We start from the raw sequence: 113,100 nt of genomic DNA, 5'->3' as shown, positions 1-113,100 counted from the left end.
GCTCGTCCACCCATGAAGGTGCAACCGCAGTTGCAGCGCATGCTGGACGACATGGCACACACCCCCGCGATCGTGATCGGGCCGCGCACCTGGGTCGTCGTCTGGACCACCATCGCCCAGGTCAGCAGGGGTGCAGCTCAGCCCCAGGGCGTCACCGGCACGAACGAACTGTCCTGCCGGTACAAATCGCCGCAGGTGTCGTGCCGCCGGACAGCAGCAACACCAGCGGAAGAACGAGCGCAGCACCATGATCCGGGTCATTCACGGGGTCAGACTGCACGACGCCACCGGACCAGCCCTTGTTTTGCCGGGGCAGCACTACAGCAAGCGCCCGTACCGCCAGCAAACGACGACAATCGCCAGAGGGACACACCGCGAGTAGACGCCGCCCATTCGTGCGCCCCCAGTCGGCAATAGCTAGTCGCCACGGTAGGCCGACTCGATCTGACACCAAGTCAGCACGGGACGGGTGAGAACGGGTGTTGACGTGGGCTTCTAGTCAGCACCAAACCAGCACGCGAATCCGCAACCCATCACCAAACCGTGTCCGACCCATGCAACCCGGACAGCGCTCTCGCGGCCCTCAGTAAGACAATCGTGGCGGCTCCGTCGACGCCATCATGGTGGTCACACGCACCTCCGCACCCAGAACTATGGTGTCCCACCACATGTGACACTGACCTGCGGATTCCTACGGTATGGCGACACGCATACGTCCCCGCCAACCGCTTGGAAGTGGTACCGATGTCCTCCCCCGCGACCGCTCCCCCATCCCCGGGAACCCCCGCCAGTCTCAAGCGCATCGTCGCCGCCAGTCTCATCGGCACCACCATCGAGTGGTACGACTTCTTTCTCTACGGTTCCGCCGCGGCCCTCGTCTTCAACAAGCTGTTCTTCCCGGGCTCCGACCCGCTGGTCGGCACGCTGCTGTCGTTCCTGACGTATGCCGTGGGCTTCGCGGCGCGGCCGCTGGGCGCCCTTGTCTTCGGGCACTACGGCGACCGGCTCGGGCGCAAGAAGCTGCTGGTGCTCAGCCTGTTGATGATGGGCGGGGCGACCTTCGCGATCGGTCTGCTGCCCACGCACGCGACGATCGGAACGGCGGCTCCGGTGCTGCTGACCGTGCTGCGTCTGGTGCAGGGCTTCGCGCTGGGCGGTGAGTGGGGCGGGGCGGTGCTGCTGGTGTCCGAGCACGGGGACGCGCGCCGGCGCGGCTTCTGGGCGTCGTGGCCACAGACCGGGGCGCCCGCCGGGCAACTTCTCGCGACCGGCGTGCTGTCCCTGCTGACCGCCGTCCTGTCGGACTCCGCGTTCGGCATCTGGGGCTGGCGGATACCTTTCCTGCTCTCCGGTGTCCTGGTGATGGTCGGTTTGTGGATTCGTCTGTCTGTCGATGAATCGCCGGTCTTCAAGCAGGCGTTGGCACAGGCCGAGGCCCGCCGCACGGCAGGGCCCGGCGACACCGAGAAGCTGCCGGTCGTCGCCGTACTGCGGCACCACTGGCGGGACGTCCTGGTGGCGATGGGCGCGCGCATGGCGGAGAACATCAGCTACTACGTGATCACGGCGTTCATCCTCGTCTACGCCACCACCTCGGCCGGCGTCTCCAAGCAGACCGCGCTCAACTCGGTGCTCATCGCCTCGGCCGTGCACTTCGCGGTGATCCCCGGCTGGGGCGCGCTGTCGGACCGGATCGGCCGCCGTCCCGTGTACCTGCTGGGCGCGGTCGGCGTCGGACTGTGGATGTTCCCGTTCTTCGCGCTCATCGACACCGGCGGCTTCGGCAACATGATCCTGGCGGTGACGGTGGGCCTGGTGCTGCACGGCGCGATGTACGCGCCCCAGGCCGCCTTCTTCTCCGAGATGTTCGCGACCCGGATGCGCTACTCCGGCGCCTCCATCGGCGCTCAGTTCGCCTCGGTCGCGGCGGGCGCGCCCGCACCGCTGATCGCCACGGCGCTGCTGTCCGACTACGGGAGTTCCACGCCCATCGCGCTGTACGTCATCGGCGCGGTCGTCCTGACGGTCGTCGCCGTGGGCGTCGCCAAGGAGACCCGCCACCGGGACCTGGCGGACGTCGAGCCCGCGGCCGACGCGGAGCCCGCACCGGCCCGGACCGCGGACGCCCGTACCGTCTGACCCACTCGGAACCGGCCCCCGTACGCCCGTGCGTACGGGGGTCAGTGCTGTGCGGAACCCGACAACCGGTGCAGACGCAGGGCGAGTTGTATCTCCAGGGCGCGTGCGGGGCTCTGCCAGTCGTCGCCGAGGAGACGGCCGACCCGTTCCAGGCGCTGGGCGACCGTGTTCACGTGGACGTGCAGCTCGTCCTTCGTGCGAGCCGGGCTCATCCCGCAGGCGAAGTACGAGTCGAGCGTGCGCACGAGGTCGGTGCCGCGCCGTTCGTCGTAGGCGACGACCTGGCCGATGGTGCGGTCGACGAAGCCGGCGATGTCCCGGTCGCCGGCGAGCAGCAACCCGAGGAAGCCGAAGTCCTCCGCGGCGGCCCCGTCCCCGGCCCGGCCGAGCAGGCGCAGCGCGTCGAGACAACGCCGGCCTTCCTCGTAGGCGGCGGCCACGGCGTCCGGATTGGCTGCGAGGTCCTCGACCGGGGCGGAGGCCCCGACCGTGACCGCCTCGTACACGGCGGTGCCCAGATGGCGGGCGGTGCGGCGGGCCAGCTCCGTCGCGGTGTCCCCGGGTTCCAGGGGCAGCAGCAGTACGGTGCCGCCCTCCCGGGCGGCTGCCAGTCCGTGCCGGGTGGCGGCGAGGTGGGACGCGGCGGACCACAGGCGTCTGCGGGCGGCCGCTTCCTGGTCGGCGTCGGCCGCGGCGCCGTCCAGGCGGGCGGCGAGGACGACATGCACGGCGTCGAGGTCGGCGTGCAGCCGGGAGGCGCGCTCGCGCAGCAGGCGCGGGTCCCGGTCGCGGGCGTCGAGCAGGTCGTCCAGCAGTTCGCCCCGCACGCGCTGTTCGGCTTCGGCGGCGGAGCGCCGGGCGAGGAGCAGCAGCGAGGTGACCATGGCGGCGCGCTCCAGGGTGCGCTGGTCGACCGGGTCGAGCCCCGGGTGTCCGCGCAGCACGAGCGCGCCGAGGAGTTCGCCGCCCGCGGCCACGGCGGCGATCCAGTCCTCCGCGTGTCGCACCGCGTGTCCCTCGGCCCGGGACACCTCGAGGGCCTGCGCGGGGGCGGCGGCGGCCTCGGTGAACTCGACCGTGCTGTCGAGGACTTCGGAGACCGCGGCGGCCACGTCGTGGACGCCGCCGCCGCGCAGCACGAGTTCGGCGAGCCGGTCGTGGACGTCGGAGGCCCGTTCGATGACCCCGCTGCGGTCCCGGATGATCTCGTTGGCGCGTTCCAGGTCGGCGAGGGCCGAGCGGGTCTCGGTGAGGAGGTTCGCGGTGTCGATGGCGGCCGCGGCCAGTGCGGCGAAGGAGCCGAGCAGGGCGATCTGCTCGCGTTCGAAGACCCGTGCTCTGCGGTCCGCCGCGTAGAGGACCCCGATGACGTGGTGCCCCAGCATCAGGGGTACGCCGAGGATGGCGACCAGGCCTTCGTCCCGCACGCCCCCGTCGATGGCGTGGGTGTGCTGGAAGCGGTCGTCCTGGAAGTAGTCGTCGGTGACGTACGGGCGGGCGGTCTGGGCGACGAGGCCGCCCAGCCCCTCCCCCATCCCGAGCCGCAACTGCTGGAAGCGGGCCGCGACCGAGCCCTCGGTGACCCGCATGTAGGTGTCGCCCCGCACCGGGTCGTTCAGGCTCAGGTAGGCGACGTCGGTGCCGAGCAGCGACCGGGCGCGCTGCACGATCGCCTGCAGCACCGCATCCAGGTCGCGCAGCCCGGCCAGGTCGTGGGCGGTCTCGAAGAGCGCCGACAACTCGGCCTCCCGTCGGCGCCGCCCTTCCAGCTCAGCGCGCACCCGCAACGCGGTCAGCTTGGCCTGTTCGAGCGCGGCGACCTGCTCGGCCGGCCATCCCTCGGCACGGGCGAGCAGCACCGGCTGCTCGTAGGCGTCGGCGGACGCGCCGCGGGCCAGCAGTTCCAGGAACGGCGCCGAAGCGTCGCCCGCCGACGCTGCGGCGGCGACATCGGAACGCTCGGCGGACTGCACGTGATCGCGGGACATGCTCACAGGATTCACCATCGCCCGACCGGCCCGTCAGCCCTGTGGAAAACTCCGCGGGCGACCGACACCGCGCGGTTCAGTGCGCCGTCCAGCCGCCGTCGAGGACGAGCGAGGTGCCGGTCACGAAGGAGGCCTGCGGGCTGCACAGGTAGGCCACGGCCTCCGCGACCTCCTCGGGTTCGATCAGCCGCTTGACGGCGCTGTCCTGGAGCAGCACCTCGGAAAGCACGCGCTCCTCGGGGATGCCGTGCGCGCGGGCCTGGTCGGTGAGCTGCTTCTCGACCAGTGGGGTGCGCACATAGGCGGGGTTCACACAGTTCGAGGTGACGCCGTGGGGTGCGCCTTCGAGGGCCGCCGTCTTGGACAGTCCCTCCAGGCCGTGTTTGGCGGCCACATAGGCCGACTTGTAGGGCGAGGCGCGCAGACCGTGCACGGAGGAGACGTTGACGATACGGCCCCACCCCTGCCCGTACATGTGCGGCAGGGCGCCACGGATGAGCCGGAACGGCGCCTCCAGCATCACGGTGAGCACGGTGTGGAAGACCTCGGGCGGGAACTCCTCGATGGGGCACACCAGTTGCAGCCCGGCGTTGTTGACGAGGACGTCGGTCCCCGCGGCGGCGAGTTCCGCGGCGTCCAGGTCGGTGAGGTCGAGGACGTGCGGTGCCAGGGTGCCCGCGAGGCCCCGGGCCTCTTCGGCGAGCGCATCGAGGCCCGTGGCGTCCCGGTCGACCGCTCTCACCTTGGCGCCGGCGGCCGCGAGCCGCAGCGCACAGGCGCGGCCGATGCCGCCGGCGGCGCCGGTGACGAGGGCGGTGCGGCCGCCGAGGTCGAGGGGGGCGGGGGCGCCGTGGGGGCCCGGGAGGGCACTGCTAGCGGTCATGCCTCGACCCTAGGCAGCACCCGACCTCCGCCCCATGTGGTCACCACCCACACTTCACTCGGAACTCGTGGGGTCGAACCATGTGAGTGCGTCGTCCGACAGGGCTTGCTTGATCCTGAGGTGTGCGAAGTCGTTCAGTTCGGGCAGGGCGTCCACCGCGAACCAGCCCACCTCCAGCGATTCGTCGTCGTTGACCCGTGCCTCGCCGCCGAGGGCCCGGCAGCGGAACGAGATGTCCATGTACTGGCAGACGTCGCCGTTGTCGTACGTGACGGGCTTCAGCGACTGGACGACGATCACCCGCTCCACGGCACAGTGGACCCCCGTCTCCTCCTCGACCTCCCGCACCGCGCAGGCCGCCGGCTGCTCCCCCGGCTCCGGGATGCCGCCGATCAGTGACCATGTGCCGGTGTCGGAACGGCGGTTGAGCAGCACTCTGCCCTCGTCGTCGAAGACGACGACGCTGACACCGGGCAGCCACAGCAAGTCGTGGCCGATGGAGGTCCGGAGGGTACGGATGAAGTCAGGAGTAGCCATGGCCCGACCCTAACGGGCCGATTCCGTTGCCCCGTTGCGCTGTCCGGGGCGTCCGACGGGCGTACGGCTACACGCCACGGGCGCGCCGCCCGCGCACACCGGCGCCGACGGCCCAGCCGAGTCCGCCGGCGGCCACCAGCACCAGCGCGATCTCGGGAAGGATGCCCAGCCGTGTGGCGGGCGTCTGGGAGGATCGCAGAGGCACCTTCTGCACCAGCGAGTCGGCGACGAACATGCCGGTCTTCTGCGTGATCCTCCCGTCCGGCATGATGATCGCGCTGACGCCGCTGGTCACCGGAACGGTGACGGTCCGGCTGTGTTCGACGGCGCGGACCCGGGACATGGCGAGCTGCTGGTAGGTCATCTCGCTGCGGTCGAAGGTCGCGTTGTTGCTGGGCACCGAGATCAGCTGCGCTCCGTCGGTGACCTCGGAGCGCACGGCCCAGTCGAACGCGGCCTCGTAGCAGGTGACCAGCCCGACCTTGGCGCCGTCCATGTCGAACACGCCCGGCTTGCTGCCCCGGCTGAAGTCCTGGCGGACCATGGAGGTCCAGTTGTCGTTGATCGCGCCGATGAGCGGGCGCAGCGGGAGGTACTCGCCGAAGGGCTGGATCTGCCGCTTGTCGTAGGTGTCCACGGGGCCCTTGGCCGGATCCCACAGGATCTGCTCGTTGTAGAGCTTGCCGTCCCGTTCCACGACACCGCCGACGGAGATCGGTACGCCGATCGCCTTGACCGCCTCGTCGATGACGGCGCGCGCGTCGGCGTTGGCGAACGGGTCGATGTCGGAGGAGTTCTCCGGCCACAGCACGAAGTCCGGCTTGGCGACCTTGCCCGCCTTCACCTCGGCGGCCAGCCGCTCCGTCTCGCGCGCGTGGTGGTCGAGCACGGCTCGGCGCTGGGCGTTGAACTCCAGCCCGGCCCGCGGCACGTTGCCCTGGATGACCGCGACGGTCGCCGTGCCGTCCTCGGCCTTGTCGCTCACCAGCGGACGGGCGGCCACCGCGCCCACCACGGGCACAGCCACGCTCAGCAGCGCGACGGCCGCCGCGGACCGCCGCACCGTACGCGTGCGCCGCCCCTCGACGAGCACGCGTACGACCTCGTAGAGACCGAAACCGCACAGGGCGACCGCGAAGCCGAGCACCGGGGTGCCACCCACCGCGGCGAGCGGGAGGAAGACACCGTCCGCCTGGCCGAACGCGATCTTGCCCCAGGGGAAGCCGTTGAAGGGCACGCGCGCGCGTGCCGCCTCGCCGGCGATCCAGAGGGCGGCCGCCCACACCGGCGCACCCGGCAGCCTCGACACCGCGGCGACGCCCGCGCCGACCAGCGCGACGAAGATCGCCTCGATCACGACCAGGGCGATCCACGGGCCGGGGCCGACCTCCACACCGGTCCACACCAGCAGGGGCAGCAGGAACCCGAGGCCGAAGAGGTAGCCGAGACCGAGGCCCGCCTTCCAGCTTCGGCCGCGCAGCACCCAGCCGAAGACGGCGAAGGCGGGCAGCGCCAGCCACCACAGGGTGCGGGGCGGGAAACTGACGTAGAGCAGCACTCCGGAGAGCGCGGCTGCGGCGGCCGGGGCGAGGCGACGCAGGAGCCGCGCCCCGCGCGATACGGGCGCGGTCGGGGGCGTTACCTGGTCCGACTCGTCCACGGAGGTTGCGGTGACGGTCACTGTGGGAGTGTACGGCGGCTGCCCTCGGCGCCGACAGCGCGGTCCACGCGGCCACGGCGGTCCCCCTGCGGCACGTCGGGAGCAAACGTTCCTGCGCATCTCGGTCCAACTCGTCCACAAACCGCCCATCAGCCGTTACGGTGTGCCGGAGTCCTTGTCGTACGGGCCGGTAACGTCCGCGACGGCAGGGACCGTCACGGGTCGGGGGCGACCGGGTTCGGGGGGCGCGGTGGGTTCCACGAGGATGACGTCTGTGGCCGGTCCGGATGAGGACGGCGACAGACGCAACGTTTCGGATGCGATGGGTGTCGTGGTGCTCGGGGCCTGCGCCGTCTGGTCCCTGATCACGGCTGCCGCGCACGACGGCCGCCCCGAGGGCGTCCTGCTCGCGGTCCTGGCCGTGGGCGCGGGCTACGCCGCGGGCCGAATCTGCGGAGCGCTGCTGCCGGTCGCCGCGCCCTCGGCCGGCGCCCTGGCCGGGCTCGGCCTCACGGTGGGCCTGCCGCATCTCACCTCGGGGCCTGAGATCGTCGCACCGCTGGGACACGCCGGTGCCACCGCCGCCCTGCTGACCCTGTCGGCGGGCGCCGCGTGCTGCGCCGCCTGGTCCGCCGGCGCGTCGGCCCTTCGGCTCGCCCTGCACTCACTGGCCGCTGCCGTCGCGGTGACCGCGGCCGTTCTCGGATCGGTCGGCGGGTTCGCCGCCTGCACCGCGGTGCTGCTGTGCTCGCTCGCCGCGGGACGGACGCGCCGCCGCGGCCCGGGCCTCGTGGCACTGGCCCTGTCCACGGCCCTGGTGACGGCTCTGACCTGGGCGGTCGCGGGGAACGCGGTGCCGGACGGGCTTGAGGGGTCCCTCGCGGGCCGACTGACCGAGCACCGGATCGAGCTGTGGCACGACGCGCTGCACATGGCGCGCCACGAGGCGGCACTGGGCGTCGGCCCGGGACGGTTCGGGGAGCTCAGCACGACGGCGGCCCAGTCACTGCTGTCCGACGGCAAGCCCCACTCGGCGCTGCTTCAGCAGGCGGCCGAGCAGGGAGTCGTCGGCGTCGCCCTGCTGGCGACGGCCTTCGGCTGGATGCTGTACGCGCTGTGGCGCACCGGACGGCCGACCCCGGTCGCGCTCACCGCGGGCGCGACCCTGACGGCGCTGGCGACGATCGCCTGTGTCGGCAACGCGCTGAGCTTCACCACGGTGTCGGCGGGCGCGGGGCTGCTGGCCGGACTGGCCACGGCACGCCCCTTCGCCGAGGAGTCACCGGGCCGCGAGAAGGACGTACGCGCGCGTGGCGGTGGTCTGACTCAGTGACCTCGGCGGCTTCGCAACGGGGCCGGGCGCGTGCGGCCGGGGCGCCTCAGTGCGTGGCGCCTGCGGTGCCCGACCGCAGGCGGGCCCGGATGACCCTTACGGCCGCCTCCGCGTCGTCCACGGTGACGGTGAACGTGTGGCCGTCCCACAGCTGCAGGACCACGCCCTCGCCGCGCCGTACGACGACCGCGGTGCCCTTCTCGGGACGCCAGCGGTAGCCCCAGCCGCCCCAGTGGCGCGGGGTGACGTGCGGGTCGAACTCGGCGCCCGCGACATGCGCCAGGGGGATGCGGCGGCGGGGCAGCCCCATGTGGCCGCAGCGCACCTCCAGGCACTCCTTGTCGACCTTCAGGGCGACGTGCACGAAGGCGAGGGTGCCGAAGAGGACCAGCAGCCCGGCCGCGATGCAGCCGACGACGGACATGACGAGCGGGGCGATGCCCGACGTCCAGGCCGAGTCGACGGCCAGTTTGATGCCGAGCGCCAGGCAGGCGGCGCCGACGAGCGCCAGCAGCCACTGGATCCGGTTGGAGGCCCGTCCGGTCCAGACGTCGGGGTGCGGGGCGTTCTCGCCGTGGGGGTGGTCCCTCATGCTTACGAGATTACTCAGGTTTCGCTGTGCGGGTAGCGCGTGGCGGAGAGTGACTGCTCCGGGTGGGGGCACCGGATACGGGCGGTCCTCTTCGTCCGCGCCCGGCGCATGTCCCACGGACGAGGGTGTCCGCCGGTTTACCGGGCGGGGCTGACCGTCTTGAGGAGCCGGCCCTCCTCGTAGGCCAGCGCGGGCTCGGGCAGGCTTCCCGCGCGCCCGCTCAGCAGCACCGTCAGGGTTCCGTCGGCCGCGGCCCGGGGGGCGGGCTGCTCGCCGAGCCGGCGCAGCGCCTGGGCGGCGACCGCTCCCGCGGACCCGTGCAGGACGAGCGGGGGGAAGCCGGGGCGCTGCACCGCGGCGCGAATGCGCTCGGAGACCAGCTCGTAGTGGGTGCAGCCGAGGACGACCGTCGTCACGTCGTCCGGGGTCAGGGCCGCCGCCGCGGCGACAGCGGCCTCGATGGCCGCCTCGTCGGCGCGCTCGACGGCCTCGGCGAGACCGTGGCAGGGCACCTCGGTGACCGCCACGCCGTCGGCGAAGTCGTCGATGAGGCCGCGCTGGTAGGGGCTCCCCGTCGTGGCGGGCGTCGCCCAGATCGCGAAGGGGCCGCCGCCGGCCGCGGCCGGCTTGATCGCGGGGACCGTGCCGATGACCGGGATGCCGGGTTCAAGGCGGGCGCGCAGGGCCGGCAGGGCGTGCACGGTGGCGGTGTTGCAGCCGATGATCAGGGCGTCGGGCCGGTGCGCGGCGGCGGCCTCCGCGACGGCCACGGCGCGCCGGGTGAGGTCCTCGGGGGTCCTGGGGCCCCAGGGCATCCCGTCGGGATCCAGGGAGAGGACGAGATCCGCGTCGGGTCGCAGACGCCGTACCGCGGCGGTGGCCGCCAGCAACCCGATCCCGGAGTCCATGAGCGCGATCTTCACCCCGCCACGATAGACGATGCACCCTTGCGGGCCGGGCCCGTGGGGCAGACTGCGCGCGTGAGCGCCATCGTGTGGACTGCCGCCGGATCCCTCGCCGCCTGGCTGTGGCTGCTGCTCTGCCAGGGCTTCTTCTGGCGCACGGACGTCAGGCTGCCGCCCAGGACCGAACCCGAGGACTGGCCGTCGGTCGGCGTCGTCGTACCGGCGCGCGACGAGGCCGGCGTGCTGCCGGTGAGCCTGCCCTCCCTCCTCCTCCAGGACTATCCGGGGCGGGCGGAGGTCTTCCTCGTCGACGACGGCAGTTCGGACGGCACCGCGGAGCTGGCGCACGGACTGGCCCGGCGTCACGGAGGGCTGCCGCTGACCGTGAGCTCGCCCGGCGAGCCGCCCGCGGGCTGGACCGGCAAGCTGTGGGCGGTGCGCCACGGCATCGGACTGGCACGCGCGCGTGACCCCGAGTACCTGCTGCTCACGGACGCCGACATCGCTCACGCGCCGGACAGTCTTCGCCATCTGGTCGCGGCGGCCCGTTCCGGCGGTTTCGACGTCGTCTCGCAGATGGCCCGGCTGCGGGTGGCGAGTCCGTGGGAACGGCTCGTCGTGCCGGCCTTCGTCTACTTCTTCGCACAGTTGTATCCGTTCCGCCGGATCGGCAGGCGGACAGCGCGCACGGCGGCCGCGGCGGGCGGCTGTGTGCTGCTGCGCACCGAGGCGGCCGAGCGGGCGCGAATCCCGGACGCCATCCGGCACGCCGTGATCGACGACGTGGCACTCGCTCGTGCCGTCAAGGGCGGCGGCGGCCACATCTGGCTGGGGCTGGCGGAGCGGGTCTACAGCGTGCGCCCCTATCCGCGGCTGCACGACCTGTGGCGGATGGTGTCGCGCAGCGCGTACGCGCAGTTGCGGCACAACCCTCTGCTGCTGACCGGCACGGTGGCCGGGCTGGTGCTGGTGTATCTCGTGCCGCCCGGGGCCCTGGCCGCGGGTCTGGTGACGGGACGTACGGCGGCCGTGGTTCTTGGTGCTCTCGCCTGGCTGGTGATGACGGGGACGTACGTCCCGATGCTCCGCTACTACGGTCAGCCGCTGTGGCTCGCTCCTCTGCTGCCGTTCACCGCTTTCCTCTATCTCCTCATGACGGTCGATTCGGCGGTGCAGCACTACAGGGGACGCGGTGCGGCGTGGAAGGGCCGCACCTACGCGCGGCCGGACGCCGTCGTGGGTGACGAGACCTGAGGGGTCACTTCCGGCCCGGGGTCCAGTTCATGCCCCATCCGTAGGCGTGGTCGACGGTCCGCTGCGGGCTCACGCCGCGCTCGGGCACCAGATAGCGGGCCTCGCGCTGGACGACCAGGTCGCTGCCGGTGTTGGTGATCAGGGCGAGCGCGCACACCGTCGACGGGACCGTGCATTCGTCGAGGGAGAAGTCGATCGCGGCACCGTGCTGCGGCTGGAGGGTGACCGTGGCGTTCAGGTCGGCGAAGGACCTCGCCCCTTCGTAGATCGTGACGAAGACGAGGATGCGGCGGAAGTCCCGCTGCCGGTCGAGGTTGACGGTGAGGTTCTCGCCGCTCGCGACGGCGCCGGTGCGGTCGTCGCCGTCGAGGTGGATGTACGGAGGCAGGTGCAGGGAGCCGAAGGCGTTGCCGAGCGACTGCACGACCCCCTTGCTGCCGTCGGCGAGTTCGAACAGGGCGCACAGGTCGAGGTCGAGGTCGGCGTGCATGGCGACCGCCCGGCCCAGTTTGCTGCCCCACCCCGAGAACTGCTTGCGCATCTCCCAGTTGAGGTTCACGCGCAGGGCGCCCGAGGTGCCGCCCTGTTTGGTGAGAGAAACGGATGGGGCGGCCTTGGTGAGTGTCACTTTGGTGAGGCGGACGGGCGGCGCCGAGGGAGGGGGCGGCGGCGCGGGCGCTGTGACGGGCGCGGGAGTCGCGACGGGCGCGTTCTGCTGGGGCTCGTCGACGGTGATCCCGTAATCCGTGGCAAGGCCTTCCAGTCCGCTGCCGTAGCCCTGGCCGACGGCACGGAATTTCCAGGCGCCCTGACGGCGGTAGAACTCACCGAGCACGAAAGCGGTTTCCACCGTGGCGCCGGTGCTCTCGAAACGGGCGACCGCTGTGGACCGAGCGGCTTCCCTCACCTCGATGTAGAGGTCCGGCACGCCCGCGAATGTGCCGCCCTCCGCGGAGGCGGCGAGGACGACGGTCTCGATCGCGGGCTCCACGCGCGCGAGGTCGACGACGAGGGTGTCGGTCACCCTGCCGCCCTCGTCCCGTTTGCCCTCGTGGCGGACCGCGCCGGAGGCGTGCGCCGGCTGGTTGTAGAAGACGAAGTCGGCGTCGGAGCGGACCCTCCCGCCGACCAGAAGCAGCGCCGAGGCGTCCACGTCGGGGACGCCCGGACCGGAACGCCACCCCAATTCGACGCGCAGGACAGTCGACGGCACCGGAACATTTGAACCTTTGAGCATTTGCATGTCCGCCGCCCTCTCGTGTCACCCGCGCCGGATACGCCCCGGCAGTCACCTCGGGATGCCTACCCCGTCAACCTATTCCGCGGAGCGTCGAACTCCCATGAGCAGCACAGGAAGGCTGATGATCAACCGCCGGTAACCCCCCGGGAACTCGGCATTTACATGAGAAACGCCTTGCACGGCGCCCCTTTTTGCCAAGTTCGCTCGCATTGGGGGTCCCACGTCACTGCCGACACGGAAAACAACCCTCTTATCGGTCTCCCCAACCAGCACATCGTGGGCTTAACTTATGTGCCATGACCTCCCCCCGCTCCACTTATGGCGGCGGCTACTACTCCGCCTCCTTCCCGGACACTCCGATCTACGACAGGCTCGTGGCCGAGCGGGGGACCCCGCAGATCGCTCCGATCCGGGTCCCCGCCGAGTACGACACGCCGCGCAGCTATCTGCCCGCGCTGCCGTCGGCACTCCCCGCCCTTCCGGCGGGTCCCTCCCAGCACGCCTACGGCTATCCGCAGGCCCAACAGCCCGCCCCGCTGCAGCAGGCACCCGGGGCTTACATCCCGCAGCAGGCCGGCGCGCCACGGGGTTACCCCGGGCCGCAGGCACAGCAGCAGCCGCGGCCGGCCGGCCCCGGCATGGGCACGGGGTACGAGGCGATGCGCCCGGCGGCTCCGCGCCCCGCACCGGCCCCCTACCAGGACCCGTACAACAACCAGCAGTACCAGGGCGGCTACTGATTTCTTTCCGGGCTGTCGGCGGTGGCTGGCACGATGGCCTCATGGGGAACGCGCAGCTGCAGTCGATTCACGTTCATCCGGTCAAGGCGTTCCGGGGCCAGGCGCCCCGGGAGGCCGTCGTGGAGCCCTGGGGGCTGGCCGGTGACCGACGCTGGGTACTGGTCGACGACGGAGGCAAGGTCGTCACGCAACGCGAGCAACCGCGCCTCGCGCTGGCCGCCGCCGAGCTTCTGCCCGGCGGCGGCATTCGTCTGTCCGCGCCCGGCATGGACGCGTTGACCGTGCCCGTGCCCGTGCCGCGACCGGACGGCACCGTGCCGGTGAACGTCTTCCGCGACAAGGTCGAGGGGGTCCCGGCCGAGGGCACCGCCGCGCATGCCTGGTGCAGCGCATTCCTAGGTGCGCGGATGCGCCTGGTCCACATGGCCGACCCCGCTTCGTGCCGGCCCGTCGACCCGGAGTTCGCGCTGCCGGGCGAGACCGTCTCGTTCGCCGACGGCTACCCGCTGCTGCTCACCTCGGCGGCCTCGCTCGATGCCCTGAACTCGCTGATCGCCCAAGGTGATCACGCGGCCGAGGGCCCGCTGCCCATGAACCGCTTCCGGCCCAACGTGGTGGTGTCGGGCACCGCCGCCTGGGCCGAGGACGACTGGTCGCGCGTCACCATCGGTGACGTCGCCTTCCGGGTCGCCAAGATGTGCGGGCGGTGCGTCGTGACCACCACCGACCAGAGCACCGCAGACCGCGGCAGGGAACCCCTGCGCACCCTCGGCCGGCACCGGCGCTTCGGCGGCAAGCTCGTCTTCGGGCAGAACCTGGTGCCCCTCTCCCCCGGCACGATCCGGGTCGGCGATCCGGTGACCGTTCTCGAGTAGGGCGGACCGGGCCGAGCAGGACCGGTCGCGACTCGGCGCGGGTTCATGGGAACCCCGGCCGGGGACCCGGGCGTTGGGTTCGTGAGAAGTTCATGAGGGGACCCGGCCGCAGGTGATTTCGCTCTCTCTTCGGCCCGGCCCGCACGTGAACGACTCCGCCGGGGGGTTATCACGGAGCGGGAAGGGGGTGCGAGACGGTGCGAGCGATCAGCGGACTCTGGCGCTGGCGGCACAACCCGCTGCGCCGCGCGACCGATCTGGCCGAGGCATGGGCGGCCCTCGTGGCCCTGTTGCTGATCCTGGTCGTCGGCCCCGTGATCGGCGCGCTCGTCGGCGGCGTCGCCCAGGACGCGTTACAGCGGTCCGTGCGGGAGCAGCGCGAATCGCGTCACCTGGTGACCGCCACCGTGGTCCGCAAACTGGACCGCTCCGCTCTGGAGGCCGACCCGGAGACCTCCTCCGGCCGGGATCTGCGCAGCCGGGTCGAGGCCGACTGGACCGCTCCGGACGGCACCGCGCACCACGGCACGGTGATAGCCGCCCTCCGGACACCGCACCGCGGCGACCACTTCACGCTGTGGACGGACGAGCACGGCCGCATCGCCCCCCGACCTCTCGACTCCGCCACGGCGGCCACGCACGCCGTCCTCGCCGGTGTCGGTGCGGCCCTGCTCACCACGGGCCTCGTCGAGGCGGGCAGACGGCTCATGGTGTGGCGCATGGTCCGCCGCCGGTACGCCCGTTGGGACCAGGCCTGGGAGCGGGCGGGCCCGGACTGGGGCAGGACCGGCACCGGCAGCTGACAGCCTTCCGGCTCTGGTCAACCCACCGCCTGCGCGCACGCTACGGTGGACCGGCCGAACGTATTCGGCATCAACCCGCGTACCACGAGGTGGGGGCACAGCAACGCCATGGCACAGGGCACGGTCCAGGTGACGCACACCGGCACATCGCGTTGGCGGCGCCGCACGGGTGAGTACGCATCGCTCGCCGCCGCCCTGGAGGCCGCGGCCGAAGGCGATGTCCTCACCGTCGCCCCCGGGACCTACCGGGAGAACCTCGTCGTGCAGCGGGCGGTGACCCTGCGCGGCCCCGAAGGCTCCCCCGGCTCGGTGCGCATCGCGCCCCTGGACGGGGTGCCGCTGACCGTGCGCGCCTCGGCCGTGGTGCAGGACCTGCACGTGGAGGGCCAGGACGCCGCAGCACCCGCTCTGCTGGTCGAGGAGGGCACGCCGGAACTCACGGACATCCGGATCGTGACGCGGTCCGCGGCAGGTATCGAGGTGCGCGGCGGCGCGCGGCCGACCGTGCGGCGCTGCACCGTCGACAACCCGGCCGGCATCGGCATCGCCGTGGTCGACGGCGGGGGCGGGGTCTTCGAGGAGTGCGAGGTCGTCGCGGCCGGCCAGGCGGGCGTCGCGGTCCGCGGCGGCGGGCACCCCCGGCTGGACCGCTGCCGGGTGCACCACACGTCGGGCGTCGGCCTGTCGGTGACGGGCGAGAACTCCGCGCTGGAAGCGGTGGGTTGCGAGGTCTACGAGGTCCGGGGCAGCGGCGTCCAGGTCACCGGCCGGGCCACCGCACACCTCACCGACTGCGACGTGCACCGCACCACGGCGGACGGCGTCACGCTCGACACGGACGCGGTGCTGACGCTGGCCGACTGCCGTATCCACGACATCCCGGAGAACGCGGTCGATCTGCGCTCGCGTTCGGTGCTGACACTGACCCGGACGACGGTGCGTCAGTTCGGCCGCAACGGGCTGTCGGTGTGGGATCCGGGCACGCGCGTGGACGCCAACCAGTGCGAGATCTTCGACAGCACGGGCGACTACCCCGCCGTCTGGGTCAGCGACGGCGCCACCGCGGTCCTCGACTCCTGCCGGGTGCACGACGTGCCCGACGCCCTGTTCGTCCTCGACCGCGGCTCACGCGCGGACGTCGTCGACAGCGACCTCTGGCAAGTGCGCAACACGGCCGTGTCGGTGAGCGACGGCGCCACCGCGCAGCTCGACGACTGCCGCATCCGCGACGCGGCGACGGGTGCCTGGTTCCGAGACCACGGAAGCGGCGGCACCCTCAACAACTGCACGGTGGACGGCACCCAGACCGGCGTGATCGTCACCAAGGGCGCCGACCCCACGATAGAACGCTGCACGGTCGACTCCCCCGCCGAAGCGGGCTTCTACGTCTCCGCAGGCGGCCGGGGCAGCTTCCTGAACTGCCGGGTCACAGGCAGCGGAGGCTACGGCTTCCATGTGATCGACGGCAGCCGTACGACGCTGAAGAAGTGCCGCACGGAGCGGTGCGCGCGCGGCGGCTACGAGTTCGCGGACGCCGGCCCGGACGCGGGACCGGGTGCGGGCCCCGTGGTCGAGGACTGCACCAGCGACGAGAGCGGCGCCCCGCGGCAGCCGACGGCGGCCGAGACCGCCGTACAGACGGTGGCCCAGTCGCCCGGCCTGCTGGGGGCGATCCCCGGGCAGCGCGCCACCGAGCAGGAGCCGCTGGTGACCGGCGCGGAGCCGGAGAAGCCGGTGCGGAGCTCGAAGGCCGTGCTCGGTGAACTGGACGCGCTGGTGGGCCTGGACAGCGTCAAGCGCGAGGTCCGGGCACTCACGGACATGATCGAGGTGGGCCGGCGCCGGCAGGAGGCGGGCCTGAAGGCGGCGTCGGTCAAGCGCCACCTGGTCTTCACGGGCTCCCCGGGCACCGGAAAGACGACGGTCGCCCGTCTCTACGGCGAGATCCTCGCCTCCCTCGGCGTGCTGGAGAAGGGGCACCTCGTGGAGGTGTCCCGCGTCGACCTGGTCGGCGAGCACATCGGATCCACGGCGATCCGCACCCAGGAGGCCTTCGACAAGGCGCGCGGCGGTGTGCTGTTCATCGACGAGGCGTACGCGCTGTCGCCGGAGGACTCGGGCCGGGACTTCGGCAAGGAGGCCATCGACACGCTGGTGAAGCTGATGGAGGACCACCGGGACGCGGTCGTGGTGATCGTCGCGGGCTACACGGCCGAGATGGAGCGGTTCCTTTCGGTCAACCCCGGTGTGGCGTCCCGCTTCTCACGGACCATCACCTTCAGCGACTACAACCCAGAGGAACTGCTGCGGATCGTCGACCAGCAGGCCGAGGAGCACGAGTACCGGCTCGCGCCGGGCGCCTCTCAGGCCCTGCTGGCGTACTTCACGACGCTCCCCAAGGGACCGGCCTTCGGCAACGGCCGTACCGCCCGCCAGACCTTCGAGGCGATGGTCGAGCGGCACGCGAGCCGGGTCGCCCAGGTCGCCGACCCGGACAAGGACGACCTGACGCTGCTCTACGCGGAGGACCTGCCCGAGTCCTCCTGAGGCCGCTGCGCCGGTACGTCCGGCCGCAGCCGGGCCAGCAGCCGTTCCCGTTCCTCCGCGAACGCCGGGTCGGCCTGGTAGTCGGAGTGACCGAGGATCGGCGCGGGCAGAGGGTGTTCGTCGGTACGGCCGTAGGCCAGCGGGTCCTTGAGCGCTTCGCGGTCGACCTCGGGGCCGCATGCGCCGGCCAGCCGGACCGGGCCGCCGATCGGGTCGGTGGGCCGGTGCAGGTTGCGCCAGCAGTCGACGTCGTGGTGCAGCGCGCTGAGCGCGGCGGGGCCGAAGTGGGCCGGGAACCAGCGGCCGTAGAGGCGTTCCAGCGGGGAGCCGTACGTCAGCAGCGCGACTCGTTTGCGGACGGACGGCTTGAGCTGCCAGGCGGCCGCGGCGGCGAGCACGCTGCCCTGTGAGTGTCCGGACAGGACGAGCCTGCCGCCGGTGGACTGGGTCCAGGTGGCCATGCGCCAGGTCAGGTCGGGCACCGCGCGTTCGGCGTAGCAGGGCGGGGCGAAGGGGTGGGCGGCGCGGGGCCAGAAGGTTCCGACGTCCCAGAGGATGCCGATGGTGCGGCGCGCGGAGGCGTCCTTGTAGGCGCGTCGGCCCCAGGTGACGAACAGGATGAAGCCGAGTCCGATCAGCCAGGAGCCCAGTGCCTGTGCGGTCTCTGCGGCCCCCTCGACGAAGGCGTGCGTCCGCCGTGCGGCCTCGGCGGGTGCCCGGTCGGTGGTCATCGCGCCGACCAGGGCCCCGGCGCCGAGCAGGAGGGTCGTGGTGGAGGTGACCGCGACGAGCAGGGGCCCGCGGTCGGTGAGCGTGGCCGCCGCGCGGATCCGCGCTATGCGTCGGGTGCGGGTGGTGTCCTTGGGTTCGCCCGGGTAGTCCCGTTCCACGGTGGTCAGTTCGGCCCGGCGCAGGAGCCAGGTCCGCCACGCCAGCCAGCCGCAGAGCGCCAGCAGGACGACGAGCAGCGGCGGGATGGCGGACGCCTGCCAGGTGAGCAGGACCGGCGGGCCGGGGATGTTCGTGCCGGTGCCGTCCAGCCAGTCGGCGACGCGCTGGGAGACGCCACCGGACATCACCCCGCCGAGTGCGCAGGCCAGCATCGCGACGGCGGGCCCGCCCAGCCCGCGCATCGCGGCGCGCGGGTCGGGGTGAGCGCGGTACAGGACGTGGGCGACCGCCGCGAGGGCGATGACGAGCAGGCCCTGGAGGAGGGCGATTCCGCCGAAGGTCGCGTCGCCCGGCAGCCGGTCGGCCGACTCCCATCCAGGGCGCTCCCAGCCGGCGTACACCGCGGCGAGCACGAGCAGGAGGACGGCGGTCAGCGGCAGGGCTCGTACGAGACGGGCGTCGAGCTCCTGGTCGAGGCGGTGTTCGCTGCGGCCTCGGCGGCAGACCACCCACACCACGCCCACCGCGGCGGCGACGAGCGCACCTTCGAGGAGCCGGCCCAGTGCGTCGAGCGGCGCGGGACCGCCGGGCCGGTGGTCGAACCGTGCCGCGGCCGTGCCGACGGCGGCGGCGACGGTCAGCAGTCCGGCCGCGGTGTGGGCGGCACGCAGCCGGGCCACCAGGCGGCGTCCGTACCAGAAGCCGGGGCGGCCGAGCGCTGTACGGCCGGTCTCCTCGTCGGGTTCGGGCGTGCGGGACATCGGCTGCTGGGACTCGTACGCACTCCACGTGCGGTGCGACAGGTACCACAGCAGCCAGGTGAGCGCGGCCGGGACCAGTGCCGCGAGGGCGAGGCGGCGGCCGGGCCTGCTCCACCAGCCGCCGTCCGAGACGGTGGGCGACAGGAAGCCGAGCCAGGAGTGCCGCTCGGCACACGCGCGCGTGCCCGCGCACTGCCAGGCCGCGAGGTCGAGGGCGACCTCGCAGACGGCGGCGACGAGGAGCACGGTCAGGGTCAGGCCCGCGAGCCGCACCAGCAGTCCATAGAGACGCACCGTCCGTCTGCGGCCGCGTGCGGTGGGGCGCATCCAGTGGGCGAGGTTGACGACCATGAACGGCAGCAGCAACAGCCACAGGGCGCGGGTGCCGTTGCCGGAGGTGAGGTTGCACCAGACGTACGCCTCGGGCACCGGCCGGCCTCGGTGGTCGTGCGGTCGTGACTCGGCGTCGGCGTCCTCGGCGCGCCGGAAGACGGCCGCCGTGTCGTCTCCGGTGATCCGGACCGTGCGCGGATCGTCGAGCATGTTCTCGGGTGTGGTCCCGCCGACTCCGTGGACGAGGAGTTCCAGGGCGGTTCCGGATTCGTCGGGCCTGGTGGCGGAGCCGTCGGCCCCGGCGGTCGAGGCGTGTTCCTGCGCAGGTTCCACTGTTCGCACTTCCCCCGTGACGCGCTGTCGGCATCTGTTTGTGCGGGCATAAGGATCGCCGTTCGGCGTGTGCCGCACACCTCTCGTCACGGAATCTCCCCGATCCGTGTGACAGTCGGTGGCATGGATGTCACCCGGGCGGCATGCGCGCGTCGGGACGGTCGGTGGCGCGACCCGCACCGGCGCGTGCGAGGATGGGACGTCCGCGTACCAGGGCCCGGCAAAATGTCCTTGTCACAGGCGGTGCGCAGGGCGGGTCGGACGGGTTGAGGCGAAAGGACCGGAGCGTACGTGAGCGAGAATACGAACCTCCTCGCGGAGCAGCGACGTGCCCTGATCCTGGACGAGGTGCGCCGCCGCGGCGGCGTCCGTGTCAACGAGCTGACCCGCAAGCTCGGCGTGTCGGACATGACCGTACGGCGTGACCTCGACGCGCTGGCCCGCCAGGGTGTGCTGGAGAAGGTGCACGGCGGCGCGGTCCCGGTGGTCGAGGCGAGCACGCACGAGCCGGGCTTCGAGGCGAAGTCGGGTCTGGAGCTGACCGCCAAGGAGGACATCGCGCGGGCCGCTGCGGAGCTGGTCGTGGCGGGCAGCGCGATCGCGCTGTCGGGCGGTACGACGACGTTCGCGCTGGCGCACCGGCTGGTCGACGTGCCGGACCTGACCGTCGTCACCAACTCGGTGCGGGTGGCCGACGTCTTCCATGTGGCGCAGCGCACCTCGGGGCCCCGGCAGGGTGCGGCCACGGTCGTGCTGACCGGTGGGGTGCGCACCCCGTCCGACTCGCTGGTGGGGCCGGTGGCGGACCAGGCGATCGCGGCGCTCCACTTCGATCTGCTGTTCCTGGGTGTGCACGGGATATCGCTCGAGGCCGGCCTGTCGACGCCGAATCTCGCCGAGGCCGAGACCAACCGGCGCCTGGTGCAGTCGGCGCGGCGGGTCGTGGTGGTCGCCGACCACACCAAGTGGGGGACGGTGGGCCTGAGTTCGTTCGCCGCGCTGGAACAGGTCGACACGCTGGTGACGGATGCCGGGATGCCCGGCGAGGCGCGCGCGGAGATCGCGGAGCATCTGCGGCGGCTGGTCGTGGCGGGCGAGCCCGGCGAGGGTGCAGACGAGTGACTGACCGTCAGCTAGGGTGACGCTGCCCGGTCAACGCCCGCCTCCCCCAAGGGGGTTCCGCCCATGGCCCGTCAGCTGCGCCCGGTGGGGATCGAGTTCGTCGAGACCGCCCCTGTACGGCTGGTCTTCGCGCGGGAGATCTCCGCTCCCCCGGTGACGGTCTTCCGCGCACTCGCCGAGGACGTGCCCGGCTGGGCCGACTGGTTCGGGGCGGTGACGCTGGCTCGGCCTTGCGACGACGGGACCCGGCGCGAGATCCGGCTCAAGGGCGGGACGCGCTTCCTGGAGACGGTCCTCGTCGCCAAGGAGGCCGAGGTGTACGCCTACCGCGTCGACGAGACCAACGCGCCCGGCGCTCGCGCGCTGGTCGAGGAGTGGCGGCTCGTCCCGGCGGGCGCCGGCACCCGCGTGCAGTGGACCTTCGCCGCGGACGGGCCGGCGGCGTTCCGGCTGGCTCTGACCTTCGTGCGCGGGGGCCTCGGGCGGGCCTTCCGGGAAGCCGTCACCTCGCTCGACCGGCGACTGACGGCACGCTAGCGCCCCAACAGACAACGTTCGCCCCGTCGCGACGCCCGACACGCACTCTCGCCGCACCGGCCGAAAGCCCAAGTACGTCCGGTCCATCGACGGGGCCTTCCGGCCGGCACTCCCCCAGAGGGGGGACCCCCAGAGCACGCACCGGACGCCGCTCCTTGACGGGCAAACGCTGCCTGCCGGGGCACTAGCGCCAGACGCCCGACTCCAGCAGCGAGGCGATCGCCGCCGTGTACGGCGCGATGTCCAGACCCTGTTCGGCGAGCCAGGCGTCCGAGTAGTACTTGTCGAGGTAACGGTCCCCGGGGTCGCACAGCAGGGTCACCACGCTGCCCTGCCGGCCCTCCGCGACCATCTCGGCGGTGATCTTCAGCGCGCTCCACAGCCCGGTGCCCGTCGAACCGCCCGCCCTGCGGCCGATGGTCTGCTCCAGGGCGCGTACGGCGGCGACACTGGCCGCGTCCGGGACCTTCATCATCCGGTCGATCGCACCGGGCACGAAGCTCGGCTCCATGCGGGGCCGGCCGATGCCCTCGATGCGGGAGCCGCAGTCGCACGTGACGTCCGGATCGCCGGTGGTCCATCCCTCGAAGAAACACGAGTTCTCCGGGTCGGCGACACAAATGCGGGTGTCGTGCTGCATGTAGTGGACGTAACGCGCGATGGTCGCGGAGGTGCCTCCGGTGCCGGCTGTGGCGACGATCCACGCGGGCTCCGGAAACCGCTCCAACCGAAGCTGGCGGAAGATGGATTCGGCGATGTTGTTGTTGCCGCGCCAGTCCGTGGCCCGTTCGGCGTAGGTGAACTGGTCCATGTAGTGGCCGCCGGTCTCCACCGCGAGGCGGGCGGACTCCTCGTACATCTTCCGCGGGTCGTCCACGAAGTGGCACTGGCCGCCATGGAACTCGATGAGGCGGATCTTCTCGGCGCTCGTCGTGCGGGGCATGACGGCGATGAAGGGCACGCCGATCAGTTTCGCGAAGTACGCCTCGGAGACGGCCGTCGAGCCGCTGGACGCCTCGATCACCGGACGGCCGGGACGGATCCAGCCATTGCAGAGGCCGTAGAGGAAGAGGGACCGGGCGAGCCGGTGCTTGAGGCTGCCGGTCGGGTGGGTCGACTCGTCCTTCAGGTACAGGTCGATGCCCCATTTCTCGGGCAGCGGGAAGCGGAGCAGGTGCGTGTCGGCCGAGCGGTTGGAGTCGGCCTGGACCTTGCGCACGGCCTCTTTCAGCCAGCCCCGGTAGGCCGGGTCGCTGTGGTCGACGTCGAGGGTTTCGCCGGTTCGGGTGCTCTGCGGGGTGCTCACGGCGGGGCTCCTTATACTGCGCGCCGACGGCGCGTGGCGCGGCCGCCACCTCGATCATAGACATCTTCCGCACGCTCCTCACCTGCATAAACACACCTTTGAGCACCTCAAAGGCACCCCTGGGGCAGGACGGCACCGGGATGTGGGGGGCGCATTCGCGCGAGTGCTCCGGGCGCTCTCGGCGAGGGGGCCGTGCGCACTGGTGCGAGACGTCGCAGGCGGGCAGACTGCCCGACGGGACGAAGGTCTCCCACGGGGGCGCACACTGGATCACGACACGAACAGGTCAACGGCCCACTCCGCAACAGGGCCGTGGACACCCACACGCACAAGGGGGCGGGGCGCGATGGCGGAGCCGGAGTTCACGGCCACGGGCGTGCGGATCGGGAAGCGGCTGCGTTCGCTCACCCGGGCCGGACAGGTCCGGATCAGCGACGGCCGACTGGAACTGCTCACCAGTTACGGCAGTGAGATCGACAGCGCGCCGGTGCAGGCGGTGCGTGCCTCCAAGCCGTGGTTCTCCCCGGAGGACCGGGCCCTGGCGGATCTCAACGGCAACCGCTACCTGCTGACCCTGGGCGAGCACGACCCCGCTCCGGGCGAGCCCGGGCCACCGGCGGCGCGCCGGTTCATCGAGGCCGTACGGCGGGCCGCAGGGCGTAGCGACTGAAGCACCGCGAGTTGCGGGACCGGACCCCCTGGGTCACTCTGTTCTCACGTCACTCTGGGTTTACCGGCGATAACGCTGCGAACCAGCCCGCCGGGCCACGACAGCAGGCGGCCGTTTCACGCAAGGCACGCTGCTGGATCGATCCGAACTCCGTGTTCTTCCGGACCTACGTCGGGGAGTCGCAGCCGTGATCAGTCACCCAAGCAGGCACTGCGCGGTGGAGCTCCAAGCCCTGCCGTCGCGGATCGGCCAGGTCCGCAGAATCGTATCGGCGCAGTTGCGCTACTGGCATCTGGATCCCCTCATAGACCGGGCCGCGCTCGGCGTGACGGAGTTGTTGACCAACGTCCACCGTCATGCCCAGCCCGACAAGACGTGCACCGTGGAGATCGAGCTGCTGCTCGACCGCCTGATGGTCTCGGTGCGCGACCACGACCCGCGGCTGCCGGTCGTGGAGGACGCCGAGACGTTCGCCACCTGCGGGCGCGGGCTCGCGATGGTCGCCGCGGTCAGCGAGAGCTGGGGCGCGCGGCCGGAGGGCGAGTCCGGCAAGGTCGTGTGGTTCACGCTGCCGACGCCCTCGTCCGTGCGGCCCGCCACGCGCCCGCCGCGACGCGCGGTCGCGGACAAGCCCGCACACCGGTTCGCGGAGGTCGCGCACACCGTCGACCTGCGCAGGCCCGAACACGCTCCCGCCCGGTCGGCCGTTGCCGGCTGACCGGGCGGTGACCCCTCTTTCGGTTCGTTCACCTACGGGGCGCCCAAGCCGGTGGTGAGACGGCGATCGTGCTCACCGCTTCGCGCCTCCGCGCTCCCCCACTCTCGGCTTCGCTCGAGCGGGAGGGGCCCCCATGCCGTCTCACCACCGGCGTGCCCCTACGGCTCTCTCACGGCCGACGCGTGGGGGCAGTGGGCGTCGGCGGGCCCTTGCCCCCCCCATTCGGTGGACTTGGCCGGCAGGACGTCCGGGCGGGTCGCCGCTGCTGCTTGCCAGCTCCTCGATGTCTGTAACTACTAGTATGTACAGTGGCGGTATGAGCACCTCGGAGCGACTGATCGAGTCCACCCGTGAGCTGTTGTGGGAGCGCGGCTACGTGGGCACCAGCCCCAAGGCGATCCTGGAGCGCGCGGGAGCCGGGCAAGGCAGCATGTACCACCACTTCAAGGGGAAGCCGGACCTCGCCCTGACCGCGATCCGGCGGACGGCGAAGGAGTTGCTGGCCGCCGCCGAGGGACTACTCGACGGTCCGGGGACGCCGTACGAGCGGATCGAGGCGTATCTGCGGCGGGAGCGCGACGTGCTGCGCGGCTGTCCGATCGGGCGGCTGACGATGGACCCGGAGATCATCGCCAGCGACGAACTGCGCGCGCCGGTCGACGCGACGCTCGACCGGATCCGCGAGCGGATCGCCGGAATCGTCGAAGAGGGCAAGGAGAAGGGCCAGTTCGCGCCTTCGCTGGACGGCGAGGAGATCGCGGCAGCTGTCCTCGCGACGGTCCAGGGCGGCTACGTCCTCGCCCGCGCGTCCGGTTCGCCGACCGCGTTCGACACGGGCGTCCGAGGGCTGTTGTCGCTGCTCGCGTCGGCCCGCCCCGCCCACACGACTTGAGGAGACACCACCCGATGCACGCCATGCAGTACGAGATCACGCTGCCCGCCGACTACGACATGGGCATCGTCCGTGACCGGGTCGCACGCAAAGGTCGTCTGCTCGACAACTGGGAGGGCCTGGGCCTGAAGGCGTTTCTGATGCGCGAGCGGGGCACCGGCGGGTCGCCGGTCAACCAGTACGCGCCGTTCTACCTGTGGAACACCATGGAGGGCATGAACACCTTCCTGTGGGGCGGCGCCTTCCAGGTGATCCCCGACGACTTCGGGCGGCCCCCGGTCCGGCAGTGGACGGGGCTGGCGTACGAGGAGGGCGCCGCGGCCGGCTCCCCCGCGCGGGTCGCCCTGCGGCGGCGGCAACAGGTGCCGGACGGCGTGCGGTTGGCCGAGGTCATGAAGGACGCGGCGGACGAGGCGGGGCGGCTCACTGCCGGGGACGGAGCGGTGCTGGCGGCGGCCGCCGTGGACACGAGCCGCTGGGAGCTCGTCCATTTCTCGCTCTGGGAGGGCGACGCGCCGAAGGCCGAAGGTGAGGTGTTCGAGGTGCTGCACCTGTCGTCGCCGGGGCGCGACCGCCTGCCGCGGGGACGGCGATGGTGAGCTGGGTCCGTACCGTGCTCGGAGACGTGCGCCCCGCGGCCCTGGGCGTCTGCGACGCGCACGACCACCTGTTCTTCAGCAGTCCCCGCCTGCCGGGGCAGGAGCTGCAGCACGCGTCCGCCGCGCGCGCGGAGTTGGCGGCGTTCGCCGCGCAGGGTGGCAACAGCGTGGTGCAGTGGACGCCGTACGGGCTGGGGCGACGGGCCGCCGATCTGCCGCCGCTGTCCCGGGAGACGGGGGTGCTCGTGGTGGCCGCGACCGGGCTGCACCAGGCCGTCCACTACGACGACGAGACGCTCACCGGGCTGCGGGGCCGGCTCGCCGAGGTCTTCGTCGCCGAACTGACCGAGGGCATCGGCACGTCGGGGGTCCGCGCGGGCCTGATCAAGGTCGCGGGTGGCTTCCACGCCCTCGACGCACATGCCCGCTGGACGATGAGAGCGGCGGCCGAGGCCCACCATGCGACGGGAGCGCCCATCGCCGTCCACCTGGAGCTCGGCACCGGCGCCCTGGACGTACTGGACCTGCTGTGCGGTGAGTCGGGGGTGCTGCCGCAGCGGGTGATCCTGGGGCACCTCAACCGCTCCCCCGACGTCGTCGCGCAGCTCCAGGCCGCGCATACCGGCTGCTACCTCGCCTTCGACGGGCCCTCGCGCGCCCACCACGCCACGGACTGGCGGATGCCAGGCGCCCTGCGGGCACTCGCCGACGCGGGATACGGCGACCGGCTGCTGCTCGGCGGCGACACCACGACCGCGGCGGCCCGCTCGGTCAGCGGCGGTCCGGGGATGCCGTATCTGCTGCGGCGGGTGCGGCCTCGGCTCGAAGCCGAGCTGGGCGAGGAGACGGTGGAGCAAATCCTCACGCGGAACCCGGGCGCGGCGTTCGCGGTGGACTGGCGCTGACCTGCGCCTTCTCCGGGCGAGGGGATGACGATCACGGTGGCCCGATCGCGTTGGTCTTTGGCCCTTCGGTGACTGTCGGCCAGGCCCGGCGCCCGGAGGATGGAGGCAGCGGGAATGCGACGAGGAGGGCGACGACATGGCCTTGGAGATGCGCGGGCGCTGCGAACGCTGCGAGACGGCGACGCTGCCGCCGGACGCACCGGCCCGGATCTGCTCGTACGAGTGCACGTTCTGCGTGCCGTGCGGCGAGGCCATGCGGGACGTGTGTCCCAACTGCGGCGGGGAGCTGGTTCCCCGGCCGCGCAGGAACTGACGGGAAACCGGGAGGAGAACTTCCGCCATGCCCCGCGTGGAGTCGATCCGGATCCCCGCCGATGACCCGTTCCCGTCCTGGCCGGCCATGACGGCACCCACAAGCCCTGGGGCGCAGTACCGGCCGGTCACCGAACTCGCCCACGGAACAGCCCTAGGCCACCGCGATGTCCACGGACGGCCGGAGTTTCGCCGCCGCGGCCAGCGCCTCGTGGACGGGGTGGGTGTTGAAGGCAGTCAGCGGGGCCGGGTCCGCCGGGGCTGCGGCGGCCGGGAAGGCGATCTGCTCGTAGGCCGCCTGGAAGCGCGGGCCCCAGCGACGGGCGCCGAGGCGGGCCGTGCGGGAGCAGTTGTCGACCATGTGTGCCACGTCCCGGGCGTGCATGTAGGGCAGCAGGGAGTCGACGGCCTCGATGACGGACTCGTTGACGATCTCCGACCACGGGTGCCCGCGCTCGGCGAACTCGTCGACCTGGGCCAGCATCGTGGCGATGAAGACACCGGCGGTGAACGGGTCGACGGGCAGCTCGCGTCGGGGCCGCAGGGCACGGACCCGGTCGCTGACGGACCACATCGGTGAACCTCCGATCCCGGTCATCGGGCGGCCGGCGAGCCGCCGTTCGGCCAGGATCACGCTGCGCAGCTCGGTGCCGTCGGCGACCTCGTCGTAGATCTCGGCGACGATCTCGCGGGCGGGTGCGTACGTCGCCGCGTAGGCGCGGTCGAAGACGTCCCGGCCGGCCGCGTCGAGGCCGTCGCGCACCGCACGGAGTCCGGCCTGCGAGATCGTGCGGGCGATCGGGCCGGTGACGTTCTCGCAGGACCTCTCGTACGCGGTCACCTCGTCGTCTCCGGCCAGGCGGTAGCGGCCGTACAGGCTCTCGACGATGCCGTGGACGGCGCCGAGCAGGATGGCGCGCTCACCGACGATGTCGGAGCGGTACTCGCTCTGCAGGGTGGTGCGGAAGGTGTACGGCGACCCGAGCGCCACCGACCAGCCGAGCGCGAGGTCGACGGCCCGGCCGTCGGGGTCGGCGTGCACGGCGAAACTGCTGTTGATGCCGGCGCCGTTGACCTCGGCGCCCTGCTGGTACAAGCGGCGCACCGAGTCGCCCATCCCCTTGGGGCACACGGCGAGCACCGGGTGGCCGGGCGGGAAGTCGCCGCCGGTTGCCCGGAGGTGGCCGAGCAGGAAGCCGTGCGAGAGCCCGATCGCGGCGCCCGGTTTGAGGGCCGCGAAGATCTCCTGGTGGTGGGCGGCGAGCGCGGCGTCCGCGATCAGCAGGACGACCAGGTCGCTGTCGGCGGCGACGGCGAGCCAGTCGCCGAGCGTGCCGTCCTCCTCCGTGAAGCCGTGGGCACGGGCGTCGGCGGCCGACCGGGAGCCGGGGCGCAGTCCGACGGCGACCCGGATGTCCGTGCCGGCGAGTGAGTCGCGCAGGTTGAGGGCCTGGGCGCGGCCCTGCGGGCCCCAGCCGAGGACGCCGATGCGGCTCACGCCGTCGAAGGCCTTCGGCAACAGGGGAAACAGGTGCCTCCCGCCGCGCAGGATGGTCTCGGTGCCGTCGGGCACGTCCATCGTTTCGAGGGCGAAGACGCGGGAGGTGTACGTGGTCGAGGTCATGGTCGAGTTGTAGGCTCCGCCCGAGTGTTGCGGCAAGCGCAACCTGTGCAGCGCACTGTTGCATGGATCGAAAGGGTCAGGTCAGAGCATGCGGGACGCTCATCGGGAGCTGCGCCTCTTCCTGCATCTGGCGCAGACGCTGAACTTCGGGCGGACGAGCCTGGACTGCCATGTCAGCGCGGCGACACTCACCCGGACCGTGCAGCGGCTGGAGGCCGACCTCGGGCACCGGCTGTTCGACCGGGGCCCGCGCGGGGTGTCGCTGACGGCGGAGGGGCACCGCTTCCGTGAATACGCCGGTCAGGCGCTGGAGTTGTGGCGTGCCTACCGCGAGGAGCATCCCGATCCGGCCGAACTCACCGGGCGGCTGGCCGTGTTCGCCACGGTGACGGCCTGTCAGGCCCTGCTGCCCGACCTGTTGACCCCCTTCCGCACCGCGCACCCCGAGGTACGCCTCGATCTGCGCACCGGCGACGCGGCGGCGGCGCTGGCCCGGCTGGACGAGGGCGAGGTCGACGTGGCTGTCGCGGGGATCCCGTCGAGGCTGCCGGAGCCGCTGGTCAGCCGTACGGTCGCGGTCACCGAGCTGGTCCTGGTCACCGCGCGCGACCGTCCCGACCCCGGCCTCGACGGTCCCTTCGTCCTCCCTCACCGCGGCCTGGTCCGCGAGGCCGCCGACCGCTGGTTCCGCACACGCGGCACGGTCCCCGAGGTGGCCTGCGAACCCGACGGCCACGAAGGGCTGTTGACGCTCGTCGCCCTGGGCTGCGGCACGGGCGTGGTGCCCCGTCTCGTGCTGGAGCACAGCGCGGTGCGCGACCGGCTCGCCGTGCTCCCGGTCGAGCCGTTGCCGGAGCCGTTTCCGATCGGGTTGTGCGTCCGGCGGGCCGATCTGCGCCGGCCGTTGGTGGCCGCGTTGTGGAGCCTTACCGCACCGGAGAGCTAGGGCCTGCTAGGTCCTGCCGAGGTCGAGGCGTGCGACGCGGGCCACGTTCTCCCGGTCCTCCGCGTCCTCGCCGGCCGTGGCGGTGAACCAGGCGTCGAGGATCTCCTTGAGCAGCGGCTCGGACGTCAGCCGCAGACTGAGGGCCAGCGCGTTGGCGTCGTTCCAGCGGCGGGCGCCGTCGGCCGTGTAGGCGTCCGTGCACAGGGCGGCGCGTACGCCCGCCACCTTGTTCGCGGCGATCGACGCGCCGGTGCCGGTCCAGCAGCACACCACGGCCTGGTCCGCGGTGCCGGCGGCGACCTCACGGGCGGCGGCCTCCGAGCAGACGGCCCACCGGGAGTCGTCGCCGGGGTTCAGCGCGCCGTACGGCACCACCTCGTGGCCGCGGTCGCGCAGTTCCGTGACGAGAGCGCGCGCCACGGGTTCGTCCATGTCCGAGGAAACGGAGATCCGCATGTCACGAGCCTACCCGGGGGTGACTCAGGGTCTCACGGCACGGGGTCGCGAACACCGACCTCAGGTGCTCGTGTGGTCAGGGCGACGGACCGGCCGCCGAGGAGGCGTCAGCGTCACTGGGCCAGCGCGCCCAGCGGATCGTCCAGTACCGGCTGCCACGCCAGCTCGGCCGCGCCGACCAGGCTGTTGTGGTCGAGGGTGCACGCCAGGATGGGGACGCCGCCGCTCTGCCCCCACAGACTGCGGTCGGCGACGACCGCGCGCAGGCGGTGCGGGTCGGCGCCCAGCAGGGTGCGGTGCAGGCCGCCGAGGATGATCCGGTCCGGGTTGAGGATGTTCACCAGGCCGGCCAGACCGAGGCCGAGGCGGTCGATCAGGGCCTCGGTGGCGGTGCGGACGTGCGGGTCGTCGTAGTGGTTGCGGATGAGGTCGTTGGCCTGCTGGAGGAGGGAGACCTCCGGGCCCGGGTCGCGGCCCGCGGCGGTGAGGAAGGCGAGCGGGTCGGCCTCGACGTCGAGGCAGCCGCGGCTGCCGCAGTGGCAGGGGCGTCCCTCCGGGTTGACGGTGAGGTGGCCGACTTCGAGGGCCAGTCCCGCACTGCCGGTGTGCAGACGCCCGTCGAGCACCAGCGCGCCGCCCACGCCCCGGTGCCCGGTGGCCACGCACAGCAGGTCCCGGGCGCCGCGGCCCGCGCCGTGCCGGTGCTCGGCGAGCGCCGCGAGGTTGACGTCGTTGCCGGCGAAGGCCGGTCCGCCGATCCCGGCCGCGCGTACGCACTCCGCGAAGATGCGGCGGACCGGGGCGCCCACCGGCCACGCCAGGTGCAGCGGGTTCAGGGCGAGTCCGTCCGGCTCGGCGACCGCCGACGGCACGGCGAGCCCGGCTCCCACGCACCGCCGTCCGGTCGTGCGCAGCAGTTCGGCGCCCGCTTCCACGACGGACACGAGGACCTTCGCGGGATCCTCTTCGACGGTCTCGCAGCCGGGGGCGGTGGCGACGATACGGCCGCCCAGACCGACCAGCGCCGCCCGGAACCCGTCGGCGTGCACCTGTGCGGCGAGGACGACGGGCCCGTCCTCGGCGACCGCGAGCCGGTGCGAGGGCCTCCCCTGCGAACCGGCCGCCGCGCCGGGCCGGGCGTCGACCCGGATCAGCCCGAGCGCCTCCAGTTCGGCGGCGACCGCGCCGGCGGTGGCCCGCGTCACGCCGAGCTCGGCGGTCAGGACGGCGCGGGTCGGCGCGCGTCCGGTGTGCACGAGCTCCAACGCGGGCCCGAGCGCCCCGCGCCCCCGGTCCAGCCGCGCTCTCGAGGTGGTCCCTTCCCCCGCCGTACGGGGGTCCGCCTTGCCGCTCATGAGGGCGAGTCTCCCATGATCCGCAGCCCCGGCGGCCTACAGGCCACTCGCCCGAAGCGTGATGCTCAGCCGCCCGGTCAGCCCCAACTCCGGCGGTGCGGTACCCGCGTGGACCCGGGGCACCCCGTGGTACGCGAGCCGGGACGGCCCGCCGAACACGAAGAGGTCGCCGCTGCGCAGTTCGACGTCCGTGTACGGCCGGGCCCGGGAGTCGGGGTTGCCGAAGCGGAACACGCAGGTGTCGCCGAGGCTCAGCGACACCACCGGCGCGTCCGACTTCTCGTCGCTGTCGCGGTGCATGCCCATGCGGGCGTCTCCGTCGTAGAAGTTGATCAGCGCGATGTCGTACGGAACCGGTTCGGCGCCCAGGGCATCACGCGCCGCGTCCCGGCCCAGGTCACCCAGCCAGTCGGGGAACGGCTTCACGGGGGTGCCGTCGCCGTCGACGACCGTGCGGGCGTAGGCGTACGGATACCAGTGCCAGCCCAGACAGACCTGGCGGGCGGTCATCGTGCCGCCGCCGGGTGTGCGGACCGTTCTGAGGCCGGCGGGCGGTCTGGCCCACTCCCGGCAGGCTTCGAGGAGCTCACGCTGCCGGGCCGTGTCCAGCCAGTCCGGCACGTGCACCGCGCCGGGCGCGACCTCCGTACGGGCTCTGGGAAACAGCTCGCTGTCCATGGTTCCATCCTGCCCGACAGGGCTGAGCTGCTGCTCCGCTAGCCTGGGGGCACGATGACCGACCGTATGACGACTCCCTGGGGCGAGCTCACGCTGTCCCGCTTCCCCGAGGACCCGCGTGACCAGCTGCGCGCCTGGGACGCCTCCGACGATTACCTCCTCAGGCATCTGGCGGACCAGGACGTGCCGCTGTCCGGCACGGTCGTGGTGGTCGGGGACCGCTGGGGCGCGCTGGTCACGGCGCTCGCGGCGCACCGGCCGGTGCAGATCACCGACTCGTACCTGACCCAGGAGGCGACCCGGGCGAACCTGGCGCGGGCCGGTGTCGAGACCGGTGCTGTGCGGCTGCTCACCACGCAGGATCCGCCGCCCGGGCGGGTCGACGTCCTGCTGGTGCGGGTGCCGAAGAGCCTGGCCCTGCTGGAGGACCAGCTGCTGCGGCTGGCGCCCGCGGTGCACGAGGCCACGGTCGTCGTCGGCACCGGCATGGTGAAGGAGATCCACACCTCGACGCTGCGGTTGTTCGAGCGGATTCTCGGTCCGACCCGCACCTCGCTCGCGGAGAAGAAGGCCCGGCTGATCTTCTGCACGCCGGAGCCGTCGCTGTCGCCGTCGCCGGAGCGCACCACCAGTCCGTGGCCGTACAGCTATGAGCTTCCCGGCGGTGTCGGCCTCGTCTCGGGCCGTACGGTCGTCAACCACGCGGGGGTCTTCTGCGCGGACCGCCTCGACGTCGGCACCCGGTTCTTTCTGCAGCACCTGCCGGGCAGCCGTGGCGGACAGCGGGTGGTGGACCTGGGATGCGGCAACGGTGTCGTCGGTACGGCGATGGCGCTGGCGGATCCGGAGGCCGAGGTGCTGTTCGTGGACGAGTCGTTCCAGGCGGTGGCCTCGGCGGAGGCGACGTTCAAGGCGAACGGCGTGCCGGGGCATGCCGAGTTCCGGGTCGGGGACGGGCTGGCGGGGGTGCCGGCCGACAGCGTGGACCTGGTGCTGAACAACCCGCCGTTCCACTCCCACCAGACGACGACGGACGCCACCGCCTGGCGGATGTTCACCGGGGCGCGGCGGGCGCTCAGGCCGGGCGGCGAACTGTGGGTGATCGGCAACCGTCATCTCGGCTACCACCTGAAGCTGCGCCGGTTGTTCGGCAACAGTCAACTGGTCGCCAGTGACGCGAAGTTCGTGGTGCTGAAGGCAGTCAAGGGATAGCGGCGGCGGGCCGTGCGCCGTACGACCGCGCCGGTCCCGTCAGCCGAGGACCCGGATGATCCCGGCCACCGCCCGCACCATCGCCTCCCGGCCCGCTCCCAGGTACGCCCGCGAGTCGACCGCCTCGGGGTGGGCGGCCAGGAACTCGCGGATCGCGCCGGTCATGGCGATGTTGAGGGCGGTGCCGACGTTGACCTTGGCGATGCCTCCCGCGGCGGCCTTGGTCAGCTCGCCGTCCGTCACTCCCGACGAGCCGTGCAGCACGAGGGGTACGTCCAGGGCGGCGGCCAGGCTCTTGAGGAGGGCGTGGTCCAGGGTCGCGGTGCGGGTGGTCATGGCATGGGAGCTGCCGATGGCCACGGCGAGGGCGTCGACGCCGGAGTCCGCGACGAAGGAGCGGGCCTCGGCGGGGTCGGTGCGGGCGCCGGGTGCGTGGGCGTCCAGCGGCGACGCGCCGTCCTTGCCGCCGATCCGGCCCAACTCGGCCTCGATCCACAGCCCTTGGGCGTGCCCCCAGTCGGCGGCGGCTCTGGTCGCGGCAAGGTTCTCGTCGTACGGCAGACGGGCCGCGTCGTACATGACGGAGCTGAATCCGGCGTCGGCAGCCTGCCGCAGCAGGTGGTCGCTCTGCACGTGGTCGAGGTGCAACGCGACGGGTACGCAGGCGCGCTCGGCGGCGGTGACGGCGGCGCGGGCGAGCGGGAGCAGGTGTCCGTGGCGGAACTTGACGGCGTTCTCGCTGACTTGGAGGACGACGGGCGAACCCACCGACTCCGCACCGGCGATGACCGCCTCGACGTGCTCCAGCGTGATGATGTTGAAGGCGGCGACGGCGGAGTGCGCGGTGGCGGCGCGCGTCACGAGCTCACCGGTGGTGGCGAGGGGCACGGCTGATCCTTCCGAAGACTTCAGAGGGCGTCAGAGGGCTTCAGAGGCTTCAGGGGGCGAGGATCACCGAGCGGGTGAGGTGGCGCGGCCGGTCGGGGTCGAGGCCGCGGGCCGCTGCGACGGCGACGGCGAGCCGCTGGACGCGGACCAGTTCGGCGAGCGGGTCGAGGCCGCCCGCGACCCACAGCGCGCCCGTGTCGCGGACCTGTTCCGGCAGGCCGTCCGGTGCCTCGCCGAGCATCCAGGTGGCGGTGCCATGGGTGGTGACGCTGATGGGGCCGTGCCGGTACTCCATCGCCGGGTAGGCCTCGGTCCAGGCGAGGCAGGCCTCGCGCATCTTCAGCCCGGCCTCGTTGGCCAGCCCGACCGTCCAGCCGCGGCCGAGGAAGGTGAACTGCGAGCACTCCACGAGCCCTTGGGGCAGCTGCGTGCGGAGCGCGGTGCGCGCGTCGGCGACGACGGCGTCGGTGTGCAGGCCGAGGTGGGCGCGGAGCAGGGTGAGCGCGGTGGTGGCGAACCGGGTCTGCACGACGGACCGTTCGTCCGCGAAGTCGAGGACGACGAGGTCGTCGGCGGCTGCCACGACGGGGGTGTCGGGGTCCGCGGTGATGGCGGTGGTGCGGGTGCGTCCCCGCAGCTCGCCGAGGAGTTCCAGCACTTCGGTGGTGGTGCCGGAGCGGGTGAGGGCGACGACTCGGTCGTACGAGCGGCCGTACGGGAACTCGGAGGCGGCGAAGGCGTCCGTCTCCCCCTGGCCCGATTGCTCGCGCAGGGCCGCCACGGCCTGCGCCATGAAGTAGGAGGTGCCGCAGCCGACGATCGCGACCCGCTCCCCCGGCGCCGGCAGCGCCCCGCCGTGTTTCGGCGCCCGCTCAGCCGCGCGTGTCCAGCACTCGGGCTGGCTGGTCAGCTCGTCCTCGACATGAGTCATGCCACACCTCTCTGCTTTTGCTTGTTTGTGCAAGATATAGCGTTGTTTCGAGCAGAATCAAGCATCAAGCCCAAAGTGGGGGTGCGCTAGGGTCACCGGGAGATCGAGGAAGGGAGGGGCGCGGATGTCACGCGACGCCCGGTGGAAGACGCTGCTGGAACTGCTCGTCGAGCGCGGCCGACTGGACGTCGAGGAGGCGGCCGCCGAGCTGGCGGTCTCGTCCGCGACCATCCGGCGCGACTTCGACCAGCTGGCCGAGCAGCAGATGCTCGTGCGCACCCGGGGCGGCGCGGTCGTGCACGGCGTGTCGTACGAGCTGCCGCTGCGCTACAAGACGGCCCGCCACGCCTCCGAGAAGCAGCGCATCGCGAGGGCGGTGGCCGACCTCGTCGCCCCCGGCGAGGCGGTGGGACTCACCGGCGGCACGACCACGACCGAGGTGGCGCGGGCGCTGGCCGTGCGCGCCGACCTCGCGGCCGGTTCACCCGCGCTGACCGTGGTCACGAACGCGCTGAACATCGCCAACGAGCTGGCCGTACGCCCGCAGTTCAAGATCGTGCTGACCGGAGGGGTCGCGCGCCCGCAGTCGTACGAACTCGTGGGGCCGCTCGCGGACGGAGTGCTCAGCCAGATCACGGTCGACGTGGCGGTGCTCGGGGTCGTCGCCTTCGACGTCACGCACGGTGCCTCGGCCCACGACGAGGCGGAGGCGGCGATCAACCGGCTGCTGTGCGAGCGCGCCGAGCGTGTCGTCGTCGCCGCGGACTCCAGCAAGCTGGGGCAGCGGGCCTTCGCCCGGATCTGCGCGACGGAGTCCGTGAACACCCTGGTCACGGACGCGGCGGCCGCGCCGGAGACGGTACGGCGGTTCGAGGACGCGGGGCTGACGGTCGTCTCGGTCTAGGGAGCGGCCGAGGTTCCGCGCGTCCAGGGGCGCTTGGGGCAGCGCCGGGACTCAGACGCCGCCGTGGTCCGCGAAGGCCCCGTCGGCCGTGAAGGCCAGCTCGGCGAAGCGTTCCCCGATGAGGCGGTGGGTGGCGGCGTCCGGGTGGAGGTTGTCGGGCAGGGGGCGCTCGGCGGAATCCGGCTCGCCGTACAGGTCGCGGCCGTCGAGGTAGTGCAGGTTCGGGTCGTCGGCCGCTCGCTGCGCCACGATCCGGGCCAGCTCGTCCCGTACGACGCCGAGGGTCAGTTTCCCGCTCGCGCGCTCCGCCGGATCGCCCATGGCCACGAACCGCATCTGCCCGGACCCGGGATCGCCGAAGTCGGGGGCGGCGGGGCCGGGCGTCTCCTCGTGGATGGGGCACAGGATGGGCGAGACGACCAGCAGCGGGACGGTGGGGTGCCCTTCGCGGACGGTGTCGAGGAAACCGTGGACGGCTGGGGTGAAGGCACGCAGGCGCATCACATCCAGATTGACGAGGTTGATTCCGATCTTGATGCTGATCAGGTCGGCGGGAGTGTCGCGCAGGGTGCGCGCGGTGAACGGGTCGAGCAGGGCGCTGCCGCCCAGGCCCAGGTTGATCAGTTCCACACCGCCCCGAGTGGCGGCCAGTGCGGGCCAGATGGCGGTGGGCCCCGCGGCGTCGGAGCCGTGGCTGATCGAGCTGCCGTGGTGCAGCCACACCCTGCGGCCCGAGGGCGGGGCCACCTCGACGGGGGCGTCGGTGCGCAGGGCGACGAGCTCGGTGGTCTCGTTGTGCGGCAGCCAGATCTCGACGTCCTTGACGCCCTCGGACAGGCCGGTGAAGCGAAGCGTGCCGGGCTGTCCGGGCCGTCGCTCGAAGCTCCCGGTGGTCATGTCGATCGTCAGGATGTGCCCGTCCGTCACACTGCCCCGGCCCGCCGGGCGGCCGTTGACGAGCAGTTCGTAGACCCCGTCCGGGCGGGGTGGGGTGCCCACGTAGACCCGCTTGGTGGGCAGCGTGTCCAGTTCGACGGCGGTCGCCCGGGTGCGGAAGACCAGCCGTACGCCGGAGGGCTGCGACTCGGCCATGGCCAGTTGCCCGTCGGTGCACTGGGCCCGGGCCCGGGCGGGCAGCCGGTGCGGCAGCACACCGTGCTCGGTGCGCTCCAGGTCGAGGGCTCCGCGCAGGAGGTCCATGGTGATGGGCGTGGTGATCCAGTCGTCCTTGGTGTGCATGACCCCAACCTGTTGATCAACGTGTCTGAACTGCGTGGACGGTGCGAACCGGGCGGACTACACGGATGGCGTGGGCGGCGCGGGCCAGTTCCGCAGCAGCGCGTCAAGTGCGTCCAGGACTCTTGACCAGGTCTCCTGTGAGTCGGGGGCGCTGTGACTGAACCCTCCCCCCAGTTCCAGGCTGACATAGCCGTGGAAGACGCTGCCCAGCAGCCGGACCGCATGCGTCTGGTCCGGCTCCGTCAGGTCGTAGCCGCGCAGGATCGCCCGGGTCATCCGAGCGTGTCTGCCACCGGCACTGGCGGCCGCCGCCTCCGGGGAGAGCTTCAGCTGGGCCGCCGCGTAACGGCCGGGGTGCTCGCGGGCGTAGTCGCGGTAGACGTTGGCCAGGGCGGTCAGGGCGTCCTTGCCGGCCCGGCCAGCGAGCGCGGCTGCGCCCCGGTCGGCCAGTTCCTCCAGGGCGAGCAGGGCGATCCCGGTCCTGAGGTCCTGGGAGTTCTTCACGTGCGAGTACAGACTCGCGACCTTGACGTCGAACCGCCTGGCGAGCGCAGAGACGGTCACCTGGTCGAAGCCGACCTCGTCGGCCAGCTCGGCCCCCGCTCGCACCAGGCGTTCTGTCGTCAGTCCTACGCGTGCCATAACCTGTCCTCGATTTGCCTGAAGCAATAGTGCATCTACCTAATACCTGTAGGCAAATCTCCTCTCCCCGTCTCCCGGCGCCGGGCGCGCCGCTCCCCCTAAGCTGAGGCTGAGATGCGTGCCGGGCCGGGGAGGCTGCGATGGTTGCAACACAGCATGTGTCCGGGGCCCCTCGCTATCTGCCGATCGCCGAGCACGGTCTGATCGGCGACCTGCGCAGCGTGGCCCTGGTGGGGACCGACGGCACGATCGACTGGTACTGCTGCCCCTCCTTCGACGCCCCGAGCGTCTTCGCCTCGATCCTGGACGCGGACAAGGGCGGCCGCTTCGAGCTGGCGGCGAGCGTGCCGGCCCGCACCAAGCAGTTCTACTTCCCCGACACCAACGTTTTGATCACCCGGTTCTTCACCGAGGACGGCGTCGGCGAGGTACAGGACTTCATGCCGGTCGACGGCGACTCGGTGGAGACCGAACGCCATCGGCTGATCCGCCGGGTGCTGTGCGTGCGCGGCTCCATCCCCTTTCGTACCCGCGTGGCGCCGCGCTTCGACTACGGCGCCGAGCCGCACACCGTGCGCATGGTCGGCGACGTCGCGGTGTTCGAGTCCGCGAAGCTGTCACTGGGGCTGACCGCGACCGTGCCGCTGGAGGTCGACGGGCTGGACGCGCGCGCCGACTTCAAGCTGACCGAGGGCGAGTCGGCGGTGTTCGCGCTGGACCAGGTGGGCGGCGAGGTGGCGCCGCGCCGGTGTGCGCGGACGGAGGCCGAGGAGCAGTTCACCACCACGGTGGCGTACTGGCGCACGTGGCTGTCCGCGTCCAAGTACCGCGGCCGCTGGCGGGAGATGGTGCACCGTTCGGCCCTCACGCTGAAGCTGCTCACCTACGCGCCGACCGGCGCGATCGTGGCCGCCCCGACGACCAGCCTGCCCGAGAAGCTCGGCGGCGAGCGCAACTGGGACTACCGGTACGTGTGGGTACGCGACGCCGCCTTCTGCGTGTACGCGTTGCTGCGGCTGGGCTTCACCGGCGAGGCCGAGGCGTTCATGAACTTCGTGACCCGGCACATCAGTCCGGGCGACGGCAAGCCGTCCGGCCCCCTGCAGATCATGTACGGCATCGACGGCCGCACCGACCTGCCCGAGCGTGAACTCTCCCACCTGGAGGGACACCAGGGCTCCGCGCCGGTACGGGTCGGCAACGGCGCCGCCGAGCAGCTGCAGCTCGACATCTACGGCGCGCTGATCGACTCGATCTACCTCTACGACAAGTGGGCCCAGCCGATCTCCAGCGACCAGTGGGACGACGTGTCCGCGCTGGTGGACTGGGTGTGCGAGAACTGGGACCAGCCCGACGAGGGCATCTGGGAGACCCGCGGCGGCCGCAAGAACTTCCTGTACTCGCGGCTGATGTGCTGGGTGGCGATCGAACGGGCGATCCGCATGGCCAACCGGCGCGGCCTGCCCGCCGATCTGAACCGCTGGCGGGAGTGCCGCGACACGATCTATCGGCGGATCATGAAGCGCGGCTGGTCCGAGACCCGCCAGGCCTTCGTGCAGACCGAGGACGGCGACGTCCTCGACGCGGCCGTCCTGATGATGCCGTTGACGAAGTTCATCGCGCCGACCGACCCCAAGTGGCTGTCCACGCTGGACGCGCTCACCCACGACCTGGTCTCCGACTCGCTGGTCTACCGCTACGACCCGCTGGAGAGCCCCGACGGACTGCACGGCGACGAGGGCACGTTCTCCATCTGCTCGTTCTGGTACGTCGAGGCCATGGTGCACGCCGGACGGATCGACGAAGCGCGGCTGGCCTTCGAGAAGATGCTCACCTACGCCAACCATCTGGGCCTGTACGCCGAGGAGATCAGCCACACCGGCGAGCAACAGGGCAACTTCCCGCAGGCGTTCACCCATCTCGCCCTGATCAGCGCGGCGTTCAACCTGGATCGCGCCCTGGGCTGAGGAGCCGCGGGCGCGACCTTTGGGGTCAGTGCCCGTGGTCGTCCGAGGACTCGTGGCCGGCCGGGGACTCGGGTACGTCCGTCGGCTCGTCGTCCGCGGCCACGCCCGCCGTCCCCGCCCGGACCGTGAACGCCGCGGTGTGGACCGTGCCGCCGTGCTTGAAGTCGAGGAAGAGCCGGTAGGTGCCGCTGCTCGGCGCGGTGGCCGCGAACGAGATGTCCGGGCCGGGCTGGGTCGTGCCGTCGCCGGGTTCGCCGTTCGGGTGGACGTGGAGGTAGGCGAGGTCGCCGGAGCGCAGGGCGACCAGATGGCCGTACGCGCCGAGGTAGGGCTGGAGGTCGGTGACCGGCTTGCCGTTCCGGGAGACGTTCAGGGTCAGGTTCCCTGCCGTGCCCGGGCGCAGGGTGCCGTTCAGCGCCACCTCGTAGCCGTCGGCCTCGGCCGTGGTGTTCGGCGCCGGAAGGTCCTTCGGCGCGTAGGGGCCCGAGGCCGCCAGATCCGCGCCGAGGGTGAGGTTCTCGGCGTTCTTCCTCGCAGGGGTGAAGTCGGCGAAGACCCGGTAGCCGCCCGCGCGGGGCAGGACGACGGGGACGCTCCAGGTGCCGTCGGCTGCGCGGGCCGGGTGCAGGTGGCGGTAGGTGACCAGGTCGCGTGAGGCCACGATGAGGTGGAGTTCCTTGTCGTGTTCGCGCTGGTAGGCGGTGACGGCCCGGCCGCTGTCGTCCCGTACGACGAAGCGCAGGTCGGACGGGCGTCCGGCGGTGACCCGGGTGGTCTCGAGGTCGAGGGTGTAGCCCTTCTCGGAGATCTGCAGTCCCCCGGCCGGTTCCGCCTCGTGCCCGCCGTGCCCCTCCCCTCCCTCCGGTGACGGTGACGCCTCACTGTGGCTCTCGTGACGCGGGGGCGCACTGTCCTCGACGACGGGGCCGAGACCCTTTCCCACTCCGTAGGCGGTACCGAAGGTCGCGGCGAGCGCGGCCGCGAACGTGGTGATCTTCAGTCCGGCGTGCATGGTCGGCTCCTGGGAGACACGGCCCCGGGCTACGAGCGAGGCCTCGATACGTCCACCATACCCCTAGGGGGTATCCGGTCAAGCCTTAGGAGCACACCTTCGTGATACGGGTCGGGGTATCAAGGGAAACGCCCGCCGGCACCGGAACCGGCACCTCGGCCGGCAGGGTGCCGGTGCTCCCCGGAGGCCGCCCCGTCCGGTCGGGGGCGCCCCCGGCCGGACGGGCCTCTCAGCCGAAGGCCTTCACGGCCTGGCAGTACGTCCATGCCGTGCTGTTGCAGGCGGTCCTGGTGCCGCCGTGCACTTCGCGCACACTCGCTCGAGGTCCCCGTGGAAGGCGCTGTCGAGCCGGGTCTTGTGGGCACTGAAGGCGCCGGCGGCCTTGTAGTTGCGGTAGCCGACGTCGTGCCGGGCGCAGGACATCCGGGAGGGGAAGCCGAAGGGGGTGTCCGGCGAGGAGGAGCAGTAGTCCGTGGTCCAGTCGAACGCGTACGCACTCCACGCGGACCGGTCGGCACGGGCGACGGCCCAGGAGTTGTAGCTGGACGCGCTGGTCTGGGTCCAGTTCGCGAGGACCTGGGGCTTGTCGGCGGGAGCCGCGTCGGCTGCTGCGGCGGTGCCGACGACGGTGATCAGGGCCAGAGTAAGGCGGCCGTTGCGGTGGCGAGTCTGCGGTGCATCCCACACCTCCATGAGACTGCGACCCGCCCATCGGGTCGCAGGTTCATGACAAGATGGTTGACACCTCAAGTGGCCCTTCACACCGCAAGTCCCCTAATGGGCCATTAACTTTCGGATGTGACACCCCATCGGACATCGACGGTGGTGAGCGCCAAGGCCAGCGGCCCCGGCGTCAGGAAACCGAGCGGCAGCAGCATCCACGCGCACAGGACGGCCGTCGCCACCGCGAGCAGCACCAGGGCGGAACCGCCCGGATCCCCCACGGCGTTGCGCGCGGCCTCGCGCAGGGCGCCCGGCCAGTCGGTGAGCGACTCGGGGCGCGCACACGCCCTGAGGCCCACCACCAGGGCGCACGCGCCGATCGCCGCGGCCAGCGTCGCGAACAGCGGCGCTCCCGGCAGTCCCGCCCCGGCCAGCGCGAGGTCCGCGGCGAACAGCAGCGCGCCCGCCAGGGCGACGGCCCCCGCCGCCAGGTCGCCGGCCCGCAGCCTTCGCCGTAGAACCGCGAAGTACCGACCGGCCGTGGCGGGTTGCCCCTTGCCCGCGCCCCGCAGCACCGCGCACGCGCTCGACAGGGCGGCCGGGGCGGTCACCAACGGCAGGCAGGCCACCGCCGTGGCGAGGCCGACGCTCAGTACGTCGGCGAACAGGGTCATCCGGGGTCCGAAGATCTCGCCCGGTTCACGCGTCCGCATCTCACTCATGCCCGTTCACCCCTTGAGTCCGGAGCTGGCCATGCCCTCCACCAGGAAGCGCTGGAAAGCGAGGAAGAACAGCACGATCGGCAGCAGAGCGATCACCGACATCGCGAACATGGGGCCGAACGACGACTGGCTGGAGGCGTCCACGAAGGACCGCAGGGCGAGCGTGAGCGTGAACTTGTCCGGGTCGAAGAGGTAGATGAGCTGGGTGAAGAAGTCGTTCCAGGTCCAGATGAAGGTGAAGATCGCCGTCGTGATCAGCGCGGGCCGGGTGAGCGGCAGCACGATCAGGAAGAAGCTGCGGAAGGGGCCGCAGCCGTCGATGCGGGCCGCCTCCTCCAGCTCACGCGGCAGACCGCGCATGAACTGCACGATGAGGAAGACGAAGAAGGCCTCGGTGGCGAGGAACTTGGGCAGGATCAGCGGCCAGTAGGTGTTCACCAGGCCGAGCTGGTTGAAGATGATGTACTGCGGGATCAGGATCGCGTGGTGCGGCAGCATGATCGTCACGATCATGAAGGCGAACAGCGGGCCCCGGAAGCGGAATCGAAGCCGCGCGAAGGCGTAGGCGGCGAGCGAGCAGCTGATGACGTTGCCGAGGACGGCGCCGCCCGCGATCAGCAGCGAGTTGGACAGCAGCCGCCACACCGACACGTCGTTGACACCCTCGAAGGCGGTCTCGTAGTTGGACCACTCCAGGTGACCGGGCAGCAGGTCGAGGCTGGCGATGACCTCGTCGGCGGGCTTGAGCGAGGTGGCGAGCAGCCAGGCCAGCGGATAGAGCATGACCAGCAGGGCGGCCAGGCAGCCGAGGTGCAGGGCGACGCGGCCCCAGCGAACAGGCTTACAGACAGCGGCAGTCGATGCGGCGGTCATCGGTCCCCCTCGGACGCGTAGAAGACCCAGGAACGCGAGGTGCGGAACAGCACCGCCGTGACGACGCCGATGACGAGGAGCAGCACCCAGGCCATGGCGGAGGCGTAGCCCATGTGGGAGGCGACGAAGCCGCGGTCGTAGAGGTACATCGTGTAGACGAGGGTGGAGTCGGCGGGGCCGCCCTTGCCGGCGCTCACCGCGAAGGCGGGGGTGAACACCTGGAAGGCCTGGATGGTCTGCAGCACCAGGTTGAAGAACAGGACCGGGGACAGCATCGGCACGGTGACGGACCGGAACTGCCGCCACCTGCCCGCCCCGTCCACGGCGGCGGCCTCGTACAGCTCGGCCGGTATCTGCTGGAGGCCGGCGAGGAAGATGACCATCGGCGCGCCGAACTGCCACACCGTCAGCAGGGCCACCGACAGCAGCGCCCAGCCGGGTTCGTTGACCCAGCCGCCGGTGCCGAGCAGGTTGTCCACCGTGCCGCCGTCGTTGAAGATCGCCCGCCAGACGAGGGCGATGGACATGGAGGCGCCGAGCAGCGAGGGGGCGTAGAAGGCGGAGCGGTAGAAGCCCTTGCCGGCCTTCATGGACTTCAGGGCGAGTGCGACGACGAGTGCGAGCGCGAGTTGGAGGGGCACCGCGATGACGACGTACGTCAGCGTCGTCACGACCGAGCGCCAGTACCGCGGGTCCTCGGTGAACATCTGCGTGTAGTTGCGCGGCCCCACCCAGTGCGGTGGGTCGAAGAGGTTGTAGTCGGTGAAGGACAGGTACAGCGACACGGCCATCGGCAGCAGCGTCAGGGCGATCGCGCCGAGCACCCAGGGCGACAGGAACACCCAGGCGGCGCCCTCGCGTTCGCGCTTGGGGCGGCGTTTGGGTGCCGTCGCGTGCCGCTTCGGGTGTGCGGTGGGCGCGGGGATGTCGGTGGTGGTCATGACCTCAGCTCCGCCTTCGCCTCGGTGACGTAGTTCTCGGCCGCCTCGCGGGGCGACATGCGCTCGTAGGACACCTGGTCGTAGTCGCGCTGGAAGGTGGTCTGCAGGGCGTTGTCACCGGAGGGCGGGGCCTGCGGGGGGTCCTTGAGGGTGCCTTCGAGGGACGACTGGAAGTCGGCGACCGTCTTGTCGAAGTCCTTCAGCTGCGGAGCGGTCTCCTCGCGGATGGTCTCGTTGACAGGGATGCCCCGGGTGGCGCCGAGGATCTTCGCCGCGTCCCGGTCGTTGAGGAGGAAGTCGACGAGCTGGGCCGCCTCCTTGGCGTGGCCGGTGTTGGCGGAGACGCCGAGGAACATCGACGGCTTGAAGTACTGGCCGGGTGTGCCGTCCGCGCCGGACGGCATCGGGGCGAGGGCGATCCCGTCCGGGATGAGGGCGAGGTAACCGCTGGCCGGGGCGTCCCAGTTCATGTCGCTGACGGCCTTGCCGCGCCCGAGCGGGGTGTTCTCGACGGTTCCGTCCAGCTGGGTGGTCTGCTCGGCGGGCGAGACGGCGCCCTCACGCCGGAGCTCGTCGGTGAACGTCCACCACTCGGTCAGGTCGTCGGCGGTGAAGCCGAGCCCGCCCGCCTTCGTGTAGAGGGCCTTGCCCTGTCCGCGCAGCCAGACCTCGAAGGCGTCCTCGCTCTGGCCCGGGTCGGTGGCCCCCGGCCGGCCGGTCTTCCTCGCCAGCGCGCGCACGGCGTCGGCCCAGTCGTCCCAGGTCCATCCCCGGCGTGGGAGCGGTACTCCCGATTCCTTCCACGCCTTGACGTCGTGGACGACGGTCTCGGTGCCGCGGCCCTGTGGGATCGCGTACTGCGTGCCGTCCACCCGGCCGGTGGCGAGCAGGCCCTGGTCGATCTCGGACGTGCGCAGGACGGACTTCCGCTTCGCCAGGTCGAGCAGGACACCGCCGGAGGCGTACTGGTCGATCTGGCGGTAGTCGAGCTGCATCACGTCGGGTGCGTCGCCGCCCGTGGCCTGGACGGCGAGCTTCTGTTTGTAGGCGTCGTAGCCGGAGAACGACGTCTGCACCTCGATGTCCGGGTGCCGTTCCTCGAACAGGGCGACGGCCTGCTCGGTGCGCTCCGCGCGGTCGGGGTTGCCCCACCACGTGTAGCGCAGCACGGCCTTGCCACCGCCGGCCGACTCCTCGGATCCCCCGCAGCCGGCCGGCACCGCGCAGAGCACGAGTGCGACGGCCGACGCGCAGAACCCCTTTGTCCTGTGTCCGGGCATGCCGAGGTCACCTCTCTTTCCCTCGGGTCCTTCTTGACGACCCCCGGTGAACGCCCCCTGTTCCCCCGGTGTGCAGGCCCCCCTGTTACCCGCCCTGGTGGGGCAGGGTCGTCCCCGGCAGCGCGTACTCGTCCCGCCGGCCGCACATCCCGAAGCCGCCGAGCCGGGTGGGCGCGGCCTCGTACGCGGTCGCCTCGCCGAGATACGCCGGCTCGCCGTCCGCCAGCGCGTCCAGCTGGGCGCCGGTGCGTTCGGCGGTGGCCAACGCCCCGGCCCGCCACAGCTCGCGCCAGGCCGGCACCTTGGCGCGCACCAGGTGGGCGGCGGTGCGCTGGAACTCCCGGTACGGGCCGCTGTTGCCGGTGACGAGAGCCTCGCGCAGACCGAGGTAGCCCTCGACGGCGAGGTCCCTGCGGCGGCGCGCCGCCGCGGCCGTCTCCGGTCCGGTGCCGGGCGGAAGCGTGGCCGCCGCCACGTACGCGTCGGGGTCGGCCAGGATCTCGGGCGGGAAGGTGAAGACGGCGTCCCCGGCCTCCGGCAGCCCGCTGTTCTGCATCAGCACGGTGATGCGCAGATCACCGCCCTGCACCATGCGGTGCACGGTGCCCGGGGTGAACCAGGCGACCGAGCCCGCCTCCAGCGGGATGTCCCGGTAGCCGTCGGGGCTCAGCGTCTGTACCGCGCCGCGCCCGCCGGTCACGACGTACGCCTCCGTGCACACCAGGTGCAGATGCGGGCTGCCGCCGCACACACCGTCGGCGGCCTCCCAGTCGTACGCGCTCAGGTGGGACAGGCCGACGGCGCCGGGCAGGGGGTGCGGCAGGGTGGGCTTGGGGTCGTTCACCACGGCAGGCACTCCAGGTGGGTGGCGACGCGGTCACCGTCCCAGGCTCCGTCGGCGACGACCAGCCGGTAGCGGTACGCGAAGGACTCGCCCGGCGGCAGCTCGAACTCCTCGAAGAACGCCCAGGAGAACGCGACCGTCGGGAACGGCTCGGAGCGCACGAACCAGTGCGACTCGTGGACGGCGCTCTTCGGGTCGAGATTCTCGGGGGCGTGCGCGAAGACGAGCGTGGAGTGGCCGTCGACCTCGTCGTGCTCGGTGGTGAAGGCGAGCCAGGGGCTCTGGGTGCCCATCAGCTTGTCGGCGTCGGGGTCGGTGTCCGGGGCGAAGACGGTACCGCCGGTGAAGTCGCGCGGGCCGCGCCACTGCAGGCCGGTGTAGCCGGCCATCTCACGGCCCGCGGTGGTCGGGGAACCGAAGGCGAGGGGCTCGGCACGGAGGTTGGTGAGCCGGATCGACCAGTCGAGGGTCCAGGCACCGGCCGTCTCGTCGACCGAGTGGACGGACAGACCGCGCTCCTCGCGCGCCCACTCGGCGCCGCCGTTCTCCACCCAGGTCAGCTCCTCGGTGAAGGCCAGCCGGTCGTCCGCGACCGCGAACGCCGGGAATCCGTCGTGCCGCATCGAGCCGACGCGCTCGGGCAGGGGCAGGTAGCCCTGGCCGTGCACGTAGCAGTTGCCGCCCCAGAAGTTCTGGCCGGACAGGTGGCTGGCCGTCATCTGCAGGCCCTTGTGCCAGCGATGGTCGTTCGGGCGGTACCCCGTCACCGTGCGCCCGGCGAGCGTGCGGACCGGGTGGGCGTAGGGCTTGCGGGACTCGAAGGCCTCGGGGTCGGGGCGGTAGACGTAGCGGAGGATCTCCGTGCCGTCCGCCGCCTCGACCGCGATGTGCTCGCCGTGGACGTGGCTGACGCGGATGCTCATGCGCGCTCCTTGGGGGCCCAGTGAGGGTGGTCTCCGTGCATGGCCGGGTAGAACGGGTCGCCGGGTGCGATCTCGCCCGCGTGCACCGGGTTGCCGGTGAACGCGGCCTTGTAGAGGGCGGCGGCGAATTCCAGCGTGGCACGGGCCTCCGGGCCACTGGTCGGCGGCCTGACACCGTTGTCGTACGCGTCGAGCAGGGCGCCGAGTTGTGCCGTGTGCGAGCTGGGCACGTCGGCGGCGGGGGTGGGCCAGGCGGCGGCGCGCTCGGAGCCGACGTGCGGGGCCGGGGTGTAGACCCAGTCCTCGTTGCGGTGCCCGTACAGGTGGGTGAGCTCGACGGTCGCGTCGGCGCAGTCGATGCGGATGCGGCTGACCTCGTCCGGGGAGAGCACGCTGTTGACGACGGTGGCGAGGGCGCCGTTCTCGAACCGGACGAGGGCCGTGGAGACGTCCTCGCTCTCGGTGTCGTGGACCAGGCGCGCCGCCATGGCCCGGATTTCCGTCCACGGGCCGAGCAGGTGCAGCAGCAGGTCGTACTGGTGGATGCCGTGCCCCATGGTCGGCCCACCGCCCTCGGTGGCCCACTTACCGCGCCACGGGACGGAGTAGTAGGCCGCGTCGCGGTGCCAGGTGGTCTGGCAGTGTGCGACCCGCGGGGCGCCCAGCTCGCCGCTCGCGATCAGTTCACGGGCGTGCACGGCGCCGGAGCCGTAGCGGTGCTGGAAGACCACGGCCGCGTACGCCCCCGAGGCCTCCTCCGCCGCCGCGATCTCGTCGTACTCGGCGAGCGACAGGGTCAGCGGCTTCTCGCACAGCACCCAGGCGCCGGCCTTCAGCGCCGCCACCGTCTGCTCCCGGTGCAGGGACGGCGGGGTACCGATGAGCACCAGGTCGGGACGTACGGCGTCCAGCATCGCGTCCATCGACGTGTGCCCGGCGACCGCCTCCCCCGCCAGCTCCCGGAAGGCGTCGAGTCTGCCCGGGTCGACATCGACGGCGGCGACCAGTTCCGCCCGGTCGGAGTGGTCTCTGAGAGCCGGTAGGTGACTGCCGCTGACGATGGCACCGGTCCCGACGACGGCGACACGACGGCGGGCTGGAAGCGGGGGCATGCGGTACTCCTCGGACAGCTTGCGGACGCACGCAGAAAGCGCTTGCCGCGAGCGAGCCTAGGCGCCGGAGAATGTACGGACAACCCCCTGACGGCGACGAAGGTGGCAAGGCGCTCCGGCGGACGAGGTCGCGGGAAGCTCAGCGGGGGATCTCGTCCACCTGGGCGAACCCGTCCGTCCGGCTCCACTCCAGCCGCGTCAGCCACTCGGTGGAGACCCTGGTGAAGCGCAGCCGCCGCGAGCCGTCCACGGCGGTGACCTTCTCCCAGCCGTCGAAGTTCCTGCTGAGCCTGGTGTCCCACCGTGCCGGGTCCGCGGTGCCGACCGCGGCGACCGACTCCGTCGGCGGTTCGCCGTCCGCGCAGTAGTGCCCCCAGTCCGCGATGACGGCGACCGTGCCGTCGAACGCCTCGACCGTCATGCTCCGGCACGGATCCGACGAGGTCGCGTGCACCAGGTGCGGCTCGCTCCACGTCCCCGTTCCGGCGTCCCGGTGCTGCTCCAGAAGCCCGCGGCCGGCGGCGTACGACAGTCCCACGCGCCGGCCGTCGGCCAGCACGACCTCCTCGTCGAACCGGGCCGGCGTCGGCGAGGCGGGCCTGCTGTCGCTCTCGCCTCCCCCGCCCCGCGACGGTCCGCAGGCCACCACGGCCGACAACGCCATCGCCACTCCGGCCGGCACCAGCAGCCGGCCACCCCGCATCCGCACCTCGCTCAGCATGCCCTCTGGAACGGCGATCAGGAGCCGTGGGTCACGCGGATCTTCGACTGGCCGTGCGGCAGCCGCTCCCAGTCGTCCATGAAGCGGGCCCGTAGACCGTGCCGTTCGGCCAGGGCCACGAGCGTCTCGGTGCGGTAGTAGAAGTCCTCCCGCAGGACGTGGTGCTCCTCGCCCTCGGTGCGGTCGAACGTGAAGTCGAACCAGCCTCCCGGGGCGAGGACCCGGCCGACGTGGGCCAGGCATTCGTCGATCACCGGGAGCGGCGAGTGGGAGAAGACGCTGTGCGCGTGCACCACGTCGAAGTGGGCGTCGGGCAGGAACCGCAGTGTCAGGTCCCGGACCGGGGTCAGGGTCGGGAGCCGCTGCTGCAGGCCCATCTCCACGATGGTGTCCTGCGCGGCGACGAGGATGTCGGGCGAGATGTCGATGCCGTGGTAGTGCCCGGGCTCCAGGTGCCGGATGAACCGCCAGCCGCCCCGCAGGTTGCCGCAGCCGATCTCCAGCATGCGGTGCTCGGGACGCAGGCCGTGCTCGATCAGGTAGTCGAACTGCATCGCCCCCAGCGCGAACCATCGCTCACGGCTGCCGCTGCCGACCGCCGCGTCCGGATCGCTCCTGGTGTCGGAGCGCATCACGGCACGGTAGTAGGAGACATGGTCGGTGTGGCGGTGGCGCAGCCACAGGTCCCGGGCGGCGCGCGCCACGTGCCGGGGCACCCGGTCGGGGTGGCGCAGGGCGTAGCCGAGACGGTGGCCGAAGGCCGAGCGGTCGGCGGTGAGGTTCTTGGCGGGCATCTGGTCGCTGCCTTTCCGAGCGGTACGGGTCTGGTTTCAGCCTCGGTGCGGAGCGATGCGAAAGGCTCGGTCATCAGGGTGCAGTGCCGGAGCGGTTCGGGCGACCGGTGGGTCGGCCGATCGGTTGATGCGGCCGCGCGTCGGACGCGTTAGACACGGAGGATGAGACACATCGATCCGGACGAGCGCTGGCTGGGCGCGGTCGTGCACGGCGCGTTCTTCCTGCTGCTCGGCTCCTCGTTCGCCCGCTTCCTGACCCGCGACCAGGGCGGGGCGCGCACCGGGTGGGTGGTGGCCCTGTTCGCGGTCTTCTGTCTGCTGTACGTCCTCGGCCGCTTCCTGGCTCCGGCGCCGCGCCCCGGCTCGCCGCCCGCCACGCGCCATCTGGTGTGGCTGGGCTCGGTGTCCGTGGTCTGGGTCGTGCTCCTCGCTCTCACGCCGAGCGCCACCTGGTGCGCGATGCCCCTGCTGTTCGCCAATCTGCACGCGCTGCCCCCACGGATCGCGGTGCCGGTGGCGGGCGTGCTCACCGCACTGGTCGTCGCCTCCGAAGTGCGGGTCGCCGAGGGCACGTTGAACCCCAACATGGTCGTCGCCCCGCCGGCCGTCGCCGCGGTCGCCACCGCCGTGATGGTCCATCTGCAGCGTCAGGGAGCCCGGCAGCGCGTCCTGATCGAGGACCTGGTCCGTACCCGGCACGAGCTGGCGGTCACCGAGCGGCGGGCGGGGGTCCTGGCGGAGCGCCAGCGGCTGTCCACGGAGATCCACGACACCCTGGCGCAGGGCCTGTCGAGTCAGCGGATGCTGCTCCAGGCCGCCGGGCGGGTCTGGGACACGGACCCGGAAGCGGCTCGCGAGCACGTCCGGGGGGCGGCGGAGATCACCTCCCGCAGCCTCGCGGAGGCCCGCCGGTTCGTGCACGACCTGGCGCCGGCCGACCTCGCCGAGCACACGCTGCCGGGCGCGCTCGCCGTACTCGCCGAACGGGAGAGCGGTCCTGGGCTGACCGTGGAGTTCCGGCTCGACGGCGAGCCGGGCAGGCTGCCGGAACGGGTCGAGGCGGCGCTGCTGCGCATCGCCCAGGGGGCGCTGGCCAATGTGCGCGAGCACGCGGCGGCGACCCGGGCCGCACTGACCCTGACCTGTCTGGACGACCAGATCTCCCTCGACGTCGCCGACAACGGTCGCGGCTTCGACGTGGACCGCCTGCGTGACCCGTCCGGGCCGGAGCCGAGCCGGGGACGCGGGCACGGGCTGCCCGCCATGCGCATCCGGGCCGGGCAGGCGGGCGGCACGCTCGCCGTGGAGTCCACGCCGGGCGAGGGCACCGTCGTATCCGCGGCGATCCCCCTGGCACCCTTGGCGTCCGCGGTCCGTCCCGTCTCGCACGCCCCGAAGGAGCCCGCCCTGTGACGCCCGTACGCCTGCTGTTGTGCGACGACCACGCCGTGGTGCGTGCGGGGCTGCGCGCGCTGTTGTCCAGCGCCGACGGCATCGACGTGGTCGGTGAGGCGGCCACCGGCGAGGAGGCGCTCGCCATGGCCGCCCGGCTGCGCCCCGACGTCGTGTTGATGGACCTCCAGCTCGACGGCGGGATGGACGGCGTGACGGCCACGCGACATCTGACCGCCGACGGCGGTGAAGGTCCCCGCGTCCTGGTCCTGACGATGTTCGACACCGACGCCGACGTCACCCGGGCCATCGAGGCGGGGGCCACCGGGTACCTCCTCAAGGCCGAGCACCCCGACGAGCTGTTCGCGGCGATCCGCAACGCGGCGTCCGGCCGCACCGCCCTGTCGGCGCCGGTGGCCGACCGGTTGATGACCCGGCTGCGCAGCCCGCGGCCCACCCTGTCCGCGCGCGAACACGAGATCCTCGGGCAGCTCGCCCGCGGCCTGGGCAACCGGGAGATCGCCCGTGCCCTGTTCATCAGCGAGGCGACGGTCAAGACCCACCTCGGGCGGATCTACGGCAAGTTGGGCGTCGAGACGAGAGCCGGCGCGGTGGCGGTCGCCAAGGAGAGGCGGCTGCTGACCTGACGGCCCCGTACGCCCCCGGGGCCGAAGCTAGGCGCGGGCCTCGTCGCCCGGTCGCAGGCCCGCGGGCCGTCCGCGGAACCGGTAGCGGCGTTCGGGCCGGCCCGTCGACCCGTAGCGCAGGGACACGTCGGCGCTGCCGATGGTGTGGAAGTGCTCCAGGTAGCGGCGGGCGCTGACCCGGGAGACGCCGGACAGCGACGCGCACTCGGCGGCGGACAGGGAGCCCTCCGCCGCCCTGAGCGTGCGTTCGATCAGCTCGGCGGTCTCCACGCTCATGCCCTTGGGCAGCGTGCCGGCGGCCGAGGCCGGTACCGCCGCGGCTCCGGCCAGGACCCTGTCCACGTCGGCCTGGCTGCGCACGACGGTGGCGAGCAGCCTGCCGCGCTGGAGGGCGTAGCGCTCCAGGCGGACGCGCAGGTCCTCGAAGTCGAACGGCTTCAGGAGGTAGTCGACGACGCCGTGGCGGGCGGCGCCGCGCACCGCGTCCGCCTCCCGGGCGGCGCTGATGACCATGACGTCGCAGTCGTGGCCCGCGGCGCGCAGCCGGGGGATGACGTCCAGGCCGAACAGGTCCGGCAGGTACAGGTCGAGCAGGACGAGGTCGGGGTGCAGGGTGTCGACGGCGTGGGCGGCCTGCTCGCCGGTGTGGGCGACGCCGACGACCCGGAACGGCTCGACCCGTTCGACGAAGGCGCGGTGGACCCTGGCCACCATGAAGTCGTCGTCGACCACGAGCACGTCGATCGTGTCGCCCGTGCCGGAGGTACCCGTCGTCGGCGTCGTCATCGTGGAACTCCTTCCGCCACCGCGTCGGTGAGGTGGCTGACGGTCATGCGGGCGGTGAACATCGCCCCGTCCGGGGTGTTGGTCACCGAGATCTCGCCCCCGTGACGCTCGCAGACCAGCCGGGTCAGCGCCAGACCGATGCCGCGCTCGCCCTCCCGGGCGGCCTTGGTGGTGAAGCCGTGCGCGAAGACCTCCCGGGCGAGTTCGGGTGCGACGCCCGGGCCGGAGTCGCGGACCACGATCTCCACGCTGGAGGCGTCCTGGCGCAGTTCGACCTCGACCCAGGCGCCGTCCCCCTCCTGGGCGGCAGCGGCATCGACGGCGTTGTCGACGAGGTTGCCGACCACTGTGGCCACGTCGGCTGCGTCCTCCGGGGTGAGCCGGTCGAGCGCGGTGCGGTCCGAGATCCGCAGGATCACTTTGCGTTCAGCGGCCAGGGAGAATTTCGCCATGAGCAGGGCGGCGACGGCGGTGTCCCGGACCCGGCGGCTGAGGGAGACGTCGAGCGACTGGCGGCGGCGGCTGAGCGCGCGGATGTAGCGCACGACCTCGTCCTGCTCGCCGATCTGGATCAGTCCGGAGATGGTGTGCAGCTGGTTGGCGAACTCGTGGGCCTGGGCGCGCAGCAGTTCGGAGGAGCTGCGGAAGGATCCGATCTCCCGTTCCAGCCGGGCGAGCTCGGTGCGGTCTCGCAGGGTCGTGACGGAGCCGAGCGGGCGTCCGTCCTTGGCGACGGTCATCCGGTTCATCACCAGCACCCGGCCGTGCCGGACGACGACCTGGTCCCGCCCGCCGCCGGCCGTGGCGACCGGACGGCCCTCGCCACCCGGGTCGCCGGACTCCGTGCCTACCGGTCCGTCTTCACCACGCCGGTCGCCGGGCGTGCCAGCCGGGCCGTCTTCGTCACACCCGCCGCCAGGCAGGCCCACCGAACCGTCTTCACCACGCCGGTCGCCGGGCGTGCCAGCCGGGCCGTCTTCGTCACACCCGCCGCCGGCCGGGCCCACCGAGCCCCTCTCACCACCCCCACCGCCAACCGAGCCGCCCTCACCACGCCCACCGCAAGTCGGGCCAGCCGAGCCGCCCTTGCCACCCCCACCACCGACCGCGCCCACCGAGCCGCCCTCACCACGTCCACCGCCGGCCGTGTCCTCCCGGTCGCCCGCCAGCACGTCCCGCAGTCGTCCCTCGATGCCGAGTTCGGCGAGGCTGCGGCCCACGCAGTCCTCGGGCAGGTCGAGCAGGCGCCGGCCCATCTCGTTGACCAGGGTGAGCCGGAGGTGCGGATCGAGGGCGATCACGCCCTCGGCGATGCCGTACAGCATCGCTTCCCGGTGCTCGGCCAGTCCGGCGATCTCGCGCGGTTCCAGGCCCAGGGTCTGCCGTTTGACGCGCCGGGCCAGCAGCCAGGAGCCGGCCACGCCGAGTGCGCTGGCGACGCCCAGGTAGGCGAGGAGGTACGAGGACGCCCCGCTGAGGCGCTGCCACACCGTCGGGTCGGCCTCGCCGATCATCACCGTGCCCAGGTGCTGTCCGAGGTGCTGCTGCGTGGCGCCGAGTACGGGCACCTGTGCGACGAGTTCACGTCCGCCGTCCACCGTCAGCGAGCCGGACCAGCCCCGGCCCCGGGAGGCCTCCTCGCCGAAGGGCAGCCGGGAGCCGAGGGCCGTGGGGTTGGTGGAGCTGACGATCCTGCCGTCGGCGTCGGCCACCGTCACCGAGGTGACCTGGGCCTGCGTCTGCGTGGAGTTCACCAGTGGGGCCAGGGCCCGCTGCGGCGCGGGCGACACCAGCTGGCTGCGCACCAGGGGGTTGGCGGCGAGCTGTTCGGCCAGCGCGACCACCCGCCGGCCCTCGACCCGGTCGAAGGTCGCCTCCGACTGGGCGAGGGAGACCGCGGCGACGGCTGCCAACACCACGACCACGATGGCGAGTTGGAGCACCAGCAGCTCGCCCGCGAGGGTCTGGCGGCGGAAGGCGGCGACCACGGCGTACTCAATCTCCCGTACCGGCACGGCGTACGGCGGCTCGTCCGCCGGGCGCCCCATCATGGCGCCCGCCTGCGGGCGGGGAAAGGGGGTGCACGCACCGACGACCGTGACCGCAATGACCACAACCTCCGTTGGTTCCGGAAGCGAGACAGGCCGTTCACGCGCGGGCAACATGTGGCCCACATCACCCTCCCCCACAGGGCTGCCGTACCTCATCGACCTTCATCGACGTACCGACAGGTGGTGGCACTCGTGCGCCTGCGCACTCCCCTCGCCCTGTTCGGGGCCGCCGTGCTCGTGCTCGTGGGACCTCCGCTGCTCACGAGCGGCAGCGGCGCCGAGAGCGGCACACAGATCCCGGGCCTGCGCCTCATGGTCCCCAACACACCCGGCGGCGGCTACGACATCACGGCCCGGACGGCCGCGAAGAACGCCGAGGACGCCGGGCTCACGCACAACATCGAGGTGTTCAACCTGCCCGGCGCGGGCGGCACCGTCGGACTGAGCCGGCTGGTGAGCGAGCACGGCAACGGCAAGCTCGCCATGTCGATGGGCCTCGGCGTGGTGGGCGCCGTCCGCTCCAACCACGCGCCGAAGACGCTGGCCGACACCACCCCGATCGCCCGGCTCACCGAGGAGCAGGACGTCGTCGTGGTCGCCAAGGACTCGCCGTACAAGACGATCGACGAGCTGATCGGTGCCTGGAAGGAGGATCCCGGCAAGCTCCCGGTGGGCGGCGGATCGTCACCCGGCGGGCCGGACCACCTCGCGCCGATGCTGATGGCCCAGGCCGCCGGTATCGCGCCGAAGCAGGTCAACTACATCCCCTTCGACGGCGGCGGCGAGCTCCTCGCCTCGATCCTCGGCAGCAAGGTGGCCTTCGGGGTGTCCGGCGTCGGCGAGTACCTGGACCAGATCAAGGCGGGCGAGCTGCGGATCCTCGCGGTGACCGGCCCCGAGCGGGTGGCCGAGCTGGACGCGCCCACCCTCAAGGAGTCCGGCTACGACGTGGACTTCACCAACTGGCGAGGCATCGTCGCCCCGCCCGGCCTGTCCGGGGCCGAGCGCGACAAGCTCGTCCGGCTGGTCGAGGAACTGCACGACTCGCCCGAGTGGCGCGAGTCGCTGGAGAAGAACGGCTGGGACGACGCGTTCCTGACCGGCGAGAGGTTCGGCGACTTCCTGGACGCCCAGGACAAGCGCGTGGTTTCGGTGCTGAAGGAGCTGGGACTGTGACGACGCAGACCGACACCCCCGCGGCCGAGACGCCCGAACACCGCTCCTGGCTGAGCGAGCACTCCGAACTCGGCGTGTGCGTCCTGCTGTCGGCCCTTGGTGCGCTGGTCCTGACCGACGCGCTGACCATGGACGTCGACCTCACCCAGCGTGGGCCGGTCGGACCCAAGACCGTGCCGGTCGTCGTCGGCATCGGGCTGCTCGTGGTCGCCGTCCTGCTCGCCGTCGACGTGCTGCGCGGCGGTCGCGGCCAGGCCGAGACCGGCGAGGACGTCGACCTGTCCGAACCGGCCGACTGGCGCACGGTGCTGCTGCTCGCCGGGGTCTTCCTGGGCGCGGCCGTCCTCATCGAACCCCTCGGCTTCCCGGTCGCGGGTGCCCTGCTGTTCTGGGGAGCCGCGTTCGCACTCGGCAGCCGCCGGATCGACCGGGATCCGCTCATCGCCGCCGTCCTCTCCCTCGTCACCTACGCGGTGTTCAACAACCTGCTCGGAGTTCCGCTGCCCGGCGGCCCGCTGATGGGAGTGCTGTGATGGACGCCCTCAACTCCCTGATGGACGGCTTCGGTACGGCCCTCACCCCGGTGAACCTGATGTGGGCCGCCCTCGGTGTGCTGCTCGGCACCGCGATCGGCGTGCTGCCCGGCATCGGACCCGCGATGGCGGTCGCGCTGCTGCTGCCGGTCACGTACGGACTGAACCCGATCGCCGCGTTCATCATGTTCGCGGGCATCTACTACGGCGCGATGTTCGGCGGCTCGACCACCTCCATCCTCCTCAACACCCCGGGCGAGAGTGCCGCCGTGGTCGCGGCCATGGAGGGCAACCCGATGGCCAAGGCGGGACGCGGCGCCCAGGCGCTCGCGGCCGCCGCCATCGGTCACTTCGCGGGCGGTCTGATCGGGACGATCCTGCTGGTCGCGCTGGCGCCGACGGTCGCGAAGCTGGCGGTGGACATCGGCTCGCAGGACTACTTCGCCATCATGGTGCTGGCCTTCATCGCGGTGACGTCGGTCCTGGGTTCGTCGCGGATCCGGGGCATGGCCTCCCTGCTGATCGGGCTGACCATCGGCCTGGTGGGCCTGGACCAGATGACCGGGCAGCAGCGTCTGACCTTCGGATCCCTGCAACTCGCCGACGGTGTCGACGTGGTGATCGTGGCGGTCGGCCTCTTCGCGATCGGCGAGGCCCTGTGGGTGGCGGCGCACCTGCGGCGCAGTCCGGGCGAGCCGATCCCGGTGGGGCGGCCGTGGCTGGGCCGTGCCGATGTGCGGCGGACCTGGAAGTCGTGGCTGCGCGGCCCGTTCATCGGTTTCCCGTTCGGCGCGATCCCGGCGGGCGGCGCGGAGATCCCCACCTTCCTGTCGTACGTCACGGAGAAACGTCTCTCGAAGCACAAGGACGAGTTCGGCAAGGGCGCCATCGAGGGTGTGGCGGGTCCGGAGTCGGCGGCGTCGGCCTCGGCGGCGGGCACGCTCGTGGCCATGCTGACGCTGGGGCTGCCGACCACGGCGGTCGCCGCGGTGATGCTGGCCGCGTTCCAGCAGTACGGCATCCAGCCGGGCCCGCTGCTCTTCGAGCGGGAACCCGACCTGGTCTGGGGCCTGATCGCCTCGCTGTTCGTCGGCATGGTGCTGCTGCTCGCCCTGAACCTGCCGCTGGCGCCGGTGTGGGCGAAGCTGCTGCGCATCCCCCGGCCGTACCTGTACGCGGGGATCCTGTTCTTCGCGGCGGTCGGCGCGTACGCGGTCGGCGGCGAGGTCGTCGACCTGGTGATCCTCCTGGTCATCGGCCTGATCGGGTTCGGCATGCGGCGCTACGGCCTGCCGGTCCTGCCCGCCGTCATCGGTGTCATCCTCGGCCCGAACGCCGAGCAGCAGCTCCGACGCGCCCTGCAGATCAGCGACGGCAGCGTGAAGGGCCTGGTCGACACGCCGTTCGCGGTGACGGTGTACGCGGTGATCGCACTGCTGCTGGCCTGGCCGCTGCTGAAGGGGCTCGTGGTCCGGGCCCGCGCGGGCACCTGATGCCGGCGTCGGGGCGCGGTACGTCCGTGCGTATCGCGCCCCGGCGTTCTCCGTGGCCGCGGAACGTCCGATCTCCGCCGGCTCGCACACCGCCGACCGCTGATGAGTACCGGGTCACGACCCCGCGGCACGGACCCGGGCCAGTACGTCACGGATCATCTCGGCGCTGATCATGAAGTGCTCCCGGGCGATCTCCTCGGCCCGCTCGGGCTCGCCCGCGGCGATGGCCTCGTACAGGGCCGTGTGGCCCTCGCCGGCCCGGTGGAAGTGGGAACGCTCGCCCTTGCCCCACGGCTCGACCGGGAAACCGAGGCTGATCCGGGTCAGCAGGTCCCGGCTGAGCAGGGCGATCTGCGGATTGCGGGTGGCTTCGCAGATGCTCTGGTGGAACGCGCTGTCGGCGGCCTGCTCCTCGCGGGGCGTTGCGGCGGACAGGTGCGCGGCCAGGGCCTCGCGCATCGGCTCCACAACGGCATCGTCGGAGCCGACTCCCGCACTGCTGATCGCCGACGAACCGACCACGGCACTCGACGTGACGGTCCAGGCGCAGATCCTCGACCTGGTGCGCGCGCTCGACACGCGCGGTTCGGCGGTGGTCCTCATCACGCACGACATGGGCGTGATCTCCCAGATCGCCGACCGGGTCCTGGTCATGTACGGCGGCCGGGCGGCCGAGGACGGCCCGCGCCGGGCGGTGTTCCACGGCCCCTGCCACCCGTACAGCTGGGGCCTGCTCGACTCCGTGCCCCGCGTCGGCGGGCCCCGGCTGCGGCGGCTTCCCACCATCGCGGGCGTGCCCGTCTCGCCCGGCGGCCCGCCGGAGGGATGCGCGTTCGCGCCGCGCTGCCGGCTGCGTCACGAGTCGGTGCGAGGAGCGGCCCGCGCTGTCCGCGGGCGGCTTCGACGACACCACCCACCGCGAGGCCTGCTGGCTGCCGCCGCAGGACCGCGCGTCGCTGCGGCTCACGGCACGCGCGGCGGCGACCGACGTACCCGACGTGCACAGGGAGGCGACACCGTGACGGCGCAGAGCATCATGGCGGTGAACGGCGACGGCGGCGCCCGGACGAGCGGCGACGTACTGCTGCGCGCCTCGAACGTCACCAGGCACTACCCCCTGCGCGCGGACCCGCTGTCCCGACGCCGCAAGGTGCTGCGCGCCGTGGACGGCGTGTCCCTCGAAGTCCGCACCGGGGAGACCCTGGGCATCGTCGGCGAGTCCGGCTGCGGCAAGTCCACCCTCGGCCGCTGTCTGGTCCGGCTCACCGAACTCACGGGCGGCCGGGTCGAGTTCGACGGGCAGGACCTCACCACCCTGTCCACACGCCGTCTGCGGCCCGTGCGTCCGGGGATGCAGCTCGTCTTCCAGGACCCGCAGGCCTCCCTCAACCCCCGCCGCCGCGCCGGGGACAGCGTGGCCGAGCCGCTGCTCGTGCACCGCTACGGGGACGCCGTCGCGGTCCGCCGCCGGGTCGCCGAGCTCTTCGACGTCGTGGGCCTGGCCGCGGCACACCTGGACCGGTACCCGCACGAGTTCTCCGGCGGCCAGCGTCAGCGCATCGGCATCGCCCGGGCCCTGGCCACCGCTCCCAAGCTGATCGTCGCCGACGAGCCGGTGTCCGCCCTCGACGTGTCGATCCAGGCCCAGATACTGAACCTCTTCGCCGATCTCCAGGAGGAGTTCGCGCTCACCTACGTCTTCATCGCCCACGACCTCGGTGTGGTCCGTCACGTGTCGGACCGGATCGCCGTCATGTACCTCGGCGAGATCGTCGAACTCGCCGAGACGGAGGCGCTGTACGAGGCTCCGGCCCATCCCTGCACGCAGGCACGGTTGTCGGCGGTCCCGGACATCGACGACGGCAGCTCAGCGGCGAGCGCATCGGCCCGGGAACGCATCGTCCTCACCGGCGAAGTGCCCCACCCGGTGGGCAAACCGACGGGCTGCCCGTTCCGCGCCCGCTGCCCCTACGCCCGCGAGCGGTGCGCCCTGGAACGGCCCCGGTTCACCCTCACGGCTCCTGGCCGCCACACCGCCTGCCACTTCCCGGTGACGAACCCGGCAGGGCCCGTTCCATCGGCCTGATCGCACGCACCTGACCGGGCGCGGAGTACTCGGCCGGCCACGTTGCGACCGTCAACAGAAGGGAGCACCTGGCGCGTTGGCCCAGAAGGAAAGGAACGACCAGGTCTGGGCTCCGATGCGCCCGTCGACGACGATGTGGGCACATCGCTGGAAGTCCATGGTCGCGGACTGAGTGAGCCGGCCAAAGTCTCCGTCCTCGTCCAGGCCGCTACCTATGGCCTGGTTCAGGTAGCACTGGGCTTGTTGGACTGCCGACCCGGATGAACCCAGGAGAAGACTCGGTCGGCTGTCGGTGTAGTTGCATACGTCGTCCGGTCCTTGGGTGACAAGGCTTGTTGGACTGTTCACCTTGTGTGCGGCCTGGGTGCTGGTCACCGCGGCGGTCTCGGAGATGCTGTGCGATGCCGCTACAGCCGGTGCTCCCGCAAGAGAAAGGGGAAGAGCCAGTGCCGCTGCGGCGGTGAGCACACGTCGCATCCTCATCACCTCCAGGAAGGGTGCCCTTTTCTCATCGTGCGCTTCCCTCACCTGGGCTGCATCTCGGGGAGGGCTGTCGAGGCCGCCCTGCGTGCACGTCGAATTTCGGATCCGGCCCGACCGGTGTCCGTCGCCAGTACCTCAACTTTCGCACGGCTTCTGGCAGTTGCTCATGGAATCAGTGCCAGTGGCGCTACGCTGCTGTGTCGTGCAGGAGACGCGTCTCGACACTGCTCGGATCAGGGCAGCCCGCGGGTTGATCGACCCGGTCTTTCTCGACACTCCGCTGTACCGCTGCGAGGCGTTGGAACCCGACCTCGGGTGCACGGTGAGTATCAAGCTCGAAACGGCGAACCCGGTCCGCAGCTTCAAGGCCCGCGGCACCGAGGTCGTCGCGAGCCTGCTCGCCGGCGACGGCTCGCGAGCCGTGGTGTGCGCCAGCGCGGGCAACCTCGGCCAAGCCCTCGCCTGGTCCGGTCGCGGCCGGGGGCTCGACGTCACGGTCGTGGCATCCCGCTCTGCGACTCGGGCCAAGCTTGATCGCATCCGGGCACTGGGCGCCAGGCTGGAGCTGGTGGACGGCGACCACGAGATGGCCCGCGACCGGGCGGCCGCCGTCGCGCGGTACGACGGCATCCGGCTGGTCGAAGACAGCCTGGACATCGAGACCTGCGAGGGCGCGGCGACCATCGGCCTGGAACTGGTGGACACCGCGCCGTCGTTCGACACCGTCCTGATTGCTCTCGGCGGCGGGGCGCTGGCCACCGGCGTAGGTCATGTGGTGAAGGCCTCGGCGCCCGAAGTCGACGTGATCTGCGTCCAGCCGCTGGGCGCACCGGCGATGACACACTCGTGGCGCCAACGGCGGGTCGTCACCACGGACGCGACCGACACCATCGCCGACGGCGTCGCCGGCCGACGTCCCATTCCGGCCGTCCTGGACGACCTCGTCTCGGTCGCCGACGACGCCGTCCTGGTCCAGGAGGCGTCGATCATCGCCGGTATGCGGATGCTTCTCGACCACGCCGGCCTCGTCGTGGAACCGTCGGCGGCTCTCGGCATCGCGGCGATCCTCGAAGACCGTGACCGCTTCGCCGGCCGACACGTGGTCACCATCGTGTGCGGCAGCAACGTCGACGTGGACGCCTATCACCGTTGGGTCGGCCCGGCTTCCCTGCGCGTTCCCTGACCGGTGAGGGCGGCGGGCGGAGCGGAGCGTCCCGCCGGACGCGGCCTGGTCGGGCGAGGGTCCGAGGCCCGGTCGTCCGCCTCACCGTGGCCGCGGAGTCCGTTTCCTCGGCACGGTGACAGCGGCGGACGCGGCGGACTTGAGGAGGCGGCGGAAGGTGGGGCATTCCAGGTGGCTCAGGGCGGGGCAGGCAGCGGCGTGCCGTAGGGAGTCACGCAGAACGCCGAGTTCACGGATCGTCCTGTCCAGTTCCTCCGCCTTGGCCGCGAGCACCTGCCGGTCGATGCGGGGCTGTCCGTCCGGCGCGAACATGCGGGCGATCTCGTCGAGCGAGAAACCGGCGGTGCGCCCCACGGCGATCAGCGCCAGCCGCTCCAGTACGCCGGGATCGTACTGACGGCGCAGGCCCCGTCTGCCGATCGGGGCGATCAGGCCCTTTTCCTCGTAGAAACGCAGCGTCGAAGGGGGAAGCCCGGCGCGGTGCGCCACCTCGGCGATGTCCAGGTCTGTCATCCTCTTGACCTCAAGTCGACTTGAAGTAGGACGGTGTCATCTCAGCCCCGGCAGGCAAGCAAGGGAGACGATCATGGACAGCACGCGCAGGACCGAGGACGAACAGGCGGCCCGCTGGAACGGGCCCGCCGCCCATGCCTGGGTCGAGGCCGAGGCGGTTCTGGACCAGATGCTCAGGCCCTTCGAAGACCTGCTCGTCGAGGCGGTACTCGCCGAGCCCGGGCGCCACGTGCTCGACGTCGGCTGCGGTACGGGCGGCACCACGCTGGCCGTCGCGCGGCGGCTGGGCACGGAGAGCCGCTGCGTCGGCATCGACATCTCCGAACCGATGATCAGCGCCGCCCGGGCGCGCACCCAGCGGGAGGGCATCCAGGCTTCCTTCGTCCGTGGCGACGCGCAGGATCACGCGTTCGAGCCTGCCACCTTCGACACCGTCATGTCGCGCTTCGGTGTCATGTTCTTCAAGGACTCCGTCCGGGCCTTCACCAACCTGCGGCGTGCCGCGCGGGACGACGCCCGGCTCCGGTTCGTCACCTGGCGCGGCCCCGACGAGAATCCGTTCATGACGACGGCGGAACGCGCCGCGGCACCCTTGCTGCCGGACCTCCCCGCCCGCCGGCCGGACGAGCCGGGGCAGTTCGCCTTCGCGGACCCGGACCGGGTGCACCGCATTCTGGAGGAGAGCGGCTGGACCGGAATCGACATCCGGCCGGTCGACGTGGTCTGCACCCTGCCCGAGAAGGAGCTGGTCGGTTACTTCACCCGACTCGGTCCGGTCAGTCAGGTTCTGCCCGCGACGGACGAGCAGACCCGCGCACGGGTCGTCGAAACGGTCCGCGCCGCCTTCGACACCTATGTGCACGCCACAGAGGTCCGCTTCACCGCGGCCTGCTGGCTGGTCGGCGCCCGGGCGTCGACCGCGTCGTAGGACACGCGGACCGCGTCCATGACGGTCCGTCGAGGATCGGTCCGGCCACCGCTCTCAGCGCAAGGCCCCCTTGGTGGCGTCGGCGATGAAACCGCGGGCGAAGAAGGTGAACACCAGCACCAGCGGTATGACCGACAGCAGCACCCCGGACATCACCATGCTGTAGTCGGTGGAGTGGCCGGCGTACAACTGGGCCAGCGCCACCTGGAGGGTGAGGCGGTCGGGGTTGACCAGCATCACCAGCGGCAGGATGTAGTCGTTCCAGGCGGCGATGAAGGTGTAGATGCCGAGGAACGCCAGGGCGGGGCGTACGCACGGCAGGACCACGTGCCAGTACAGGCGGAAGAAGCCGGCGCCCTCGATGCGGGCGGCGTCCAGCAGTTCGTCCGGGACTCCGCTGCTGGTGTACTGGCGCATCCAGAAGATGCCGAAGGCGTTGGCGGCGGCGGGCACGATGAGCGCCTGGAGCGTGCCCAGCCAGCCCAGCTGCACCATGATCTCGTACTGCGGGATGATCGCCAGCTGGGTCGGCAGGATGTACATCCCGAGCAGGAGACCGAACAGGTACTTCTTGGCGGGGAAGTCGTACTTGGCGAAGGCGAAGGCCGCCAGGGAGTCGAAGAACAGCACCAGCAGGGTCGTTCCGACCGCCACGGTCACCGTGTTGAACAGCGACCCGAAGAAGTCCATCTTGTCGAACAGGTGCTGGATGTTGGTTCCGAGGTGGGAACCGAACCACAGCTTCGGCGGGTAGCTGTAGATGTCCTGCGAGGTGTTCGTCGCCATGACGACGATCCAGTAGAACGGGAACACCGAGATGACGACACCGGTCATCAGGATGAGGTGGACGCTCAGCCCGCGGACCCGCTTGCGGTTCTGGCTGTTCACGGCCGTCGCTCCTTACGCTGCACCAGGCGCCAGTTGATGGTGACGATGAGCAGGATCAGCAGGAAGAAGGCCCAGACGATCGCGGCCCCGTAGCCGAAGTCGTTGTTGTCGAAGGCCTGGTGGTAGAAGTACAGAAGCGTGGTCAGACCCGCTTGGCCCGGTCCGCCGGAGTTGGGGTTGGTGGAGGCCTCACTGCCGAAGAGCACCTGTGGTTCGGTGAAGCTCTGCAAACCGGTGACGGTGGAGATCACCACGGTGAACAGGATGATGGGCCGCAGCAGCGGGATCGTGATGGAGAAGAGGATCCGCGCCGGGCCGGCCCCGTCCATCCTGGCCGCCTCGTAGAGTTCCGAGGGGATGGCCTGGAGGCCGGCCAGGTAGATGATGGCGTTGTAGCCGGTCCACTGCCAGGTCATCAGGGCCGCGATCACCAGCTTGATCGTCCACTCGTTGCTCATCCACGGCACGGCCGACAGGTGCACCGACTTCAGGATGGCGTTGATCAGACCGAAGTTGTTGCTGAAGACCGCGCCGAAGAAGATCGCGATGGCGACCAGCGAGGTGATGCTGGGGATGAACAGGGCGATCCGGTAGAAGGCCGTGAGGCGCTTGGTGGAGTTCACCAGCACCGCGAGCACCAGCGCGAGGAAGAGCATCGGCACCGTGGACAGCACCCAGATGACGAGGGTGTTGCGGACGGACAGCCAGAACACCGGGTCGTCCCACAGGAAGCGGAACTGCTGGAGTCCGACGAACTGCATGTCCCCGATGCCGTCCCACTTCTGGAACGCCAGAAACACGGTGTAGAGCACCGGGAAGAGCATGAAGACCGAGAAGAGCAGGTAGTACGGCGAAATGGCCAGGTACTGCGGCCAGTATCGGGCGGCCTTCCGCCTCGGCCCGCGCCGGGCCCCGGCCGACACCGGCCGGATCCGGCGGCCGTGCCGGCCCGGACCGCGCGGGCGGTCCGGGGCCGGCCGGCCGGCGGGCCCGGTGTCGGGTCCGGAGGACGGTCCGGTCGCGGCCGGGCCGGCTACCGGGCTTGACGACATGTCACTTCACTCCCTGACGCTGGGCGATCTGCCTGGCCTGGCTGACGGCGTCCTTCCAGGCGGTGTCGGGGTCCTTGCCCTTGGCCTCGACGCTGGTCAGCTCGCTGTAGAAGGGCGCCGAGACCGCCGCGTCGGCCGGGGCCTCGTAGACGGCGGGGATCTTCTCGGCCGCCGGGCCGAAGATCTCGATGGTCTTCTGACCGCCGAAGAAGGGGTCGCCGCCGGTCAGCGCCGGCAGCTTGTACGCGGCCGGGGCGGTCGGGAACAGGGCCGCGTCGGTGAAGCCGCGGGCCTGGTTCTCCGGGCTGAGGATCCAACTGATGATCTTGAAGGCCTCTTCGGGGTTGCCGCAGGTCGCGGGCAGCGCCAGGAAGGACCCGCCGAGGTTGGACGGCCCGCTCGGCAGGCTCGCCACCCGCCACTTGCCCTTGGTGCCCGGGGCGGCGTTGGTGATGTCCAGCGCGTACCAGGCGGCACCCAGTGCGGTGCCCAGGGTGCCGCCGCTGACCGCGGCGTTCCAGGTGTTGTCGTTGATCTTCGCGTCGATGCCGAGGGTGTAGGGCTTCACCGAGGTGGTCCAGGCGGCACGGATGTGGTCCTGGTCGCCGATGAACGTGTTGTCCTCGTCGATGAACCGCTGGGTGCCCTGGCCGATGATCATCGAGAACACGGCGCCGATGTTGTTGATCAGGAAGGTCTTCGGCAGGGCCTTGTGCAGCTCGACGCCGGCCTCGAAGTAGTCGTCCCAGGTGGACAGTCGGGAGGAGACCTCGGCGGGGTCCGTGGGCAGCCCCGCCTTCGCGAAGAGGTCCTCGCGGTAGTACATGGCGCAGGGGCCGATGTCGATCGGGAAGCCGATGAGCTTGCCGTCCTGGCTGGTGGCCTGCTTCAGCTTCCACGACAGGTACTGCGGGACCAGCTTGTCCGCTCCGACGGTCTTCAGGTCGATGAAGCGGTTGGCGTTGGGCAGGAACGAGGCGATGTCCTCGCCCTTGATGCCGGTGATGTCCGGGGCGGCCTGCGCGGATCTCAGGCCGGTGAGCAGCTTGGTCTTGAAGTCTCCGCCCACCATCGAGGACTTGAGGCTGATGTCGGAGAAGTGCTTCTTGGCGTCCGCGACGACCTTGTCGCTGAGGCCGCCGGACCAGTACCAGAGGCTCAGGTTCTTGTCGTTCTTGCTGCCGCTCGTCGTGGCGTCGCCGCCGCACCCCGCGGTGGCACCGGCCGCGGCTGCCGTCAGTACGGCGGCCTGAAGGAAACGTCTGCGGGAAAGGTCCACGGTCTTCTCCTGGTGTTCGGCGTGTCCGGCTAGGACCTGGGAGTCATGGGCGAGGGCGGGGACAGCGGGGCCCGGATGGCTGAAGAGGGACGGTGGCCGGCGAACGCACCTCGCCGGCCGGAACGTGTGACGTGGTCTTCTCAGACGGTGCCGACGCGTGAGTGGCGGCGAAAAGCGCCGCTGATCCGCTTCGACCGACCGGAGTGGGGCCCGAACCCGGCTCGAATTACGCAAGAGAGTGCACCCAGTGCGCGGATTTGACAAGAGTCAAGCAGCCATCGAGACATTCATGCACGACTTTGCTTGAGTTTGGCGAGCTGACGAGTAGGGTCAGCGGCATGCTCCCTGACCGCAGACATGAGCTGATCCTTCGCGCCCTGCGCGCCGACGGTCCCACCAGCGTGACCTCCCTGGCCGAAAAGGTCGGGGCGAGTCAGGCCACGATCCGGCGTGACCTTGTGCAACTGGAGGACGAAGGGCTGCTCAAACGCGTCTACGGCGGCGCCGCCCCCCTCCTCGGCGAGGACGACCCTTTCGCCGACGTGGCCGCGGTCCGGGTCGAGGCCAAGGACGCCCTGGCCGCCTGGTGCGCAGATCTCGTCAAGGACGGTGAGACGGTCCTGCTCGACATTGGCACCACCGCTCACCGGGTGGCCCGCCATCTGCACGGGCGGTCCCTGACCGTGATCACCAGCAACCTGGCCGTCTACGAGGAACTCCAGGACGACAAGAACGTCCAGCTCATCCTGCTGGGCGGCGTGGTCCGGCGCGACTACCGCTCGCTGGTGGGCTTCCTCACCGAGGACAACCTGCGGCAGATCCACGCCGACCGGCTGTTCCTCGGCACCAGCGGGGTGCGTCCCGACGGCCAGGTGCTGGACACCACCGCCGTCGAGGTGCCCGTCAAGCGGGCGATGATCGCCGCCAGCGCCCAGGTCGTCCTGCTCGCGGACGCGGGCAAGTTCCCCGGTACCGGAATGGCCCGGGTGTGCGGGCCGCAGGAGCTCGACGTCGTGGTGACCAACTCCGGGGCGGACGAGAAGACCTGTGCACGGCTGCGCGAGGCGGGAGTCGAGGTGGTCGACGTATGAGACGCACGATCCCGGAGGCGGCTTGCGGGTCCCGCCGACCGTACCGCCGACCGACTCCCGTGCCGTGGCGAAACGCCTGGTGGACCCCTGTCGGCGCCACTTCCCCGGACTCGCCCACCTGCGTCGTGTAGCCCCTCCCCCGGCCCGGCCGGTGCGTCGTGCACGGTTCGCCGCGCCCGACGTGGGCCGAAACGCCCGTACGGCGGTGCGGTTCTGTTCGATACTCTGCCCGAGCTGACGGTCGAGCAGGTGGGCGAGCCATCCCGCGGCCGCACCGACCGGTCCGTGTGGGAGGCGTAGGCGTAGGGGGACGGCCTGCACGACGTCGACGACCGGGCATCGGTGCCGGGGCCGACCGATGGCCTCGGGTACGGCCAGGTCGCCGGTCAGGACGTGGGCGCGCGGGTGTGGCGAAGTGAGGTCGTGGCATGAGGGCGATCGTCGTGGGGGCGGGCATCGGCGGACTGGCGGCGACGCTGAGCCTGCGCCGCGCCCGCCACGAGGTCACGCTGATCGAGCAGACGCCGCGGCTCACGGAGGCCGGTGCCGGGATCCAACTCGCGCCCCACGCCACGCGCGTGCTGCGCCGGCTGGACCTGCTCGACGCGGTCGCCGCACAGGCCGCCCGCCCATCCGGCATGAGCTTCCGCACCTGGTCCGACGGGGCCGAGATCTGCCGCTACACGCTGGGCCGGGAGGCCGAGGAGGCGTTCGGGGCGCCCTACCTCCAGGTCCACCGGGCCGATCTGCAGCATGCGCTGGCCGCCACGGTGCCGCCCCGGTCGATGCGCCTGAACACCCCTGTCGTGGGAATCGACCAGGACGACGAGGGCGCCTGTGTGACGACGGCGAGCGGCGAGCGCCTGGAGGCGGACCTGGTCGTGGCCGCGGACGGGGTGCGGTCCGCAGCCCGCCAGTGGCTCTTCGGCGCGGATGAGGCGCTCTTCTCGAGGACCGCTGCCTACCGGGCGCTGCTCCCCGTCGACGAGGTGGCCGATCTGGACCTGCCGGACACCGGGGTCTGGCTCGGACCCGACCGGCACTTCGTGCACTACTGGGTGCGAGGCGGGGAACTGCTCAACGTCGTGGCCGTGTTCCGCACGGAGGCGGCGCAGGAGTCGTGGACCGCTCGGGCGGAACCGGGAGAGCAGCTGCGGGAGTTCGACGGCTGGGACTCACGGGTGCTCACCGTCCTCGCACGCGCGGGCCAGGTGTTCCGCTACGGCATCCACACCCGTGTTCCGCTCGCGCGCTGGAACATCGGGCGAGTGACGCTGCTGGGCGACAGCGCCCACGCGATGGTGCCGTTCCAGGCCCAGGGCGCGGCCCAGGCGCTTCTGGACGCGGCCGTGCTCGGCGACGTCCTCGCGGGTGCGACACCGGCCGAGGTACCCGACGCGCTCGACCGGTACGTGCGCCGACGGCTGGCGGCGGCCACGAGCACGCAGGCCACCTCCGCGCGGACGGGCGAGGACTTCCACCTGCCGGACGGCCCCGAGGCCCGGGCGAGGAACGCCCGCATGGCGGCGTACGCGGCCGAACACGGGTTCATGCCGCAAGCGACCACGTGGGCGGCCGACGCCCCTGACGAACAGGTGTGACCGTAGGAGGGCCGTACGGCGACGGCCGGGCCGAAGACGCGTGGTGCGGCTGCGGCCCGACCGTCCGCTCAGTCGACGGAGAAGTCCTCGAAACCGGCGATCCCGCGGGTGCCGGTCCAGCCGTTGGCGGCCGTCATGAAGACGCCGATGTCCTGGGTGCCGGTGACGCCGCCCGGGGTGGCGGTGCCGACCTTGGTCCAGGAGACGCCGTCGCGGCTGCACTCGCCGGTGTACGTGTCGCCGGAGCGCGTCAGCCGCAGGTGCACCGGGGCAGCCAGGGAACCGGCCAGTTCGATGGCGTCGAACCGGCCGTCGCCGTCGGAGTCCCAGGACAGCACGCAGCCGTTGGACGGAGTCACCGCCAGGTTGACGTAGCCGGCCGAGCCGTTCTCGGCAAGGTCGTTGCGGACGACCAGCCCGGCGCGGGCCCAGCCGCCGGTGGTGTCCTGCGAGGTGACCCGGACCGTGGCGGTCGAGGAGGACGTGAAGGCGGCCGCCCGGTAGACCGTGGCGAACTCGTTGGTGGAGCTCCACAGGTCGGCGCCCGCGCCCTCGATGGCGATGGCGTCCCCGGCCTGGCCGAAGACCGCGTCGTTGAAGGAGGCGGTCCGGTAGGGCTCGCCCACACCGGTGCCCGCCATCAAGCGGACGTTCGCCAACGCCGCGCCGCGCGTGCCGCCGGTCCGGTAGGACGCGTTCACCGGCACCCGGGAGATCAGCGCGCCGGTGGCCTGGGTGAGGGTGACCGTGAAGGTCGCCGAGAAGGTCTCGCCCGGGGCGAGGGACGCCGCGGTGGTCGTGCCGGACGGCTCGGCGGTCATGCCCTCCGGTGCGTCGAGGGACAGGGACACGTCCGTCGCCGGTCCGAAGCCGTTGCGGTTGGTGAACGCCACGGTGACCGTGACCGGGCGGCCCTCCGTCACCGCACCCCGGTCGGCGGACGCGGTCAGCGTCACCTGGTCGGGATCGGCGACGAGGGTGTCCCGTACCTGCCGGGCCAGCTTGTGGATGTCGCCGGACGTCTTCACCGGGTAGCTGTCGTGCTGGTGCGCCCAGCGGTCCTCCAGCGCAAACCAGTCGATCTCGACCGGCTCCCGGCCGGCCGCGAGCGCAGCGGACAACTCGCCGAAGTACGTCTTCCAGCGCGTGAGATACAGGCCGCCGACCAGCCCCGCCCATTCCCGGTTCGCGTAGTCGTGCAGCCCTTCCTCGCTGCTCTCCCGGCCGCCCCAGGTGGTGATGACCGACCGTGCGTCGTACTCCAGCTGGTCCTTCTCGGCCCTGGTGCCGCCCCAGGACCGGGCGTCGGCCAGCCACCGTCCGAGCAGGTGCTGCGGGGACGTGGCCAGCACCTTGTCCATCAGTTTCATCCAGTTGAGCCACGTCGTGGTGAGCCGGTCGAAGCCGGCGCGGTCCCCGGCCTCGTACGCCGCCTTGATCCGGGGCAGCAGCACGCGGCTGCGGTTGGACAGCACCTGACGGGTCACGTCGGCGAGGTCGTAGGCGTAGGCGGAGCTGTCGCGCAGCCGGGGGGCGACCTGGAGCAGTTCGGTGAGGGCCGCGTCGAAGACCGTGGTGTCGTAGCGGTCGGCCTCCGGGCCCCAGGCGGCGGCCTTGTTGGCGCCCAGGCTCGGCCGGGCGCCGAACAGCCCGTCGGGCGCCTCGCTCCACCCGTCCTTGCGGGTCATGTTGTACGCGGTGTCGCGGATCGTCTTCCAGGCTGCGGCGGCGTGCGGGTCCTCGCCTCCGTAGCGGGCCACGGCGTACGCGGCGAACCAGTCGTCGAGGTCGATGGTGCCCGGTGTCCACGCCAGGTCGGTGAGGAGCGCGAGCGCGGGCGCGTTGTTGTCGGCGGCCTCCGGCATCGCCGCGATCCCGGCGAGCGCGCTGCCTTCCTTGTCACGCCACTTGGGGTACTGCTCCACCCAGTCCGGGGCGTTGGCGCCCATCGGGGTGTGGCCGCCGAAGTTCCAGATGCTGCCGAAGGCGTACGGGGTGCCGCCCCAGTCGCTCTCCCGGTCCGTGACGGTGGTATAGCGGTCGGACAGGCCGTCCACGATCAGCATCCGGGACTTGTCGACCCCGTCGAGCAGTGCCTTGGAGGGGTTGGACTGCCAGCCCAGGATGGCCCAGATCGCACCGGGGTGAGCCTTCTGGAGCGCCCCTTCGACGGCTGCCGCGGCTTCGCCCACCGGGACGTCACCGGGGTTTCCGCCCTCGTGCAGCAGGTCCATCTTGTACATCGTGCTGTCGCCGAAGCGCTCCGACTGGGCCCGGTAGAAGGCGGCGGACACCTCGTCGAAGGCCGTCGTGCGCGGGTCGAGCCAGTCGGGTCGCTTGAAGGCGCCCCAGTCGCCCTGGGGGACCACGGCCGCGTCCCCGCCGTGCTTGGCGACGAAGTCGTCCGGCACCGTACCGAAGTAGCCGGGCAGCACCGGGGTCATGCCCAGTTCCCGGACCCGGTCCGCGATCTTCCGCGCGAGCTCGGCCCGGCGCTCGATGAGCCGCCTGGACACCGGGCCGCCGAACCCCGACATGTTCTGCAGCAGCCACCACGGCTGATGGGCCGGCGCCGGAATCCACGCCCGCATCTCGGCGTCCGAGTAGCCGAACTGCCGGAAGGTGTCGTAGTAGACGGCGTCGCCGCCGGTGTAGACGAGCACCCTGTTGATGCCGTGCAGCGCGAGCACGTCCAGCTCGCGCTCCCACGCGTCCCAGTTCCGATAAGGGCCGGTGTAGCCGTCGTTGGTGTCGTTGAGGGCGAACCGGTGCGGCACGTTCGCCGATCCGGCGATCTCCCCGTCGGGGGCCGGCAGCAGCCTGGGAAGGTTCAGCTGATCGCCGTTCCAGGAGATGTCGGCCTTCGCCACCCGCGCGAGGTAGGTGTTGAGGCCGGTGAGCAGCACCGCCGGACTGGTGCCCTCCACGGTGATCGCCCCGGCCCGGCCGGTGACCTTGAACCGGTCGGCGCCGCCGGCGGCCGACGCGCGCAGCGTCACCTGCCGGTGGTGGTCGGGCAGCAGCCGTCGCAGCGCGACCGATGCGGGGGTCGTGTCGAACGGCTTGGCGGCCTCGTCTGCGGCCGCGGGTGCGGCGTGGGCGCCTGGCGGCGGGGTCAGCAGCATCACTGAGCCGAACGCGGCGGCTCCGGTGAGCAGGCGTCTGCGGCTGAGGGGCTGGTTGCCTGTCATGAACGTCCTCTCGAAACTTCTCGGATCAGGCGACGGTCATCGCGAAGATGTGCAGAGCGGGACCACCGCTCGGCAGGCCGTCGCTGACCTTCGGCAGCACGACGGAGTGCAGTTCCTTGTCCTCCAGGTCGACGCCGAAGGTGTAGATGCTGACCGGGTTGTTGTCCTGGCCCGAGGGGGTGTTGCGGTACGGCAGGACCACCGCGGCCGCGGGGTTCGCCCAGTACCAGTCGGGGACCTCGACGGAGAAGTCCTGCTCCGTACCGTCGGCGTACACGACCTTTCCGGACCCCTTGCCGTCGCCCCAGGTGCAGGTGCCGAGGAAGGCCAGCCGCGAGCCGGTGCCGGACAGCCGTACGGTCTGCCCCGAGGACACGACGTTGTCCTTGGCCCCGGGCTCGGTGTCCGGGCAGGTGAAGGCCGTCCCGCCGTAGGTGACCGAGGCTCCGGGACTCAGTCCGGCCGATGCCAGCGCCTGGGCGGACAGGCTGGAACGGGAGCCGTCGATGTCGGCGGTGGTGGTGGCGTCGTCGGAGGAGATGCCGGCGTTGTCGAAGGCACCGGCCAGCGACCTGTACGGCAGTCGCAGCCGCGAAGTGGCGCGAGCGCAGTCGGACCCGTCCTCGTGCACGTCGAAGAGCGCGTGCGCGACGAGCGGGACCACACCCTCGGCGGCGTCGGAGAGCCGGGTCTGCCAGGTGCGGGTCACCGACTTGCCGGGCACCACCTTGCCGAGGACGAAAGACGCCTGGCCGGAACCGTCCACGGAGAAGTACAGCACCGTGCCGCGCAGCGTGATCCGTGTGGTGTTGGTGAGCTCGGCCGTCAGTGTCACCGCCTGACCGGGCTCGGGAGCGGACGGCTCGATGGTGATCGAGACGGGCGGGGTGAGGAAGTCCTCGTCGGAGCGGTAGGGACTCATGCTTCCTCCACCGTGAAGTGGTCGAAGACCGCCTGGACGGTCGTGCCGGGGTAGTTGAGGTTGACCGCGCCGGCGACGACGCCGGCGTCCATGGCGCCGCTCGCCGAGGGGACGTTCGCGCTCGCGACCTCGGTCCAGGAAAGGCCGTTGTTGACGCTGGAGTACGCGGTGCAGGTGGTGCCGTCGCGGACCAGGCGCAGCCAGGCGGGGTGGGTGGAACCTCCGCCACCGGCCCAGGTGTCGAGCCGTCCGTCGCCGTCGCTGTCGGTCATGAACTCCAGGCCGAACGACTTCGACATGGTGAGGACGGCGTAGCCGCCCTCCTCCGGGGCGGTGAGGTCGTTGGCGACGGCGATGCCGTACTTGGCGGTGGGGTTGTCGCTGCCGGTGAGGCTGACCGTCTTGACCTGCACCACGCTCGACCCGGCGGCGGAGCCGGGAAGGAGGATGCCCCCCTTCTCGTCGGTGCCGCCGGAGAAGTCGCGGCCGCCCGCCCAGATCACCAACTGGCTGCCGTACTGGCCGAACCCGGCGTCGTCGGTGGTGGCGAACGTCCGGTACGGGTCCCGCACCTCATTGGGCTCGTAGGGCACGGTGAACGTCTTCGCGGACCGCGCGCAGTCGCTGCTGTGCCCGTCGACGTCGAAGACCACGTGCGCGGTGAACGACACGTTCCCGGCCACGTCGGCCGGCATGGCCGTCTCCCAGCGCCGGGTGGTCTTCGCGCCGTGCCGCAGGTCGCCGAGCGGGATGGTCTTCGCCGCCGTGGTGGCACCCGGATTGATCAGGTGGAGCACGGCGTTGCGGAGCGGGAAGGGGCAGTCGTTGGTGAGGACCGCGGTGGCGGTGACCGTGTCACCGCCGGCCGGCTCGGCGGGTTCCGTGGTGACGCTGAGCGTGGGCCCCAGGGTGTCGAACCGGGTGCCGTCGGAGATTCCCATGCCGGTCACCGGGCCCAGTCGACGGTGAAGACGTTGGCGATGTCGCTGGGCAGGGAGGACGGGACGGTGATGTTGATCTTTCCGTCACGGCGGGTCCACCGCAGACTGCCGCTCGTGCCGAGCAGCCGGATCCTGGACGTGGCACTGATGGGGATGTCGCCGGGCACGGAGAGGGTGCCGCTGGGCGCGCCCAGCACGATGATGTTGAACTTGCCCGGGGAGACGGTGTAGCGGATGCCGAGCGAGCCGCCTTCCTCCTCCGCCCGCACCCAGGGCGTCGACCTGTAGATCGCCGGGCCGTTGACCTTCAGCCAGGCACCGATGTCGCGCAGCCGCTCCTGCATGATCTCGGGGATCGTGCCGTCCGGCCTGGGACCGATGTTGAGCAGCAGGTTGCCGTTCTTGCTGACCACGTCGGCGAGCAGCTGGATCAGGAACTCGGAGGTCTTGTAGTCCTCGTCCGGCTCGTGCTTGTTGTAGCCCCAGGAGTAGCCCATGGTGATGCAGCACTCCCACTTCTGGGGATCCATCGTGGGGTTGGTGCGCTGCTCGTACGTCGCGAAGTCGAAGTGGGTGTCGAACCGGTCGTTGATCACGACACCCTTGGGGTACTTACGGTTCTTGGCCTGGTTGTAGTAGTGGGCCAGGGGTTCTTCGCTGCGCCACGGCGGGTTGCCGGTGGGCCGGAACCACTGTCCGTCCGCCCACAGCAGCTCCGGGTCGTAGCGGTCGATGATCTCGTAGAGCTGCTTGAGCTCGTAGTCGCCTATGTAGTCCTCGACCGGCTTGTAGCCGGTCATCGGGATTTCCTCGTCGGTGTAGAAGTTGCGCATCGGCCGGCCGATCGCCGGGTTGAAGTACTCGCCGAGCGAGTAGTAAAGGCCTGGCCGCACGGTGCCGCGCTTGCGGGCCGCGGTCATCAGCTCACCGACGAGGTCGCGCTTCGGGCCGTACGCCACGGAGTGACGGTCCGTCACCTTGCTGGGGTAGAGGGCGAATCCGTCGTGGTGCTTGCTGGTCAGCGCGAAGTACTCGGCACCCGCCTGCTCGAACAGCTTCACCCAGGCGTCGGGATCGTACTTCTCGGCCTTGAACTGCGGGATGAAGTCGTCGTAGACGAAGTCCTGGCCGTAGGTGTCGCGGTGGTACCGCCACTCGGCGGTGTCCTTGAAGCTCTGGTACCACAGGTACCACTCGGCGGCGATGCGCCGTCCGGAGCCGGCGGGCACCGAGTAGACGCCCCAGTGGACGAAGATGCCGAACTTGGCGTCCTTGTACCAGCGCGGCACGGGATGGGTGTCGAGGGACGCCTTGGTGGGCTGGTAGTCCGGGATGCCCGGGGCCCCGGACACGGCGCCCTGCGCGAGCGCCTGGGCGGTGCCGGGCGGGGCGAGGAGCACCGCGCCGCCGAGGGCGGCCGCCGTGGTCATGAAGTGTCTGCGGTCGACTGCCATGGATGTGCCTCTCACTCGTGCGTGGAGAAGGAGTCGAAGATCGCTGTCGTGGTCTGGCCGGGGTAGTTGAGGTTGACGGCGCTCGCGACCATCCCGGCGTCGCCGGTGCCGCTCGCGGACGGCACGGTGGCGGTGGCGACCTGCTGCCAGGCGGTGCCGTCTGAGCTGGCGTACGCGGTGTAGGCGGTGCCGTCGCGGACGAGCTTCAGCCAGGCGGGGTGGTACGAACTGCCGCCGCCGGCCCAGGTGTCGAGCCTTCCGTCGCCGTCGCTGTCGGTCAGGAACTCCAGGCCGAACTGCGCGGACATGGTGAGCACCGCGTAGCCGCCCGCCTCCGGTGCCGTGAGGTCGTTGGCCACCGCGATCCCCGCCTTGGCGGACGGGCCGCTGCCGGTCTGACCGGTGACCCGGGCGGTCACCATGCCGGACGGTGGCGCGGCGTCGGCGAGGTAGACCGCCGCCTTCTCGTCCTTCCAGCCGGAGAGGTCCTGGCCGCCCGCCCAGATGGCGAACTGGTCGCCGTTCTGCGCGTATTGGGGCTGTTCGGTGGTGGTGGCGGTCGTCAGGTACGGCGCCCGCACCTCGGAGGGCGCGGGGGTCACCGTGGCGTCCACGCTGTCGGAGTCATGGCGTGTGCGGCCGTCCTGGACGAAGGACGTGCGTACGCCGATCTCGTGGGTGCCCCAGACCGCGTCGGTGGCGGGGGTCACCGTCCAGGTGAGGGGGGCGCTGTCGCCCGGGGCGAGGGAGCGGATCCGCGTGCTGCCGGCCGGTTCGGCGGACCAGCCGTCGGGGAGATCGAGACGAGTGCTGACCTGGGTGACCTTCGTGGTGCCGGTGTTGGTGACGGTCGACGTGATCTGAGTTCCGTCGCCGCCGGCCTGCAGGCTCGGCCGGTAGGGGGTGAGCCGGACGCGGGCCGACGGGCAGTCGCGGGCCGCCCCGAGGGTCGTGAGGTCGACGGCGTCGGCGAACGCCTTCATCCCGGTGTCGTTGGGGTGCAGATGGTCACCGGAGTCGAACGCGGCGCCGTAGCGGGTGGGGTCGTCCGGGTCCCGTACGGCCTTGTCGAAGTCGGCGTAGTCGTCGAAGACACCGCCGGAGTCGCGCACGAACGCGTTGACCTTCTGCCGGTCGGCCTCCTTCGCCTCGGTCCACCAGTCGCCCCAGCCGCGATACGGCACGACGGTCGCGCCGATCAGGCGCAGCCCGCGGGCGTGGACCCGGCGCGAGATCTCCTTCATGCCGTCGATCACCTGGTCGCCGGTGGCGCCGCCCCAGCTGAGGTCGTTGACGCCCTCGAACAGGATCACGGTCCGGGCGCCCGGCTGTGACAGTACGTCGCGTTCCAGCCGGTCCAGCGCCGACGGGTTGCCGTCGACACCGGCCGTGATCCGGTTGCCGCTGATGCCCTCGTTCAGCACTCCGGCGGTGGACGAGCAGGCCGCAAGGCGTCCCGCCAGATAGTCGGGCCAGCGCCGGTTGGCGTTCGCCGTGGAGGACGCGCCGTCGGTGATGGAGTCGCCGAGCGCCACGACGGAGCCCGCCGTGTCACCGCCCCTTACGTCGACGCCGGTCAGGAAGGGGAAGGTCGAGTCGGTCCTGGTGAAAGCGGTCCCTTCGGCGTCCCCGGCGTGGTCGCCGCCGCCGTCGGGCGTCCAGTAGACGGTCTGCAGGCCCATCCAGTGCTGGCTGATGTGGGTGAGCCGGCCGGGGAAGTACAGGCTGACGACCAGGTCGCTCCGGGCCGGCACGGGGATCCTGACGGCATCGCTCACCGCCTGCTCCCCGGCGGGAATCGTCACCTCGTCCTTGCCGCCGAACCGCAGCTCGTACGGCTTCGCGACGGCGGAACCGCCGTCCCGGCGCCCGACGGTCGCGTGGCCGATGGTCACCGGCTCGGTGGTGAAGGCGTTGGTCAGGCGGATGCGTACGCTCGACCCGCCGGCGCTCACCCGCACCGGTATCCGCACCGTCACCTCCGAGGTGCCCGGGTCGTACGAGGCGTGCTGGGCGGTCGCCCAAGTCCCCGTCCACTGCCCGGGCTGGGTCTCGGCCGCTGCCGGGGTCGCCGGGAGCATGGCTGCCAGGGTGGCCGCCAGGGCTGTGGCCAGGGCCGCGAGTCTTCGGTGCCCCCGCACGTGTCCGCGCAGGTGTTCAAGCGGTCCAGACATGGGTCCTCCTCAGGAACACGCGCGGCCGAGGCCGAGTTCGGCGAGGTCGATGGAGTCGGCGAAGGCCTTCATGCCGGCGTCGTTGGGATGCAGATGGTCACCGGAGTCGAACGCGGCGCCCAGCAGCCACAGGTCCGCCGGGTCCCGTACCGCCTTGTCGAAGTCGGCGTAGTCGTCGAAGGTCCCGCCGGAGTCCCGGACGAACGCGTTGACCTGCTGTCGCCGCGCTTCCGTCTCCTCGCTCCAACCGCCCCAGGTGAAGTCCTTGTACGGGGTGATGGTGGCGGCGACGACCCGCATCCCGCGCCGGTGCGCCCGGTCGGCGATCTGCGTCATCCCGGCGATGATCTGCTCGGCGGTTGCCCCGCCGAGGTCGTTGATGCCCTCGAAGAGGATCAGGGTCTTCGCCCCCGGCTGGGAGAGCACATCCCGTTCGAGGCGGTCCAGGGCGGAGGGGTTGGTCGGGGTACCGGTGGTGATGCGGTTGCTGGTGATGCCCGCGTTGAGCACCCCGGCGCCGGGCCGGCAGGCGTTCAGCCGGGCGGAGAGCAGGTCGGGCCAGCGCTGGTTGGTGTCGGGCGTCGAGAAGGACCCGTCGGTGATCGAGTCGCCGAGCGCCACCACCGACCCGGTCCTCGGCGCGGTCACGTCGACGCCGCTGAGGAAGGGCCAGCTCGTGGTGGTCCAGGTGTAGGCGTCACCGGCGGTGTCGGCTGCGTGGTCGCCCGCCCCGTAGTCCGTCCAGTACACGGTCTGCTGCGCCCACCAGTGGTCGGTGATGTGCGTGACCTGCCCGGGCAGATGCAGACTGACCACCAGGTCGGTCAGAGGCGGCACGGCCAGGCGGACCGGATCGCTGACCGCCTCGCCGCCCGCCGGGATGGTGACCTCGCGCTTTCCGCCGAACCGCACGTCGTACGGGCGCTCCACGGCGGAACCGCCGTCACGCAGGCCCACCGTCGCGTGTCCGATCGTGATCGGGTCGGTGGCGTAGGCGTTGGCCAGGCGGATGCGTACGGAGGAGCCGCCGACGCTGGTGTGCACCGGCATCCGTACCGTCACCTCGGACATCCCCGAGACCTCGAAGTGCTCGCTGGCCGCCGTCGCCCAGGTCCCCGTCCAGCCGCGCCCGTCGCCCTGCTGACCGGCCTCGACGGGCGCCGCCGTCCCGGCCACGACGGCCGAGACCGCCAGAAGAAGAGCCGCGAGCCTGCCGCGTATCGCCCGCAGGTGCCGCCCCTTGCCGTGGGCGGTCCGTCTCACCGAGGACATCAGGCACCGCCTCCGCAGGTGAGCTTGGCGTCGGCCCAGTCGGCGTGGTCGGTGGAGACATCGCCGTCCCCGTCGACCAGCAGGTCCAGCCAGCGGGCGCCGGTCACGTCCACGTCGACCGCGGCGCCGCCGTCGGAGCCGTAGCGCACCGGGCTGTCGAAGAGGGAGCGGCCGTCGGCGATCACCTCGAAGGAGACGCTGCCGTTGTCGCCGACCTCGTCGTCCACCCCGGCGGTCGCGGTGAAGCGTGTGCAGCCGCCGCCGAGATAGACCCGGACCTGGCTGTTCGCGTGGACGCCGAGCCCCTTGGCGTAGGTGGTGCCGCCGATGCTCAGGGGACGGCCGTCACCCGCCGCGTTCTCCCCGTTGGAGGCGTCCTTCTCCACCGGACCCCAGCCGTTGACCGCCTTGACCAGGGTCAGGTCGCTCACATGGGCGTCGGCGGACAGCCCGGACGGTGGCACCTGCACGGCCCGTACACCGGTGACGGTGCCCGGACGGCCGGGCTGGGTGAGCTTGGCGGTCGCCGACAGGACGGCGTAGTGGACCGGGTCGGCGGGCGGGGTGACGGTGTAGTCCGCGGTCACCGTGTCGCCGGGCCGGAGCCGGGCGAAACGGATGGTGGCGTCGGTGGTCGCGGTCCAGCCGTCCGGGACCTTCAGCGCCAGCTCGACGTTCCGGGCGGCCGGTGCGTCCTTCGGCACGGTGACGCTGACGGGCACCTTGGCGGCGGTGCCGGTGCTCAGGAACGGCTCGGCGTCGACGGTGACACGGGCACCCGACTCCGGCATGGCGTACGTCCTGGCGTCGTACGAGGGTGCGGCCACTGTGCCGATCTTGATCCCGCCCGCCGTGGCGCCGAGGTCGACGAGCTTGGCGGAACCCGGTCCCGCTCCGGCCTCGGTGGACCACACGGCCAGGGCGATGGTGTTGCTGCCCTGCTCGCGCAGGATGCCCTTCGGGATGACGAACCGTGTCTGGGGTCCGGTGTCCGGGAGATAGCGGCCGATCAGCCAGCCGTTGACGAAGATCTGCGCCCGGTAGCCGGTGCCGCCGCCTTCCGCCTCGGCGAGATCGAGTGCGACCGCGTTGTCCTGGCGCTGCGGCAGGTCGAGCCGGGCGGAGGTGCGGTACCAGCGCACTCCGGTCCCGGTCTTCGCGCTCTGCCCGGCGAGCGTGGCGTTCTTCCAGCTGCCGTCGGGGTAACCGGCCAGGGACCAGCCGGCCCGCTCCCCGTACAGCCCGCCGTTGTTGTACGGGCCCCGGGCGGTGTCCGCGGGGTCCTCGCCGCCCCGGCTGCCCTGGATCTTCCAGGTGACGGTGGAGGCCCCGCCGACCACCTCGGCACCGAGCAGACCGCGCGGCTCCTTGGAGTAGTCGTGGCCCCATTCCTCGTTGTGGCCCGCGTTCTCCACGAGGACGGACAGGACGTTGTCTGCGCTGTCTGCGCTGTCTGCGCTGTCTGCGCTGTCCTTCAGCGTGCCCGCCGGGATGTCGAAGGTGTGCGTGCCGTCTCCGGAGGAGCCGAGGTGGCGGCCGTTGAGCCAGACCGCGTACTGACCGGTCGGGCCGGTGTTGGCGTTCAGCGCGAGCCCGGTCGCCTGGCCCGTGGTCTTGAACCGGCCGCGGTACCAGACGTTGCCGTGGTGGTAGCCGTACTCGTCCATCGCGAGGACCGGGAGCGATCCGGCCAGCTCCGGGTTGTTGGCGGTGAGGCGGTCGGCGGCGGTCCAGGAGGAGTCGTCGAAGCCCGGGGCGGACTCCGGTGCCTCCTCCTTGTACTTCCACGTCGTCAGCGCGGGCAGCTCGACCGGGCGCGGCGCCTGGGTGACGGCGGCCTTGCGGCCGTTCCAGGTCACCGTCTTGGCGTCCGCGATGACCTCGATCTTCGCGGCCTCGGTGGAGTCCCCGGTCAACTTCAGTGTGGTGCCGTCCAGTTCGGCGGTACGGACGAGGGACGGTCCGCGTACGAGAACCGGGCCCTTGGCTGTGTCCTGCTGCCACCAGTGGGCGGTCTCGGCGGTGTCGGCGATCAGCAGTTCCATGCCGTTGACCAGCACCCGGGCCAGGCCCTTGTGGGTGTAGTTCAGCCGCAGGTCGCCGCGTTCGGCGTCCCAGGTGGTGGTGACCTCGCCGTCGAGGACGGTGACCTGCGGCCGCTCGGCGTACCGCAGGACGGTCTCGCCGGCCTCGCCCTCACGCCCGTGGAGCAGCGCCACTTCACGGCCGCCGATCCCGGCGTGCGTCATGATCTCCGAGGTGGAGTAGACGAGCCGCTGGGTGTCGCTCAGGTCGTAGCCCGCGACCAGGAGTTTGGCGTCCCGGCCGTCGACGGTGATCGTGCCCTGCTGCGGCACACGCGGATAGTCGCCGTCGGCGCCCTTCAGGGACAGGGTCGTCTCGTCCTTGTCCTTCACGCGGGTGTCGGCGTGCCGGACGGTGAAGAACTGGGTGCCGTCGTCGGGGTTGACGCGACGGTCGATGCGCAGTGCCTCATCGGAAGGAGTGGGTGCCTCGGCCTTGTCGGTGCGCGCCAGTGAGGTGACGGAGTTGACCATGTAGCCCAGGCGTTTGAACTCCTGGTATTTGTCCGTCAGTTGGCGGGACTCGTTGATCGGGGCCCCGTAGTCGTACGACGTGTAGACCGCGTTCGGGTCGGCGAGCCAGCCCCAGTTGGTGCCGCCGTACGTCATGTAGAAGGACTGGCCGCTCACCCCGGCGGCGATGTTCATCTTGCTGAACACCCGGGTGAAGTCGGTGCCGGTGAGCTTCGCGCAGTCCTGGTACCCGGTGCCGCCCCAGGGGTCGAAGGCGCCGCCCTGAGCCTCCGGGATGATCAGTGGGGACTCGGGCTTCCACTCGTTGACGTACGAGTAGTCGGGCAGGTTCCTCCAGGCGTCGGGGTCCTTGCAGTCGAAGCCCTGCGGGTAGGCGTCGAAGCCGTAGATGTCCGGGGCGCCCTTGCCGCTGACCCAGTTCTGGTTGGCGCCGCCGTCGTTGACGAAGGTCGGGACGTCGATGCCGTCCTCGCGCGCCCAGTCGATGAGGGTCTGCATGTAGTCGGCGTCCTCGCGACCGCCCTGGTACTCGTTCTCGACCTGATAGAGGATCACGTTGCCCGTGCCGCGCGTCAGTTGGTGCCGCGCGATGATCGGGTTGATCCGGCTCATCCACTCCCGGGCCGCCTCCATGTACTCCGGCTCGGAGGTGCGGTTCACGCCGGGCTGTGTCTTCCGCCAGGCGGGCATGCCGCCGCCGGAGACCTCGGCGTTGATGTACGGGCCCGGTCGGGCTATCACGTACAACCCCGCGCGCTCGGCCTCGTCGAGCAGTCGCTCCACGTCACGGATGCCGGTGAAGTCGTACTGGCCCGGCTTGGCCGAGTGGTAGCCCCAGTCGAAGTAGAGCGAGACCGCGTTGAAACCGCCCGCCTTGATCTTCTGGAGCACATCGCGCCATGCGTCGGGGCTGGGCAGCCGGAAGTAGTGGAACTCGGCGCCCCAGAGGTACAGGGGTTTGCCGTCGACCTTGACGGCGTACTGGTCGTAGGTGACGGTGTGCGGGGCCTGGGCCTGCGCCTCGGCCGGTGCCGCGGCGGCACCTGTGCCGGTCAGGGGCATGACACTCAGTGCCGCGGCGAGCAGCAGGGATTTCCACTTCGCTCTCATGAGGTCAGCCCCTTCACGACCGCCGTCCGGGCGGTCTCGATGTCGTTGACGTCCTTCGTCCGGCCGTCGAGGTCGCGGGTCGCTGTGGTGAGGGCCTCGGTCAGGGCGTCGCTGTCGGTGCCGCCGTCCTTCTTCCGCAGTTGGGCGATGAGTTCGTAGTCCTCGATGCCCTCCTTCAGCTGCTCCCAGCGGATGCTGGACATCGGGCCGTTCCTGCCCGGGTAGACCAGGTACTCGTCGCCCTGGGTGAAGATGTGCACGGGCTGCTTGAAGGGGTCGCTGGTCCAGCTGTTGTAGGACCAGCGCAGGAAGCCGTCCAGGTACCGCTGGGCGGAGATCCACGGCAGCATCCGCGACTCGACGGCGGGCGAGTACGACAGCGTGTTGGGGTGGGCCGGCGCACCGTACACGTAGAAGGTCGTGGTCTTGCCGGCCTTGCGCCGCTCCGCCACCTTCTCCTTCGTCATCGCGTCGATGCCGCCCCAGTCGACGGACAGGTTGGACGCGACGCCCTCCGTGCTGATCGACCCGGCCACGGAGATCCGGTCGTCGAAGACCGGCGCGACCTCGTGGACGAAGTCCTTGACGACCGTCATCGTGCTGATGGGCCGCTCGTCGAAGGACAGCCAGGTGTTCTCCAGCCAGCCCTTGGCCTTCAGATGCTTCTCGAAGGCGGGCAGGAACGTTCCCCACGCCTCCCGCCAGCGGTCGCCGCCCAGGCCGACGTTCTCGTAGACGGTCTTGCCGGTGCGGGTGTCGGTGTAGGTGAGGTGCTCCTGGTCCTGGAACGCCAGCATGGAGAAGGCACCGATGTCGGGCCCGAGCCCGGCACGTCGGGCGGTCTGGACGTACTTGTCCCAGCGGGCGAAGTCGAAGGAGAACGACGTACCGTTCCAGGCCCAGCCCACCATGCTGGTGTACGGCGTGGCGGTCTGCGACTCCCGGGTGCCGAGCGACCACTGGTGGTGCCAGGGGTTGTCGACGATGGTGGTGTTGACGACCTTCTGGCCGCGCGAGGCCAGGTCGCGGTTGTACGTCTCGATCAGCTTCCAGTGCTGGTCGGACCAGAGCTTGACGCCGTGGTTCTTGGCGACCGTCTCCGGCTGCGCCCACACGTCGAGGAAGAAGCCGTAGTCCTTCGGGTCCGGCACGCTCGCGTCCGCGACCTCTATGGTCAGCGGGTAGGTGGACTGGGTTCGGCCGTCGGCGTTGACCTTCACCGTGCCGGTGTAGGTGCCGGGCGTGGCCTTCTCGGGGATCTTGAAGGTGAACCACAGCGGCTGTGCCGCGTACGCGGGTACGTCCACGGAGGTTCGCTCCTCGAGCGCGTCGCCGACGACGTCGGGGTTGCGGTCGCCGGACACCTCCTTGCCGGAGCTGACCTGGTCGATGGTGGCGGACCAGTCGACCTCGCTCTTGGAGCGCTGTACGGGCACGTACTTGACGAACCGGACCTGCGTGTCGGCGCCGGACAGCTTGGCGCCGCCGGGTCCGGTGAGGTCGCCGACCACGGCCTTGACGTCGTCGAGGTCCTTGCCGGACGCGATCGCCAGCTGCGCCGAGACCTGCTCGTTGCGGACGGCGGAGAGCTTGAGCTCCTTGGTGTCCTTGCCCTGGATGGTGGTCATCGGGTAGCGCGGGACCCGCTCCTCCGCGGAGCCGGCGAAGGAGCCGGTGGGAACCCAGGTGATGGTGTCCCTGGTGCCCATGGCGTCGGCGACCTTGACGGTCAGCCAGGTGGTGGTGGCCTTGGAATTGAGGTCGGAGCCGGAGGTCGTATCCGTGGTGCCGGTGACGGCTATCGCGGTGGTGCTCGCGGCCACGACGACGCCCGCGACGAAGCCGGCGACAGCTGAGGACGTACGTGCCATGGGGGTGGGTTCCCTCTCTCATGGACGTGCAGGGAGTGGCCCGGTCCCCGGCAGGTCCCACGGGGGGTGGGCGGCCTGCCGGGAAAGCGGGGATGGTGCCGGTGGTGCCACTGGCACCTGTGACGTCAGGAGGTGACGGAGAATCCGCTGAAGACGGCTTCGATGTTTTCGCCGGGGTAGTTGACGTTGGCCGCGCTCGCGACCATCCCGGCGTCACCGGTACCGGCGGCCGACGGCACCTTGGCGGTGCCGACCTGCGACCAGGTCTCGCCGTCCTTGCTGGCGTACGCGGTGTAGGTGGCGCCGTCCCGGGTCAGTTTGAGATGCGCCGGGTGGTAGGTGGAGCCACCGCCCGCCCAGGTGTCGAGCTTGCCGTCGCCGTCGCTGTCGGTCATGAACTCCAGGCCGTAGCTCTGGGTCATGGCCAGCACCGCGTAACCGCCCTTCTCGGGTGCGGTCAGGTCGTTGGCGAGGGCGATGCCCGCCTTGCCGACCGGTGAGGCGCTGTTCTGGGAGACCAGCTGCGCCTGCACGGTGGCCTTCTCACCTGCCGCGTCGTCGCGGTAGATGACGCCCTTCTCGTCCTTCCAGCCGGACAGGTCCTGGCCGCCCGCCCAGATGGCGAACTGGTCGCCGGCCTGGGCGTATTGGGGGGCCTCGGAGGTCGTGTCGGCCGTCAGGTAAGGCTCCTGCACGCTGCCCGGGGCGGCCTTCACCTGCGCCGGCACGGTGTCGGACACCTTCTGCGAGCCGTTGGATCCGGTGTAGGTGGCCGTGCCGGTGAGGTCGTGGCTGCCCCAGCGGGCGTCGTCGGCCGGGGTCACCGTCCATCCGGTGGTGAGGGTGGCGCCGTTCCTGAGGGAGGCCGCGGTGGTCGGGCCGGTCGCCTCGGCGGTCCAGCCGTCGGGCAGGTCCAGTGCCGCCTTGGCGTTCCTGAGGGTCCCGGTGCTCCAGTTGGTCACATCGGTGGTCACCTCGAACGGCTTACCGGCGTCGGTGGCCGGGGCGTCCGGGGTGATCAGGACGGAGGCGGCCGGAGCGTCGTCGCGCTTGAGCGCCTTGACGGCCTTGTCGGCCCCCTTGGCCTTGAGGTTGACGAAGGCCGGCGTGACGCCGAGCGGCGCCGCGTACCCCTTGAGCGTCTTCGGGCCGCGGATCACGGTGCCCTGGTTGACGTCGTACCAGGTGCCCGGCGGCAGGTGGACGGAACGGGTGGCGCCGGTGCTCAGCTTGGGCGCGGCGAGCACGGCCGGGCCGAGCATCCACTCGTCGGTGACCGTGTAACTCGCCTCGTCCTTCGGGAAGTCGAAGAACAGCGGCCGCATGATCGGGTCGCCGGTCTTCAGGGTGCTCTGCACCTGGTCCCAGATGTACGGGGCGAGCTTCTCGTGGGTCTCGATCGCCTCCCGGTAGAGGTCGACCGTCTCCTGGTCGTAGTCCACCTTCTGCCCGGTGGTGGTGTCGTTGGTGTCCACCGGGGAGGTCGAGGCGTACATCAGCGGCATCAGCGAGGCGGATTGAGCCCACCGCACCAGTACGTCCTTCGTCGGTGCGGGCTGGCCGCCGGAGCCGCCGATCATGTCGGACTCGACGAACGGGTAGCCGATGGTGGAGATGGCGAGGTTCTGGGTGGCGGAGGCGCGCAGGGAGTCCCAGCCGGTGCCCTTGTCGACCTGGCGGGTGACGAAGCCGGCCTCGTGGGCCGTCCGGTTCCAGTGCACCCGGATGCCGGCGCCCTGGAGGTCGAACTCGTCGGCGAGTTCGGTGCCGAGCTTCTGGTAGTCGGTGGCCTGGTGGCCCCCGCGCGGCGCGCACTTCTCGTCGAAGAACCGGGTGTCGAACTTCAGCCCGTCGATGTCGTACGTGTCCATCAGCTTCTTGAGGTTGCCCTCGTACCAGGCCTTGGCGTCGGGGTTGGCCAGGTCGATGATCCCGGCCTGGCCGTTCCACCAGGTCACTTCACACGGCTTGCTGGTGTCCTTGGCGTCCATGAGCAGGTAGCCGTTGTCGACCGCGTACTGGTAGTTGTCGGAGTCCAGGTTGATCCACAGGGTGACCCAGATGCCGAAGTCGAAACCCATGTCGTGGATCTTCTTGGAGAGGCCCTTGGGATCGGGGAAGGTCTTGGGATCCCAGGTCAGGTTGCCGTAGTTCGACTCCCACTTGTCGTCGAGCTGGATGGTGTGCCCGTCCAGTCCGTTGTCGTGGAGGTCCGTGGCATAGTCGAGCAGCTTCTCCTGGTCGATCTTGGTGTAGAACTGCGCCCAGGAATTCCACAGCGGCTTGGCGTACTGCTCGTACGTGGCGTCGGACTTGGTCGGCTTGCCGACGATGCCGATGTAGTCGCGGTAGACCTCCAGCGGGGTCGACTCGACGAACACGGTGGCCTTGTAGGTGTCGGGCGACTCGACGGTGAAGGTGCCGAGACCGTCCTTGCCCTTGTTCAGCGCCACGTCCATGACGTGCCCGGTGTCGACATGGAGACCGGTCGACTTCGACGTGTACCAGAACGGGTCGATCATGTTGTACGAGGCCGGGCCGAAGGTCTCGTGGTCGACCTCGCCGGCGTCCAGCGGCCAGGGCTGGTTGACGCCGGGACCGCCCTGCGGGGTCTCCGCCTCGCCGTGGCCGTACCAGTGGCCGGCCGACGACAGGTCGTAGGCGAGGCCGAGTCGGTCGGGGCTGCCGCCCTCGACGTCCCAGTCCAGCCGGTAGCGGTCGGACTTGGGCGTGAGCCGGGCCTCGACGGTGGTGCCGTCGAGGGTGGTGTCGGCGGTGAGGGTGAGGACGCCGTCCTTCCACGTCCAGTCGGTGACCTCGGTGGCGTGCTCCCACTTCTCGTCGGAGCGGAAGCGGAGTCCTCCGGTGTCGCCGCCCGCGGTGCCGAGCACGGTCCTGCCGGAGCGCTCGGTGGTGAGGGCGAGTTCGTCGGTGGCGATGTCGACGGTGTAGCCGGGTGTGTTCCTGGTGCCCGGCACGGACACGGTGAGGCCGTCCGCGCTCCGGGTCACCTTCGGCCGGTGGGCGGTGTCCGCCTGGGCCTCCGTGGTGAGGGGTCCGGTGACGGACGGTACGAGCGTCAGGGTCAGCGCGGCGGCCAACAGCATTGCGGACCTACGGGTTTTGCGCCGTCTGAGCGGTTGGTTGCGCACTCACGACCTCCTGCGGGGCGGGACGTTGCTTCGCGGGGCAGCACGGCAAGATCATGCTCATTTCTGCTCATGTTCTGGCCAGAAACGTCAGCTGTCAACATTCACTTCCATGATTTCTCGGCAGTATCACGGGCCACTGTCGACCCTGGTGACAGTCGCCTTCCCGGGTCCGCGCCCTGCTCAGGGAGGGATCGAACTCCGGGAAAACGGCTGTAAATTCTGTGTGAACCACGCCCGAATCGGGCACTTACGGCTCCTCTGGCCGGTCCGCCCGACGGACGCCCGGCGCCTCGCGCTCCTCCCGGAGCCGCCTTCCGGGCAAGCGAGGCGCGACCGCTCCGCCGGGGTCCGGCGTAACGCAGCGGCAACCGTTCTCCCCTTGACACCGCCTGCAACCTGTTGGGCATGATGGTGATTAATGCTTGAAGTAAGCCAGTTTCGAGCAGAAACAATCACCAGCTTGCAACGAAGGTGGTACCCCGTGAAACGGCACCTCATCGGCATCTCGGCAGGTGTGACCCTCGCCCTGGTCCTCAGCGGCTGCGGCAAGGGAGGTTCGGCCGGCGGCGACGACTCCGACGGGAAGACGATCAGATTCGTGGCCGCCAAGTACGACGACGACACCCAGCCCTACTGGGACAACCTCATCAAGACCTTCGAGGCCGAGAACCCCGGCTACCAGGTCGAGTTGGAGGTCGTCGACTGGGAGCAGCTGGACTCGAAGGTCAAGACGTACATCCAGACCGGGCAGCAACCCGACGTCCTCAACTACAACAAGTTCTCCGACTTCGCCCGCGACGACCTGATCCACCAGGCCAAGGACGTCGTGTCGCCGAAGGTGCTCGACGACTTCCTGCCGCTCTTCGCCGACCAGGCGCAGTACCAAGGTGTCCAGTACGGCCTGCCGTTCATCTCCAGCGCGCGGCTCTTCTTCTACAACAAGGACATCTTCGACAAGGCCAACATCTCTGAGCCGCCGTCCAGTTGGGCCGGTGTCGAGGACGCCGCCAAGAAGATCAAGGCGGCCGGGGACATCCCGCTGGGCCTGCCGCTCGGCGCGGAGGAGGCCCAGGCGGAGTTCTACATCTGGGCGATGAACAACGGCGGCGGCTGGACCGACACGTCGGGTAAGTGGACGGTGGACCAGCAGGCCAACGTCGAGACACTGGACTTCCTGCGCAAGCTCACCAAGGCCGGGCTGACACAGCCCAACCCCGAGGCCACCAACCGCAAGGACGTCTTCAACCAGTTCGCGCAGGGCAAGATCGGCATGATCAACGGCGCCGTCTTCATGCGCAAGGGCTTCATCGACACGGTCGACAAGAAGCTGAACTACGGTGTCGCGCCCCTGCCGAGCAAGGACGGCACGAGGCACAACACGCTCGGTGTCCAGGACTACCTGGTGGCCTTCAAGAAGGACGAGAGCAAGAACCGCGAGGCGGTCAACAAGTTCCTCGACTTCTTCTACCAGAAGGAGAACGCCTCGAAGTTCCTGTCCACCGAGGGGTTCCTGTCGGTCACCAAGTCGGCTGGTGACGCACTGAGTTCGGACTCCTCCTACTACAAGCCGTTCGTCGACGCACTGTCGGGCGCGCGGTTCGCCCCCACCGACAACCCCAACTGGTCGGCCGTCGAGGGCGCCGTGAAGCAGCGCATCGGCACCGCCGTGTCCGGCGCCGCACCCAAGAAGGTCCTGGGCGAGATCCAGGAGACCGCCGAGAAGGACGGCTGACGGAGTGGCCGTACAGGACGTCACCCCGCACACCGCCGGGGCCGAGGACGGACAGGGACAGCCGTCGGCGGCACCGGCACCCGGTTCCCGCCAGGCCCACAACGGTCGCCGCCTGCGGGCACTCGAACCGCTGCTGTGGATCGGCCCCGCGCTCGCGCTGATCCTGGCCGTGGTCATCTGGCCCGTCGTCGAGATGGCCCGAACGTCCCTGATGGACATCAGCTCCACCGGACTGACCCGCGGTTTCGCGGGGGGCGCCAACTACGCCGAACTGTTCGCCGAGCCGGACCTGCCGGGCGTGGTGCTGCGCACCCTGGTCTGGGTGGTGGGCGTCGTCACGGTCACCATCCTCGTCTCGCTCGCACTGGCGCAGTTGCTCAACTCGCGTTTCCCCGGGCGCCGGCTGGTCCGCTGGGCGCTGATCGTGCCGTGGGCGGCATCGGTCCTGATGACGGCGCTCACCTGGCGCTGGATGCTGAACAACTTCTACGGCGTCGTCAACCGCGTGCTGATGGACGTGGGAATCCTGGACAAACCGGTGAACTGGCTGGCCCACCCGGTCCAGGCGTTCGCCTGGATGATGGCCGTGGCCGTCTTCGTCTCGCTGCCGTTCACGGCGTTCGTCATCCTCTCCGGACTGGGGACCATCCCGGCCGAGGTGTACGAGGCGGCCCGTCTGGACGGCGCGGGACCGGCCCGCACCTATCTCTCCGTCACGCTGCCGCTGCTGCGCCCGTCCCTGCTGGTCGCCGCCATCATCAACGTCATCAACGTGTTCAACTCCTTCCCGGTCATCTGGGCCATGACCCGCGGCGGTCCCGGCTTCGCCACCGACACGACCACCACGTATATGTACAAGCTCGCGTTCGACAACCAGGCCGTCGGCGAGTCGGCGGCCATGGCCGTCGTGAACTTCGCGCTGATCCTGCTGGTCGTGCTGGTCTACCTGCGCGTCGTCCGCGGGCGAGAGGAGATCGGCTGATGTCCGCCGTCACGGCCCGAGCCACCAAGGCCCCCACCCCGACGACCCCTCCCGCCAAGGTCCGGCGGCGGCGCCCGCCCCGGCTTCGCACCGTCATGCTCACCGCGGTGGGCTGGCTGGTGGCCCTGTTCTTCCTGGCGCCGTACCTGCAGATGCTGTTGACGGCCCTGAAGCCGACGCCGGAACTGATGAAGTCACCGCCGTCCTATCTGCCACAGCACTGGGAGTGGTCGAACTTCGCCGACGTCTGGTCGCTGACGGATCCGCCGGTCTCCGACGCGCTGCTGTTCTCGCTGTACGTCGCCGGGATGTCCACGCTCCTCGCCCTCGCCGTGGGACTGCCCGCCGCCTACTACACCGCCCGCCACCGGTTCCGCGGGCGCGGCGCGTTCCTGCTACTGGTGCTGGTCACCCAGATGTTCGCGCCGACCGCACTGCTGGTGGGCATCTACCGGGAGATGGTCAGCCTCGATCTGACCGACACCGCGGAGGGGTTGATCCTGGTCAACGCGGCGTTCAACCTGCCGTTCTGCATCTGGATCCTCAACGCGTACTTCGCGAGCATCCCCAAGGAGCTGGAGGAGGCGGCGTACATGGACGGGGCCGGCCGGCTGGGCGCGCTGGTCAGGGTCACCCTGCCGCTGGCGCTGCCCGGAGTGGTGACCGCGCTCGTCTACACGTTCATCGGGGCCTGGAACGAGTACGTCGTCGCCCTCACCATCACCTCGTCCGGCGACCGGACGACGCTGACCAAGGCCATCCCCGGATTCGTCACGGCCTACCAGGAGCAGTGGCAGTACCTCTTCGCCACCTCGCTGATCGCGATCGTGCCGGTCGTCGTCCTGTTCGTCTTCGTGGAGCGCTATCTGATCAGCGGCCTGACGGCCGGCGGCATCAAGTGACCTGAGGGCGACGCGCGAAGGCGCTCAGGCCCGGACGATCTCAACCCCCGCCGCGGCGAAGGGCTCGGTCAGCTCCGGGCCCGCCGCCTTGTCGGTGACCAGAACATGGACGTCCTCCACCGGGCAGATCCGGGCGAAGGCCCGCCGGCCCAGCTTGGTGGAGTCCGCGACCACGATCACCTGCTCGGCGCGGCGGGCCAACGCCCAGTTGATTCCGGCCTCGCCCTCGTCCTGGGCCGTGGCCCCGTGCCGGACGTCGATCGCGTCGACGCCGATGAAGACGTGGTCGAGGGTGATCTGCGCGAGCATCTCGGTGCCGAGCGGTCCGGTGAGCTCGTACGAGGCCGGGCGGGCCACTCCCCCGGTGACGACGAGCTTCACATGGCGGCGCACGACCAACTCGTTGGCGATGTTCAGCGCGTTGGTGACGACCGTCAGCGAGGGCCCCGAGCCCTCCGTGCTCAGCTCCGGCCGGATGGCCAGTGCCCGGGCGACCGCGGTGGTCGTGGTGCCGCCGTTCAGACCCACCACGGCACCCGCCCTCACCAGGCCCGCCGCCGCACTGGCGATCCGCTCCTTCTCCGGAGCGTTGCGCGCCGCCCTGTAGCGGAGCGGCAGGTCGTAGGCGATGGTGTTGATCACGGCGCCGCCGTGGGTACGGGTGACCATCTGCTGGCGCGCCAGCTCGTCCAGATCCCGTCGGATCGTCGCAGCGGAGACGTGCAGTGCTTCCGCGGCGGCCTCGACCTCGATCCGCCCGTCGCGCGTCAAGATGTCCAGCAAGGCGCTCCATCTGTTCTGCGGTGCCGCCATGCGTCGTCCCCTGTCCGTGGTGTGCGGACCCGTGAAAGCACGAGCCGTGTCCGGTTCTCTGCAAGCCGCTGCTTGTTCGAGCAGCTTAGAGGGGGTGAAAACCGGTGCTTCTGCCCACCGTCGTCCCGGCCCGCGAGGGCAGGCGGCTCCCCGATCCTGGGCGGAGGCTGCTCGTGGCGGGGCGGCGTCCGTGCGGGCCCGCGTCGCGGACGGGGCGCCGCTACGGCCGTGCCGACGGCCGCCTTTCCGGACGCGGAGCGGCTCCGGCTCCGGCTGCGGCTGCGGGTGCGGGTGCGGGTGCGACTGAGGGCACGGCTCCGGCCTCGGACACTGCTCCGGCACCCCGTCCACGCTCCGGCTCCCGGCTCCCGCCTGGCACCTCCCGCGGTCGCCGCACCGCTCCTTGCTCTCTCCCGGGCACCCACCTAGCCTGATTTTGTGCCGCAAATAAACAAAGCCCGAACGCACAGCGCCGTGCCGGGTCACACCCTCACCCGGCTCCGCGTCGTCCTCACCGCCTTCTTCGCCCTCGACGGCTTCGTCTTCGCCGGCTGGGTCGTCCGCATCCCCGCCATCAAGGACCAGACCGACGCCTCCGCCAGCACCCTCGGCCTCGCTCTCCTCGGCGTCTCCGCCGGCGCGGTCATCACGATGATCCTCACCGGTCGCCTCTGCCGCCGCCACGGCAACCACCGCGTCACCGTCGTCTGCGCCGTCCTGCTCTCCCTGAGCGTCGCGCTGCCTCCGCTCACCCACTCCGCGGCCGCGCTCGCCGCCGTCCTGCTGGTGTTCGGCGCGGCGTACGGCGGGATCAACGTGGCTTTCAACAGCGCGGCCGTCGACCTGGTGGCCGCCCTGCGGCGCCCCATCATGCCCAGCTTCCACGCCGCCTTCAGCCTCGGCGGCATGATCGGCGCGGGCCTGGGCGGACTGGTCGCCGGCCACCTCTCCCCCACCGAGCATCTGCTCGGCCTGACCGTCGTGGGCCTGCTGGTGACCGCCGCGGCCGGCCCCACGCTGCTGCGCATCGATCCTCCGGCGCCCCCTGAGCCAGAGCGGCGGGAGCAGCCTGGCCGGGGCCGCCTCGACGGCCGTAACCGCAAACTGGTGGTGGTCTTCGGCCTGATCGCGCTGTGCACCGCGTACGGCGAGGGCGCCCTGGCCGACTGGGGCACCCTGCACCTGCAACAGGACCTCGACGCGTCCCCCGGTGTCGCGGCCGCGGGGTACGCGTGTTTCGCGCTCGCGATGACCGTCGGCCGGCTGACCGGCAGCACCCTCCTCCAGCGCCTCGGCCGGACGCCGACCGTGGTCGCGGGCGGTGCCACCGCGGCCGTGGGCATGGTGCTCGGCTCACTAGCCCCGCACGTGTGGCTGGTGCTCCTGGGCTTCGCCGTCGCCGGACTCGGTCTCGCCAACATCTTCCCGGTCGCCGTGGAACGCGCCGGCGCCCTGGCCGGGCCCACCGGTGTCGCCGTCGCCTCCACCCTCGGCTACGGCGGCATGCTCCTCGGCCCGCCCGCCATCGGGTTCATGGCCGACTGGTTCTCCCTGCCGATCGCCCTCACCAGCGTCGCCGGGCTGGCGGCGGTCGCCGCGGTGATCGGATTCGTCATCCGCCGGGCGGCGGTGGACTGACACGTGTCCGCTGCCCGGCCCGGTCGCTTCAACGACGGGCCACGCCTGCCGCTCGTACATCCTTCTCTCGGAACGCACTCCATCCGGCACACTCACCTGCATGGAGACTGCCGAGTTCACTGCGATCCTTGACCGAGAGGGCCGGCTGCTGGCCGCCGCCGCCGAGGAGGCCGGCACCGGTGCCAAGGTGCCGACCTGCCCGGGGTGGCTGGTGACGGACCTGCTGCTGCACACGGGCGTGGTGCATCGCTGGGCGACGGCGTTCGTCGCCGAGGGACACACCTCGTACCACCCCATGGGAGAGCTGCCCGACCTCGACGACGCCGAACTGCTGGCCTGGTTCCGGGAGGGCCACGAGCGGCTCGTCGACACCCTGCGCTCCGCCTCGCCCGACCTCCGGTGCTGGCACTTCCTGCCCGCGCCCTCGCCACTGGCGTTCTGGGCCCGGCGGCAGGCGCACGAGACGGCCGTGCACCGGATCGACGCCGAGTCGGCCAGGGGCGGCACCCCGGGCGAGATCGCCGGCGGCTTCGCGGTGGACGGCATCGACGAGTTGCTGCTCGGGTTCCACGCCCGCGCCAAGAGCAGGGTGCGCACCGAGGAACCCCGGGTGCTGCGGGTGCGGGCGACGGACATCGACGGCGCGCTGTGGACCGTACGACTGACTCAGGAGCCGCCGGCGGCGGAGCGGGGCGACACCGGGGAGGCCGACTGCGAAGTGGCCGGACCCGCCGCGCAGTTGTACCTGTCGTTGTGGAACCGGCTGCCGTTCCCGGCCGTGTCCGGGGACGCCTCGGTCGCCGAACTGTGGCGGGAGACGTCCGCCATCGGGTGAAGCCGAGCGCGGCTCAGCCGGAGGCGAGCATCCTCGTCAGTACCGCGCGCTGCAGGGGCAGCACGTCGCCGTGGAGCGCGCGGCCCTTCGACGTGAGGGCCACACGGACGCCACGCCGGTCCTCCTCGCACATCCCGCGTTCGACGAGGCCGTCCTTCTCCAGCCGGGCGACCAGCCGGGACAGCGCGCTCTGGCTGAGGTGGACGCGCTCGGAGATCTCCTGGACGCGGTAGGAACAGACGCCGTCCGCGCGCTGTTCGGACAGGACGTCGAGCACCTCGAAGTCGCTGCCGCACAGGCCGTGTTGGTGCAGTGCGCGGTCGAGTTCGCACTGGGTGCGCGCATGCAGCGCCAGGATGTCCCGCCACTGGTCCGCGAGCGTCCGCTCGGCCTTCTTCGCCGCCATGAGCGCACCGTAGCAGAGGAACAAGTTTGTTGCATCGGAATTAAATGCACTTACATTCAATGCATACGCATGTAGTGTCTCCGGCATGACCTCTCCGCTCACCACTCCCACGTCCGAAGGGCGTTGGACGCCCCGGCTGTGGGGCACTCTGCTGGTCCTGTGCGCCGCGATGTTCCTGGACGCGCTGGACGTGTCGATGGTCGGCGTCGCCCTGCCCTCCATCGGCGCCGACCTCGGCCTGTCCACCTCGACACTGCAATGGATCGTCAGCGGCTACATCCTGGGCTACGGCGGCCTGCTGCTCCTCGGCGGACGGGCCGCCGATCTGCTGGGCCGGCGCCAGGTCTTCCTGATCGCCCTGGGCGTCTTCGCCGTCGCCTCACTGCTCGGCGGCCTCGTCGACTCGGGCCCGCTGCTGATCGCCAGCCGCTTCATCAAGGGCCTGAGCGCGGCCTTCACCGCTCCCGCCGGCCTGTCGATCATCACCACGACGTTCCCGCAGGGCCCGCTGCGCAACCGCGCCCTCTCCATCTACACCACCTGCGCCGCCACCGGCTTCTCGATGGGACTGGTGCTGTCCGGCCTGCTCACCGAGGCCAGTTGGCGCCTCACCATGCTGCTGCCCGCCCCCATCGCCCTGATCGCCCTGGCCGCCGGTCTGAAACTGCTGCCGCGCAGCGCCCGGGAGAAGGACCACAACGGCTACGACATCCCCGGCGCCGTCCTCGGCACCGCCTCGATGCTGCTGCTGGTCTTCACCGTCGTACAGGCCCCGGAGGCCGGCTGGACCTCGGCCCGCACGCTGCTGTCCTTCCTCGCCGTCGCCGTCCTGCTCACGGTGTTCGTCCTGGTCGAGCGGCGCTCGGCAGGACCGCTGATCCGGCTCGGCGTGCTGCGTTCCGGCACCCAGATCCGCGCCCAGCTCGGCGCGATGGCGTTCTTCGGCTCGTACGTCGGCTTCCAGTTCCTGGTGACGCTTTACATGCAGTCCCTGCTCGGCTGGTCGGCACTGCACACCGCGCTCGCCTTCCTGCCCGCGGGCGCGCTGGTGGCGCTGTCCTCGACGAAGGTCGGCTCGATCGTCGACCGCTACGGCACCCAGCGGCTGATCGCCATCGGCTTCGCGCTGATGGTCGTCGGGTACGCGCTGTTCCTGCGGGTCGACCTCGACCCGGTGTACGCGGCGGTCATCCTGCCGTCGATGCTGCTCATCGGCGCCGCCTGCGCACTGGTCTTCCCGTCCCTCAACATCCAGGCCACCAACGGTGTCGAGGACCACGAGCAGGGCATGGTCTCCGGACTGCTCAACACCTCCGTGCAGGTCGGCGGCGCGATCTTCCTGGCCGTCGTCACGGCCGTGGTGACCGCGGGTGCGCCCGAGAACGCCACCCCGCAGGCCGTCCTGGACAGCTACCGGCCCGGACTGGTCGTGGTGACCGTCGTCGCGGCGGCCGGCCTCCTGATCACACTCACCGGCCTGCGGCCGACGCGCCGCACGCAGCCGTCGGTCGTGGTCGCCCAGTCCACTGTGAAGGAGACGGAGCGCGTCACCGTACGCGACTAGGGCCTGTCCGGCGGATCAAGTCGCAGGACATCCGCGGCGCCTCATCGCGCAGGTGAGCGGGGCCTGGTGCGTCGAGCTGCAAGGCGGAGGAGAGCGTCGACGCCATGGGGGTCCCCCCCCCGCTCGAGCGAAGTCGAGAGTGGAGGAGTCGGCAACCGACGACAACCCCGCAGCTCGGCGTGCCAGGCCCCGCGTCTGCGGCATGATCCGCCGGACAGGACCTACGGGAACGTCGCCGATGCCTGTGCCCGGCGGGGTCTGCTTGCCCCGCCGGGCACACGGCTGTGAGACTTCCATGGTGGAGACGTACGGGGGCCGGCGCGGTCAGACCGAGCGGGACGCGATCACCGTCGAGATCGGGTACGCGCTGTTCAGCGCGGCGCTCGCGGCGGCGGTCGTCTTCGGGGCGGTCGCGGGTCCGGCGTTGTTGTTCGAACTGCCGTCCACCGTGGAGCTCCTGCTGCTCAGCACCGCCATGGTGCTCGCGCCCGTCCTCTTCCTCGCCCGGGTCATCAGCGTGCTGGTCCGGTTCCGGCCGGGGCGGCCTCAGCCCAGCCAGCCCGGCCGCACCAGCCCGGACTCGTAGGCCAGGACGACGAGTTGGGCCCGGTCGCGGGCTCCCAGCTTGACCATCGTGCGGCTGACATGGGTCTTCGCGGTGAGCGGGCTGACGACCAGGCGGCGGGCGATCTCGTCGTTGGACAGGCCGATGCCGACCAGGGCCATCACCTCCCGTTCCCGCTCGGTGAGGTGGACGAGGGCGTCGGCGGCCGCCGGTTCCTTGGAGCGGGCGGCGAACTCGGCGATCAGGCGGCGGGTCACGCCCGGCGAGAGCAGTGCGTCGCCCCCGACCACGGACCGTACGGCGCGCAGAAGTTCCTCCGGCTCGGTGTCCTTGACCAGGAAGCCGGAGGCGCCCGAGCGGATCGCCTCGAAGACGTACTCGTCGAGTTCGAAGGTGGTGAGCATGACCACCTTGACCTGGCTCAGCGCCGCGTCCCCGGTGATGCGCCGGGTCGCGACGAGGCCGTCCAGCAGCGGCATGCGGATGTCCATCAGGACGATGTCGGGGCGCAGTTCGCGCACCCTTAGCAGCGCTTCCTCCCCGTCGGCGGCCTCTCCGGTCACCTCGATGTCCGGCTGTGCGTCGAGCAGCGCCCGGAAACCGGCCCGCACCAGTGACTGGTCGTCGGCGAGCAGTACGCGGATCACCGGTCGTCCTCCTCGGTCTTCACCTTCGACGGCAGCAGGGCCAGCACCCGGAACCCGCCGTCGGCTCGCGGGCCCGCCTCGATCGTGCCACCCAGCGCGGCGGCCCGTTCCCGCATTCCGGCCAGACCGTTGCCGCTGCCGCCCGCGCCGGCGCCGGCGGCGGGTCCGTCGTCGTCGATACGCAGCCGCAGCGCCCCGCCGTCGTGATCGAGCCGCACGCGCGCGTGCCGGGAACCGGAGTGCCGTACGACGTTGGTCAGGGCCTCCTGGACGATCCGGAACGCGGCGAGGTCCGTGCCGGGGGCGAGCCGCGGCGGGTTTCCCTCGACCTCGACGGTGAGGCCCGCGTCCGCCGCCTGTTCCACCAGTTCGGGCAGCCGGTCGAGGCCGGGCGCCGGTGCGCGCGGCGCGTCCCCCGGGGTGCGCAGCGTGTCGAGCACCTGGCGTACCTCGCCCAGCGCCTCCTTGCTCGCGGACTTGATGGTGGTGAGGGCCGTGCGCGCCTGCTCCGGGTCCGTGTCGAGGAGCGCGAGGCCGACGCCCGCCTGCACGTTGATGACCGAGATGCTGTGCGCGAGGACGTCGTGCAGCTCACGGGCGATCCGCAGCCTTTCCTCGTCGGCGCGCCGCCGCGCCGCCTGCGCGCGCTCGGCCCGCTCGCGGGCCCACTGCTCGCGTCGGGTGCGGGCGAGCTCCGACACCGCGAGGATCATCACCATCCAGGTGGCGACCACGACCTCCTGCCCCCAGGACGCGGCGGAGTCCCCGGCCGGCGGCAGCCACCGGTACAGCCAGTGGGCGACCAGCACATGCCCGGCCCAGAGCACCGCCAGAGCCGCCCAGGCGGACCGGCGGTGCCCCGTGACGACGGCGTTGAAGCAGGCCAGTGCGACCGCCAGGAAGACCGGCCCGTACGGGTAGCCCGCGCCCAGGTAGAGCATGGCGGCCGTCGCCGTGCCGAACACGACGAGCACCGGATGCCGCCACCGCCACAGCAGCAGGCCCGACCCCAGGACCAGCAGGACGCGCGCGAAGGGGTCGAGGGGGGCCCGCTCGCCGGGCTGGGTGGCCGCGTAGTCCGACCCGACGAGTACGAACACGGTGAACAGCGCGGTGGACCGCCACGGCCACCGGGGGCCCCGCTCCTCCTCGTCCCCGCGGTGCGGCCACGGCGGCCCGTGCCGCCACCACTGCGGCGGGCCGCTCCCGCGTACGCGCTCCACGTCCATGACCGCCACGCTAGACGCCGGGACGGTCGGCGGCGTCAGCCGAGCGCGGTGATCACGCGTACTCCCCGTGAAGTACGCCGGCCGCGGGCCGCGCCCTTAGGGGTCCTTTCACTATGCCCGTCCGGGTCGCGCGGCCTGGCACCGCACCTCGCCGCGTTGCCGAAACGCCCACGTGGCTCCTCCCTCACGCTCGAACAACCTCGCGCGGGGGGACCCCCATCGCGGCCGCTCCGGCGCCTTGCGATGCACGGCACCAGACCACGCGACCTGATCAGACGCTCATAGTGAAAGGACCCCTTACTGCGGATCCATCAGCCCCACCCCGTGGGCGAGGCGCGTCACCGCATGCCGGAAGAACTGCTCGCGGTCCTCCACCACCCGGTTGAACTGCCCGAACAGCTCGAATCCGATCAGCCCGCCGAGCTGGGCGCAGGCCGCGACGAGCGCCGTGACCGCCTCGGGCGGGAGGTCCGGGGCGAGATCGGCGGTCATCCGGTCGGCCTCGGGCCGCAGCTCGGCGGGCAGCGGGGGCTCGGTCACTCCGGGGCCCCGGTGGGCGTCGCGCAGGATGCCGATGAGGACGAGTCCGACGCGGGAGGCGGCCGGGACGGTGGACTCCGGCGCGGTGTAGCCCGGAACCGGCGATCCGTAGACCAGCGCGTACTCGTGCGGGCGCTCGATCGCCCAGGCGCGCACCGCCTCGCACACCGCCGACCAGCGCCGGACGGGCCCCTCGTCGGCGGCCGCGGCCGCGGCATGTGCCTGCTCCGCGGTCTCGCCGAGGGAGTCGTAGGCGTCGATGATGAGTGCGGTCAGCAGGTCGTCGCGGCTGGGGAAGTAGCGGTACAGCCCGGAGGAGACCATGCCGAGTGCACGGGCCACGGCACGCAGCGAGAGCTTGGCGGCACCCTCGGCCGCGAGCTGGCTGCGCGCCTCGTCCTTGATGGCCGCGGTGACTTCGGTTCTGGCGCGGGCTCGGGCGCCGTGGGCGGTGCTGCTCATGGCATGAGTCTCCCACCGAGCGAGAGCGGTGCACACAAACAAGAGCGACGAACAAAAAAGAGAGCAGTGCTCTTGCCCGGACCGCCCCACTGCGGCAGACTCTTCATCAAGCGAGAGCAGTGCTCACAAATGAGAGCGGCGCTCTCCACTTTCCACGGGAGTCCGCATGACCACACACGTCCAGAAGCCCGGCTGGTTCACCGTCAACGTCCTCAACCGTGTCGTGGCCTGGATGACCCGCCGGGGCATCAGCGTCTGGGGCTCCCGGGTCCTGGCGGTCCGCGGCCGCAAGAGCGGCGAGTGGCGGACCACCCCCGTGAACCTGCTGACCGTGGACGGACAGCGGTACCTGGTCGCTCCCCGCGGTCACGTCCAGTGGACGCACAACATGCGCGCGGCCGGCGGCGGTGAACTGCGCCTCGGCAAGGACGTGTCCGTGTTCACCGCGACCGAGGTCACCGGCGACGACAAGGTGCCGCTGCTGCGCGCCTACCTCAAGCGCTGGAAGGCCGAGGCCGGTGTCTTCTTCAACGGCGTGGGCCCCGACTCACCTGACGCCGACCTGCGCCGGATCGCCCCCGACCACCCCGTCTTCCGCATCACCGTCACGGGCTGACGTCGCCCGTGGAGCCGGACTGCCGCCGGTCCAGCGCGGTCAGCGCACGCTGGGCCATCGGACGGGTGCGGACGATCTCGCCCAGCGACGTCGCCCCGCGGGTGATGTCCATGAACGCCTTCCAGACCGGGCGAATGCCGGTCAGCCCCGCGTGGAACAGGCCGGGGCGCCGCTCGAACGCGATCAGCAGCCGCTTCCCGACGCTCATCTCGACGCCGAGCCCGGCCTTGATCGCGAACGCGTAGTTCAGGGCCTGCCGGCGGGTGTCCACCGCGTCGTGCGCCTCCGCGATCCGCACCGCCCACTCCCCCGCGAGCCGGCCGGAACGCAACGCGAAGGAGATTCCCTCGCGGGTCCACGGCTCCAGAAGCCCCGCCGCGTCCCCGCACACCAGCACCCGCCCCCGCGACAGCGGGGAGTCGTCGGCGCGGCAGCGGGTCAGGTGGCCGGAGGAGATGCTCGGCTCGAAACCGGCGAGACCGAGCCGGCCGATGAAGTCCTCCAGGTACCTCTTGGTCGCGGCGCCCTCGCCGCGCGCGGAGATCACGCCGACCGTGAGCGTGTCGCCCTTGGGGAAGACCCAGCCGTAGCTGCCGGGCATCGGCCCCCAGTCGATGAGCACCCGCCCCTTCCAGTCCTCGGCGACCGTCTCCGGCACCGGGATCTCCGCCTCCAGGCCGAGGTCCACCTGGTCGAGCTTCACCCCGACATGAGCTCCTATGCGGCTGGCGCTGCCGTCGGCTCCGACGACCGCCCGCGCGAGCACCGTCTCACCGCCCTGCAGGACCACCGCGACCGTGCGCCGGTCGGGCACGGTCGAGCCGTGCTGCTCGACCCGCTGCACGGTGACGCCCGTCCGCAGCTCCGCGCCCGCCTTCTGGGCGTGCTCGACCAGCTGCTGGTCGAACTCGGGCCGGTTGATCAGCCCGAACAGCATCTGCCGGGAGCGACGGGTGCGGGCGAAGCGGCCGTTGTGCGAGAACGTCACCGCGTGTACCCGGTCCCGGAACGGCAGCTCGAAGCCGGGTGGCAGGGCGTCGCGCGAGGGGCCGATGATGCCGCCGCCGCACGTTTTGTAGCGCGGCAGCTCCGCCTTCTCCAGCAACAGCACGCGCCGTCCCGCGACCGCCGCCGCGTAGGCGGCCGAGGCCCCCGCGGGTCCCGCGCCCACCACGACGACGTCCCACACCCGCTGCTCGTCGTCCGCCGAAGAGTTCTCGCTGCTCACGTTGGTCTACTGCTCCCGATCAAGCCGCTGCCGCACCTGTCCCCCGCATCCTACGGGGGACGTCCTCTCAGGCCGCTGTGGGAGGATCTACGGCACTCATCGGTACAACGTCGCACCCACAAGGAGCGTGCCCATGTCGTCGAATCCGGTCGCCGAGACCGTCGCCTCGCTGATGCCGAGGGCGAAGGAGGAGCTCACCGAGCTGGTGGCCTTCAAGTCGGTGGCGGACTTCGACCAGTTCCCGAAGAGCGAGAGCGAGGGCGCCGCGCGGTGGGTCGCCGACGCGCTGACCGCCGAGGGCTTCAGGGACGTGGCCATGCTCGACACCCCCGACGGCACCCAGTCGGTGTACGGCTATCTGCCCGGCCCCGCGGGCGCCAAGACCGTGCTGCTGTACGCCCACTACGACGTGCAGCCGCCGCTGGACGAGGCCGCCTGGACGACTCCGCCCTTCGAGCTGACCGAGCGCGACGGCCGCTGGTACGGGCGCGGGGCCGCGGACTGCAAGGGCGGGGTGATCATGCATCTGCTGGCGTTGCGCGCGCTCAAGGCGAACGGCGGCGTCCCGGTGCATGTCAAGGTCATCGCCGAGGGTTCGGAGGAGATGGGCACGGGCGGCCTGGAGCGGTACGCCGAGGCGCACCCCGAGCTCCTGGAGGCCGACACCATCGTCATCGGCGACGCGGGCAACTTCCGGGTCGGCCTGCCGACGGTCACCTCCACCCTGCGCGGCATGACTTTGGTGCGTGTCCAGATCGACACGCTCGAGGGCAACCTGCATTCGGGCCAGTTCGGCGGCGCCGCCCCGGACGCGCTGGGCGCCCTGATCCGCGTACTGGACTCGCTGCGCGCGGAGGACGGCTCGACCGTGGTCGACGGGCTCACTCCGGAGACGTCCTGGGACGGGTTGCAGTACGACGAGGAGCAGTTCCGCCAGGACGCCCAGGTGCTGGACGGCGTGCGGCTGATCGGCTCCGGCACCGTCGCCGACCGTATCTGGGCCCGCCCGGCCGTCACGGTGCTCGGCATCGACTGCCCGCCGGTCGTCGGCGCCACCCCGTCCGTGCAGGCGAGCGCCCGCGCGCTGGTCAGCCTGCGGGTGCCGCCTGGCGTGGACGCGGCTGAGGCGACCAAGCTGCTCGAGGCCCACCTGGCGACGCACACCCCGTGGGGGGCCCGGATGCACACCGAGCAGATCGGCCAGGGCCAGGCCTTCAGCGCGGACACGAGCAGCCCGGCGTACGCCGCGATGACCGAGGCGATGGCGGTCGCGTACCCGGGCCAGGAGATGCAGTACGCCGGACAGGGCGGCTCCATTCCGCTGTGCAACACCCTCGCCGCCCTCTATCCGCACGCGGAGATCCTGCTCATCGGCCTGAGCGAGCCGGAGGCCCGGATCCACGCGGTGAACGAGAGCGTGTCCCCGCAGGAGCTCGAGCGCCTTTCGGTGGCGGAGGCCCTGTTCCTGCGCAACTACGCGGCAGGCTGAACCGGCCCGGCGCTCTGCTGTCGGCAGAGGGCCCTCGTCATGGGACGGGGGCCTTTCTACGGTCGACTTATGGACGTCTTCGAACTCCTCCCCCGCCTTTACCTCCTGCGCTTCCCGGTCGGTCAGGCCTACGTCTGGCGCGACGGCGACGCGTTGACAGTGATCGACGCCGGACCGCCGGGCTCCGGAGCGTCGATCGCCGAAGTCGCCGATCCCCTGGGGCGTGTACGCCGGATCGTGCTCACCCACTTCCACGAGGACCACGTGGGCGGCGCCGCCGAACTCGCGGCGGCGACCGGCGCCGAGGTGCTGGCCCACCGCCTGGACGCCCCCGTCGTACGGGGGGAGGTTCCGGGTCCGCCACCGGTGTTCGAGGACTGGGAGCGCCCGCTGCACGCGCAGGCCCTACGGCACCTGCCGCAGGGGGAGTACGCGCGTCCGCCGCAGGTCACCGAGCTGTCCGACGGTGATGTCCTGGACTTCGGCGGCGGAGCGGACGTCGTCCACATCCCCGGCCACACGCACGGCAGCATCGCACTCCGCCTCCCTGGGCACGGCGTGCTGTTCACCGGGGACGCCGTGGCCGCGTCACCGGTCGACGGGAGCGTGATGCTCGGCGTCTTCAACCTGGACCGGGCCCAGGCCCTCGACTCGTTCCGGCGGCTGGCGACGCTGGAGGCGGATCTGGCCTGTTTCGGCCACGGTGATCCGGTGATCGGCCAGGCGTCGACAGCGCTTCGGAGATCGGCGGACACCTACTGACCTGGGCGCGCTGACGCCGGGCAGGCCAGGCCCGGGTCATGACCGAGTCGGCCCGCGATTGCGGGAGGAGACCGGACCGACGCCCTGTCCCCGGCCGTGGGTGGGGTGACCGGCCGGCAGGTCACGGCGTAGGAATGCCCGCCTCCAGATACATCGCCGCGCCTCGTTCCCGCGCCCGCAGGGCCCAGCGCAGCCGCTCGTAGCGGACGGGCGGCAGCAGGTCGGCGGCCTCCTCCTCGGTGGCGAAGCACCAGCCGCGCAGCTCGGGGCCCGGCAGCAGGAGGCGCTCCGCGTCGGCGGAGTCGAGCCGGCCGCCTTCGAAGAGGAGACGCAGACCGCCGTAGCCGGGGGGCGCGGGCGGCTCCCAGTCGACGACGAGGAGGCGGGGCACGTCGTCCAGGCGGATCCCGGTCTCCTCCTCGACCTCGCGCATTCCGGCGCGGGCGGGCGCCTCGCCGGGTTCCACGACGCCGCCGGGAAACTCCCAGCCAGGCTTGTAGGTGGGGTCCACGAGCAGCACCCGGTCCTGCTCGTCGAAGAGCAGGACGCCCGCCGCGAGCGTCTCGGCGGTCGGCTCGGGTGTCTGCACGATGTCGCACACCGGCACGTTCCCGGCGCTGACGGCCTCCGCGATCCGGGTGGCGGTCTCGTAGGGCGTGAGGGCACCGCAGTCGATCAGGTGGGCGTCCGCGGTGAGCCAGGAGGCGAGGGCGGACCGGTACGGCTCGATGTGGTCGTACGCCCACTGCCGTTGCCGTATCTCGCCGTCGGGCAGGTCCGGCGGGATCTCCCGCCCGGCTATTCGCTCACGCAGGATCGTTTCCGCCGGAGCGAGAAGTACGTGCCGCACGGTGACCCGGCGCGCGGCCAGGCCGCCGAAGATCTCGTCCCGGTAGTCCTGGCGCAGCAGGGTCATCGGGACCACCAGGGTCCCGCCCAGTTCGGCGAGCATCGCGGCCGCCGTGTCGATCACGAGTCGCCGCCAGATCGGCAGGTCCTGGAAGTCGCCGACCTCGGCGAGGTGTTTGGGCGGCAGCAGGTGCAAGAGTGCTCCGCCCAGGACCTCGGGGTCGAAGAGCGTGCTGTTCGGGATCAGTTCGATCAGTTCCCGTGCGGTGGTGGTCTTCCCCGCACCGAACGCGCCGTTGACCCAGACGATCACGTTTCCCCCTCTTCTACCGGCCCCCTGAGGCTTGCCCGCTCCACCCTGCCACGGAAACCAGCCGCAGTTGAGGGCGCACGAGCGGGCGCCGGCGCCCCCTTCTTCGGGGAGCGCCGGCGCCACGGTCCTGCTGAGCGGCCCTCGTCAGCCGTTCTGCCCGAGGGTGCCGTCGTCGAGGTCGGCCAGGCTGTCGCTGGCGACGGTCTGGTCGAGGGCACTGAGGGTCCTGTCGACGTTGAGGTCATCCCGTTCCTCCCCCGCGGCGTGGGAAGGGGAGACCGCCGCGACGACGAAGCCGGTGGCGAGGGAGGCGATGGCGAGCATGCTGCGCTTCTTCATGCCGGGTTCAACTGGCGAACGGCCGCGGGGGTCACGCCCCGGCTCCGAAGTGATCGCGGCGTCGCCGGAAGCCACCGCCGAGGGCTCGCGCTGAGGATCCGGTTCCGCCGCGCAGCCGCCGTACCAGCCGTCGACGGCTCCCCGGCCAGTCGGCGAGGGCGAGGGCGAAGCCCGCCGCCTCGGGCAGGCGGCCAGGAACCACACGGCGACTCTTCAGCAGGAACGCGCCACGCCGAGCGCAGGTCGCGCACGGACACGCGCTGCGGGAGCGACCCCGAAGCGGCGAGGTTCGACCGCGGACGTGCCATGAAACACGGAGCTCGGCCGGCCCGCGTGGGGTCGGCCGAACTCTGAGCAAACGTTCCTGCCGAGTGCGTCAGACTCCCGCCGCAGCGGTGTCCACCCGTCTGGCGAGGGCCGCCGCGGCCGCCCCCACCAGCCCCGCGTCGGTGCCCATCTGAGCGGGCGTGACCGTCAGGCGCTGCACGAAGGACAGGGTCGCGTAGTCGGTCAGCGCCTTGCGCAGGGGCGTGAACAGCACATCGCCCGCTTTCCCCACGCCCCCGCCGATGACGGCGACGTCGATCTCGACGAGGGTCGCGGTGGCCGCGATCCCGGCGGCCAGCGCCTGGGCGGCCCGTTCGAAGGAGGCCACGGCGACCGGGTCGCCCGCTCGGGCGGCGGCGGCCACCGCGGCGGCGGACGCGTCGCCGTCCGGGCCGGGGCGCCAGCCGTTCTCGATCGCCCGCCGGGCGATGTTGGGGCCGCTGGCGATCCGCTCCACACAGCCGCGCGAGCCGCACGGGCACAGGTCACCGTCGAGGTCGACGCTGATGTGGCCGATGTGACCGGCGTTGCCGGTCGGCCCCGGGTGCAGTTGGCCGCCCAGGACCAGACCGCCGCCGACGCCTGTCGAGACCACCATGCACAGGGCGTTGTCGTGGCCTCGGGCCGCGCCCTGCCAGTGCTCGGCGGCCGTGATCGCGACGCCGTCGCCGATCAGCTCGACGGGCAGCCCACCGGCCGCGGCCCGCACCCGGTGGACCAGGGGGTAGTCGCGCCAGCCGGGTACGTTCACCGGGCTCACCGTGCCGGTGGAGGCGTCCACCGGGCCGGCGCTGCCGATGCCGAGTGCCGTGACGTGTCCCCACAGCGGCGATGCGGTCAGCTCGCCGAGCACCTCCTCGACGGCGCGCATCACCGTCTCGCCGTCCTCCCGTGCCGGCGTGGCGCGCTGCGCGCGGGCCTGGATCCGGCCGTGGCCGTCGACCAGCGCCCCGGCGATCTTGGTGCCGCCGATGTCGAGCGCGGCCACTAGGTCGGTGTGCATCAGTGTCGGATCTCCCCGTCAGACATGAGAACAATCTCGGGAACCATGAGAAAACAGCAGGCCGGTTCGCGGTGGGGGCGCAGGCCGGAGATTGCGATGGACAGTGTCTCCCGCATCTGACAACGTTGTCCAGGTTCTATGCTCGACGCCACATCCTCATACAACATCATGGATCTGCACATCCCCGTGGACGACAGGACAGGACACCGCATCGTGCCCGAGACCCACAGCCGAGCAGACCGCTTCGCGGGCGGCATCTCGGCCAGCCGCTACGGCAACCGTCCGACCATGAAGGACGTGGCCGCGCGGGCCGGTGTCGGGCTGAAGACGGTCTCGCGTGTGGTCAACGGGGAGCCCGGAGTCACCACCGAGACGGAGCGCCGCGTCCAGGAGGCCATCGACGCGCTGGGCTTCCGGCGCAACGACAGCGCGCGGGTGCTGCGCAAGGGCCGCACCGCCAGCATCGGGCTGGTCCTGGAGGACCTGGCGGACCCGTTCTACGGGCCGCTCAGCCGCGCGGTCGAGGAGGTGGCCCGCGCCCACGGAGCGTTGCTGATCAACGGCTCCAGCGCCGAGGACCCGGAGCGCGAACAGGAACTGGTGCTGGCGCTGTGCGCGCGGCGGGTGGACGGGCTGGTGGTGATCCCGGCCGGTGACGACCACCGCTACCTCGAGCCCGAGTTGAAGGCAGGGGTCGCGACGGTCTTCGTGGACCGTCCGGCCGGGAAGATCGACGCCGACGTGGTCCTGTCGGACAACTACGGCGGCGCCCGCGACGGCGTGGCCCACCTCATCGCCCACGGCCACCGGCGGGTCGGGTTCATCGGCGACATGCCCCGCATCCACACCGCCGCCGAGCGGCTGCGCGGCTACCGGGCCGCCATGGAGGACGCGGGGATACCGGTGGAGGACGCCTGGATGTCCTTGGGCGTCACCGACCCCGGGCGGGTGCGGCGGGCGGCCGAGGAGATGCTGTCCGGCCCCTCCCCCGTCACCGCCGTCTTCGCGGGCAACAACCGGGTGACGGTCACCGTGATCCGGGTCCTCGCCGAACACGCCCGCCAAGTCGCCCTGGTGGGCTTCGACGACATCGAGCTCGCCGACCTGCTCCAGCCCGGCGTCACGGTCGTGGCCCAGGACGCTGCGACCCTGGGCCGTACGGCCGCCGACCGTCTCTTCCGCCAGCTGGACGGCACCCTGCTCACCCCGGAGCGGATCGAGCTGCCGACCCGGCTCGTCACCCGCGGCTCGGGCGAGCTGCCGCCGGCGGACTGAGCAGCCCATGAAGAACCGCACTCTCCTCGCCCTGGGCCTCGCCGAGGCCCCGCGCAACCGTCCGCTCCTCTACCCGGGAGCCTGGCCGCAGGATTCCGGGCTCCTGGACGGAGACCACTTCCTGCCCCACGACCAGTTCGTCCACGAGGACCGCACGCCCGTCCTCGCGGTCGGCTCCAACGCCAGCCCCGGCCAGCTCCGCCACAAGATGGCCCAGGCCCAGATCGCCTCCCCCATCCCGATGGTGAAGGCCACCGTCACGGGCGTCGACGTGGGCGTCTCCGCACATGTGAGCCGTATGGGGTACGTGTCCGCGTCACCCTTCGACGCGCCGGGGACCGTACGGGAGTTGTTCGTCATCTGGCTCGACGCCCAGCAGCTCGCGGTGATCGACGCGAGCGAGGGTGTGCCGCTGCCGAACGGCAACTACGGCCGTGCCTGGTTGTCCGCGCCCGAGGTGCGGGTCGAGCTGAGGGCGGGAGTGACGCTGCCGGGCGTGTACGCCTACGTCAACCGCCACGGCGTCCTGCACGACGGCACCGGCACCGGCGCCCCCCGCACGCACCCGGGCCAGCGGGCGCTGCTCACCGAACTCCTCGTGGGATCCGCCCGGTTGCGGGAACTGTTCGGGGTCACGCCCGAGGAGTTCTGCGCGCGGGCCCGTGCCGACCGGCATCTGTGCGAGCGGGGGACGCGGCTGTTCAAGGACGAGAAGCGGGTGACGGCTTCCGGCCTGGAGCGGCATGTGCGGGTTCAGCAGACCGGGAGCCCCGGGACCGGCTCGTCGTTGTCGCCGCCCATGACGTAGACGTCGGAGACGTAGACGCCGGTGTTTCCGCTGTCGTCGTCCGTCTTGGCCCACCAGACGTTGGTCCACTCGCCGGACGTCTCGCGACGGCCCAGGTTCTCCTGGCAGTAGAAGTAGTTGGTGCCCTCGTTGAGGACGCCGACCTCGGTGCCGGAGGCCGTGTACGACTTCGCGGTGCGCCAGACCTCGCAGTTGTACTTGCCGCCGCCGATGGAGTGGCAGGCGGGGGCCGCGGTGGTCGCCGTACCGTCGTCTCCCGAACCGCCGCCGGGGGTGCTGCCGTCGGTGCCGCTTTCCGGGGCCTTGGGCGGGGCGGACGTGGTGGCCCCGCCGGAGGGCGTGGTGTCGGTCCCGCCACGCGTGGGCTCGGGCGTCGGCGCAGTCTTGTCGGCGGCCTCCTTCTCGGTCGGCTCGGGGCCGCCCGTACGGCCGGCCGCGGCCCGGTCCGCCGCCTCGGAGGCGCCGGCCGAGCCGGCGGACGTCGTGGGCCGCGCACCGGCTCCGGTGTCCTGCTGGTCGTTCAGCAGGGCGACGGTGGCCCCGGCCGTGGCCAGGACAACGGCGACGGCCGCGGCGGCGAGGAGGGCGGCGCGGCCCTTGCGGCGGGTCCGGGTGGTCGCGGGCATGAGGCCGGTGGGAGGGGAGGCTCCGGGTACGGGAGCCGCCACAGGTTCGGGATCGGGAGCAGGCGCAGGTACGGGAGCAGGTGCGGGCGCGGCCGCGGGTACGGGCGCGGCGGCCTCCTCGGACGGCGGCGGCGCCGGGAAGCTTCGCTTCGTCTCCTCCACCGTCGGCTTCGCGACCTCCGTCGCGCCCACCACGCCCGTCGCCCCCCGCAGCGTCGTCGTCGGAGTGTCCGTCCCCTCCGAGTCCGCCACCGCCTGCAGCAGCTCTCGCGCCTCGCCCGCTTCCGGGCGGGACTCGGGCCGCTTGTCCAGCAGGCGTTGCAGAACGGGCCCCAGGCGTCCGGCCCGCCGGGGTTCGGGGATGGGCTCGCTGACGATTGCCGTGAGGGTGGAGAAGGTGGACGTACGGCGGAAGGGCGAGGCGCCCTCGACCGCCGCGAACAGCGTGGCGCCCAGGGCCCAGATGTCGGAGGCGGGGCCGGGGTCGGCGCCCTGCGCGCGTTCGGGCGCCAAGTAGTCCAGGGAGCCGACGAGTTCGCCGCTGCGGGTGAGGTGGGTGGCCGAGCCGTCGCCCGGGTCCTCCATGGTGGCTATGCCGAAATCGGTGAGCACGACCCGGCCGGAGCGGTCGAGCAGGATGTTGCCGGGCTTCACGTCCCGGTGCAGGACGCCGGCGCGGTGCGCGGCGGCCAGCGCGTCCATGACCTTGGCGCCGATCCCGGCCGCCTCGTGCGGGTCCAAGGTGCCGCGCTCGCGCAGGACGTCGTCCAGGGACGGCCCGTCCACCAGTTCCATCACGATCAGCGGTCGGCCGTCGAGCTCGGTGACGTCGTGCACGGCCACCACCCCGGAATGCCGCACCCGGGCCGCCGCACGGGCCTCGCGCTGCATCCGCAGCCGCAGCCCGGCGAGTTCGGGCCCGTCGGCGTCCGTGTAGGTCCGCAGCTCCTTGACGGCGACCTCACGTCCGAGGACCTCGTCGACGGCCCGCCACACGACACCCATACCGCCGCGTCCGAGCTGGCCCACCACCCGGTAACGTCCGGCCAGCACCCGCCCCGCCCCGTCCGCCTGTCCGTACTCCCCCGAAGACACCGCCGCCCCGTTCCTGTGACCCGTCCCTGCGTGCCGTACAGCCTACGGGGCGGGAGCGACGACATCGGCCGACGGTGGCCGTTGTGACATGCCCGCTACTTCCCGGAGGTCGTGAGGTCGCCCCGCCTGGGTGCCGCGAAGCCCTGGAGGTCGGCCCGGGTCAGGCCGGTGAGGCGGGCGACCTCGGCGATGTCGAGGGCGCCGCAGTCGAGGCCGCGCAGGAGGTAGCCGCTGAGGGCCTTGGCGGTGGCGGGCTCGTCCATGACGTCTCCGCCGGTGCGGTTGGCGTAGCGGGCGAGGCGGGCGGCGGCCTGTTCGAAGCCCTCGCGGTAGAAGGCGAAGACGGCCGCGTAGCGGGTCGGGATGTGCCGCGGGTGCATGTCCCAGCCCTGGTAGTAGGCGCGGGCCAGGGCGCGGCGGGTGAGGCCGTAGTGCAGGCGCCAGGCGTCGTGGACCTTGGCGGTCGGGCCGACCGGGAGCACGTTCGTCGAGCCGTCCGACACGCGTACGCCCGTCCCCGCGGCGGCGACCTGCATGATCGCTTTGGCGTGGTCGGCGGCCGGATGGTCGCTCGCCTGGTGGGCGGCGGACACGCCCAGGCAGGCGCTGTAGTCGAAGGTGCCGTAGTGCAGGCCGGTGGCGCGGCCCTCGGCCGCCTGGATCATGCGGGCGACCGTGGCGGTGCCGTCGGTGGCCAGGATGGACTGGCTGGTCTCGATCTGGATCTCGAAGCCGATCCGGCCGGGCTCGAGGCCGCGCGCCTTCTCGAAGGCGTCCAGGAGCCGGACCATGGCGGTGACCTGCTCGGGGTAGGTCACCTTCGGCAGCGTCAGCACGAGTCCGTCGGGCAGGCCGCCGGCCTCCATCAGGCCGGTGAGGAAGATGTCGAGGGTGCGGATGCCCCGGTCGCGGACGGCCGCCTCCAAGCACTTCATGCGGATGCCCATGTACGGAGCCGCGGTGCCGTTCTCGTACGCCTCGGCGATCAGGCGGGCCGCACGGGCCGCCGCCTCGTCCTCCTCGGCGTCCGGGCGGGGGCCGTAGCCGTCCTCGAAGTCGACCCGCAGGTCCTCGACGGGCTCGTGCTCCAGCTTGGCGCGGACGCGGGAGTGGACGGGGCCGGCGAGTTCGTCGGACAGACCGAGGACCGCGGCGAAGGAGGCGGCGTCCGGGGCGTGTTCGTCGAGGGCGGCGAGGGCCTGGTCGCCCCAGGAGCGGATGGTGTCGGCGGCGAAGGCGTCGCCGGGGACGTACACGGTGTGGACGGGCTGGCGGGTGCCGGGGTCTCCGGGATAGCGGCGCTCCAGTTCGGCATCGACCGGGGCGAGGGAGGCGCTGATCTCCTCGCTCACGGCGCCCGCGAGGCTCGTCGCCACCTGCTCCTGCTGGCCCTGACCCATCCGACACCCTCCAGTTTTCCGCTCTACGGAATCAACAATCCGTAGAACGAAGCTATCGGTGGAGCTTCCCGCCGGTCAACACCGTCCGTACCGTGATCCGTCGGGCCACTCCCGCCCCTATGCCTTCTTCCGCACGGCAGGGCTCATCCGTCATCCTGACTCTCGGGGGAGGGGATCGCGTGTCGGACATGAGGAGAGTGACCCGTAGGTCGGGCCTGCGGACGGTGGTGGCCGCCGCGCTGGCCGTGCCCCTGTTCACCACGTCGTCCGTCTCCGCCCTGCGCCGCAAGGACCGCAGGCTGGAGGTGATGACCCTCAACCTCCGGTTCGCGAGCACCACGGAACCCAACAGCTGGGCCGCCCGCCGTCCGGTTCTGCGCGAGCTGTTGCGCCGCGAGGCCCCGGCGGTCATCGGCACCCAGGAGGGCATCTACCAGCAACTGCGCGACATCGAGTCCGACCTCGGACCGCACTACGACTGGATCGGCACCGGCCGCGCCGGCGGCAGCCGCAACGAGTTCATGGCCGTCTTCTACGACACCCGTCGACTGGAACCACGGGAGTACGACCACTTCTGGCTCTCCGGCACCCCGGACGCGATCGGCTCGAACACCTGGCACGGCGCCTCCGTCCGGATGGCGACCTGGGTCCGCTTCCGCGATCTGCTCGACGGCGGCCGGGAGTTCTACGTCCTGAACACCCACCTCGACAACGCCAGCCAGTACGCACGCACGCGTGCCGCGTCACTGATCATCCAGCGCATCGCCGGACTCGACCGGCTCCCGCTCCTGATGACCGGCGACTTCAACGTCGCCGCCCACCAGAACGCGGTCTACCACACGATGCTGGGCGCGGGCCTGGTCGACACCTGGGACGACGCAGCCGAGCGGAGCAGGCTGTACGGCACCTTCCACGGCTACCAGCCGCTGACTCCCGACGGCGAGCGCATCGACTGGATCCTCGCTTCCTCGGGCGTCACCACCCACCGCGCCTCGATCAACACCTTCGCGCCGGGCGGGCAGTTCCCGAGCGACCACCTGCCGGTGCAGGCGTCCGTGACCCTGGGATGACGAAGGCCCCCGTGAGGCCGCACAAGCGGTCACGGGGGCCTTGTCACGCCCTGAGCGGGATCAGCCCTTGCGGGTCGTGATCTCCTCGGTGAGCTGGGGGACGACGTCGAAGAGGTCGCCGACGACGCCGTAGTCGACGAGGTCGAAGATCGGGGC

General features: G+C 71.4%; 98 protein-coding genes and 1 pseudogene. 42 read left to right on the top strand and 57 right to left on the bottom strand.

What is annotated here, in order from left to right; genetic code table 11:
• Window positions 1-744 precede the first annotated feature (744 nt).
• Window positions 745-2,139 (top strand): MFS transporter, encoded by a 1,395-nt coding sequence (locus tag KUM49_RS34145; RefSeq protein WP_217240844.1) that lies wholly within the window; start codon window positions 745-747, stop codon window positions 2,137-2,139.
• A gap of 41 nt (window positions 2,140-2,180) precedes the next feature.
• Here the strand turns inward: KUM49_RS34145 and KUM49_RS34140 are convergent, their stop codons facing one another.
• The 4 genes from KUM49_RS34140 to lnt all read right to left on the bottom strand — a co-directional run bounded on the left by KUM49_RS34140 (window position 2,181) and on the right by lnt (window position 7,228).
• Window positions 2,181-4,127 carry a GAF domain-containing protein gene (locus KUM49_RS34140; RefSeq protein WP_217240843.1) on the bottom strand — a complete coding sequence of 649 codons (1,947 nt, stop codon included), beginning with the start codon at window positions 4,125-4,127 and terminating at the stop codon, window positions 2,181-2,183.
• Between the two features lie 76 nt (window positions 4,128-4,203).
• Window positions 4,204-5,010 (bottom strand): 3-hydroxybutyrate dehydrogenase, encoded by an 807-nt coding sequence (locus KUM49_RS34135; protein WP_217240842.1) that lies wholly within the window; start codon window positions 5,008-5,010, stop codon window positions 4,204-4,206.
• Window positions 5,011-5,064: 54 nt separating this feature from the next.
• Entirely contained in the window at window positions 5,065-5,547 is a 483-nt protein-coding gene (locus KUM49_RS34130) for an NUDIX domain-containing protein (RefSeq protein WP_217240841.1), read from the bottom strand.
• Between the two features lie 67 nt (window positions 5,548-5,614).
• The gene (lnt, locus tag KUM49_RS34125; protein WP_217240840.1) at window positions 5,615-7,228 is read right to left on the bottom strand and encodes an apolipoprotein N-acyltransferase; all 1,614 of its coding nucleotides are present in this window, start codon (window positions 7,226-7,228) and stop codon (window positions 5,615-5,617) included.
• Between the two features lie 301 nt (window positions 7,229-7,529).
• On the opposite strand from lnt, the gene KUM49_RS34120 reads away from it, so the two are divergent.
• Entirely contained in the window at window positions 7,530-8,540 is a 1,011-nt protein-coding gene (locus KUM49_RS34120; protein WP_254402207.1) for an O-antigen ligase, read from the top strand.
• A gap of 46 nt (window positions 8,541-8,586) precedes the next feature.
• Here the strand turns inward: KUM49_RS34120 and KUM49_RS34115 are convergent, their stop codons facing one another.
• Together KUM49_RS34115 and KUM49_RS34110 are read right to left on the bottom strand one after the other, a co-directional pair.
• Window positions 8,587-9,132, bottom strand: coding sequence for a hypothetical protein (locus KUM49_RS34115; RefSeq protein WP_217240838.1), 546 nt, complete (start codon window positions 9,130-9,132; stop codon window positions 8,587-8,589).
• Between the two features lie 137 nt (window positions 9,133-9,269).
• Window positions 9,270-10,055 (bottom strand): glutamate racemase, encoded by a 786-nt coding sequence (locus KUM49_RS34110; RefSeq protein WP_217240837.1) that lies wholly within the window; start codon window positions 10,053-10,055, stop codon window positions 9,270-9,272.
• Window positions 10,056-10,112: 57 nt separating this feature from the next.
• Here KUM49_RS34110 and KUM49_RS34105 point away from each other — a divergent pair, with 57 nt between their 5' ends.
• Window positions 10,113-11,291, top strand: coding sequence for a glycosyltransferase (locus KUM49_RS34105; RefSeq protein WP_308406878.1), 1,179 nt, complete (start codon window positions 10,113-10,115; stop codon window positions 11,289-11,291).
• Between the two features lie 4 nt (window positions 11,292-11,295).
• Here the strand turns inward: KUM49_RS34105 and KUM49_RS34100 are convergent, their stop codons facing one another.
• Window positions 11,296-12,528: a TerD family protein gene (locus KUM49_RS34100; protein ID WP_217240836.1), complete on the bottom strand. Its 1,233-nt coding sequence runs from the start codon at window positions 12,526-12,528 to the stop codon at window positions 11,296-11,298.
• A 299-nt stretch (window positions 12,529-12,827) separates the two neighbouring features.
• Here KUM49_RS34100 and KUM49_RS34095 point away from each other — a divergent pair, with 299 nt between their 5' ends.
• From KUM49_RS34095 to KUM49_RS34080, 4 genes are all read left to right on the top strand, one after another.
• The gene (locus KUM49_RS34095; protein WP_217240835.1) at window positions 12,828-13,271 is read left to right on the top strand and encodes a DUF6643 family protein; all 444 of its coding nucleotides are present in this window, start codon (window positions 12,828-12,830) and stop codon (window positions 13,269-13,271) included.
• A 41-nt stretch (window positions 13,272-13,312) separates the two neighbouring features.
• Window positions 13,313-14,146 (top strand): MOSC domain-containing protein, encoded by an 834-nt coding sequence (locus tag KUM49_RS34090; RefSeq protein ID WP_217240834.1) that lies wholly within the window; start codon window positions 13,313-13,315, stop codon window positions 14,144-14,146.
• A 197-nt stretch (window positions 14,147-14,343) separates the two neighbouring features.
• Entirely contained in the window at window positions 14,344-14,949 is a 606-nt protein-coding gene (locus KUM49_RS34085) for a hypothetical protein (protein WP_217240833.1), read from the top strand.
• A 108-nt stretch (window positions 14,950-15,057) separates the two neighbouring features.
• Entirely contained in the window at window positions 15,058-17,496 is a 2,439-nt protein-coding gene (locus KUM49_RS34080; RefSeq protein WP_217240832.1) for a right-handed parallel beta-helix repeat-containing protein, read from the top strand.
• Here KUM49_RS34080 and KUM49_RS34075 read toward each other — a convergent pair.
• Window positions 17,466-19,814 (bottom strand): hypothetical protein, encoded by a 2,349-nt coding sequence (locus KUM49_RS34075; RefSeq protein ID WP_217240831.1) that lies wholly within the window; start codon window positions 19,812-19,814, stop codon window positions 17,466-17,468. The two genes, KUM49_RS34080 and KUM49_RS34075, sit on opposite strands and share 31 nt — an antisense overlap.
• 291 nt (window positions 19,815-20,105) lie before the next feature.
• Between KUM49_RS34075 and KUM49_RS34070 the strand changes: the two genes are divergently transcribed.
• Window positions 20,106-20,936 carry a DeoR/GlpR family DNA-binding transcription regulator gene (locus tag KUM49_RS34070; protein ID WP_217240830.1) on the top strand — a complete coding sequence of 277 codons (831 nt, stop codon included), beginning with the start codon at window positions 20,106-20,108 and terminating at the stop codon, window positions 20,934-20,936.
• 63 nt (window positions 20,937-20,999) lie between these two features.
• A complete protein-coding gene (locus tag KUM49_RS34065) occupies window positions 21,000-21,473 on the top strand; it encodes an SRPBCC family protein (RefSeq protein WP_217240829.1) in 474 nt (157 codons plus the stop codon).
• A gap of 184 nt (window positions 21,474-21,657) precedes the next feature.
• Here KUM49_RS34065 and KUM49_RS34060 read toward each other — a convergent pair whose 3' ends face one another.
• Window positions 21,658-22,779 carry a PLP-dependent cysteine synthase family protein gene (locus tag KUM49_RS34060; protein WP_217240828.1) on the bottom strand — a complete coding sequence of 374 codons (1,122 nt, stop codon included), beginning with the start codon at window positions 22,777-22,779 and terminating at the stop codon, window positions 21,658-21,660.
• Between the two features lie 346 nt (window positions 22,780-23,125).
• On the opposite strand from KUM49_RS34060, the gene KUM49_RS34055 reads away from it, so the two are divergent.
• From KUM49_RS34055 to KUM49_RS34030, 6 genes are all read left to right on the top strand, one after another.
• Window positions 23,126-23,449 carry a hypothetical protein gene (locus KUM49_RS34055; protein ID WP_217240827.1) on the top strand — a complete coding sequence of 108 codons (324 nt, stop codon included), beginning with the start codon at window positions 23,126-23,128 and terminating at the stop codon, window positions 23,447-23,449.
• Window positions 23,450-23,636: 187 nt separating this feature from the next.
• Window positions 23,637-24,167: an ATP-binding protein gene (locus KUM49_RS34050; RefSeq protein WP_217240826.1), complete on the top strand. Its 531-nt coding sequence runs from the start codon at window positions 23,637-23,639 to the stop codon at window positions 24,165-24,167.
• A 316-nt stretch (window positions 24,168-24,483) separates the two neighbouring features.
• Entirely contained in the window at window positions 24,484-25,059 is a 576-nt protein-coding gene (locus KUM49_RS34045; protein ID WP_254402205.1) for a TetR/AcrR family transcriptional regulator, read from the top strand.
• 14 nt (window positions 25,060-25,073) lie between these two features.
• Window positions 25,074-25,658: a DUF4865 family protein gene (locus KUM49_RS34040; RefSeq protein ID WP_217240824.1), complete on the top strand. Its 585-nt coding sequence runs from the start codon at window positions 25,074-25,076 to the stop codon at window positions 25,656-25,658.
• Window positions 25,652-26,563, top strand: coding sequence for a phosphotriesterase (locus KUM49_RS34035; protein WP_217240823.1), 912 nt, complete (start codon window positions 25,652-25,654; stop codon window positions 26,561-26,563). Before KUM49_RS34040 ends, KUM49_RS34035 begins: the two co-directional genes overlap by 7 nt.
• Window positions 26,564-26,699: 136 nt before the next feature.
• Window positions 26,700-26,876, top strand: coding sequence for a DUF1272 domain-containing protein (locus KUM49_RS34030; RefSeq protein ID WP_217240822.1), 177 nt, complete (start codon window positions 26,700-26,702; stop codon window positions 26,874-26,876).
• 153 nt (window positions 26,877-27,029) lie between these two features.
• Here the strand turns inward: KUM49_RS34030 and KUM49_RS34025 are convergent, their stop codons facing one another.
• Window positions 27,030-28,499: a ketol-acid reductoisomerase gene (locus tag KUM49_RS34025; RefSeq protein WP_217240821.1), complete on the bottom strand. Its 1,470-nt coding sequence runs from the start codon at window positions 28,497-28,499 to the stop codon at window positions 27,030-27,032.
• A gap of 88 nt (window positions 28,500-28,587) precedes the next feature.
• On the opposite strand from KUM49_RS34025, the gene ilvY reads away from it, so the two are divergent.
• Window positions 28,588-29,445 (top strand): HTH-type transcriptional activator IlvY, encoded by an 858-nt coding sequence (gene ilvY, locus KUM49_RS34020; RefSeq protein WP_217240820.1) that lies wholly within the window; start codon window positions 28,588-28,590, stop codon window positions 29,443-29,445.
• A gap of 6 nt (window positions 29,446-29,451) precedes the next feature.
• Here ilvY and KUM49_RS34015 read toward each other — a convergent pair whose 3' ends face one another.
• The 3 genes from KUM49_RS34015 to KUM49_RS34005 all read right to left on the bottom strand — a co-directional run bounded on the left by KUM49_RS34015 (window position 29,452) and on the right by KUM49_RS34005 (window position 31,934).
• Complete coding sequence (locus KUM49_RS34015) at window positions 29,452-29,901, bottom strand: RpiB/LacA/LacB family sugar-phosphate isomerase (RefSeq protein ID WP_217240819.1); 450 nt, start codon at window positions 29,899-29,901, stop codon at window positions 29,452-29,454.
• Window positions 29,902-30,014: 113 nt separating this feature from the next.
• Entirely contained in the window at window positions 30,015-31,256 is a 1,242-nt protein-coding gene (locus KUM49_RS34010) for an ROK family protein (RefSeq protein ID WP_217240818.1), read from the bottom strand.
• 36 nt (window positions 31,257-31,292) lie between these two features.
• On the bottom strand, window positions 31,293-31,934 hold the full coding sequence (locus tag KUM49_RS34005) for an alpha-ketoglutarate-dependent dioxygenase AlkB (RefSeq protein ID WP_217240817.1): 642 nt from the start codon (window positions 31,932-31,934) through the stop codon (window positions 31,293-31,295).
• A gap of 66 nt (window positions 31,935-32,000) precedes the next feature.
• Here KUM49_RS34005 and KUM49_RS34000 point away from each other — a divergent pair, with 66 nt between their 5' ends.
• Window positions 32,001-33,146, top strand: a complete 1,146-nt coding sequence (locus tag KUM49_RS34000) for a methyltransferase (RefSeq protein WP_217240853.1) — start codon at window positions 32,001-32,003, stop codon at window positions 33,144-33,146.
• A 39-nt stretch (window positions 33,147-33,185) separates the two neighbouring features.
• On the opposite strand, the gene KUM49_RS33995 is transcribed toward KUM49_RS34000, so the two are convergent.
• Window positions 33,186-34,034 (bottom strand): class II fructose-bisphosphate aldolase, encoded by an 849-nt coding sequence (locus tag KUM49_RS33995; protein ID WP_217240816.1) that lies wholly within the window; start codon window positions 34,032-34,034, stop codon window positions 33,186-33,188.
• 49 nt (window positions 34,035-34,083) lie between these two features.
• Complete coding sequence (locus tag KUM49_RS33990) at window positions 34,084-34,965, bottom strand: SIS domain-containing protein (RefSeq protein WP_217240815.1); 882 nt, start codon at window positions 34,963-34,965, stop codon at window positions 34,084-34,086.
• A 124-nt stretch (window positions 34,966-35,089) separates the two neighbouring features.
• On the opposite strand from KUM49_RS33990, the gene KUM49_RS33985 reads away from it, so the two are divergent.
• Window positions 35,090-35,869: a DeoR/GlpR family DNA-binding transcription regulator gene (locus KUM49_RS33985; RefSeq protein ID WP_217240814.1), complete on the top strand. Its 780-nt coding sequence runs from the start codon at window positions 35,090-35,092 to the stop codon at window positions 35,867-35,869.
• 51 nt (window positions 35,870-35,920) lie between these two features.
• Here the strand turns inward: KUM49_RS33985 and KUM49_RS33980 are convergent, their stop codons facing one another.
• Together KUM49_RS33980 and KUM49_RS33975 are read right to left on the bottom strand one after the other, a co-directional pair.
• Window positions 35,921-37,108 carry a GDSL-type esterase/lipase family protein gene (locus KUM49_RS33980; protein WP_217240813.1) on the bottom strand — a complete coding sequence of 396 codons (1,188 nt, stop codon included), beginning with the start codon at window positions 37,106-37,108 and terminating at the stop codon, window positions 35,921-35,923.
• A gap of 57 nt (window positions 37,109-37,165) precedes the next feature.
• Complete coding sequence (locus KUM49_RS33975) at window positions 37,166-37,750, bottom strand: TetR/AcrR family transcriptional regulator (RefSeq protein WP_217240812.1); 585 nt, start codon at window positions 37,748-37,750, stop codon at window positions 37,166-37,168.
• Window positions 37,751-37,890: 140 nt separating this feature from the next.
• On the opposite strand from KUM49_RS33975, the gene KUM49_RS33970 reads away from it, so the two are divergent.
• Window positions 37,891-39,717, top strand: coding sequence for a glycoside hydrolase family 15 protein (locus KUM49_RS33970; RefSeq protein ID WP_217240811.1), 1,827 nt, complete (start codon window positions 37,891-37,893; stop codon window positions 39,715-39,717).
• A gap of 25 nt (window positions 39,718-39,742) precedes the next feature.
• On the opposite strand, the gene KUM49_RS33965 is transcribed toward KUM49_RS33970, so the two are convergent.
• The 11 genes and pseudogenes from KUM49_RS33965 to KUM49_RS33915 form a co-directional block, all read right to left on the bottom strand.
• Window positions 39,743-40,729 (bottom strand): hypothetical protein, encoded by a 987-nt coding sequence (locus tag KUM49_RS33965; RefSeq protein WP_217240810.1) that lies wholly within the window; start codon window positions 40,727-40,729, stop codon window positions 39,743-39,745.
• A gap of 229 nt (window positions 40,730-40,958) precedes the next feature.
• Window positions 40,959-41,409 (bottom strand): annotated as a pseudogene (locus tag KUM49_RS33960) (phospholipase).
• 105 nt (window positions 41,410-41,514) lie between these two features.
• Entirely contained in the window at window positions 41,515-42,114 is a 600-nt protein-coding gene (locus KUM49_RS33955) for a hypothetical protein (protein ID WP_217240809.1), read from the bottom strand.
• Between the two features lie 6 nt (window positions 42,115-42,120).
• The gene (locus tag KUM49_RS33950; RefSeq protein ID WP_217240808.1) at window positions 42,121-42,987 is read right to left on the bottom strand and encodes a carbohydrate ABC transporter permease; all 867 of its coding nucleotides are present in this window, start codon (window positions 42,985-42,987) and stop codon (window positions 42,121-42,123) included.
• Window positions 42,984-43,928: a carbohydrate ABC transporter permease gene (locus KUM49_RS33945; RefSeq protein WP_217240807.1), complete on the bottom strand. Its 945-nt coding sequence runs from the start codon at window positions 43,926-43,928 to the stop codon at window positions 42,984-42,986. The genes KUM49_RS33950 and KUM49_RS33945 overlap by 4 nt, the downstream gene beginning before the upstream one ends.
• Window positions 43,925-45,208 (bottom strand): ABC transporter substrate-binding protein, encoded by a 1,284-nt coding sequence (locus KUM49_RS33940; protein WP_217240806.1) that lies wholly within the window; start codon window positions 45,206-45,208, stop codon window positions 43,925-43,927. The genes KUM49_RS33945 and KUM49_RS33940 overlap by 4 nt, the downstream gene beginning before the upstream one ends.
• An 85-nt stretch (window positions 45,209-45,293) precedes the next feature.
• Window positions 45,294-46,055, bottom strand: coding sequence for a cupin (locus KUM49_RS33935; protein WP_217240805.1), 762 nt, complete (start codon window positions 46,053-46,055; stop codon window positions 45,294-45,296).
• On the bottom strand, window positions 46,049-46,975 hold the full coding sequence (locus KUM49_RS33930) for a PmoA family protein (protein ID WP_217240804.1): 927 nt from the start codon (window positions 46,973-46,975) through the stop codon (window positions 46,049-46,051). The genes KUM49_RS33935 and KUM49_RS33930 overlap by 7 nt, the downstream gene beginning before the upstream one ends.
• Window positions 46,972-48,087, bottom strand: a complete 1,116-nt coding sequence (locus tag KUM49_RS33925) for a Gfo/Idh/MocA family protein (protein WP_217240803.1) — start codon at window positions 48,085-48,087, stop codon at window positions 46,972-46,974. The genes KUM49_RS33930 and KUM49_RS33925 overlap by 4 nt, the downstream gene beginning before the upstream one ends.
• A 139-nt stretch (window positions 48,088-48,226) precedes the next feature.
• Entirely contained in the window at window positions 48,227-48,808 is a 582-nt protein-coding gene (locus KUM49_RS33920; RefSeq protein ID WP_217240802.1) for a hypothetical protein, read from the bottom strand.
• 17 nt (window positions 48,809-48,825) lie between these two features.
• The gene (locus KUM49_RS33915) at window positions 48,826-49,602 is read right to left on the bottom strand and encodes a class I SAM-dependent methyltransferase (RefSeq protein WP_217240801.1); all 777 of its coding nucleotides are present in this window, start codon (window positions 49,600-49,602) and stop codon (window positions 48,826-48,828) included.
• Window positions 49,603-49,764: 162 nt separating this feature from the next.
• Between KUM49_RS33915 and KUM49_RS33910 the strand changes: the two genes are divergently transcribed.
• Complete coding sequence (locus KUM49_RS33910) at window positions 49,765-51,015, top strand: sensor histidine kinase (protein WP_217240800.1); 1,251 nt, start codon at window positions 49,765-49,767, stop codon at window positions 51,013-51,015.
• Window positions 51,012-51,641 carry a response regulator transcription factor gene (locus tag KUM49_RS33905; protein ID WP_217240799.1) on the top strand — a complete coding sequence of 210 codons (630 nt, stop codon included), beginning with the start codon at window positions 51,012-51,014 and terminating at the stop codon, window positions 51,639-51,641. Before KUM49_RS33910 ends, KUM49_RS33905 begins: the two co-directional genes overlap by 4 nt.
• 27 nt (window positions 51,642-51,668) lie before the next feature.
• On the opposite strand, the gene KUM49_RS33900 is transcribed toward KUM49_RS33905, so the two are convergent.
• Both KUM49_RS33900 and KUM49_RS33895 read right to left on the bottom strand, forming a co-directional pair.
• Window positions 51,669-52,427, bottom strand: a complete 759-nt coding sequence (locus KUM49_RS33900; protein WP_217240798.1) for a response regulator — start codon at window positions 52,425-52,427, stop codon at window positions 51,669-51,671.
• On the bottom strand, window positions 52,424-54,415 hold the full coding sequence (locus tag KUM49_RS33895) for an ATP-binding protein (RefSeq protein WP_308406882.1): 1,992 nt from the start codon (window positions 54,413-54,415) through the stop codon (window positions 52,424-52,426). Before KUM49_RS33895 ends, KUM49_RS33900 begins: the two co-directional genes overlap by 4 nt.
• Before the next feature lie 255 nt (window positions 54,416-54,670).
• On the opposite strand from KUM49_RS33895, the gene KUM49_RS33890 reads away from it, so the two are divergent.
• The 3 genes from KUM49_RS33890 to KUM49_RS33880 are packed head-to-tail and all read left to right on the top strand — an operon-like array spanning window position 54,671 to window position 57,680.
• Window positions 54,671-55,654, top strand: coding sequence for a tripartite tricarboxylate transporter substrate binding protein (locus tag KUM49_RS33890; protein WP_217240851.1), 984 nt, complete (start codon window positions 54,671-54,673; stop codon window positions 55,652-55,654).
• Entirely contained in the window at window positions 55,651-56,187 is a 537-nt protein-coding gene (locus KUM49_RS33885; protein ID WP_217240797.1) for a tripartite tricarboxylate transporter TctB family protein, read from the top strand. Before KUM49_RS33890 ends, KUM49_RS33885 begins: the two co-directional genes overlap by 4 nt.
• Window positions 56,187-57,680: a tripartite tricarboxylate transporter permease gene (locus KUM49_RS33880; RefSeq protein WP_217240796.1), complete on the top strand. Its 1,494-nt coding sequence runs from the start codon at window positions 56,187-56,189 to the stop codon at window positions 57,678-57,680. Before KUM49_RS33885 ends, KUM49_RS33880 begins: the two co-directional genes overlap by 1 nt.
• Before the next feature lie 114 nt (window positions 57,681-57,794).
• Here KUM49_RS33880 and KUM49_RS33875 read toward each other — a convergent pair whose 3' ends face one another.
• Window positions 57,795-58,283 (bottom strand): FadR/GntR family transcriptional regulator, encoded by a 489-nt coding sequence (locus tag KUM49_RS33875; RefSeq protein WP_302185522.1) that lies wholly within the window; start codon window positions 58,281-58,283, stop codon window positions 57,795-57,797.
• On the opposite strand from KUM49_RS33875, the gene KUM49_RS33865 reads away from it, so the two are divergent.
• Window positions 58,213-59,766 (top strand): ABC transporter ATP-binding protein, encoded by a 1,554-nt coding sequence (locus KUM49_RS33865; protein WP_308406876.1) that lies wholly within the window; start codon window positions 58,213-58,215, stop codon window positions 59,764-59,766. The two genes, KUM49_RS33875 and KUM49_RS33865, sit on opposite strands and share 71 nt — an antisense overlap.
• Window positions 59,767-59,817: 51 nt before the next feature.
• Here the strand turns inward: KUM49_RS33865 and KUM49_RS50850 are convergent, their stop codons facing one another.
• On the bottom strand, window positions 59,818-60,243 hold the full coding sequence (locus KUM49_RS50850; protein ID WP_374200228.1) for a peptidoglycan-binding protein: 426 nt from the start codon (window positions 60,241-60,243) through the stop codon (window positions 59,818-59,820).
• 208 nt (window positions 60,244-60,451) lie between these two features.
• Between KUM49_RS50850 and KUM49_RS33855 the strand changes: the two genes are divergently transcribed.
• Window positions 60,452-61,432, top strand: a complete 981-nt coding sequence (locus KUM49_RS33855; RefSeq protein ID WP_217240794.1) for a threonine/serine dehydratase — start codon at window positions 60,452-60,454, stop codon at window positions 61,430-61,432.
• An 81-nt stretch (window positions 61,433-61,513) separates the two neighbouring features.
• Here the strand turns inward: KUM49_RS33855 and KUM49_RS33850 are convergent, their stop codons facing one another.
• Window positions 61,514-61,945 carry a helix-turn-helix domain-containing protein gene (locus tag KUM49_RS33850; protein ID WP_217240793.1) on the bottom strand — a complete coding sequence of 144 codons (432 nt, stop codon included), beginning with the start codon at window positions 61,943-61,945 and terminating at the stop codon, window positions 61,514-61,516.
• Between the two features lie 73 nt (window positions 61,946-62,018).
• Between KUM49_RS33850 and KUM49_RS33845 the strand changes: the two genes are divergently transcribed.
• Window positions 62,019-62,873, top strand: a complete 855-nt coding sequence (locus KUM49_RS33845; RefSeq protein ID WP_217240792.1) for a class I SAM-dependent methyltransferase — start codon at window positions 62,019-62,021, stop codon at window positions 62,871-62,873.
• A gap of 54 nt (window positions 62,874-62,927) precedes the next feature.
• On the opposite strand, the gene KUM49_RS33840 is transcribed toward KUM49_RS33845, so the two are convergent.
• The 3 genes from KUM49_RS33840 to KUM49_RS33830 are packed head-to-tail and all read right to left on the bottom strand — an operon-like array spanning window position 62,928 to window position 66,092.
• Window positions 62,928-63,707: a carbohydrate ABC transporter permease gene (locus KUM49_RS33840; RefSeq protein ID WP_217240849.1), complete on the bottom strand. Its 780-nt coding sequence runs from the start codon at window positions 63,705-63,707 to the stop codon at window positions 62,928-62,930.
• Between the two features lie 50 nt (window positions 63,708-63,757).
• Complete coding sequence (locus tag KUM49_RS33835; RefSeq protein ID WP_217240791.1) at window positions 63,758-64,813, bottom strand: carbohydrate ABC transporter permease; 1,056 nt, start codon at window positions 64,811-64,813, stop codon at window positions 63,758-63,760.
• 1 nt (window position 64,814) lies between these two features.
• On the bottom strand, window positions 64,815-66,092 hold the full coding sequence (locus tag KUM49_RS33830; protein ID WP_217240790.1) for an extracellular solute-binding protein: 1,278 nt from the start codon (window positions 66,090-66,092) through the stop codon (window positions 64,815-64,817).
• Window positions 66,093-66,430: 338 nt separating this feature from the next.
• On the opposite strand from KUM49_RS33830, the gene KUM49_RS33825 reads away from it, so the two are divergent.
• Entirely contained in the window at window positions 66,431-67,183 is a 753-nt protein-coding gene (locus tag KUM49_RS33825; RefSeq protein WP_217240789.1) for a DeoR/GlpR family DNA-binding transcription regulator, read from the top strand.
• Between the two features lie 428 nt (window positions 67,184-67,611).
• On the top strand, window positions 67,612-68,784 hold the full coding sequence (locus tag KUM49_RS33820; protein WP_217240788.1) for an FAD-dependent monooxygenase: 1,173 nt from the start codon (window positions 67,612-67,614) through the stop codon (window positions 68,782-68,784).
• A gap of 68 nt (window positions 68,785-68,852) precedes the next feature.
• Here KUM49_RS33820 and KUM49_RS33815 read toward each other — a convergent pair whose 3' ends face one another.
• The 9 genes from KUM49_RS33815 to KUM49_RS33775 form a co-directional block, all read right to left on the bottom strand.
• Window positions 68,853-71,975: an alpha-N-acetylglucosaminidase TIM-barrel domain-containing protein gene (locus KUM49_RS33815; RefSeq protein WP_217240787.1), complete on the bottom strand. Its 3,123-nt coding sequence runs from the start codon at window positions 71,973-71,975 to the stop codon at window positions 68,853-68,855.
• A gap of 25 nt (window positions 71,976-72,000) precedes the next feature.
• Window positions 72,001-72,897 carry a beta-glucosidase gene (locus KUM49_RS33810; protein ID WP_217240786.1) on the bottom strand — a complete coding sequence of 299 codons (897 nt, stop codon included), beginning with the start codon at window positions 72,895-72,897 and terminating at the stop codon, window positions 72,001-72,003.
• On the bottom strand, window positions 72,894-73,838 hold the full coding sequence (locus KUM49_RS33805) for a hypothetical protein (protein WP_217240848.1): 945 nt from the start codon (window positions 73,836-73,838) through the stop codon (window positions 72,894-72,896). Before KUM49_RS33805 ends, KUM49_RS33810 begins: the two co-directional genes overlap by 4 nt.
• Before the next feature lie 5 nt (window positions 73,839-73,843).
• Window positions 73,844-75,292, bottom strand: coding sequence for an alpha-L-fucosidase (locus tag KUM49_RS33800; RefSeq protein WP_217240785.1), 1,449 nt, complete (start codon window positions 75,290-75,292; stop codon window positions 73,844-73,846).
• A gap of 11 nt (window positions 75,293-75,303) precedes the next feature.
• A complete protein-coding gene (locus tag KUM49_RS33795; RefSeq protein ID WP_217240784.1) occupies window positions 75,304-77,466 on the bottom strand; it encodes a GDSL-type esterase/lipase family protein in 2,163 nt (720 codons plus the stop codon).
• A 9-nt stretch (window positions 77,467-77,475) separates the two neighbouring features.
• Complete coding sequence (locus tag KUM49_RS33790) at window positions 77,476-78,738, bottom strand: SGNH/GDSL hydrolase family protein (RefSeq protein ID WP_217240783.1); 1,263 nt, start codon at window positions 78,736-78,738, stop codon at window positions 77,476-77,478.
• Complete coding sequence (locus KUM49_RS33785) at window positions 78,738-82,406, bottom strand: beta-galactosidase (protein WP_217240782.1); 3,669 nt, start codon at window positions 82,404-82,406, stop codon at window positions 78,738-78,740. Before KUM49_RS33785 ends, KUM49_RS33790 begins: the two co-directional genes overlap by 1 nt.
• Window positions 82,403-84,277, bottom strand: coding sequence for a DUF4091 domain-containing protein (locus tag KUM49_RS33780; RefSeq protein ID WP_217240781.1), 1,875 nt, complete (start codon window positions 84,275-84,277; stop codon window positions 82,403-82,405). The genes KUM49_RS33785 and KUM49_RS33780 overlap by 4 nt, the downstream gene beginning before the upstream one ends.
• A 125-nt stretch (window positions 84,278-84,402) precedes the next feature.
• Complete coding sequence (locus KUM49_RS33775) at window positions 84,403-87,384, bottom strand: TIM-barrel domain-containing protein (RefSeq protein WP_217240780.1); 2,982 nt, start codon at window positions 87,382-87,384, stop codon at window positions 84,403-84,405.
• A 526-nt stretch (window positions 87,385-87,910) separates the two neighbouring features.
• Here KUM49_RS33775 and KUM49_RS33770 point away from each other — a divergent pair.
• The 3 genes from KUM49_RS33770 to KUM49_RS33760 are packed head-to-tail and all read left to right on the top strand — an operon-like array spanning window position 87,911 to window position 91,045.
• On the top strand, window positions 87,911-89,161 hold the full coding sequence (locus KUM49_RS33770; RefSeq protein WP_217240779.1) for an extracellular solute-binding protein: 1,251 nt from the start codon (window positions 87,911-87,913) through the stop codon (window positions 89,159-89,161).
• A 4-nt stretch (window positions 89,162-89,165) separates the two neighbouring features.
• Complete coding sequence (locus KUM49_RS33765; RefSeq protein ID WP_217240778.1) at window positions 89,166-90,143, top strand: carbohydrate ABC transporter permease; 978 nt, start codon at window positions 89,166-89,168, stop codon at window positions 90,141-90,143.
• Window positions 90,143-91,045 (top strand): carbohydrate ABC transporter permease, encoded by a 903-nt coding sequence (locus KUM49_RS33760; protein WP_254402201.1) that lies wholly within the window; start codon window positions 90,143-90,145, stop codon window positions 91,043-91,045. Before KUM49_RS33765 ends, KUM49_RS33760 begins: the two co-directional genes overlap by 1 nt.
• Window positions 91,046-91,069: 24 nt before the next feature.
• Here the strand turns inward: KUM49_RS33760 and KUM49_RS33755 are convergent, their stop codons facing one another.
• The gene (locus tag KUM49_RS33755) at window positions 91,070-91,858 is read right to left on the bottom strand and encodes a DeoR/GlpR family DNA-binding transcription regulator (protein WP_217240777.1); all 789 of its coding nucleotides are present in this window, start codon (window positions 91,856-91,858) and stop codon (window positions 91,070-91,072) included.
• 474 nt (window positions 91,859-92,332) lie between these two features.
• Here KUM49_RS33755 and KUM49_RS33750 point away from each other — a divergent pair, with 474 nt between their 5' ends.
• Both KUM49_RS33750 and KUM49_RS33745 read left to right on the top strand, forming a co-directional pair.
• Window positions 92,333-93,496 carry an MFS transporter gene (locus KUM49_RS33750; RefSeq protein WP_217240776.1) on the top strand — a complete coding sequence of 388 codons (1,164 nt, stop codon included), beginning with the start codon at window positions 92,333-92,335 and terminating at the stop codon, window positions 93,494-93,496.
• A 100-nt stretch (window positions 93,497-93,596) separates the two neighbouring features.
• Window positions 93,597-94,331, top strand: coding sequence for a maleylpyruvate isomerase family mycothiol-dependent enzyme (locus KUM49_RS33745; protein ID WP_217240775.1), 735 nt, complete (start codon window positions 93,597-93,599; stop codon window positions 94,329-94,331).
• A gap of 13 nt (window positions 94,332-94,344) precedes the next feature.
• Here the strand turns inward: KUM49_RS33745 and KUM49_RS33740 are convergent, their stop codons facing one another.
• Window positions 94,345-94,737: a MarR family winged helix-turn-helix transcriptional regulator gene (locus KUM49_RS33740; protein ID WP_217240774.1), complete on the bottom strand. Its 393-nt coding sequence runs from the start codon at window positions 94,735-94,737 to the stop codon at window positions 94,345-94,347.
• Window positions 94,738-94,822: 85 nt separating this feature from the next.
• On the opposite strand from KUM49_RS33740, the gene KUM49_RS33735 reads away from it, so the two are divergent.
• Both KUM49_RS33735 and KUM49_RS33730 read left to right on the top strand, forming a co-directional pair.
• Window positions 94,823-96,301, top strand: coding sequence for an MFS transporter (locus tag KUM49_RS33735; protein WP_217240773.1), 1,479 nt, complete (start codon window positions 94,823-94,825; stop codon window positions 96,299-96,301).
• Between the two features lie 298 nt (window positions 96,302-96,599).
• Complete coding sequence (locus tag KUM49_RS33730; RefSeq protein WP_217240846.1) at window positions 96,600-96,887, top strand: DUF6332 family protein; 288 nt, start codon at window positions 96,600-96,602, stop codon at window positions 96,885-96,887.
• Here the strand turns inward: KUM49_RS33730 and KUM49_RS33725 are convergent.
• The 3 genes from KUM49_RS33725 to KUM49_RS33715 all read right to left on the bottom strand — a co-directional run bounded on the left by KUM49_RS33725 (window position 96,848) and on the right by KUM49_RS33715 (window position 99,744).
• A complete protein-coding gene (locus KUM49_RS33725) occupies window positions 96,848-97,513 on the bottom strand; it encodes a response regulator transcription factor (protein WP_217240772.1) in 666 nt (221 codons plus the stop codon). The genes KUM49_RS33730 and KUM49_RS33725 overlap by 40 nt on opposite strands.
• Window positions 97,510-98,742 carry a sensor histidine kinase gene (locus tag KUM49_RS33720; protein WP_217240771.1) on the bottom strand — a complete coding sequence of 411 codons (1,233 nt, stop codon included), beginning with the start codon at window positions 98,740-98,742 and terminating at the stop codon, window positions 97,510-97,512. Before KUM49_RS33720 ends, KUM49_RS33725 begins: the two co-directional genes overlap by 4 nt.
• Window positions 98,743-99,039: 297 nt before the next feature.
• A complete protein-coding gene (locus KUM49_RS33715) occupies window positions 99,040-99,744 on the bottom strand; it encodes a TetR/AcrR family transcriptional regulator (protein WP_217240770.1) in 705 nt (234 codons plus the stop codon).
• Between the two features lie 166 nt (window positions 99,745-99,910).
• Between KUM49_RS33715 and KUM49_RS33710 the strand changes: the two genes are divergently transcribed.
• Window positions 99,911-100,360 carry a nitroreductase family deazaflavin-dependent oxidoreductase gene (locus KUM49_RS33710; protein ID WP_217240769.1) on the top strand — a complete coding sequence of 150 codons (450 nt, stop codon included), beginning with the start codon at window positions 99,911-99,913 and terminating at the stop codon, window positions 100,358-100,360.
• On the opposite strand, the gene KUM49_RS33705 is transcribed toward KUM49_RS33710, so the two are convergent.
• Window positions 100,350-101,588, bottom strand: a complete 1,239-nt coding sequence (locus KUM49_RS33705; protein ID WP_217240768.1) for a geranylgeranyl reductase family protein — start codon at window positions 101,586-101,588, stop codon at window positions 100,350-100,352. The two genes, KUM49_RS33710 and KUM49_RS33705, sit on opposite strands and share 11 nt — an antisense overlap.
• 133 nt (window positions 101,589-101,721) lie before the next feature.
• Between KUM49_RS33705 and KUM49_RS33700 the strand changes: the two genes are divergently transcribed.
• Window positions 101,722-103,077 (top strand): dipeptidase, encoded by a 1,356-nt coding sequence (locus KUM49_RS33700; RefSeq protein ID WP_217240767.1) that lies wholly within the window; start codon window positions 101,722-101,724, stop codon window positions 103,075-103,077.
• A 69-nt stretch (window positions 103,078-103,146) separates the two neighbouring features.
• A complete protein-coding gene (locus KUM49_RS33695) occupies window positions 103,147-103,839 on the top strand; it encodes an MBL fold metallo-hydrolase (protein ID WP_217240766.1) in 693 nt (230 codons plus the stop codon).
• A gap of 121 nt (window positions 103,840-103,960) precedes the next feature.
• Here KUM49_RS33695 and KUM49_RS33690 read toward each other — a convergent pair whose 3' ends face one another.
• From KUM49_RS33690 to KUM49_RS33675, 4 genes are all read right to left on the bottom strand, one after another.
• Window positions 103,961-105,001, bottom strand: coding sequence for an NUDIX hydrolase (locus KUM49_RS33690; RefSeq protein WP_217240765.1), 1,041 nt, complete (start codon window positions 104,999-105,001; stop codon window positions 103,961-103,963).
• 144 nt (window positions 105,002-105,145) lie between these two features.
• Window positions 105,146-105,340, bottom strand: a complete 195-nt coding sequence (locus KUM49_RS33685) for a hypothetical protein (protein ID WP_217240764.1) — start codon at window positions 105,338-105,340, stop codon at window positions 105,146-105,148.
• A 31-nt stretch (window positions 105,341-105,371) separates the two neighbouring features.
• Window positions 105,372-105,542, bottom strand: a complete 171-nt coding sequence (locus KUM49_RS33680) for a hypothetical protein (protein ID WP_217240763.1) — start codon at window positions 105,540-105,542, stop codon at window positions 105,372-105,374.
• Window positions 105,543-105,716: 174 nt separating this feature from the next.
• Window positions 105,717-106,670 carry an ROK family protein gene (locus tag KUM49_RS33675; RefSeq protein WP_217240762.1) on the bottom strand — a complete coding sequence of 318 codons (954 nt, stop codon included), beginning with the start codon at window positions 106,668-106,670 and terminating at the stop codon, window positions 105,717-105,719.
• Between the two features lie 213 nt (window positions 106,671-106,883).
• On the opposite strand from KUM49_RS33675, the gene KUM49_RS33670 reads away from it, so the two are divergent.
• Window positions 106,884-107,945 carry a LacI family DNA-binding transcriptional regulator gene (locus KUM49_RS33670; RefSeq protein ID WP_217240845.1) on the top strand — a complete coding sequence of 354 codons (1,062 nt, stop codon included), beginning with the start codon at window positions 106,884-106,886 and terminating at the stop codon, window positions 107,943-107,945.
• A gap of 7 nt (window positions 107,946-107,952) precedes the next feature.
• Window positions 107,953-108,753 (top strand): hypothetical protein, encoded by an 801-nt coding sequence (locus KUM49_RS33665; protein ID WP_217240761.1) that lies wholly within the window; start codon window positions 107,953-107,955, stop codon window positions 108,751-108,753.
• Here the strand turns inward: KUM49_RS33665 and KUM49_RS33660 are convergent.
• A complete protein-coding gene (locus KUM49_RS33660; protein ID WP_217240760.1) occupies window positions 108,699-110,474 on the bottom strand; it encodes a serine/threonine-protein kinase in 1,776 nt (591 codons plus the stop codon). The two genes, KUM49_RS33665 and KUM49_RS33660, sit on opposite strands and share 55 nt — an antisense overlap.
• A 95-nt stretch (window positions 110,475-110,569) precedes the next feature.
• Window positions 110,570-111,874, bottom strand: a complete 1,305-nt coding sequence (locus KUM49_RS33655) for an aldolase/citrate lyase family protein (RefSeq protein ID WP_217240759.1) — start codon at window positions 111,872-111,874, stop codon at window positions 110,570-110,572.
• 188 nt (window positions 111,875-112,062) lie between these two features.
• On the opposite strand from KUM49_RS33655, the gene KUM49_RS33650 reads away from it, so the two are divergent.
• Complete coding sequence (locus KUM49_RS33650; RefSeq protein WP_254402198.1) at window positions 112,063-112,944, top strand: endonuclease/exonuclease/phosphatase family protein; 882 nt, start codon at window positions 112,063-112,065, stop codon at window positions 112,942-112,944.
• The last annotated feature ends 156 nt before the right edge of the window (window positions 112,945-113,100 follow it).

Source organism: Streptomyces sp. AC555_RSS877 (genome assembly GCF_019049245.1).
Lineage (GTDB): Bacteria > Actinomycetota > Actinomycetes > Streptomycetales > Streptomycetaceae > Streptomyces.
The sequence above is the reverse complement of the archived record's forward strand: the minus strand, read 5'-3'. Positions and strand labels throughout refer to the sequence as shown.

Bases quoted from the DNA above. Each gene is read 5' to 3' on its own strand.
- KUM49_RS34145 (WP_217240844.1), top strand. From the start codon at position 745: ATGTCCTCCCCCGCGACCGCTCCCCCATCCCCGGGAACCCCCGCCAGT.
- KUM49_RS34140 (WP_217240843.1), bottom strand. From the start codon at position 4,127: ATGTCCCGCGATCACGTGCAGTCCGCCGAGCGTTCCGATGTCGCCGCC.
- KUM49_RS34135 (WP_217240842.1), bottom strand. From the start codon at position 5,010: ATGACCGCTAGCAGTGCCCTCCCGGGCCCCCACGGCGCCCCCGCCCCC.
- KUM49_RS34130 (WP_217240841.1), bottom strand. From the start codon at position 5,547: ATGGCTACTCCTGACTTCATCCGTACCCTCCGGACCTCCATCGGCCAC.
- KUM49_RS34120 (WP_254402207.1), top strand. From the start codon at position 7,530: ATGGGTGTCGTGGTGCTCGGGGCCTGCGCCGTCTGGTCCCTGATCACG.
- KUM49_RS34115 (WP_217240838.1), bottom strand. From the start codon at position 9,132: ATGAGGGACCACCCCCACGGCGAGAACGCCCCGCACCCCGACGTCTGG.
- KUM49_RS34100 (WP_217240836.1), bottom strand. From the start codon at position 12,528: ATGCTCAAAGGTTCAAATGTTCCGGTGCCGTCGACTGTCCTGCGCGTC.
- KUM49_RS34095 (WP_217240835.1), top strand. From the start codon at position 12,828: ATGACCTCCCCCCGCTCCACTTATGGCGGCGGCTACTACTCCGCCTCC.
- KUM49_RS34090 (WP_217240834.1), top strand. From the start codon at position 13,313: ATGGGGAACGCGCAGCTGCAGTCGATTCACGTTCATCCGGTCAAGGCG.
- KUM49_RS34080 (WP_217240832.1), top strand. From the start codon at position 15,058: ATGGCACAGGGCACGGTCCAGGTGACGCACACCGGCACATCGCGTTGG.
- KUM49_RS34065 (WP_217240829.1), top strand. From the start codon at position 21,000: ATGGCCCGTCAGCTGCGCCCGGTGGGGATCGAGTTCGTCGAGACCGCC.
- KUM49_RS34055 (WP_217240827.1), top strand. From the start codon at position 23,126: ATGGCGGAGCCGGAGTTCACGGCCACGGGCGTGCGGATCGGGAAGCGG.
- KUM49_RS34045 (WP_254402205.1), top strand. From the start codon at position 24,484: ATGAGCACCTCGGAGCGACTGATCGAGTCCACCCGTGAGCTGTTGTGG.
- KUM49_RS34040 (WP_217240824.1), top strand. From the start codon at position 25,074: ATGCACGCCATGCAGTACGAGATCACGCTGCCCGCCGACTACGACATG.
- KUM49_RS34035 (WP_217240823.1), top strand. From the start codon at position 25,652: ATGGTGAGCTGGGTCCGTACCGTGCTCGGAGACGTGCGCCCCGCGGCC.
- KUM49_RS34030 (WP_217240822.1), top strand. From the start codon at position 26,700: ATGGCCTTGGAGATGCGCGGGCGCTGCGAACGCTGCGAGACGGCGACG.
- KUM49_RS34025 (WP_217240821.1), bottom strand. From the start codon at position 28,499: ATGACCTCGACCACGTACACCTCCCGCGTCTTCGCCCTCGAAACGATG.
- ilvY (WP_217240820.1), top strand. From the start codon at position 28,588: ATGCGGGACGCTCATCGGGAGCTGCGCCTCTTCCTGCATCTGGCGCAG.
- KUM49_RS34015 (WP_217240819.1), bottom strand. From the start codon at position 29,901: ATGCGGATCTCCGTTTCCTCGGACATGGACGAACCCGTGGCGCGCGCT.
- KUM49_RS34010 (WP_217240818.1), bottom strand. From the start codon at position 31,256: ATGAGCGGCAAGGCGGACCCCCGTACGGCGGGGGAAGGGACCACCTCG.
- KUM49_RS34005 (WP_217240817.1), bottom strand. From the start codon at position 31,934: ATGGACAGCGAGCTGTTTCCCAGAGCCCGTACGGAGGTCGCGCCCGGC.
- KUM49_RS34000 (WP_217240853.1), top strand. From the start codon at position 32,001: ATGACGACTCCCTGGGGCGAGCTCACGCTGTCCCGCTTCCCCGAGGAC.
- KUM49_RS33990 (WP_217240815.1), bottom strand. From the start codon at position 34,965: ATGACTCATGTCGAGGACGAGCTGACCAGCCAGCCCGAGTGCTGGACA.
- KUM49_RS33985 (WP_217240814.1), top strand. From the start codon at position 35,090: ATGTCACGCGACGCCCGGTGGAAGACGCTGCTGGAACTGCTCGTCGAG.
- KUM49_RS33980 (WP_217240813.1), bottom strand. From the start codon at position 37,108: ATGCACACCAAGGACGACTGGATCACCACGCCCATCACCATGGACCTC.
- KUM49_RS33975 (WP_217240812.1), bottom strand. From the start codon at position 37,750: ATGGCACGCGTAGGACTGACGACAGAACGCCTGGTGCGAGCGGGGGCC.
- KUM49_RS33970 (WP_217240811.1), top strand. From the start codon at position 37,891: ATGGTTGCAACACAGCATGTGTCCGGGGCCCCTCGCTATCTGCCGATC.
- KUM49_RS33965 (WP_217240810.1), bottom strand. From the start codon at position 40,729: ATGCACGCCGGACTGAAGATCACCACGTTCGCGGCCGCGCTCGCCGCG.
- KUM49_RS33955 (WP_217240809.1), bottom strand. From the start codon at position 42,114: ATGAGTGAGATGCGGACGCGTGAACCGGGCGAGATCTTCGGACCCCGG.
- KUM49_RS33950 (WP_217240808.1), bottom strand. From the start codon at position 42,987: ATGACCGCCGCATCGACTGCCGCTGTCTGTAAGCCTGTTCGCTGGGGC.
- KUM49_RS33945 (WP_217240807.1), bottom strand. From the start codon at position 43,928: ATGACCACCACCGACATCCCCGCGCCCACCGCACACCCGAAGCGGCAC.
- KUM49_RS33940 (WP_217240806.1), bottom strand. From the start codon at position 45,208: ATGCCCGGACACAGGACAAAGGGGTTCTGCGCGTCGGCCGTCGCACTC.
- KUM49_RS33930 (WP_217240804.1), bottom strand. From the start codon at position 46,975: ATGAGCATCCGCGTCAGCCACGTCCACGGCGAGCACATCGCGGTCGAG.
- KUM49_RS33925 (WP_217240803.1), bottom strand. From the start codon at position 48,087: ATGCCCCCGCTTCCAGCCCGCCGTCGTGTCGCCGTCGTCGGGACCGGT.
- KUM49_RS33920 (WP_217240802.1), bottom strand. From the start codon at position 48,808: ATGCTGAGCGAGGTGCGGATGCGGGGTGGCCGGCTGCTGGTGCCGGCC.
- KUM49_RS33915 (WP_217240801.1), bottom strand. From the start codon at position 49,602: ATGCCCGCCAAGAACCTCACCGCCGACCGCTCGGCCTTCGGCCACCGT.
- KUM49_RS33910 (WP_217240800.1), top strand. From the start codon at position 49,765: ATGAGACACATCGATCCGGACGAGCGCTGGCTGGGCGCGGTCGTGCAC.
- KUM49_RS33900 (WP_217240798.1), bottom strand. From the start codon at position 52,427: ATGACGACGCCGACGACGGGTACCTCCGGCACGGGCGACACGATCGAC.
- KUM49_RS33880 (WP_217240796.1), top strand. From the start codon at position 56,187: ATGGACGCCCTCAACTCCCTGATGGACGGCTTCGGTACGGCCCTCACC.
- KUM49_RS33875 (WP_302185522.1), bottom strand. From the start codon at position 58,283: ATGAGGACCACCGCCGAACCGCGCGTGTCGAGCGCGCGCACCAGGTCG.
- KUM49_RS50850 (WP_374200228.1), bottom strand. From the start codon at position 60,243: ATGCGACGTGTGCTCACCGCCGCAGCGGCACTGGCTCTTCCCCTTTCT.
- KUM49_RS33850 (WP_217240793.1), bottom strand. From the start codon at position 61,945: ATGACAGACCTGGACATCGCCGAGGTGGCGCACCGCGCCGGGCTTCCC.
- KUM49_RS33845 (WP_217240792.1), top strand. From the start codon at position 62,019: ATGGACAGCACGCGCAGGACCGAGGACGAACAGGCGGCCCGCTGGAAC.
- KUM49_RS33840 (WP_217240849.1), bottom strand. From the start codon at position 63,707: ATGACCGGTGTCGTCATCTCGGTGTTCCCGTTCTACTGGATCGTCGTC.
- KUM49_RS33835 (WP_217240791.1), bottom strand. From the start codon at position 64,813: ATGTCGTCAAGCCCGGTAGCCGGCCCGGCCGCGACCGGACCGTCCTCC.
- KUM49_RS33825 (WP_217240789.1), top strand. From the start codon at position 66,431: ATGCTCCCTGACCGCAGACATGAGCTGATCCTTCGCGCCCTGCGCGCC.
- KUM49_RS33820 (WP_217240788.1), top strand. From the start codon at position 67,612: ATGAGGGCGATCGTCGTGGGGGCGGGCATCGGCGGACTGGCGGCGACG.
- KUM49_RS33815 (WP_217240787.1), bottom strand. From the start codon at position 71,975: ATGACAGGCAACCAGCCCCTCAGCCGCAGACGCCTGCTCACCGGAGCC.
- KUM49_RS33810 (WP_217240786.1), bottom strand. From the start codon at position 72,897: ATGAGTCCCTACCGCTCCGACGAGGACTTCCTCACCCCGCCCGTCTCG.
- KUM49_RS33805 (WP_217240848.1), bottom strand. From the start codon at position 73,838: ATGGGAATCTCCGACGGCACCCGGTTCGACACCCTGGGGCCCACGCTC.
- KUM49_RS33800 (WP_217240785.1), bottom strand. From the start codon at position 75,292: ATGGCAGTCGACCGCAGACACTTCATGACCACGGCGGCCGCCCTCGGC.
- KUM49_RS33795 (WP_217240784.1), bottom strand. From the start codon at position 77,466: ATGTCTGGACCGCTTGAACACCTGCGCGGACACGTGCGGGGGCACCGA.
- KUM49_RS33790 (WP_217240783.1), bottom strand. From the start codon at position 78,738: ATGTCCTCGGTGAGACGGACCGCCCACGGCAAGGGGCGGCACCTGCGG.
- KUM49_RS33785 (WP_217240782.1), bottom strand. From the start codon at position 82,406: ATGAGAGCGAAGTGGAAATCCCTGCTGCTCGCCGCGGCACTGAGTGTC.
- KUM49_RS33780 (WP_217240781.1), bottom strand. From the start codon at position 84,277: ATGGCACGTACGTCCTCAGCTGTCGCCGGCTTCGTCGCGGGCGTCGTC.
- KUM49_RS33775 (WP_217240780.1), bottom strand. From the start codon at position 87,384: ATGCTGTTGGCCGCCGCGCTGACCCTGACGCTCGTACCGTCCGTCACC.
- KUM49_RS33760 (WP_254402201.1), top strand. From the start codon at position 90,143: ATGTCCGCCGTCACGGCCCGAGCCACCAAGGCCCCCACCCCGACGACC.
- KUM49_RS33755 (WP_217240777.1), bottom strand. From the start codon at position 91,858: ATGGCGGCACCGCAGAACAGATGGAGCGCCTTGCTGGACATCTTGACG.
- KUM49_RS33745 (WP_217240775.1), top strand. From the start codon at position 93,597: ATGGAGACTGCCGAGTTCACTGCGATCCTTGACCGAGAGGGCCGGCTG.
- KUM49_RS33740 (WP_217240774.1), bottom strand. From the start codon at position 94,737: ATGGCGGCGAAGAAGGCCGAGCGGACGCTCGCGGACCAGTGGCGGGAC.
- KUM49_RS33735 (WP_217240773.1), top strand. From the start codon at position 94,823: ATGACCTCTCCGCTCACCACTCCCACGTCCGAAGGGCGTTGGACGCCC.
- KUM49_RS33720 (WP_217240771.1), bottom strand. From the start codon at position 98,742: ATGGACGTGGAGCGCGTACGCGGGAGCGGCCCGCCGCAGTGGTGGCGG.
- KUM49_RS33715 (WP_217240770.1), bottom strand. From the start codon at position 99,744: ATGAGCAGCACCGCCCACGGCGCCCGAGCCCGCGCCAGAACCGAAGTC.
- KUM49_RS33710 (WP_217240769.1), top strand. From the start codon at position 99,911: ATGACCACACACGTCCAGAAGCCCGGCTGGTTCACCGTCAACGTCCTC.
- KUM49_RS33700 (WP_217240767.1), top strand. From the start codon at position 101,722: ATGTCGTCGAATCCGGTCGCCGAGACCGTCGCCTCGCTGATGCCGAGG.
- KUM49_RS33695 (WP_217240766.1), top strand. From the start codon at position 103,147: ATGGACGTCTTCGAACTCCTCCCCCGCCTTTACCTCCTGCGCTTCCCG.
- KUM49_RS33685 (WP_217240764.1), bottom strand. From the start codon at position 105,340: ATGAAGAAGCGCAGCATGCTCGCCATCGCCTCCCTCGCCACCGGCTTC.
- KUM49_RS33675 (WP_217240762.1), bottom strand. From the start codon at position 106,670: ATGCACACCGACCTAGTGGCCGCGCTCGACATCGGCGGCACCAAGATC.
- KUM49_RS33665 (WP_217240761.1), top strand. From the start codon at position 107,953: ATGAAGAACCGCACTCTCCTCGCCCTGGGCCTCGCCGAGGCCCCGCGC.
- KUM49_RS33655 (WP_217240759.1), bottom strand. From the start codon at position 111,874: ATGGGTCAGGGCCAGCAGGAGCAGGTGGCGACGAGCCTCGCGGGCGCC.
- KUM49_RS33650 (WP_254402198.1), top strand. From the start codon at position 112,063: ATGAGGAGAGTGACCCGTAGGTCGGGCCTGCGGACGGTGGTGGCCGCC.